This is a genomic window from Bacillus sp. VT 712, assembly GCF_001614195.1.
Lineage (GTDB): Bacteria > Bacillota > Bacilli > Bacillales > Bacillaceae_H > Priestia > Priestia flexa.
Genome location: NZ_LWBK01000035.1, coordinates 57,672 through 139,438, shown reverse-complemented (window position 1 = coordinate 139,438; position 81,767 = coordinate 57,672). Strand labels below are relative to the sequence as shown.

General features: G+C 38.1%; 79 protein-coding genes, 2 pseudogenes and 1 riboswitch (1 of these 82 only partly in view). Of the genes and pseudogenes, 20 read left to right on the top strand and 61 right to left on the bottom strand.

The window, feature by feature from the left end; all coding sequences use genetic code 11:
- From A2U94_RS15840 to A2U94_RS15830, 3 genes are all read right to left on the bottom strand, one after another.
- The coding region (locus A2U94_RS15840; protein ID WP_231882771.1) for a glycoside hydrolase family 16 protein at positions 1 to 441 on the bottom strand (441 nt) is incomplete at its 3' end.
- Between the two features lie 345 nt (positions 442 to 786).
- Positions 787 to 1,989, bottom strand: coding sequence for a LytA/YqiH family protein (locus tag A2U94_RS15835; protein WP_025908682.1), 1,203 nt, complete (start codon positions 1,987 to 1,989; stop codon positions 787 to 789).
- Between the two features lie 268 nt (positions 1,990 to 2,257).
- A complete protein-coding gene (locus A2U94_RS15830) occupies positions 2,258 to 3,172 on the bottom strand; it encodes a LysR family transcriptional regulator (RefSeq protein WP_025908681.1) in 915 nt (304 codons plus the stop codon).
- A 257-nt stretch (positions 3,173 to 3,429) separates the two neighbouring features.
- On the opposite strand from A2U94_RS15830, the gene A2U94_RS15825 reads away from it, so the two are divergent.
- Positions 3,430 to 4,791 carry an MFS transporter gene (locus tag A2U94_RS15825; protein ID WP_025908680.1) on the top strand — a complete coding sequence of 454 codons (1,362 nt, stop codon included), beginning with the start codon at positions 3,430 to 3,432 and terminating at the stop codon, positions 4,789 to 4,791.
- A gap of 166 nt (positions 4,792 to 4,957) precedes the next feature.
- On the opposite strand, the gene A2U94_RS15820 is transcribed toward A2U94_RS15825, so the two are convergent.
- From A2U94_RS15820 to A2U94_RS15770, 12 genes and pseudogenes are all read right to left on the bottom strand, one after another.
- Positions 4,958 to 6,199 (bottom strand): MFS transporter, encoded by a 1,242-nt coding sequence (locus tag A2U94_RS15820; RefSeq protein ID WP_025908679.1) that lies wholly within the window; start codon positions 6,197 to 6,199, stop codon positions 4,958 to 4,960.
- 752 nt (positions 6,200 to 6,951) lie between these two features.
- The gene (locus tag A2U94_RS15815; RefSeq protein WP_025908678.1) at positions 6,952 to 8,271 is read right to left on the bottom strand and encodes a hemolysin family protein; all 1,320 of its coding nucleotides are present in this window, start codon (positions 8,269 to 8,271) and stop codon (positions 6,952 to 6,954) included.
- 171 nt (positions 8,272 to 8,442) lie between these two features.
- Entirely contained in the window at positions 8,443 to 8,979 is a 537-nt protein-coding gene (locus A2U94_RS15810; protein ID WP_327078495.1) for a WGR domain-containing protein, read from the bottom strand.
- A 129-nt stretch (positions 8,980 to 9,108) separates the two neighbouring features.
- The gene (locus tag A2U94_RS15805) at positions 9,109 to 9,426 is read right to left on the bottom strand and encodes a YolD-like family protein (protein ID WP_025908676.1); all 318 of its coding nucleotides are present in this window, start codon (positions 9,424 to 9,426) and stop codon (positions 9,109 to 9,111) included.
- A 179-nt stretch (positions 9,427 to 9,605) separates the two neighbouring features.
- Complete coding sequence (locus tag A2U94_RS15800) at positions 9,606 to 10,172, bottom strand: DUF4256 domain-containing protein (RefSeq protein WP_025908675.1); 567 nt, start codon at positions 10,170 to 10,172, stop codon at positions 9,606 to 9,608.
- 233 nt (positions 10,173 to 10,405) lie between these two features.
- A pseudogene (locus A2U94_RS15795) lies at positions 10,406 to 10,855 on the bottom strand (MFS transporter); the annotation flags it as partial.
- A gap of 164 nt (positions 10,856 to 11,019) precedes the next feature.
- Positions 11,020 to 12,414 (bottom strand): 23S rRNA (uracil(1939)-C(5))-methyltransferase RlmD, encoded by a 1,395-nt coding sequence (rlmD, locus tag A2U94_RS15790; protein WP_025908673.1) that lies wholly within the window; start codon positions 12,412 to 12,414, stop codon positions 11,020 to 11,022.
- Between the two features lie 144 nt (positions 12,415 to 12,558).
- Positions 12,559 to 13,386: a delta-lactam-biosynthetic de-N-acetylase gene (gene pdaA, locus A2U94_RS15785; RefSeq protein WP_025908672.1), complete on the bottom strand. Its 828-nt coding sequence runs from the start codon at positions 13,384 to 13,386 to the stop codon at positions 12,559 to 12,561.
- A 78-nt stretch (positions 13,387 to 13,464) separates the two neighbouring features.
- Positions 13,465 to 15,006 carry a fumarate hydratase gene (locus tag A2U94_RS15780; RefSeq protein WP_025908671.1) on the bottom strand — a complete coding sequence of 514 codons (1,542 nt, stop codon included), beginning with the start codon at positions 15,004 to 15,006 and terminating at the stop codon, positions 13,465 to 13,467.
- A gap of 139 nt (positions 15,007 to 15,145) precedes the next feature.
- Entirely contained in the window at positions 15,146 to 15,295 is a 150-nt protein-coding gene (locus A2U94_RS20795) for a DinB family protein (protein WP_197473409.1), read from the bottom strand.
- 20 nt (positions 15,296 to 15,315) lie between these two features.
- On the bottom strand, positions 15,316 to 15,933 hold the full coding sequence (locus A2U94_RS15775) for an NUDIX hydrolase (RefSeq protein ID WP_025908670.1): 618 nt from the start codon (positions 15,931 to 15,933) through the stop codon (positions 15,316 to 15,318).
- Positions 15,934 to 16,035: 102 nt separating this feature from the next.
- Positions 16,036 to 16,227 carry an SE1561 family protein gene (locus A2U94_RS15770; protein ID WP_025908669.1) on the bottom strand — a complete coding sequence of 64 codons (192 nt, stop codon included), beginning with the start codon at positions 16,225 to 16,227 and terminating at the stop codon, positions 16,036 to 16,038.
- 182 nt (positions 16,228 to 16,409) lie between these two features.
- Here A2U94_RS15770 and yfkAB point away from each other — a divergent pair, with 182 nt between their 5' ends.
- Positions 16,410 to 17,528 (top strand): radical SAM/CxCxxxxC motif protein YfkAB, encoded by a 1,119-nt coding sequence (gene yfkAB, locus A2U94_RS15765; protein ID WP_025908668.1) that lies wholly within the window; start codon positions 16,410 to 16,412, stop codon positions 17,526 to 17,528.
- A gap of 39 nt (positions 17,529 to 17,567) precedes the next feature.
- On the opposite strand, the gene A2U94_RS15760 is transcribed toward yfkAB, so the two are convergent.
- Positions 17,568 to 18,380 (bottom strand): YfkD famly protein, encoded by an 813-nt coding sequence (locus tag A2U94_RS15760; RefSeq protein ID WP_025908667.1) that lies wholly within the window; start codon positions 18,378 to 18,380, stop codon positions 17,568 to 17,570.
- A gap of 130 nt (positions 18,381 to 18,510) precedes the next feature.
- Positions 18,511 to 19,563 carry a calcium/proton exchanger gene (gene cax / locus A2U94_RS15755; RefSeq protein WP_025908666.1) on the bottom strand — a complete coding sequence of 351 codons (1,053 nt, stop codon included), beginning with the start codon at positions 19,561 to 19,563 and terminating at the stop codon, positions 18,511 to 18,513.
- Positions 19,564 to 19,745: 182 nt separating this feature from the next.
- Between cax and A2U94_RS15750 the strand changes: the two genes are divergently transcribed.
- A complete protein-coding gene (locus A2U94_RS15750) occupies positions 19,746 to 20,177 on the top strand; it encodes a pyridoxamine 5'-phosphate oxidase family protein (protein WP_374699995.1) in 432 nt (143 codons plus the stop codon).
- 208 nt (positions 20,178 to 20,385) lie between these two features.
- The gene (amyS, locus tag A2U94_RS15745) at positions 20,386 to 21,936 is read left to right on the top strand and encodes an alpha-amylase (RefSeq protein WP_035320278.1); all 1,551 of its coding nucleotides are present in this window, start codon (positions 20,386 to 20,388) and stop codon (positions 21,934 to 21,936) included.
- A gap of 174 nt (positions 21,937 to 22,110) precedes the next feature.
- Here amyS and A2U94_RS15740 read toward each other — a convergent pair whose 3' ends face one another.
- The 6 genes and pseudogenes from A2U94_RS15740 to A2U94_RS15720 all read right to left on the bottom strand — a co-directional run bounded on the left by A2U94_RS15740 (position 22,111) and on the right by A2U94_RS15720 (position 27,171).
- Positions 22,111 to 22,452, bottom strand: a complete 342-nt coding sequence (locus A2U94_RS15740; RefSeq protein ID WP_160169868.1) for a DUF3969 family protein — start codon at positions 22,450 to 22,452, stop codon at positions 22,111 to 22,113.
- 257 nt (positions 22,453 to 22,709) lie between these two features.
- Positions 22,710 to 22,835 (bottom strand): annotated as a pseudogene (locus A2U94_RS20790) (IS6 family transposase); the annotation flags it as partial.
- A gap of 416 nt (positions 22,836 to 23,251) precedes the next feature.
- The gene (locus tag A2U94_RS15735; protein WP_062954718.1) at positions 23,252 to 24,376 is read right to left on the bottom strand and encodes an IS4 family transposase; all 1,125 of its coding nucleotides are present in this window, start codon (positions 24,374 to 24,376) and stop codon (positions 23,252 to 23,254) included.
- 252 nt (positions 24,377 to 24,628) lie between these two features.
- The gene (locus tag A2U94_RS15730) at positions 24,629 to 25,093 is read right to left on the bottom strand and encodes a DUF6773 family protein (protein ID WP_025907488.1); all 465 of its coding nucleotides are present in this window, start codon (positions 25,091 to 25,093) and stop codon (positions 24,629 to 24,631) included.
- Between the two features lies 1 nt (position 25,094).
- On the bottom strand, positions 25,095 to 25,292 hold the full coding sequence (locus A2U94_RS15725) for a helix-turn-helix transcriptional regulator (RefSeq protein WP_025907489.1): 198 nt from the start codon (positions 25,290 to 25,292) through the stop codon (positions 25,095 to 25,097).
- A gap of 163 nt (positions 25,293 to 25,455) precedes the next feature.
- A complete protein-coding gene (locus A2U94_RS15720) occupies positions 25,456 to 27,171 on the bottom strand; it encodes an ABC transporter ATP-binding protein (protein WP_025907490.1) in 1,716 nt (571 codons plus the stop codon).
- 212 nt (positions 27,172 to 27,383) lie between these two features.
- On the opposite strand from A2U94_RS15720, the gene A2U94_RS22250 reads away from it, so the two are divergent.
- The 4 genes from A2U94_RS22250 to A2U94_RS15715 all read left to right on the top strand — a co-directional run bounded on the left by A2U94_RS22250 (position 27,384) and on the right by A2U94_RS15715 (position 28,277).
- Positions 27,384 to 27,467 (top strand): GatA family leaderless bacteriocin, encoded by an 84-nt coding sequence (locus A2U94_RS22250; protein WP_197473410.1) that lies wholly within the window; start codon positions 27,384 to 27,386, stop codon positions 27,465 to 27,467.
- Between the two features lie 39 nt (positions 27,468 to 27,506).
- Entirely contained in the window at positions 27,507 to 27,596 is a 90-nt protein-coding gene (locus A2U94_RS21610; protein WP_197473408.1) for a leaderless bacteriocin, read from the top strand.
- Between the two features lie 37 nt (positions 27,597 to 27,633).
- Complete coding sequence (locus A2U94_RS21605) at positions 27,634 to 27,729, top strand: GatB family leaderless bacteriocin (protein WP_197473407.1); 96 nt, start codon at positions 27,634 to 27,636, stop codon at positions 27,727 to 27,729.
- 353 nt (positions 27,730 to 28,082) lie between these two features.
- Positions 28,083 to 28,277, top strand: a complete 195-nt coding sequence (locus tag A2U94_RS15715; RefSeq protein WP_025907491.1) for a hypothetical protein — start codon at positions 28,083 to 28,085, stop codon at positions 28,275 to 28,277.
- Positions 28,278 to 28,542: 265 nt separating this feature from the next.
- Here A2U94_RS15715 and A2U94_RS15710 read toward each other — a convergent pair whose 3' ends face one another.
- On the bottom strand, positions 28,543 to 29,595 hold the full coding sequence (locus A2U94_RS15710; RefSeq protein WP_025907493.1) for an aldose epimerase family protein: 1,053 nt from the start codon (positions 29,593 to 29,595) through the stop codon (positions 28,543 to 28,545).
- Between the two features lie 191 nt (positions 29,596 to 29,786).
- Positions 29,787 to 30,104, bottom strand: a complete 318-nt coding sequence (locus A2U94_RS15705) for a hypothetical protein (RefSeq protein ID WP_025907495.1) — start codon at positions 30,102 to 30,104, stop codon at positions 29,787 to 29,789.
- 88 nt (positions 30,105 to 30,192) lie between these two features.
- Between A2U94_RS15705 and A2U94_RS15700 the strand changes: the two genes are divergently transcribed.
- The gene (locus A2U94_RS15700; RefSeq protein ID WP_138117435.1) at positions 30,193 to 30,771 is read left to right on the top strand and encodes a hypothetical protein; all 579 of its coding nucleotides are present in this window, start codon (positions 30,193 to 30,195) and stop codon (positions 30,769 to 30,771) included.
- Positions 30,772 to 30,869: 98 nt separating this feature from the next.
- On the opposite strand, the gene A2U94_RS15695 is transcribed toward A2U94_RS15700, so the two are convergent.
- The 4 genes from A2U94_RS15695 to A2U94_RS15680 form a co-directional block, all read right to left on the bottom strand.
- On the bottom strand, positions 30,870 to 31,352 hold the full coding sequence (locus tag A2U94_RS15695) for a hypothetical protein (RefSeq protein ID WP_025907498.1): 483 nt from the start codon (positions 31,350 to 31,352) through the stop codon (positions 30,870 to 30,872).
- Positions 31,352 to 31,729 (bottom strand): hypothetical protein, encoded by a 378-nt coding sequence (locus A2U94_RS15690; RefSeq protein ID WP_025907500.1) that lies wholly within the window; start codon positions 31,727 to 31,729, stop codon positions 31,352 to 31,354. Before A2U94_RS15690 ends, A2U94_RS15695 begins: the two co-directional genes overlap by 1 nt.
- Positions 31,730 to 31,945: 216 nt before the next feature.
- Positions 31,946 to 32,458 (bottom strand): hypothetical protein, encoded by a 513-nt coding sequence (locus A2U94_RS15685; protein WP_025907501.1) that lies wholly within the window; start codon positions 32,456 to 32,458, stop codon positions 31,946 to 31,948.
- Between the two features lie 206 nt (positions 32,459 to 32,664).
- Complete coding sequence (locus A2U94_RS15680; RefSeq protein WP_025907503.1) at positions 32,665 to 33,048, bottom strand: OsmC family protein; 384 nt, start codon at positions 33,046 to 33,048, stop codon at positions 32,665 to 32,667.
- Positions 33,049 to 33,191: 143 nt separating this feature from the next.
- Between A2U94_RS15680 and A2U94_RS15675 the strand changes: the two genes are divergently transcribed.
- The gene (locus A2U94_RS15675; protein ID WP_025907504.1) at positions 33,192 to 34,382 is read left to right on the top strand and encodes an MFS transporter; all 1,191 of its coding nucleotides are present in this window, start codon (positions 33,192 to 33,194) and stop codon (positions 34,380 to 34,382) included.
- A 46-nt stretch (positions 34,383 to 34,428) separates the two neighbouring features.
- Here A2U94_RS15675 and A2U94_RS15670 read toward each other — a convergent pair whose 3' ends face one another.
- Complete coding sequence (locus A2U94_RS15670) at positions 34,429 to 35,364, bottom strand: cation diffusion facilitator family transporter (RefSeq protein WP_025907505.1); 936 nt, start codon at positions 35,362 to 35,364, stop codon at positions 34,429 to 34,431.
- A gap of 12 nt (positions 35,365 to 35,376) precedes the next feature.
- Complete coding sequence (locus tag A2U94_RS15665; RefSeq protein WP_025907506.1) at positions 35,377 to 35,694, bottom strand: ArsR/SmtB family transcription factor; 318 nt, start codon at positions 35,692 to 35,694, stop codon at positions 35,377 to 35,379.
- A gap of 326 nt (positions 35,695 to 36,020) precedes the next feature.
- On the opposite strand from A2U94_RS15665, the gene A2U94_RS15660 reads away from it, so the two are divergent.
- Both A2U94_RS15660 and A2U94_RS15655 read left to right on the top strand, forming a co-directional pair.
- Positions 36,021 to 36,170: a BH0509 family protein gene (locus tag A2U94_RS15660; RefSeq protein ID WP_035319822.1), complete on the top strand. Its 150-nt coding sequence runs from the start codon at positions 36,021 to 36,023 to the stop codon at positions 36,168 to 36,170.
- 208 nt (positions 36,171 to 36,378) lie between these two features.
- Positions 36,379 to 38,295: a heavy metal translocating P-type ATPase gene (locus A2U94_RS15655; RefSeq protein WP_025907508.1), complete on the top strand. Its 1,917-nt coding sequence runs from the start codon at positions 36,379 to 36,381 to the stop codon at positions 38,293 to 38,295.
- A gap of 243 nt (positions 38,296 to 38,538) precedes the next feature.
- Here A2U94_RS15655 and A2U94_RS15645 read toward each other — a convergent pair whose 3' ends face one another.
- From A2U94_RS15645 to A2U94_RS15635, 3 genes are read right to left on the bottom strand one after another with little or no spacing between them, the layout of a single operon-like run.
- Positions 38,539 to 39,375 (bottom strand): YihY/virulence factor BrkB family protein, encoded by an 837-nt coding sequence (locus tag A2U94_RS15645; protein ID WP_025907509.1) that lies wholly within the window; start codon positions 39,373 to 39,375, stop codon positions 38,539 to 38,541.
- Between the two features lie 15 nt (positions 39,376 to 39,390).
- Positions 39,391 to 39,735 carry a hypothetical protein gene (locus tag A2U94_RS15640; protein WP_025907511.1) on the bottom strand — a complete coding sequence of 115 codons (345 nt, stop codon included), beginning with the start codon at positions 39,733 to 39,735 and terminating at the stop codon, positions 39,391 to 39,393.
- 23 nt (positions 39,736 to 39,758) lie between these two features.
- Positions 39,759 to 40,232 (bottom strand): low molecular weight protein-tyrosine-phosphatase, encoded by a 474-nt coding sequence (locus tag A2U94_RS15635; protein ID WP_025907513.1) that lies wholly within the window; start codon positions 40,230 to 40,232, stop codon positions 39,759 to 39,761.
- 148 nt (positions 40,233 to 40,380) lie between these two features.
- Here A2U94_RS15635 and A2U94_RS15630 point away from each other — a divergent pair, with 148 nt between their 5' ends.
- Both A2U94_RS15630 and ade read left to right on the top strand, forming a co-directional pair.
- Complete coding sequence (locus tag A2U94_RS15630; protein ID WP_025907514.1) at positions 40,381 to 40,602, top strand: DUF1128 domain-containing protein; 222 nt, start codon at positions 40,381 to 40,383, stop codon at positions 40,600 to 40,602.
- Between the two features lie 190 nt (positions 40,603 to 40,792).
- A riboswitch (purine riboswitch) is annotated at positions 40,793 to 40,894 on the top strand.
- Positions 40,895 to 40,971: 77 nt separating this feature from the next.
- The gene (gene ade, locus A2U94_RS15625; protein WP_025907516.1) at positions 40,972 to 42,705 is read left to right on the top strand and encodes an adenine deaminase; all 1,734 of its coding nucleotides are present in this window, start codon (positions 40,972 to 40,974) and stop codon (positions 42,703 to 42,705) included.
- 269 nt (positions 42,706 to 42,974) lie between these two features.
- On the opposite strand, the gene A2U94_RS15620 is transcribed toward ade, so the two are convergent.
- The gene (locus A2U94_RS15620) at positions 42,975 to 43,664 is read right to left on the bottom strand and encodes a CAP domain-containing protein (protein ID WP_025907518.1); all 690 of its coding nucleotides are present in this window, start codon (positions 43,662 to 43,664) and stop codon (positions 42,975 to 42,977) included.
- Positions 43,665 to 44,082: 418 nt separating this feature from the next.
- On the opposite strand from A2U94_RS15620, the gene A2U94_RS15615 reads away from it, so the two are divergent.
- Entirely contained in the window at positions 44,083 to 45,294 is a 1,212-nt protein-coding gene (locus A2U94_RS15615) for an MFS transporter (RefSeq protein ID WP_025907520.1), read from the top strand.
- 13 nt (positions 45,295 to 45,307) lie between these two features.
- On the opposite strand, the gene A2U94_RS15610 is transcribed toward A2U94_RS15615, so the two are convergent.
- The 4 genes from A2U94_RS15610 to hmpA form a co-directional block, all read right to left on the bottom strand.
- On the bottom strand, positions 45,308 to 45,823 hold the full coding sequence (locus tag A2U94_RS15610; RefSeq protein WP_025907522.1) for a type 1 glutamine amidotransferase domain-containing protein: 516 nt from the start codon (positions 45,821 to 45,823) through the stop codon (positions 45,308 to 45,310).
- 129 nt (positions 45,824 to 45,952) lie between these two features.
- The gene (locus A2U94_RS15605; RefSeq protein ID WP_025907523.1) at positions 45,953 to 47,284 is read right to left on the bottom strand and encodes an alanine/glycine:cation symporter family protein; all 1,332 of its coding nucleotides are present in this window, start codon (positions 47,282 to 47,284) and stop codon (positions 45,953 to 45,955) included.
- Between the two features lie 561 nt (positions 47,285 to 47,845).
- Complete coding sequence (locus A2U94_RS15600; protein ID WP_025907525.1) at positions 47,846 to 49,135, bottom strand: lysine N(6)-hydroxylase/L-ornithine N(5)-oxygenase family protein; 1,290 nt, start codon at positions 49,133 to 49,135, stop codon at positions 47,846 to 47,848.
- Positions 49,136 to 49,208: 73 nt separating this feature from the next.
- The gene (hmpA, locus tag A2U94_RS15595) at positions 49,209 to 50,411 is read right to left on the bottom strand and encodes an NO-inducible flavohemoprotein (RefSeq protein WP_025907527.1); all 1,203 of its coding nucleotides are present in this window, start codon (positions 50,409 to 50,411) and stop codon (positions 49,209 to 49,211) included.
- Between the two features lie 233 nt (positions 50,412 to 50,644).
- Between hmpA and A2U94_RS15590 the strand changes: the two genes are divergently transcribed.
- Positions 50,645 to 51,094: an RrF2 family transcriptional regulator gene (locus A2U94_RS15590; protein WP_025907529.1), complete on the top strand. Its 450-nt coding sequence runs from the start codon at positions 50,645 to 50,647 to the stop codon at positions 51,092 to 51,094.
- 72 nt (positions 51,095 to 51,166) lie between these two features.
- Here A2U94_RS15590 and A2U94_RS15585 read toward each other — a convergent pair whose 3' ends face one another.
- Together A2U94_RS15585 and A2U94_RS15580 are read right to left on the bottom strand one after the other, a co-directional pair.
- Positions 51,167 to 52,231: a nitric oxide synthase oxygenase gene (locus tag A2U94_RS15585; protein WP_035319827.1), complete on the bottom strand. Its 1,065-nt coding sequence runs from the start codon at positions 52,229 to 52,231 to the stop codon at positions 51,167 to 51,169.
- A gap of 122 nt (positions 52,232 to 52,353) precedes the next feature.
- Entirely contained in the window at positions 52,354 to 53,289 is a 936-nt protein-coding gene (locus A2U94_RS15580) for a D-2-hydroxyacid dehydrogenase (RefSeq protein ID WP_025907533.1), read from the bottom strand.
- A gap of 241 nt (positions 53,290 to 53,530) precedes the next feature.
- Here A2U94_RS15580 and A2U94_RS15575 point away from each other — a divergent pair, with 241 nt between their 5' ends.
- A complete protein-coding gene (locus tag A2U94_RS15575; protein WP_025907535.1) occupies positions 53,531 to 55,087 on the top strand; it encodes an ABC-F family ATP-binding cassette domain-containing protein in 1,557 nt (518 codons plus the stop codon).
- A gap of 206 nt (positions 55,088 to 55,293) precedes the next feature.
- Here A2U94_RS15575 and A2U94_RS15570 read toward each other — a convergent pair whose 3' ends face one another.
- On the bottom strand, positions 55,294 to 56,124 hold the full coding sequence (locus tag A2U94_RS15570) for a hypothetical protein (protein ID WP_051567044.1): 831 nt from the start codon (positions 56,122 to 56,124) through the stop codon (positions 55,294 to 55,296).
- A gap of 47 nt (positions 56,125 to 56,171) precedes the next feature.
- The gene (locus tag A2U94_RS15565; RefSeq protein ID WP_025907537.1) at positions 56,172 to 57,479 is read right to left on the bottom strand and encodes a DUF8451 domain-containing protein; all 1,308 of its coding nucleotides are present in this window, start codon (positions 57,477 to 57,479) and stop codon (positions 56,172 to 56,174) included.
- 349 nt (positions 57,480 to 57,828) lie between these two features.
- Here A2U94_RS15565 and msrA point away from each other — a divergent pair, with 349 nt between their 5' ends.
- Positions 57,829 to 58,344, top strand: coding sequence for a peptide-methionine (S)-S-oxide reductase MsrA (gene msrA, locus A2U94_RS15560; protein ID WP_025907539.1), 516 nt, complete (start codon positions 57,829 to 57,831; stop codon positions 58,342 to 58,344).
- Between the two features lie 35 nt (positions 58,345 to 58,379).
- On the opposite strand, the gene A2U94_RS15555 is transcribed toward msrA, so the two are convergent.
- Entirely contained in the window at positions 58,380 to 60,017 is a 1,638-nt protein-coding gene (locus A2U94_RS15555; RefSeq protein ID WP_025907541.1) for a family 14 glycosylhydrolase, read from the bottom strand.
- 319 nt (positions 60,018 to 60,336) lie between these two features.
- Complete coding sequence (locus A2U94_RS15550) at positions 60,337 to 61,506, bottom strand: endonuclease (RefSeq protein ID WP_025907545.1); 1,170 nt, start codon at positions 61,504 to 61,506, stop codon at positions 60,337 to 60,339.
- A 222-nt stretch (positions 61,507 to 61,728) separates the two neighbouring features.
- Between A2U94_RS15550 and A2U94_RS15545 the strand changes: the two genes are divergently transcribed.
- Complete coding sequence (locus tag A2U94_RS15545; RefSeq protein ID WP_025907547.1) at positions 61,729 to 62,214, top strand: hypothetical protein; 486 nt, start codon at positions 61,729 to 61,731, stop codon at positions 62,212 to 62,214.
- A gap of 49 nt (positions 62,215 to 62,263) precedes the next feature.
- Here A2U94_RS15545 and essA read toward each other — a convergent pair whose 3' ends face one another.
- The 11 genes from essA to A2U94_RS15490 all read right to left on the bottom strand — a co-directional run bounded on the left by essA (position 62,264) and on the right by A2U94_RS15490 (position 75,975).
- Positions 62,264 to 62,761, bottom strand: coding sequence for a type VII secretion protein EssA (essA, locus tag A2U94_RS15540; protein ID WP_025907549.1), 498 nt, complete (start codon positions 62,759 to 62,761; stop codon positions 62,264 to 62,266).
- Complete coding sequence (gene esaA / locus A2U94_RS15535; protein ID WP_025907551.1) at positions 62,742 to 65,654, bottom strand: type VII secretion protein EsaA; 2,913 nt, start codon at positions 65,652 to 65,654, stop codon at positions 62,742 to 62,744. The genes essA and esaA overlap by 20 nt, the downstream gene beginning before the upstream one ends.
- A complete protein-coding gene (essC, locus tag A2U94_RS15530; RefSeq protein WP_025907554.1) occupies positions 65,651 to 70,135 on the bottom strand; it encodes a type VII secretion protein EssC in 4,485 nt (1,494 codons plus the stop codon). Before essC ends, esaA begins: the two co-directional genes overlap by 4 nt.
- Positions 70,136 to 70,146: 11 nt before the next feature.
- Positions 70,147 to 71,493 (bottom strand): type VII secretion protein EssB, encoded by a 1,347-nt coding sequence (gene essB, locus A2U94_RS15525; protein WP_025907556.1) that lies wholly within the window; start codon positions 71,491 to 71,493, stop codon positions 70,147 to 70,149.
- A gap of 14 nt (positions 71,494 to 71,507) precedes the next feature.
- Positions 71,508 to 71,747 carry an ESX secretion system protein YukD gene (yukD, locus tag A2U94_RS15520; protein ID WP_025907558.1) on the bottom strand — a complete coding sequence of 80 codons (240 nt, stop codon included), beginning with the start codon at positions 71,745 to 71,747 and terminating at the stop codon, positions 71,508 to 71,510.
- An 87-nt stretch (positions 71,748 to 71,834) separates the two neighbouring features.
- A complete protein-coding gene (locus tag A2U94_RS15515) occupies positions 71,835 to 72,128 on the bottom strand; it encodes a WXG100 family type VII secretion target (RefSeq protein WP_025907560.1) in 294 nt (97 codons plus the stop codon).
- Positions 72,129 to 72,395: 267 nt separating this feature from the next.
- Positions 72,396 to 72,791 carry an SseB family protein gene (locus A2U94_RS15510; RefSeq protein WP_025907562.1) on the bottom strand — a complete coding sequence of 132 codons (396 nt, stop codon included), beginning with the start codon at positions 72,789 to 72,791 and terminating at the stop codon, positions 72,396 to 72,398.
- Positions 72,792 to 73,028: 237 nt separating this feature from the next.
- Entirely contained in the window at positions 73,029 to 73,628 is a 600-nt protein-coding gene (locus tag A2U94_RS15505) for a hypothetical protein (protein WP_025907564.1), read from the bottom strand.
- A 53-nt stretch (positions 73,629 to 73,681) separates the two neighbouring features.
- Positions 73,682 to 74,005, bottom strand: a complete 324-nt coding sequence (locus A2U94_RS15500) for a WXG100 family type VII secretion target (protein ID WP_225002181.1) — start codon at positions 74,003 to 74,005, stop codon at positions 73,682 to 73,684.
- 229 nt (positions 74,006 to 74,234) lie between these two features.
- A complete protein-coding gene (locus tag A2U94_RS15495) occupies positions 74,235 to 75,446 on the bottom strand; it encodes a DEAD/DEAH box helicase (protein ID WP_025907568.1) in 1,212 nt (403 codons plus the stop codon).
- A 181-nt stretch (positions 75,447 to 75,627) separates the two neighbouring features.
- Positions 75,628 to 75,975 carry a sensor histidine kinase gene (locus tag A2U94_RS15490; protein ID WP_062954716.1) on the bottom strand — a complete coding sequence of 116 codons (348 nt, stop codon included), beginning with the start codon at positions 75,973 to 75,975 and terminating at the stop codon, positions 75,628 to 75,630.
- On the opposite strand from A2U94_RS15490, the gene A2U94_RS20785 reads away from it, so the two are divergent.
- Positions 75,907 to 76,227 (top strand): DUF418 domain-containing protein, encoded by a 321-nt coding sequence (locus tag A2U94_RS20785; protein ID WP_025907572.1) that lies wholly within the window; start codon positions 75,907 to 75,909, stop codon positions 76,225 to 76,227. The genes A2U94_RS15490 and A2U94_RS20785 overlap by 69 nt on opposite strands.
- Positions 76,228 to 76,282: 55 nt before the next feature.
- Here the strand turns inward: A2U94_RS20785 and A2U94_RS15480 are convergent, their stop codons facing one another.
- The 5 genes from A2U94_RS15480 to A2U94_RS15460 all read right to left on the bottom strand — a co-directional run.
- A complete protein-coding gene (locus tag A2U94_RS15480; RefSeq protein ID WP_025907574.1) occupies positions 76,283 to 77,578 on the bottom strand; it encodes an ATP-binding protein in 1,296 nt (431 codons plus the stop codon).
- A 175-nt stretch (positions 77,579 to 77,753) separates the two neighbouring features.
- The gene (locus tag A2U94_RS15475) at positions 77,754 to 78,464 is read right to left on the bottom strand and encodes a sensor histidine kinase (protein ID WP_051567045.1); all 711 of its coding nucleotides are present in this window, start codon (positions 78,462 to 78,464) and stop codon (positions 77,754 to 77,756) included.
- A gap of 149 nt (positions 78,465 to 78,613) precedes the next feature.
- Entirely contained in the window at positions 78,614 to 79,582 is a 969-nt protein-coding gene (corA, locus tag A2U94_RS15470) for a magnesium/cobalt transporter CorA (RefSeq protein WP_025907577.1), read from the bottom strand.
- Between the two features lie 448 nt (positions 79,583 to 80,030).
- On the bottom strand, positions 80,031 to 81,191 hold the full coding sequence (locus tag A2U94_RS15465) for a M20 family metallopeptidase (protein WP_025907578.1): 1,161 nt from the start codon (positions 81,189 to 81,191) through the stop codon (positions 80,031 to 80,033).
- A 103-nt stretch (positions 81,192 to 81,294) separates the two neighbouring features.
- A protein-coding gene (locus tag A2U94_RS15460) for an alanine/glycine:cation symporter family protein (protein ID WP_025907580.1) crosses the window boundary here: on the bottom strand, positions 81,295 to 81,767 show its 3' portion. It continues 982 nt past the right edge of the window; 473 of the gene's 1,455 nt are visible here — the last part of the coding sequence; its start codon lies off the right edge, out of view; its stop codon occupies positions 81,295 to 81,297.

The window sequence follows — 81,767 nt, the reverse complement described above, 5'->3', positions numbered from 1 at the left end:
CCAATAGCCTTTACCTGTTGGGGCGCTAGCACGGATTTCAAACTTCCCGTATTTCTTGCTGAACAACCCTTTCGTCTTTACACGAGCAGATGTGTAGTCAAAGCCTTGGTAGCTTTCTTTATGAGCTTGAATGACAAGATTACCACCTTCTTCTCGAACATTTTTTGAACGATTGGTGTAATACTGGAGCTCATTGTTCCCCCACCCAGGTATGCCCACAGAAGCACCGTTTGTTAAATCAAACGTCCATTTCGTAGGATCAATCTTTCCATCGTCAAACTCGTCTCCCCACACTTGAGTCCACATTGGCTTATTTTTTTCTTTTTGCCCTTTAGCTTGTTCTTCCTCTTCGGCATGACCAACCGGGGTAAACAAATAACTAATTAACGCTGCTGATAATATGGAGCCGAAAACCTTTCGTTTTAAAGAAGGACTTTCCATTTATGATTTCCTCTCTTCTATTAAAATATAGTAATCGCTTACATTTTAATTAACATTTCTATTACCTATAAAGTTCTACGTATGTGGTCCCTACTCTCTGGTTAATCTTAGTGATTGAGATAAAATAAGCTTTATATTTTTCTAAAAATTCAAATAAAAAATGGGAATTTAATATAAGTAGTTTGAGAGGATAAAAATGTGGTTCATTTAGATAGATGTAATCTTGCCTTCTATTTTCGTGTGATAGTTAGCTACCACACGAAAATAGAATTAACCGTAAAGAATATATGATCTATTACTATAGGCAAATGCTAACGCATTCTTCTAGTTATACAAATAGACATTTTACAATGGACTGATGCTTTCAATCATTGTTCCTTGCGAGGTTTTTACTCCTGTCAGTAACACTTTTGTACCAGGAGCAAATTTCTCTTTATGATGTGCCAAATAGTCTGATAGCTTGAACGTTGTTGGCTGATTGTTTACGTAAACTTGAACCGTATTCCAATTCACCATTTCAAAATAATCAGCTTCAATAGATACTGTTTGATCGCCCGTATCAGGACTTACAACTTCTACAATATCACGAATTTGATTTTGTCCATTTGGACTTGCTACATAACGAACAACCAGTGCTGTTCCTGCTTCATACTGGCGAATCTCGTTTTGTAAATCGATGTCGCTTTTAACATGAAACGCTTTTATCTGTCCTTGAACGTCAAGTTCAATACAATGAGCATCGACTAAACCAGTTACAACTCCAAGAACTTCTAAAATTTGCTCCTGCCTTACGTTATTTTCAACAGGTATTGACGAATTACTTTGTTCTTGCTGCACAGGCGCCACTTTTTCTTCTTGTAAGGATTCTTGCTCTTCCTGAATTGGAGCACTTTGATCCTCTTCTAAAGCTTCTTCTTCTTTAGACTCCACTTTTTGAACAGGTGCTGGCTCTTTCTCTACTTGTAAAGCGGCTTCCTCTTGAATTGGTGGCTCTTCAACTGGCACTATACTCTCTTCAAATTCTGTTTGTAGCTCTTCTGTTGGTAACTCTTGTATGGGTGTTTGTACGTTCATTTCTTCTTCTACGGGCGAAGGTACAGGCTCTTGTTCCTGATAGCTTAACGGTACTGGTACTACTTTTACTGCAGGCTCCACTGGATCTTGCTTAATTGTGACTTCTTTCACTGTATCTTGTTCTTTTGCACTAGACGCGGCAGTGATTTCTTGTGCTAGCACCTGCTCGTCCGGCTTAGGAGAATGGACTACCCTTTGCTCTAGTGGTTGGTTTGCTTGATTATAAGAAAATGGTATCTCCTTTTCTGGCAGGTTTACTACCTTTTTAGGGTTCATGCTAGGCTTCTGATCTTGAGCACTTTTTTGTACTTGTGCGACTGTTGCCTCTGTCTGTTCGCTGTTTAACGCGTTTGAGACGCTGCATCCAGTAATTGTTGTTACAATGGCTAACCCTGTTCCACCAATTTTGATAAGCTTCTTTCTCTCTTTTGCTTTTTCCTTAGAAAATTTTTCAACTCTTGTAATTCTATCCATTTAATTACAACCTTTCATTAATTTTCTGCTTTTTTAATTTATATTAGATTGAGAATTATGAATAGAGCGAAAGAGAAATACAGTTCTAAGGATTTAATGTTTTTCTAAAGATTAGTTATTAATCCCCAAAAACCGACAAAGTTCTACAAGTATCATTGAACTATAAAAAGGGAATTTATGAGAAACTAAGAACAAACGCGGTTACCCTAGCTGAACTTTCCTCTTACAAGAAAACAAACAAAAAAACTAGAAGCCAATCGCTTCTAGTTCATTTTTGATGATACTTTTCAATTACTTTATGAAGCTCTTCTAAATAAATTCGAGCCATGCGACTAAGCTGAGTTTTATTGTGAACGACCCATCCCACTCTAATAAACTCACCTTCATCAAGCGGCACCGATACAATATTTGAGCCGTTTAAGTCTTCACTTAAAATACCCGTTGAAATGGTGTAGCCGTTTAAGCCAATAAGCAAATTAAATAACGTTGCTCGATCACTGACTTGAATGCTTTGTTTACTTGGAATCGTGCTGAAAATTTCTTCAGCATAATAAAACGAGTTAAATTCTCCTTGTTCAAAGCTCAACCGTGGGTATTTTTCTAAATCTTTAAGCGTAACGGATTTCTTTTTAGCAAGCTGATTTTGGGCACTCACAAAGATATGAGGGGTAGCTTGAAACAGTTCATGAAACTCCAATCCTTGTTCTTTCAAAAGCTGCAGCATCACTTTTTCATTAAACGAGCTAACGTATAAAATACCGATTTCGCTTTTTAAACTCTTTACATCTTCAATAATTTCATAGGTTCTCGTTTCTCTCATCGTAAACTGGTATTTTTCTTGCCCGTACTTTTTAATCATATCCACAAACGCATTGACGGCGAACGCATAGTGCTGAGTAGAAATTGAAAGTAGCTGTGGAGAAGGCGCTGCATTTAAATACCGGTGTTCTAACAGCTCTGCTTGTTCAACAACCTGCCTTGCATACCCGAGAAACTCGGCTCCGTCTGAGGAAAGCGCAATACCTGTTGAAGTACGGGTGAAAATCGTAATTCCAATTTCTTTCTCTAACTCTTTCACTGCTTTTGACAAGCTTGGCTGTGAGATGTAAAGCCTGCGCGCTGCTTCATTAATTGATCCACATCTCACAACCTCAATCACGTATTTTAGCTGCTGTAATTTCATAATTAAATAAATGGGACCCCTTTTGATTCGAAATTTTCTGTACAATATTCGTTTGTATTTTAACTTCAAATGGTTAAAAGTTCAAATCATTGTTCGTTTTTTATTTGTTATATCTTTTAGCTATACCAATTAATGCATTTTATCAGTTACACTATACCTCTTTAGTCATGGTAGGATACATACAATAAAACAAATTGTTGGGCTTTCTAAGGATGTTTAGAAGTAACTTAAAATACAAGAATTTCAGGAGGAATCTCATGCGCGTTGTTCAAACTTCTCAGGTCATTGCTGAAAGTACGTTTAATAAGTTTCATTTGCTCGTGTTTCTATGGTGTTTTTATGCCATTGCGTTTGACGGTTTTGATATTGCACTTTATGGAATAGGTTTACCGCTTATGATGGAGGATTACGGACTAAGCGTCGTGGAAGCAGGAGCAATCGGCAGCTATACGCTTGTTGGTATGATGCTCGGCTCTTTCTTACTCGGTTCTCTTGCAGACGTAATTGGTCGAAAAAAAATTCTAGCGATTTGCATGGCTATATTCAGCATTTTTTCTCTTTTAGCAGGTCTTGCACCAAACCCGCTTACCTTTACCATTATGAGGTTTATCGCAGCGCTAGGAATGGGCGGACTAATGCCCGCTGTCATTGCAGTGATGACCGAATACTCTCCTAAGAAAAATCGCGCTCTCACCGTTGCTACGATGTACTGCGGCTACTCAATTGGAGCAATACTAGCTTCTCTTATAGGGATGTATTTAATGGAAAACTTAGGTTGGCGTTTTTTATATTGGCTAGGAGTTATTCCACTGCTCACCTTGCCTTTATTTTTAAAACAGTTTCCAGAGTCGCTATCGTTTCACATTCTGCGAAACCAAGGTGACAAGATTGCGGATATTCTTAATAAAGTTAATCCGAAAGGAAATTACCAAGCAACCGATGATTTTGAATACGAGATCGTGAAGGAGAAAGCAAAAGGGGTTCCTGTTAAAAAGTTGTTTTCTGACAAGCGAGGTATTAGCACAGTATCCTTTTGGCTTATTGTCTCTAGCTGCCTCCTTATGATTTACGGTTTAAACACATGGCTACCTAAAATTATGCAAGGTGCCGGTTATGGTATTACGTCAAGCCTGTCCTTTAGTCTTGTTTTAGGAGTAGGCCAAATCGGAGGCTCTTTATTAGGCGGATATTTCGTTGATCGCATCGGTCATCGAAAAGTTCTTTTATACATGTTTTTACTAGGTTCACTTTGTTTTATCTCGCTAAGCGTCACAACTCATCAGCTTTTATTATACGTTTTAATTGCGATTAGCGGTGCGTGCACAGCTGGAACTCAAAACTTAGTAAACCCTTATGTTTCAGGGTTCTACCCACCAGAAATTCGCACCACTGGATTAAGTGTAACAGTAGGGATCGGTCGAGTAGGTTCTATTTTGGCTCCTGTGATTATTGGTTTCTTATTAACAACCAACTTAGCTCCTCAGCAAGCATTCATGGCTTTTGCTGTTCCTAGTATCATCGGTTGTATCGCTCTTTTATTTGTTCAAGAGCGCCATGGACATACAGAAGAAAGAACAACAGCACCCGTGCATTTTAAAGCATCAAAGATTTCAAGCTAAATAGCGTATAGTAAGAAGCGAAGGAAAAGCGCGAAGGTTAAGGCTAACGGTACGTCTATTGGAGTGACAGTAGAGATGGTTCCTTATCTTAAACCGATAAAATAAGAAAAAACGAGATCACGTAAAATGATCTCGTTTTTTCTATTTATCTTGTACCTTATCATTATTAAACATTCAGCGTATTTTTTTCAGATTCAATTAATACTTTATTTTGCCCTAAGAAAATTGCGAGAATGACAATAAAAATCCCTGTGCCAATCAAGAGCCATTCCACACTAATCCAGTCTGCGAGAGGTCCAAAAACCAACATTCCCAGCGGCATCATAGACGTAGAAATCATGCCCATCACCCCGAATACGCGTCCTAAATACTCTTCTTCTACCTTTTCCTGCAATAATACGGTAGCTGGCGTATTAAAGATAGGCATAGCCACCCCGAATAGCCCCATAAACCCTAAATACAGCCAAAAAATAGGAACCAAACCAAGAGCTAACGTACAAACACCCATAATTACGCTAGCTAATCCTAACGTTTTAATCCGGTTTTGAAAGCCTCCCCAAGCTGCAATGACTCCTCCACCTATCATCATTCCAACTGAAAATGCAATTTCAATTGCCGTCAATCGCCACACGTCATCGCCAAAGCTTCGCGTCACTTGAAGCGGGGTTAAAAATGCAGCTGGCGCCATTAGTACAAAGAAAACGGCAAAGAATAAGAAAAATTGCTTTAAGAAAGCATGATTATTCACGTAGCGAATTCCTTGTTTAAAATCACTGAAATAGCTTACTTCCTGTTTCCCCATAGCTTTTTTATGCACAGAAACTTTCACGAAGGTAAGCAGTGTCACAATGGCAAGTGCTGCTGTAACGACGTCAATGAAAAAAATAATCTCAAGCGACACTGTAGCAAGTAAAGCAGCGCTAACCATCGGCGATATAAACATAATGATTGCCTGGATACTTCCGTTTGCTCCGTTTACTTTTGTCAGCTTATCTTTTGGCACAATTTGTGGCAAGATGGCCCCAACAGCAGGTGTTTGAATCCCTGCTCCAAACGCACGGACTGCTGCCATCACAAAAAGAAGCCAAATGCTATCAAATCCCATTAAAAAGAGAATTGCTAGAACAAGCGTTGCAGTGGCAATTAATCCATCCGCGAGCATAATAAGGACTTTTCGATTGTAGCGATCCGCCCAAACTCCAGCAACGGGCGATAAAATAAAGGTCGGAATAAATCCACAGATAATGTACAACGTCATCATGAAGCCCGATTGCGTGGTTAACGTAATGTGCCACATGATAGCGTATTGCACGAGGGACGATCCAAACAATGAAATCGTTTGGCTACTGAGAAAAAGAATAATATTCTTTAACCAGTTCTCTTGTAAATGACTTTCTGCACTATTCATATTTAACAGCTCATTTCTATTCAATTTTTATCTCATTTACCTACTAATTCCGTCCATGCACTCCTATTTTGAGACAACAAAAAAGAGAGGAATATTCTCCTCTCTTCTTAAAATAACCGTAAAATATAGGGTTTTCTTAAAAATAGACAGACCAATTCCGTTGCTCTGAGCGCAGGCAGAGCTTCCAAGTATTCAATTAGCGAATGAACATTGGTAAACGTAATCTCATTGATGCTGTCAACAGAAAAACCCCCATTTCTTATTAGATACTATTATCATAGCAAAAAGGCCCTTTTGATACAATTATCTTTTTGCTTGGAATTAACAACTCTCTTCTCCCGCCATTAAAAATTAGTATGCACTAAGTGAGCATTTCATTCATTAAAAAGAGCAAACGATTACAGTTTAAACTTCTACCGACTAAACAAGAAGGATTGCTTCTAAAAGACGAACACTAGCTGTTCCCATCTCTTTGATTTGTCTCAACAAGTTCGTTCCATTGCGCTACGGTCACTCGCTTTCCGCGGGGAGGAACCTGAGCTTCCTCGCTGCGCTGCGGGATCTCCGTTTTCCCTCTTTTTCCCGCAGGAGTCGAGTGTCCTACGCTCCATTCCACCCTGTTTCCAACATTGTTTTCACAATCAACAAAAAACCTGAACGATTAAAAGTTATGAACTCTCAATCATTCAGGTATAGTAAGGACTGAACTACTTATGTCTCAGTCTCTTTTCATACTATTTTATATACCATTGCTACATTTCGCCTAATGAACTTTCTTCAACTCTTGAAACCATCACCTTGTCTACACGAAACTGATCCATATCAACCACTTCCAATAACAAATCCCCTACGCGAACTTCATCTTTTACTTTAGGAATTTCTCCCTTTTGGCTGGTGATAAAACCACCAAGGGTATGAAAATTTTTATTGCTCGTTAGGTTTTCGACGCCTTCAAGGTCGAAATACCTCACAAATGTGTCGATTGGAATCAGCCCGTCTGCAAGCCAAGAATTTTCGTTACGCTGGACAATTTGAAGCTCTGTTTCGTGCTCTTCTGGCATCTCACCAATAATATGTTCAAATACATCGTGAAGAGTAACTAATCCTTCCACCCCTCCATATTCATCGATTACAATCGCTTCGTGGTGTGCAGATTTCTTCAACATCTCCATCGCTTGAAAAGCTTTCATTGATTCAGGAAGAATGATTGTTTGACGTATACATTCTGTCAAGTCAAAATGTTCATCAGATACTAGCTTTGCAAACATGTCTTTCGCATGAACAATTCCTTTAAAATTATCAAGCGTTCCCTCTCCTACAGGAAACCTAGAATATGAATTTTCTTTCATTATCTTGATGTTTTCCTCTAATGGATCTTCTAAATCAAGCCATACGAGCTGAGGGCGTGGTGTTAAAATATCGCCTAATCGCTTATCTCCTAAGTAAAAGATTTGTTCCACAAGATCTTGTTCAATGGATTCAACAACTCCGCTATATACGCCTTGTTCAATCAGCTGAGTAATCTCTTCTTCCGTTACATCTGGCTCATCATTTGGCTTTACTCTCAGCACTTTTAATACAAACTCTGTTGATTTACTTAAGATAAAGATAAGAGGTTTACCAATTTTTGAGAAGTAATACATTGGCTTTGCCACAATCGATGCCGTTTTTTCTGGATTGTTTAATCCAATTCGCTTTGGGACCAGTTCCCCAATAATTAACGACAAGTATGTAGATAGACCTACCACAATGATAAAGCTTAACTGATAGCTAAACGCAGACAAAGCATCAATTTGGTCTACATAGCCTGATAGTTGCCGGGCAATTGTGGCTCCTCCAAATGCCCCTGTTATTACACCAATTAACGTAATTCCAATTTGAATGGTTGATAACAGCTGGTTTGGATCCTCAGCAAGCTTTAATGCATATGCAGCTCTGCGGTCACCTTGTTCTTTTAATTTTTCAAGTCGATTCTTTTTAGACGTTACAATTGCAATTTCGGTCATCGCAAAGAGTCCGTTTGCAACAATAAGGATTAAAACAATAACGATTGAAACCCAAATACTATTCAAGAGTTTTTCACCGACCTTTAATGTAATAATATACAGTTAACTTACCCGCTTGAACAATAAGTAATACCATTACGTTTATTTGTTATGGTATAGTCAGAAGAGTAACCACTACTCTTCTTCTCACTTTATTTATGTAAAGAGTAACAAAATGCCTTTTTATCAATAACGGTGTTAAATTAATTCAAACTCTTCTCCTTCTGGATAAAGCGCCACGTATTCATCGCTGTCATCATCTAAATAGGCAATCTTTGCGCCTTCAAGTAAGTTGTTCTTTTCAAGATCTTCGATAATAGTTTGAGTGGCTTTCTCGGGGTCAATCACATAGTTTACAATATTCGCTGTGCCACTTCCAATGTCTCCACCATCGCAGAAGCCATTACCTGTCCACCCTAAGCATTCATTCATTAAATCCTCAACGTGATGTCTCTTATCAAGTACTTCTTCCATTTCCCCATCTTCATAGCTATACTGTACAACCAGCTCGATAAGCTCATCTTCATCTATGTAATCATAGCCTTCATCAACTTTTGCTTCTGCGAGAGCTTCCATTAACTTTTCTGCATTGTGAAGTCGCGATAGTTTCTTTTCTTGAGTCTCGCCTGCATCTCCAACTCGTCCATAGTGAATCAATAACGTTTTCTCATCTTCCCAGACTTCCCAATAAAGGAGCTCACCGTTTACTTCTTTCAGCATTTTGATCACACTCATTACCCCCTATGACTTTTGTTAAGTAAATTATACTATGTATTTCGAAAATTTTTTTACTATTTTTTCTGATTACAAACTAAAATAGTCACTGTTACTTTACAAAATATGAGGTTGTTAAGTGACCGTGCTTCACACAAACCGTACATCAATCAGCTCACTTAATTTCATTTTACGTTTGGCTCCTAATGCATCGTCAATAAAAACAAAAAGGGCCCTCAATGAATCGACAAACTGAATGAATCCTGTTTCCGTTATATAATGACCTTGCTTGTAGTATGTAAGATAAACTTTTCGATTTGCATGTAATGCTTCAATTAAAGTAAAGTTCATGTGCTCTATTTGATCTTCGGCTAAAACTGGCTGTGAAACTTCCAATTGTTTATTAATTATGTTTTGTATACCTATATATTGCTCTGGCATTGTTGCAAATGGTCGCCATTTTTTCATTTCCTTTTTGTGCTTTCTTGACTAAATTATTAATTCGAATTCACCCTTTCGTTTCTCTGTATACTTATTAGACAGAGAAACATCGATTTTGGCTTACTTTTTTAAAATAAAAGAAAAAACGATAAAAAACCCTACATTCTCTATGTGTTTCAAAGAATGTAGGGTTAAATAAATATTGTTTAAACCTTTAATAGACCTCGAAAGCCCCTGGCAGAATAGTAAGAATCCGCTCCGTTATGGTAGACAAAGACTGTGTCATAGCGACGATCACAAAAGATAGCTCCACCACGCTTTCTAATAGGGTCTGGTGTTTGTACCCAACTCGATGTTTTATTATCAAAGCTTCCAAACTCCTGTAGATATCGATATTGTTCTTCCGTTAAAAGGTCAATTCCCATATCCGTAGCCATATCAATAGCCGTATTTTCAGGCTTGTGCTTCTTTCTTGATTCCAGCGCTTCACGATCGTAACAAACGCTTCGACGTCCTTTTGGACTTTCTACTGCGCAATCATAGAACGTGTATACATCCGTTTCTGTATCATAATCAATCACATCTGGCTCGCCGCCAGTTCGCTCCATTTCATGAAGGGACCAGAGCTTTTCAGGATTTGTTTTGAGCTTTGCTTCTACTTTGCTCCATTCAAGCTCTGGATGACGATTTATATTTTTTTCAAAACGTTCTCTCAATACTGTAATAATTTCTTCACTCTGTTCAGGTGACAACTGCTTTTCGTTATTTGTCATATTAAAGCCTCCTTGGCAACTCTCGAAATAGCTTCATAAAAAAATAAAGGTAAAGACGAACATATTTATTATACTAGCTTATTTTTCTAACCAGTAAGAAGGTTTCCTTCCCAAATATTATTTTTTCACAAATGCATTTACTGTTTACTTCTTCTCTGCCACACTACAACTGGAATCAATAACAACGAAAGCATCCCCCCAACTAGTGATAACGTGGGAAAGCTTGAACCTGCTACAATCACTCCTGATAAAGCTCCACCTGCAGCTCCTAACATGAACGGACCTGTAAGAGATGGAAACCCGATTGACTGGGCAAATTCTCCCGTCACCCCTACTAAGTTAGGACCCGCTACGGCACCGAATGTCGTAAACACCATTGTCGTACTAATCGCTGTGGCTCGCTGCTTGCTGTTGGCTAAGTCTGTGCCCGCATAGCGAGCCTGCAGATTTGTAGCTGTGCCTGCTCCGTATATTAGCAACGAAGCAAATAACAGTACAATACTGTTTAGAATAGCTGCCAATATGACCCCAACTGCACCGATACCACCAAAGAGAAAGCCAGTTGATAGACCAATACGCCGTCCATATCGTTGTGAAAGTCTGCCCACTAGCAGCGCTGCTCCGGCTGATCCAAAAGTTAATAACGCAGAAGGAACTCCTGCATAAGCTTCTGTTCCCAGCAGATATAAATCTCAAATCACTTTAGCTAGGCGACGTATAGATGCATTTGAAATTTCTGTATTCCTTATTGCAAGAGAACTAATGGAACTTGATGAGGAAAGTTAAAGAGACAAAAAAACCCAAAAATCGCACATAACCACGCGAGGTTTGGGTCTTTAGTACATTCTTATTTATGCATACTTTTCAACTTCAATGTCGTCACAGACTCAACGTGAGCCGTATGAGGGAACATATCGACTGGCTGTACGTTTTTTACTTTGTAGTACTTTGAAAGAATTTGGACGTCTTTTGCAAGAGTCGATGGGTTACAAGATACGTACACAACTTTCTTCGGCTTCACTTGTAAAATTGCTTTTAAAAGCTTTTCGTCACAGCCCGTACGCGGTGGATCCACAACAATAACATCCGGCTTCCAGCCTTCACTTACCCATTTTGGTAACCATTGTTCAGCTGGCCCTGTTACATATGTTGCATTTTCAAAGCCGTGATCTTTCGCATTTTTACGCGCATCCACAATTGATTCTTCAATGGTATCCATTCCGCGGATTTCTTTGGCGTCATCCGCTAGCCATAAACCAATCGTTCCAACACCACAGTAAGCATCAACGATTTTTTCTTCTCCTGTTAGCGCCGCTGCTTTTTTCACTTCGTCATAAAGCTTAACGGTTTGCTGAGGATTTAATTGGAAGAAAGCGCGAGCTGATAGTTCAAATGAGATATCTCCTAGCGTTTCTTGAATGACTGGCTTGCCTGCTAGCGTAAACGTTTCATCACCAAAGATTAGCGATGTTTTTTGACCGTTTACGTTTTGAACAACAGATTTCACTTCCGGTAGACAACGTTTGATTTCCTCTAGTAGTAAGTCTTTACGCGGAATATCTTTTTGTGCCGTAATTAAAACAAGCTGCACTTCACCTGTTTCAAATCCAACGCGCGTCACAATTGTACGAACAACCCCACCACGCTTTTTCTCGTCGTACACAGGAATTTTTAAATCTTGTAAAATACGCTTCATTTCTTTTGTCACGTGATTTGTCGCGCGATGTTGAATCGGACAGTTTTCAATGTCAATTAAGCGGTGTGAATTGATTCCATATAGGCCGGCAATGACTTTTTGCTTGTCCATTCCAACCTGAAACTGTGACTTGTTTCGGTAACGCCACGGATCTTCCATACCAATTGTTGATTTGATTTTTGACTCAACGTTTTTCAATGAGCTATGACGTTCAAAGGCTTGTGAGACAATGTCACGCTTTGAATCAAGCTGGCCTTCATACGACAAGTGCTGAAGCTGGCAGCCTCCACACTGCTCATAGATGGGACAGGGCGGGTTAACGCGCTGTGGTGATTTTTTACGAATACGCTTAATACGACCTTCCGCAAAGTTACGCTGTACGTTCGTTGCTTCAACAACTACTTCTTCATCTGGCAACGCACCAGAAACAAAGACAACTTGGCGTTTGAAGTACCCTACTCCTTCACCGTTAATACCAAGACGCTTAATAGTAAGCGGAAAGGTTTGTCCTTTTTGAACCTTCATTTCTTGTTTAGGTTTATTCATTCTAACAACTCCGATTATAGTTTCTGTTTCTATTTATGCACGGTTTTACCTTTTCATAAAACCGATGATGTTTTTCTTAAAAAAGAACCAAGGCATATTATAACACTTTCACGACAAAAAAACCGACAAGGATTCTTGTCGATTTTAAGGAGTTCGTTGCTCTGTCATATCGGTAGGCTTTTTTTTCTCAATTGGGGCTACTTTTTCACGCTCAAATACGAGGTCATCAATGCTTTTGAACGTATATCCTTCTTTTTGAAGATCACGAATTGCTTTATCAAGCGCTTCGGCGTTATCTTTTGAAACAGTATGAAGAAGTAAAATCGCACCGGGGTGGATTTGAGCCATAATGTTGTCATAGGAATAACGCCAGCCTTTTTGTGCATCCGTCATCCAATCCACAAATGCCAGTGACCAAAAAACGTTAATATAGCCTTCCTCTTTTGATAAAGCCAGCGTTCGTTCACTAAAGACGCCGCGGGGTGAGCGAATGTATTGCATATCATCTCGTCCGGTAATATCTTTGTATTTATCTTCTACTTTTTGTAACTCTTCTTTAAAACGCTTATCGTTTACTTGAGTTAAGTCCGGGTGGTGCCAAGAGTGATTTCCAACAATATGACCTTCTCGTACCATTCGTTTAATCAGCTTTGGTTGGTCTTTTAGATAATGCCCTGTCACAAAGAACGTTGCCGGTACTTTACGCTTTTTCAACACGTCAAGAACGTCTGCCGTGTAGCCATTTTCATAGCCATTGTCAAACGTAAGATAAATTTCTTTTTTCTTCGTATCGCCAAGGTAAAAAGCTTCATATTTCTTTAAAAGCTTTTCATGGGAAGCTCCTGCATCAGCCGGCTTGTGGTTTTTACTTTTTTGAAATCCCCAGCTAATCGGTTTATTTGAATAGGTTTGTGCTGAGACTGGGATCGTTACGCCTACTAAAACAACGAGGAAAAGGATGAATCTACGCATAACGTGCTCCTTTCCAAAGGTCAGTTTATGCTTAGTATCCATCCTTTTCGTTTACGTATGCTCACTACTTTTTACCAGTTATTTAAAAACAGGCTCTTTAAATTGCTCAAGTTTTTCAAGCGATGATTTATCAACATCGGCATGTAAGCTATTGCCGTGAGAATCCATCGTTACAACTGCTGTGAATCCTTCAACTTTTAAATGCCACATTGCTTCTGGAATACCAAACTGCATTAAATCCACGCCTTCAACGCTCTTAATGCAATCTGCGTAGTACTGCGCTGCGCCGCCGATTGCGTTTAAATATACGCCTCCGTGCTCTTGTAGAGCCGCTAGGGTTTTTGGTCCCATTCCACCTTTACCGATGACAGCACGAATACCAAATTTCTTCATAATATCACCTTGGTAAGGCTCTTCACGAATACTTGTGGTTGGACCTGCCGCTGCTACCTTCCAGTTGCCCCCATCGTCTTTTAACATAACTGGACCACAGTGGTAAATGATTTGGCCGTCTAAGTCAACTGGCGCATCGTTCGTTGTTAAGTGTTTGTGGATTGCGTCACGGCCCGTATACATCATGCCGTTAATCGTTACCACATCACCTACTTTTAACTCACGAATTTGCTCTTCTGTAATTGGTGCTTGCAGAACAACTTCGCGCGTTTTATTCGCTACTTTATCTTCTGCTTGCTCCGCTTGTTCAGAGAAGTCAATTTCTTCACCTTCTTGGTATAGCCATTCTGTTACGTCACCTGTCGTTGCATTAATCTTAATGCCAAGACGACGGTATGCCCAACAGTTGTACGCAACCGATACGAAGAAGCTTGCTGGGATACGGTTAATAACGCCAACTTTACAGCCAAGAAGCGTTGTTTCACCGCCAAATCCCATTGTACCAATGCCAAGCTTATTGGCATTTTCCATCACATACTCCTCAAGCTCTTTTAGCTGCTCGTTTGAGTTTTCATCGTCTAAGCTTCTGAAAAGCTGCTCTTTTGCTAGCTCATAGCCTGTTGTACGGTCGCCACCGATTCCCACTCCGATGACGCCGGCGCTACAGCCTTGGCCTTGCGCCTGATACACAGAATGCATCACGCATTTACGAATGCCGTCTAAATCACGACCCGCACGGCCCAGTCCTTCAAGCTCACATGGTAAACTGTACTGAATGTTTTTGTTCTCACAGCCGCCGCCTTTTAAAATGAGACGCGCGTCAATATAATCATTTTCCCACTGTTCAAACTTAATAACCGGCGTTCCTGCACCTAGGTTATCACCGCTGTTCGCTCCTGTTAACGAGTCAACGGAGTTTGGACGAAGCTTTCCATCTTTTGTTGCTTCTTCAATTGCCCAATAAATCGCTTTTTTGATTTCAATTTGGTTCACACCAACTGGAGTTTTAATTTTAAATGTCGGCATCCCCGTATCCTGACAGATTGGTGAGATGTTTTCATCCGCCATTTTAATGTTGTTTGTGATTGTTGCAAGTGACATCGCTGCACGCGTGCCCGCATTTTCTTTTGCTTTTGCCGCTGCAATAGCACGTCGCACATCCTTCGGTAGTTTCGTGGATGTTTCAACAATTAGATCGTACATACTCTTTTTTAAAGCTTCAATCATTGTAGATCTCCTCCCGTGTCCCCTAAATAAATGTAAGCGTTTTTTATTTTCAGAAGAGCCGGCCGTTTCCGTTCTTCATTTCACTTTTATTATACTCTCTTGTCTTATAATCTGAAAGGTTTTCCTTGGGATTAGCTGGCTACCAGTTCTTCTGTTTTCTTAGCGTTGTAATGTGTGCAATATGATGATTTCCGTGCCATGCATAGGTTCTAATTACTTCTGCAATGGTCATTGTACCGTTATCAGGATGTTGAATCGTTAATACTCCAATTGGATATTGGTTAAACATACGTTTCTCCCCCCTGACCATTAATCAAAATATGTAGGTACATTCGCTTCTTTAACACAGTCAAACATCTGCTTAATTTGGCTTTCTGTATTACGTTCTACGGATAATGGGGGTAGCTCGTCCTCAGCAAAAAAGCCAACATCACTCGTTTCCATTCCTGACTCGCCACTTCCCCCAGTAATTTCACATTGAATAAATAGCTTATAAACGTGATAAGGTGACGGTGGATGAGGATGACATTTTTTATCTAAAACAGCAAGTAACTTGATGGGCTGAACGTTATATCCTGCTTCTTCTCTCACTTCTTTTACAGCCACTTCTTTAGCCGTTAGACCAATATCAGCCCAGCCGCCAGGAAGTGCCCAGTGGCCATCTAGCTTCTCTTTTACCATAAGAATCTTATTGCCTTTAAAAATGACCGCTCGTACATCCACTTTGGGCGTGGCGTACCCCGTTTCATTCGCAAATAATTCTTTTACTACTTTCTGAGGTGTCCCCGTTTGTTTAGCCATCATTTCTATACTGAGATCTCGAATCATTTCAAAACGCTCAATATCGTACATGTCTTTTGAATAAGTTAATCCTGCCTGTGCAATCGCTTGAAGCTCTTTTGCCCAGTCTAACCACTTTATTTCCATGATTCATCCCTCCCACTTTTTAGCATATCGAATTGATAACGAAACATAAAGATTTTCAATCCATAAAAAAAACGAAAGGACTCTTTAGCCCTTTCGCTTATCTTATTTATTATCGTCGCTCTTTTTAAACTGCTCACACTTTAATTCAAGGTCATCAATCATTGTGATTAACCGATCGATATCTTCAAGCTCCGTTGTTTCAGGTTCAATTGAGTCAAGCACCTGCATAAACATATTTAAACGTTCTTTTAGATAGCGAACTTGTGATTCTGAATCATGTACTGCATTTCCCATCCTTGTCTACACCTTCTCATGATAAATTTAAATGCGCTTTTCTACTTTAATAAAAGAAATAATTTCTTTTATCGTAACGAATGCTTTTGCATTTGACAACTAAAAGCATTGGATTTCATAATAGTCACTAGTGTCCTTTTTAAGCTAGGTAACACGTTGAATGAAAAAAAGGAGTTTTTGTGATGACCACTTTACAAAAGATCACGCCGTCTTATGACCCGTGGGAAGCTTATTTAGATATAAAAGATTACGGAAAACCAACCTTAACAAACGTTGAGTTCACAACAACAACGCTGTGTAACATGCGCTGTGAGCACTGTGCGGTTGGCTACACGCTTCAGCCAAAAGACCCGAATGCTTTACCTCTTGATTTGATTTTAAAACGCTTGGATGAAGTACCAACTCTTCGCGCTCTAAGTATCACAGGCGGCGAACCGATGATGTCTTTGAAATCTGTCAAAAACTACGTAGTGCCTCTTTTAAAGTATGCGCATGAACGCGGCATTCGTACACAGATTAATTCAAATTTAACGCTTGATTTAGCGCGCTATGAGCTTATTATTCCATACCTTGATGTTTTACATATCTCACACAACTGGGGAACAATGGATGACTTTGTTGAAGCAGGGTTTGCTATGATGGACCGAAAACCAACATACGAGCAGCGCGCTAAATATTTTGATCGCATGATTGAAAATAGTCGTGCGCTGGTAAAGGCTGGCGTAACGGTATCAGCTGAAACAATGCTCAACAAACGTACGCTTCCTCATATGGAAAAGATCCATCGTCAAATCGTTGATGAAATGCTTTGTCAGCGTCACGAAGTGCATCCAATGTACCCAAGCGACTTCGCAAGCGCGCTTGAAACACTGTCATTACAAGACATGCGCAACGCCATTCATCACCTGCTTGATATCCGTGATGAAAACGTTTGGATGCTTTTTGGTACGCTGCCGTTCTATGCGTGTAACGATAACGAAGAAGATCAAGCGTTGTTAAAGCGTTTATACAGCAGCAAAAACGTAACGGTTCGCAACGATCCAGACGGCCGTTCTCGCTTAAACGTGAACATTTTTGATGGCGATATTATCGTTACGGACTTTGGCGATACGCCTCCGCTTGGCAACATTCAAGATACAAAGCTGCAGGATGCGTTTGACACATGGCAGCAGTCATCGATTTCAAAAGAACTTAGCTGTCACTGCTCAGCTGTTTCCTGTCTTGGACCAAACATTCTGGTGAAAAACAGCTACTATAAAGACACGGACTTTTCAACACGCAAAGCGTTGATTATGAAGTAAGAAAAACCTCTCCAATAAGCTGGAGAGGTTTTCTTTTGATTAACGTGGCTGGTCGTATGAACCAAAGCTTAAGGATACGTAATCTTGGACTGGAATCCACGCACCAATACCTTGTGACGTTACGTTTTTTACAACAATCATGCGCTTGCTGCCTTTCATGGTCAAATAGACTTCACCATACGTTACTTTTCCTTTTTCATGAACGGCTGGTGTATATGCGTAGAGGTATCCAACCTTTTTGGGTGCGATATTATATACTTGATCTTTTTTCGTACCTGCACCGATAATCGTTTGGAATGATAACGTTAGATTTGTTTTCTTTGAAGCTGTTAAAAGCATCATTTGCTTTACGTGGTCCGCTTCGTTAATACGAGACGTTAAGCCACCTTTTACAATGCTTTGGGATTCTTGGTTATAGTGCATTTGCTGCTGGGACTTCCCTGAACGATTATCATAATGATTTGTGTTTACCTTTTGATACTGCCAGTTCACGCTTGTTGCTTCGGATTCATAGTTAAGCGGCCATTGACCGAGATAAATCGTTGCTCGAAAACCAATTGCCCAAGGTGTCTTTGAAATGGATGTTTCATTTAAAATACGAATTAAGTCCGGATTTTGAATTGGCACATTGGACGTTTCAAGCAATTCTTGAGACAGTTCACTTGGCTGTAAATAAGGCGTATCTTGACTCGTATTTGGATTTGTATTCTCCTTTGCAATATGAAGCGTAGAACTAGGAATTTGCACAGTTGTGCTTGGCGTTTTCGTCTCCTTGTTTTTCGCTTCTGTTGTATGCAAACCTGAAAATGACAAGAAAATAGCGAACGTTACGATAGTTAATTGACGTAGCATATAAGAGCTCCTTTCAACCTCATAAATAGATGTATGCATAGTTTTTTCAAAGGAATAGCTCTTTATCCTGTTTTAGCCAAAGGGAATTATAACCAAAAAAAGCCGAACACTCCTCCAGCTCGACTTTTTCTTAGATTAAATAAAACCCAATTCCCATAATGATGTATGCACCTAATAAAACGGCACCTTCAAACCAGTTTGTATCTCCGTCATTTGAGATGGCCACAGTGACAAAGACTGCTGTTACCATGGCAATAAGCTCTGGCCACGTAAAGACAAGTGGCATTTGCTCCTCAAAAAGCAAAGAGATTAACACCAATACAGGGGCTACAAACATAGCTACCTGAAGCGTAGAGCCAATCGCAATCTCAACGGCCACACCCATCTTATTTTTCACAGCCATAATAATTGCAGATGCGTGCTCGGCTGCGTTTCCAACGATGGCCACGATAATAACCCCGATAAACAGCTCACTCCAGCCGAAGCGAAGCGCAACCGTTTCAATTGTATGTACTAAGCTCTCTGCCACGTAAGCAACAGCGACGGTCGCAAGCAGCAGGACAAGGATTGCTCTACCTTTTGACCATTCTGGCTCTTCGTGTTCTTCCGTTTGCTCGCTTTTATGCTGATATACACCGCGGTGCGTTACTAGTTTAAATAATAGTGCGGCTAAGTAAAGAAGAATTAACGTGATTGATACGCCAACGCTTAGTACCATCGTCTTTTGATTATTCATTCCTTGAGAGAATACTTCTGGAATAACAAAAGCTACAATCACTGCAAAAATTAACAATCCAGAGTTATGACGCGCATCGTATACGTTAAATTCCTGACGCTTAAACTTTAATCCTCCAATAAAGAAAGATAAGCCCCCAACAAGAAGCAGATTTCCCAAAACAGAACCCGTTAATGAAGCTAATACAACGCCGATCAATCCAGCTTTTAATGCGAAAATAGAAATGATAAGTTCAACGGCATTACCAAACGTTGCGTTTAACAATCCTCCGATTCGCGGTCCTGCGACCACAGCCAGACTTTCCGTAGCGCGCCCCATATATGCTGCCAAAGCTATAATGGTCAAGCAAAACACTGCAAACATGAGAACCTGCGACCAGTGCAGAAGATTACCAATCACCGATAGCGGAACACCAATGAGCACCATTATAAAAAACACTCGATTCATTCATATGCACCTACTTCTCTAAGTTAAATCCATTCACTCTACAAGCTTCGTCTTTCTAACGCTTGTTTATTCATTATCACTGTTACCTCTTTATTTTTTAAAGTTAAACTTTTTTGTGAACAAAATAAATTCTTCTTTAAGAAAATGTTTAAAAAAAGGCCAAACTAGCAAAAGTAAGAAAGATGAAGAAAGGAATTGAGCATATGTCAGATGTAAAACAAAAAGTACTATCTATTTTAGATAACTATAAGGTTGGCACGCTTGCCACAATCCAAAATAACAAACCCTATTCTCGCTTTATGATGTTTTCTCACGACGACCTTGTACTTTACACAGCAACAAACAAAAACACGCACAAGGTTGACGACATTCAATCTAATCCATACGTTCATATTCTCCTCGGCTATGACGGCCAAGGCTGGAATGATCCGTATGTTGAAATCGAAGCAAAAGCTCTAATTGAAGACAACAAAGAACTAAAAGAAACGTTTTGGAACGACCATTTAAAAGAATGGATTAACAGCCCAGACGACCCAAACTACGTGCTCCTTCAGCTAACACCTGAAAATATTCGCTACTTCGAAAAAGCAGGTAGCGAACCTGAAGAGTTATAATCCTTTAAAAAGCTCAAACAAGAAATTTCTTGTTTGAGCTTTTTTATGCTTTTAGCTTTATATAGTCAATAAAGCTGATGAATTTTTATTTTTTTAAAAAACTAGATAACTTTCTTTCTTTTTTTTTGAAAAAAAGAAGGATTTTTTGTTGTTCATCTCTAAACCCTCTTTTGGTAACGTTTACAAAAAAAGTGAAGGGGATGGAAATGTGAGAACAAAAAGTTCAAGAACATGGTTTAGTTTACTTCTTGCTTTATTGATTTTTGTGCCAACGGTTGCACCGAATCATAAAGCGGAAGCAGCAGCGCAAAACGGAACGATGATGCAATACTTTGAATGGTACGTGCCCAATGATGGCCAACACTGGAACCGATTGCGCAATGATGCGGCATACTTAAAAAGCATAGGTGTTTCGGCTGTTTGGACACCTCCTGCTTATAAAGGTACAAGCCAAAATGATGTTGGATATGGCGCTTATGATCTCTATGATTTAGGGGAATTCAATCAAAAAGGAACGATTCGAACAAAGTACGGAACAAAAGCAGAATTAAAATCAGCGGTTAGTACTCTCAAATCAAACGGCATTCAAGTATATGGAGATGTCGTTATGAATCATAAAGGTGGCGCTGACTATACTGAAAACGTAACAGCAGTTGAAGTAAACCCTTCTAACCGAAATCAAGAAACTTCAGATGAATATACCATCCAAGCGTGGACTGGCTTTAACTTTCCAGGTCGCGGGACTACGCACAGTCCATTTAAATGGCAGTGGTATCATTTTGATGGAACGGACTGGGATCAATCACGAAACGCCAGCCGCATTTTTAAATTCCGTGGAACAGGAAAAGCGTGGGACTGGGAAGTATCAAGTGAAAACGGCAACTATGATTATTTAATGTATGCTGACCTTGATTTTGATCACCCCGATGTTGGGAACGAAATGAAGAACTGGGGCGTATGGTACGCAAACGAAGTCGGCTTAGACGGCTTTCGCTTAGACGCAGTGAAACATATTAAGCATTCCTACTTAGGGGATTGGGTCAACCATGTTCGTACGAAAACCGGAAAAGAAATGTTTACAGTGGCAGAGTACTGGCAAAACGATGTGAATGCCATTAATAACTACCTAGCAAAGGTAAACTATAACCATTCTGTCTTTGATGCACCTCTTCACTACAATTTCCATTATGCTTCTCAGTCTGGTGGAAATTACGATATGAGAAATTTATTAAACGGAACGGTTGTTGCTGCACACCCAACAAAGGCCGTAACGTTAGTTGAAAATCACGATTCACAGCCAGGTCAGTCCCTAGAATCCGTTGTACAGCCTTGGTTTAAACCGCTAGCCTATGCGTTTATCCTAACAAGAGCAGAAGGTTACCCAAGCATATTTTACGGTGACATGTACGGTACAAAAGGAAACAGTTCATATGAGATCCCAGCTTTAAAAACAAAGATAGAGCCTCTATTAAAAGCTCGTAAAGATTACGCATACGGTACGCAGCACAATTATATGGACCACTGGGACGTAATTGGCTGGACGCGAGAAGGAGACAGCACAAAAGAAAAATCTGGTCTTGCAACGCTTGTTACAGATGGAGCTGGCGGATCAAAATGGATGTATGTTGGAAAACAAAACGCTGGTGAGGTTTGGTACGACATTACAGGTAATCGAACAGATAAGATTACGATTAATACAGATGGATGGGGGAATTTCCAAGTAAACGGTGGATCCGTATCTGTTTACGTTCAGCAATAAAAACAACAAAAATAAGCTCTGCGGTGAAGCATTATCCCGCAGAGCTTTTTAATAGTTAACTTATCGTTGAAAGAAGCTCAAAATTAACTTCTAATTAATTTTAAAATTGACTACTTATTAAAAAGGAGCTCTTAAAACGCCTGTATAAACGTTTAAGAACTCACTAGTATTAATTTAATATTTTCTTATTACTTTATCTTGCAATTTATATTCTTTTCTCTTTTTTAATAAATTGATACTTTTTTCTTTTATTTCTATTAAACTTTCAGATAATTTCTCAGGTATCAAACTTTCTACATCCTCTAATTCCGTTCCCAGGTGTATAACTTCTAATAATTCTTTCAAAACTCCCATAGAATCTACTAATGTCATTACGTAAGGACTAAATAAAAATTTTTCAGCTTCTTCTATTGTTATAAAATTTCCGTCTAGCCCTTCAATTAAACCTATAACATTTAAAAGTAATATTTTTTCTAACTCTTCTTTACTTGTAGCATTCAAAGATAATTGATTCATATTCTTATTTAACACTCCAACCACTTTTGACTTTAACATCATATACTAAACCTGATTTACTTTGGAAGTAATGAATGGAAATCTTCTTACCATCTTTATCATATCCGTCCTTATAAACCTTTTTCCATGTTCCAGCTTCAATTTGTCTTAATTCCTCCAATAAGGATTTATTATTATCTGTTACATTCTTAGTGGTTCTGGTGCAAATACTGAAGAAAGATATAAAGAGGTGAAAATCTCCCTAGTAGAATCTAGTCTTAAGTAGCAATTCCAAATAGTTCATGGATGAACTCCACTTGATTTTGGGCAGACTTGTCTCGTGAAATAAGTTGCCCTTTTTTTATCATATGCATCGCTTCTATTCCACAAATAATAGATGTAGCTGGACGTTGGATTTTCATCAACGACAATTCACACTTTTCATTACGGTGAGTGTATTTTCATGAACCAAAATGCTTCAATTTTTCTATCAAGTAGTATAAAATAACTATTTTCTATTAGTAAATGAATAGCATTACGTTACTTATCATATAGCCTTGTTTTTGTGCTGTTATATGTTGCAGCAGTACTAGTGTGCGCTCTATTGCTAACTAATTTTAAAAAAGGAACTTCCAATAACGAACTATAGTTAGTCAAGCAAGAATATAATCCATATCACTAACGTCGCATAAATATTGACTGAATTTTCCGTTTTATTATTTTTCCGTTTGAGAAGAAAAATGAAGACACGTGAACAGAGGTAGTAATCATCCATTTTTTACTATAACCTTTGGCGAGGGCGACAGAGACGGTTAAACCTTTACGGGACAGCTCTTCCTGCTATTTTTCGAATCCAAATGTGTGCGGATTTCCACGGTGCTGCTTTTAACAACCGACTAATTTGTAAGTACGTCCGTGAACTGTTTGTACCCAACTGAGCCAGTACGTTTAAACAGTAGACAATCATCGCGATGTACACTTGATTATGGACAGCTTGTTCGCTTTGTCCGTAGAACTTTTTGATGTTCAAGTGTTGTTTCATCCACTTGAAAAACAGCTCGATTGCCCAGTGTGATTTGTACAGTTCAGCGAGTTCATCCGCATTTAAGTCGAAACGATTCGTGATGAGGTGCAGCTCATTCCCTTTTGAATCCATCACTTTCAGTAGTCGAAACTCATTACCAGCCCGACTTTGTGCTGTGCCCAAAGAAATCATTTCATCTGATAAAACAGTTGAATTTTTTGGAAGGTGAAATTTCTCGATTTGATGTGTAACGGCGTTTTTTCGTAAGCGTGAGACAAAGAAATACCCGTCGTCTGTCATACGGTCAAATTGCTTGTAATCCAAGTAACCACGGTCAAAAACATACATGCACTCTTTGTCGTCAACAAGTACTTCTAGCTGACCTCGATCATGTTCAATCGCATTCGTTAACACCGCTTTATCCGGGTATGAACAGCCCTTTTCTAAGTAAACAAGACGTAAATGGAGCTTAATGCCTGATTTTGTTTTGCGGAATTCAGCCCATTTATGATTGTTCAGGTTCAATGGTAACGTACTTGAGTCGATGATTTTCAGTGGTGTTGTCATTTTCCGTCGCTTTTCAAAATGCGTTTTCTTATGAATTTGCGCGACTAAATCTAGAAACACCTGCTGGAACACCTCTGTCGGCACTTGATTTAGCCGGCGTCCCAGTTGCGAAAAGCTAATTGATTCTAGTTCGGTTGCTTTTTGTAGGTCATCCGAGAATAACGTATCACTAACCGCACGTAGACTTTCGGTTTCGTTGAGTTGTGCGAATACGAGTAATTTCAAGAATGAAGCAATGTACAGCTTCTTTGTATAGTAATTTAATTGATAGGCTTCCACAAGTTCCTCTAGTTTTGTGGAGGAAATCGGTGAAAGCCATTGTTCAAATGATGTTTTTCGTGTAAACTTATCCATGTGTATGTCCTTTATTTTGGATTTGGATGGTTTACTACCACCCAACCATTATAAAGGATTTTTTTGTGCATGAATAATATTGCAGAAAATTCAGATTTATAAAGGGCTTTGAATTATTTTAATGCGACGCTAGTGAATCCATATACTATTAAAATTTATGTTGTGTTTTATTCAACCAAAAAAACTCGATTTCTTTAATATAGAATTCTAAAGAAATCGAGTTTAATATTTTTAAATATTAAACAAAAATGATTAAGTATTTTTTTGAAAAGCTTTACTAATGATTATACTTAAACCATACATAATTGCAGCCAGCACAATAAATACCAGTATACTTAAAGTCCAATCATATACACCCGAAGGAATTAAAGATGTATCCTGGACAACCTTTTTCCATAATACATAGAAGAAAAAAGTCACTAAGAAAGAATATTCTTCAATATTATTTTTTCTTTTTTCTTCTTTTTCTAACAAATGATCTTTAGTAATCTTCATAAAAGATTGACGTATAAAAACATAAATAATGTATGTAACAACAAGAATCAGACTCAATACCCATTCGGACAAAGGACGGTCCATAAAAATTCCTCTAACAACTAAATCAATAAATGCTAACAAAGCTATTAAAATGCCTGCTTCAGAATACGATTTCTGTTCCAATACCTTTATTCTTTCATCATCGTATTCAGCAATGCTAAATAATTTCCTTAAGCTCATTTTACATTTCCTCCCAAAATAGTTCATCTAATGTTTTATCCAAATTCCTAGCTAAATCTAAACATAACTTTAAAGATGGATTATATTTTCCAGCTTCAATTAGACCGATTGTTTGCCTTGTAACATTAACTTTATCGGCAAGGTCTTTTTGAGTTAGATTTTTTTCCATTCTAGCTAATTTAATTCTATTTAAAGACATAAAAATATCCTCCATGTTAGTAACATATAAATTACTTATGTAATTTATATGTTACAACAAGATGAGGATTTTTTCAACATTTTTTCTTTAAATTGTAAAAAAAACAAACGTTTACCATTATAAATAGCAAGAATTACTTTTTTCATTTCAATCACCTCTTTGTCTAAGATGCAGTAGATTGTTTATATACAAGGCTTTGGTATAAATCATTATCACACACTAGTTCTTGATGAGTACCAATTCCAGATATATTTCCATCATTAATAACAATAATTTGATTAGCATTTTTAACAGTAGAAATACGATGAGCAATAACGATAGTAGTACGATTATACATTAATTTTTCAATTGCTCTAGTAATTACACTTTCAGATTGTGAATCAAGGTTTGCAGTTGCCTCATCTAATAACAAGAATGGTGTATTCCTTAAAAACGCTCTAGCTATAGCTATTCTTTGTCTTTGTCCCCCAGAAAGATTAACTCCTCGTTCACCTAACTTCGTATCATAACCTTCAGGAAGTTCTTTAATAAAAGAATGGCAATTTGCTAAAATGCAGGCTTTAGTAATTTCATCTTGGGATATATCACCAATTGTCCCATATAAAATATTTTCTTTTATTGTACCCGCCATCAAAGGAGAATCTTGAGATACATAACTAAACATTTTTCTCCATTTATCTATATTAATATCCATATGAGATTTTCCATTTAAATAAATTTCGCCTTCATGTGGGTGATAAAAACGTTCTAATAAGAAAAATAAAGTTGATTTACCGGATCCACTGGAACCGACTATTGCAGTTAAAGTATTAGGTTTAATAGTAAAAGATATATTCTTTAGAATTGGTTTATTATCATATTTAAAACTAACATTATGTAAAGTTAAATCACCAAATGATGGTTCGCTATTACTTTGTAAATCTCGTTCTTCCTTTTCTTTTAAAATATCAAATATTCGTTTTGTTGCACCTGTAGCTGACTTTAGATTTGTAATAAATCTACCAATAGTGGTAACTGGAGCAACTATTTGAAAAAGATAAAGGATAAATGCCAATAATTCTCCAGAAGAAATATAACCTGACTGAACTCTGTAAGCACCATATACAGTAACTAACAGAATTGTCGAAGTAATAACAATACTTAATAATGGTATTAAAATCGCCTCTATTTTAGTAGCACGAACTCCATTCTTATAAAGAGATAACATATATTCCTCACCAGATTTATATTCCAAACCTTCAGCGCTATATGATTTAACTAATCTGATTTCACTAAGTATCTTAGATAAGTAACCTGTGAATTTTGACATATATTCTTGTCTTTCATAAGATACTCTTTCTATTACTGCACTAATTGGAAGAATAACCAGAAGTACTACTGGTATAACTGATAATAAAACCAAAGTCATAGGTACATCTAAAAAGAACAAGATAATTACAGCACCTACGATAGATAACATTCCAGAAAACAAATCAGCCATTTCAGTAGATAATAAATTCATCGTAACAGTTGTATCATTAGTTACCCTACTTACAACTTCTCCCGATTGATTTTTATTGTAAAAATCAACCTCTAATTTTAATAACTTATCCCATATTCTCTTTCTAATATTCAAAACTACACGTTGTCCAACAATTCCAAGAAAATATATTGATAATGACATAGACAACAATTCTAGAATAAATAGTATGATCATTTTTAACAACAGTTCGTAAGAAAAACCATTAACTATAGCATCTAACTGTGATTTTAGTACCAAAGGTATTATTAAAGATGTTGCGGTATTAACTACACTTAAAAATACACCTAAATAAAGCATGAACTTAGGTGGATTAGTTTCTTTCCAAAGATCTCTTAAAGTTCCATTCTTCAAATCCATACGTTTTCAACCTCTATTTTTATTTTCGGATAATTTAAACTTTTTGTTAATCTTTAAATTAAAATTAAATTATTGACTTAATTCAAAAAATATATTAATCTTCTAAACAAGGTCAATATTACCATATAGATACATTTTTTCCAAGTTAAAAACAAAAAATGTTATTTATATGATTACAAAGACCCTATTATATTGAAAGGGAGGTATATAATATGTGGAAAGCTATTGGTAAAGCAGCTTTAAGAGGTACAGCTGGTCTTCTAGGTTGGGAAGCAGGAGAAAGAATTTTCAGATAATAAAAAAATAATTGTTACATAATAATAAGAAAGGTGGAAATGTCAATGCTTAAAATGGTTGGAAAAGCGTTTCTTGGTGGAGCAGCTGGTGGCGCTACATACGGTGCATTAAAAAAGATTTTTGGTTAATGAGTTAAATATATATAGAAAAATAGAGGTGATATAAATGGGAGCGCTTTTAAAAGCTGGTTTAAAGGTAATTGGTGGCGGTGCAGCTACTGGAGCTGGAGCATATGGAATCGGAAGACTTTTTGGAAAATAATTACCAAAGGAAATAATGCAACTTATTCCCTTTGATCAAGTGGACATATATAATTTACATAAGAAATATATATATGTCATTTTAATCTAAAATCCGTAAAATGTAAAGTAATATTAAAAAAGAAACTTTTACATATTTATTTAGGTGGTGCAAATGCATGTGGCGCGTAGCTAAATCAATCGCATGGTGGATTCTTCCTTTAGAAAGAGGATAAATCACGATTAATTTTTAATTATAGAAAGAAGCATGGACAATTGTCCATGCTTCTTTCTATAATTAAAAATGAGTTACAAAGTTAATATTTAACTATATGTTATGGTGATAAATATTTATTTTAAAAAAGGAGATTAAACATGAACCAATCGACAAGTTATAAGAAATTTAGTATTTATTTCAATATTATTATTATTTTATTTTCATTAGGTCTTGTTACTTCAACTTTAATTAATTATAAAGAGCTAGATAGAGGATTGCTTTATATAATACTTGGTATAATAATTGGTACAAGCAGCATTATAAAGATCTATAAAGAATTTAAACAAAGATAACATATATAAACTTTGCTTACATAATCATGCTCTCCTCAACTCATCTAAAAAACCCTTGTGTATCAAGGGTTTTTTTACTTTATCGCTTGCCCAGTTTCTTATAAACCTTTAATTTATCAACATTTTCAGTAGATTGGTATTCTTTCTTTTTAATATTCCTCATGATATTTATGTCTGCTTGATGATAAAAACACCTCTCCTTCATATAACATTATTTCTTTTAAGAAAAAACTCCCACTAAAAATTCCGCAGAGCTTTTTAATAGTTAACTCTCAACCGTCGCAAATCGATACATCGTATTTGCAGAGTAAACTTTGTTTTTTTCTAATACAATAGACGGAAATTCTGCATGATGAATAGCATTTGGTAAATTCTGCGTCTCTAAGCATAAACCGAGGTATTCATGACTTTTCACATCGCGAATCATGCCTGTATTTTCAAGCATATTCGCCGTATATAACACGACGCACGGCTGGTCTGTTTCTACAATAAGCTTGCGCCCGCTATCATAATCAACCACCGTTATTTCTTCGTTTTGATTCTCGCTCAGTAAAAACGGATGATCGTAGCCATTGCCAACCTTCACATTTTGAGGATGCTGAGATTCTACGCCTGCTCGAACCTTCTTCCCTTTTCTAAGATCAAACGCAGTATCCGTTACGTTTACTTTTTCACCCGTAGGAAGCATGATATCGTTAAGCTCTAAAAAAGCATCACTCTTCATTGTTAATTCATGCTCTAAAACGTCTCTTTTGACGTTTCCACTTAAGTTAAAGTACGTATGGTTCGTCATATTCAGCAGCGTATCTTGATCTGAAATCCCCTGATATGATAATTTGAGCTCATTCTCGTTCGTAAGCGTATACATTACACTGACTTTTAAATTACCTGGATACCCATTTTCACCGTCTGGGCTATCATATGTAAACGTAACGCTTACCTCATCCTGATTTTCTTTCACTTCAGCATTCCAAATGACGTGGCTAAACGCTTTGTCTCCACCATGAAGATGCTTCTCCCTTTCATTTTTTGAAAGCTCATACGTCTTATTCGCAATTTCCACTTTAGCTGGATGGATTCTTCCTGCTACCCGTCCGACAACTGCCCCAAAGTAAGCCGTGTTATGAAGGTAGCCTTCTACTGAATCATAGCCTAGTACCACGTTTTCAACCTTTCCAGCTTGATCTGGCACCTGAATTTTAGTAATGATGCCTCCCAAGCTAATACACGTTACGGACATATTGTTATCGTTAGTCATCGTGTATGCCATCACTTCTTGACCGTGTAGTTCTCCAAACAAGCATTGTGTAATGTTCATCTGCTTCCCCTCTGTTTCATTAGTATATGTAATGCGTAAGTATAATTGAAAGTATATCATTACTAGATAATTTATTGCTAAAAGTAGTCTTTAGCAAACATAAAAAAGAGCAGAAAAACATGTATTCTTCCACTCTTTTCTCTATTGCTAATAGTAGTTAATGGATTAATCAACTAAATGCGTAAATCAATCTACTCCTCTTTTAGCGTAAAAATTGTTAAAAGAGCTAAAAGAATTGTAGTAATAATGATTAGATTGAGAACAAGAACAGACAGATACTCATCGCGAATAATTAAAGCTACAATTGATATAGTTACCATTGCTCTTGTGGTATTAATATAATGATTTTTTTTACTACTGACTGCTAATTTTAAATGTATAACTAACTGTAAAAGAATAATAAAAAACAAAATAACAAGTTGTGCTAAGCTGATTCTCTCATAAAAATTATTAATCCATAATATTACTAAAGGGGGAATTAAATAAAAAATCTTATAAAATATGTTCATTTCTACCAAAAACCTCCTAATTTATGTTGAGGTATATTTTGGGTTATTATCTACAACATTATATTCTCATAAAATAGAAGGAAGTAAAATGGAAAAGTCTAAAAAACTATTTTTAATTACTATTTCACTAGTTTTCCTATTTTCTTTTTTAGGACCTTCGTTTTCCTATGCAGAAAATCAGGAAGAGATTAGTCCAGAACAGTTAGAGAGCCTCACATCTATAGATGGAACTATACTAGACTTGATTGATAGATTACCTGAATCAGTATCAGATCGGGGTATTGAAGCTTCAGCTAACTGGTTAAATAAAAATAAAGGTAAGGAACTATCCAATATCAAATTTTCTTCTGATTCAGAAAATATGTATATAACACAAACCGACAGTCCACAAGATAACACCTCTAATAATGTAGTTAAAGCTGCGGGGTGGGCTGAACTTTTAAAGTTAAAAAAAGCTGCAAAAGTGGCTGGGGGCTTAGAAAAGCTTTTTACGAAACTTATTAATTCTTACAAACATCAGCTCAACTTAGGCTACTCAAAAACAAATGCTGCGAAAAGAGCTGTAAACATTGTAGCAAATAACTTTCCAAAAGATTTAAAAGATGCTTTGTTAGAAGTACTGGGAATAGGCGGCGCTATAACAGCTTGTGGGGTGTTATTAAAGTAAGTATAGTATAGTAGAGTTAGTTATGTATTATTATTTCAGATACGAGAAAAGGTGATTTACCAATTGGTAATCACCTTTTCTCGTATCTATTATAATTTTCACCCTTTAAAAATCACAGCAATCATTTCATCTTCCGTCATGCTGCTATCAACTTCAAACGTGCCTGGACGAAGTTTGTTTTCCACACCTTGACCTTCTACCTTTTTGTAGAACTCAAAGCCGCTTTTTACGATTTTAGCTTTTTCAAGAATCTCACCAACATCAACTGCCGTCATACCAGATGACACGTTGATAATTGTGCGATAAACCGGCTCTTCTTCTTTTGGTTGCTCTTCTTTTTCTTCTTTCGGTTCTTTTTGAGCTTCCTGTGCTGCTTCTGCTTTCGCATCAGCTAACTGCTTGTCCAGTTCGTCTTGGGTTTGAACTATAAAACCTTTGTCTTCTAACTGCGTTTGCATCTCTTCTTGTGATAGCTCTTTAGAAGTTGAGGTTGAAGATGGCTCAAGCAAGTACACAATGCCCGTTGCGGTTGCTGCAACGAGTAAACCCATAGCAAAGCTGCGTAGCGTATTCGGTGTCATTATGCCATCATGCTCCCTTCATCTTTCTTCTTCGTGTAAGGAGCCAGCATTTGTTCCACTTCTTGTTGCGTATAGCCTTTCATTCGTCCTGCAATGCTTTCAAATGAATAGCCGCGCTTATGCATATCAATCATGTTGCGAAGGTCTTTGCGTTCAGGTGATTCTAGACCTAATACGCCTGATTTTTCTGCTGTAATCGCCGCATCGATTTCAAGAGTGCGGATGCGATCATTCAATTCATTCATTTCTTGTCCAATTGTTAACGTCAGCTGTTCTAACTGCTGGTCTGTATGAGTTTGTGATTGTTTTGTCTTTCTGAAAGATAAAATAAGCAATAAAATAGCTATGCCTAATAAAATAATTATAAGTAATCCCATGGTAAATCCTCCCTTATCTATACATCGATTATCTCATTCATACTGAATTATACATTGATAAAGTTGGTATTTCGAATCAAAGCCCTAAAACCAACCGATAGTCCTATCAGTATCTCAAGAAACCTTTAGCAATCAAATCTATCTTACTTGTCTTTTCCTTTTCTTTCAATCTTTTATTAGTTCTATATACCTATTATATATAAGTTGGTGCGTATCTTATTGATGTTCATGATACGTATCATACAAGCCTTTATAGTCATCTTTTAACTTAGCGACGTTAGTAGTATCATTGGAAATAACATCAATAACATCGGTACTTACATATAACAAATAGTCATTCGAATAAAATGAGATATACGCTGGTCTTCTTCCTTTTCTGATACTTAAACAATAATTATAAACATCGATAGAACTTAGTTTTTTGATAGAAGCATAGACAACTGCATTATTTTCATCTTCCGCTACTACGTGTTCTTGCCAATTATTCAGCTGCAGAATTCGACCAACTTTGGACTTAGCTGATTGGCGCTTTCCATTGAAAATATATTGCGAAATAAAAATAGCATTGATGTCTTTTCTCTCCTGAAAGACTTCGTTAATGATGCTTTTAAAATCAGCCAGCGATATTTCATAAAGATCAAACCGAATTCTATTGTTCTGATGAACTTGGAAAAAAGGTATCCCTTTCGTACAGTCAAAATCAATCGTAAAATCTTTTAATTTAACCAAATGATATCAAACTCCTCTTCTTTTTAGGTCCCAGTCCTAGGTTTCCAAACGTGTTACCTCACAATATATAGAAATATATTCCAAACATCTTTTTTATTATAGATGGATTTTAGTCAAAATTGAACCTTTATTTTACATGAAACAGCACAAGAATAATTACGGAAACAAAAAAAACCCCTCTCAAATTCAATCTGAGAGGGGCAAGCTTATGCGACTAATTCAAATGATTCCGTTACCTCAATGCTGTTAATAACAGATTGAAGCATTGAGCAATTCTTTCTAGCAAGCTCAATTGACTTTTCGATTTTATCGTGCGGAAGGTTTTCCCCGCTAATTTTGTAGTGTAAATGGATGCTTTCAATGCGATTTGCTTCTTTTTCGTTGCGCGTCACGTCTGCTGAAATGTGAATATCTTTAACCGCAATGCGCTTCTTTTCTAATATTTTGCGAAGAACGCCACCGCTACAAACCGCAATGGATGAAACCATTAATTGAAAAGGACGAAAGCCGTATTCATCATCTCCTGCCACCTGCAAATTTCCAAACGGTAAATCTGTTGAGAAACCAACTTCCTGCATTTTAAATTCCATTTTAAAATACCTCCTAGGGTTTTACTTCGTTATATCACGAAATGGAATAACACTCAAATAATTAAGTTCGCTTATTGTCATTTTCAGATAGGTTCTATAGGATTATACGTGGAGAAAAAACATCTTAAAACGAGGTCACTTATATGAACAAAACGTTGCGAACACGATTTTGGATTTTGGTTAGTCTAGTAGCAATTTCTGGCTTTAGTCAAGGTATGCTTCTACCCCTCATTGCCATTATCTTTGAAAAAGATGGGGTATCATCGACTTTAAACGGATTAAACGCTGCTGGACTGTACATTGGTATTTTATTAGCCTCTCCATTTATGGAGCCACTCTTACGAAAGCATGGCTACAAACCTATCATTATGTGGGGAGGAGCTTTAGTCATTTTATCCCTCTTTTTGTTTCCGCTTTGGAAATCCGTTACGTTTTGGTTCTTGCTTCGTCTCGCGATTGGAATTGGGGATCACGCTCTTCACTTTGCAACGCAAACGTGGATTACAGCCTTTTCACCTGTAGATAAGCGCGGACGCAACATCTCACTGTACGGCCTTTCTTTTGGTATTGGCTTTGCAGTCGGTCCTTTAATGGCCAATTTAGTTAACGTGAGTGAAACGTTACCATTTATTTTTTCAGCTTTCATTTGCTTAGTCACATGGGTATTTTTATTTTTATTAAAAAATGAGATTCCAACGGGTGACGAAGAAGTAAGCACAATGTCTTTTACTGCAACAATGAAGCGCTTTTCCAAAGCCATCAAATACGGCTGGATTGCTTTTTTACCACCACTCGGCTATGGGTTTCTAGAGTCTTCGCTAAATGGTATCTTTCCTATTTATGGATTACGAATTGGCTTAAACGTAGAATTTATTTCACTCCTGCTGACTTCTTTTGCAGTCGGTGGCATTATATTTCAGCTTCCCCTTGGTATGCTGAGTGATAAACATGGACGAAAGTTTGTTCTTCACTGGGTTTTGTTTTTAGGCTCTGGAGCGTTTTTACTGGCAACGCTACTAGAAGCAACAACGATTCCACTGTTAGCTTGTTTGTTTATCGGAGGTATGCTTCTTGGCTCTACGTTTAGCTTAGGAATTAGCTATATGACGGATCTCATGCCAAGCTCGCTGCTACCAACAGGTAACTTGCTATGTGGAATTGCCTTTAGCGTTGGAAGCTTAGCGGGACCGTACCTAGGTGGAACCTTTATCGGATTGTTTGAAGGATTAAGCTTTTTTGTCATTATTAGTTCTGTATTGTTTTTAATTTTCCTATGTATCTTTTTATTTAGTACATCGGTGCAGACGTATAAAGAGACTACTTTGTCAAAGTGAATAGAAAAGGAGGCTGCTTTATTACAGCCTCCTTTTCTATTCTCCTCTATACCTTCAGCTCACCATGCTCCAGTCCCGACTTCTCAACTTGAATCGTCGAATGCTCAATGCCACACTGCTCGTTCACTAAGTTCAGCGCTTTTTGTAAAATAGCCTGGCAGTCCTGGTCGTCACTTACTTGTAAATGACAGCTAAAAGAATGAAGTCCCGATGTAATCGTCCATACATGAATATCGTGAACACCTTTTACGCCATCAATTTCTTTAAGTAGTTCCTTGATTTTATTTATATCTACGTGTGCAGGAGAACCTTCCATTAGGATATGAAAGCTATGAGTTAATACTCCCCACGCACTTTTTAGAATTAGGAGTGCAACCACAACGGAAATAATAGGATCGGCAATATACCAATTAAACAAAAGCATGAGCAGCCCGGCAACCAAAGCGCCAACAGAGCCTAAAGCATCCCCTAACACGTGTAGGTATGCACTTCGCAAATTAACGTTATCCTTTACGTCCCCTTGTCGTAGCAGCGACCACGCACTAAGCAGGTTAGCACCTAAACCAATGGCTGCAATAATCATCATTGTACCACTCGCAACCGTTTGTGGATTTAATACTCGTTCATATGCTTCATAAATAATAAAACCTGCGATAACAAAGAGAGTTACTCCGTTAAACAAGGCAGCTAATACTTCGAAGCGATAATACCCGTACGTTTTTTCAGATGAAGCTGCACGGTTTGCAAACCAAATGGCTACAAGACTCAGTGCTAATGAACTTGTATCCGAAAGCATATGACCACTGTCTGATAGAAGAGCCAAGCTATTTGTGACAAGTCCTCCAATGAATTCTAAAATCATGATACCCGCTGTAATACATAAAGCAATAAGCAACCCTTTTTGGTTGCCTTCACGCTGCATATCAAAGTGTTGATGACCATGGTGATCATGGCCGTGATGGTGATGATGGTGGTGACTCATTCAATCTCCTCCCTATTCTTCATGCACGCATTCAATATGCTGAATCACTTGATTTAAAATACCTACAACATGTTCGTCTGCATATGTGTAAAAGTATGTATTTCCTTCTCTTCTGTATTTCACTAATCGTAAATTTCGCAAATAGCTTAGCTGGTGGGATACAGCAGATTGTGAAATATTTAATACTTCTGTCATATGGCCAACGGAACATTCTTCTTGAAATAGTAAATATAAAATTTTCATTCGTGTCGGATCAGAAATAGCTTTTAGCATGCGAGATGCTTCGTCGACTGTTCTGTCTGATAAAAAGTGATGGTCTTCTCTCTTCATTAAAGATTCCCCTTCCACAACATATGACATTATATGAGCATATGCTCATATACATGATTGTAAATTCAATAAAAATATTTGTCAACTGTTACTATTTCCAGAAATACTGTTTTCATTACTAAGGAGTCGCACGCTCCTTCGCTTCATTATTTTTGTATTTAATCGTTTAAAACTAGATACAGCGTCTGCAATTTCTAGGCTAAATCAACAATTTTAAAAAAATAAGCCTAATTTCAAAAAAAAGCTACACAAAATTCAGAAAACTGTTATATAATACAATTAATAATAATAATCTGTATTAAAACAGACTGAGAGGAGAAATAACAATGAGCAGACAAGAGCGCAAGAATATGATTATGTTTATTGAAACAATTAAGGGGTTTGATCGTGAGACGTTAATGTACATGACGGATGCTGATATTGAGCATGTTTATTCATCCGCATACCGACTATATGAAGAACACTTAGACATGTGAGCGCATATACTCTTTTTAGGTTATAAGCGCCATTTTCACTATTCCTTCTGTAGCTATTCCATGTTATACTTTTATTACTAATATATTCAAAAAAACTTTATAACAATTGTAAGACGTGCTGCTATCGCTGAGATGGCAGCTTTTGTGCTTTTTTAGGGGTAATGATTGTGATTATTCTTCTCAACTACTACATTATAGGAGGCTTTTTATGGAACAAACATTAGCAAAAAAACAAGAGAACCAATCGACTTCTTCATTTCTTGCTGGCATGCAGACACACGGTGAATTGATTGCTGCTCTTGCAAGCGGCGTGCTTATTTTAGTTGCTTGGCTTTTATCAAAACAAGATGCTTCGACCTTATCTATTACGTTATTCATTCTGGCTTATGTTATTGGAGGATTTGCCAAAGCTAAAGAAGGTATTGAGGAAACGATTGAAAATAAAGAACTAAACGTGGAAATGCTGATGATTATTGCAGCCATTGGTGCAGCTGTGATTGGCTACTGGACAGAAGGTGCCATGCTTATCTTTATCTTTGCACTAAGCGGAGCGCTTGAAACATACACCATGAATAAAAGTAGCCGTGAAATTAGTGCTTTAATGGATTTACAGCCTCAAGAAGCAACGCGCTTAAACGGAGATCATGAAGAAGTCGTAGCCATCTCTGAACTACAAGTGAACGATACGTTGCTCGTGAAGCCTGGTGAACGTGTACCGGTAGATGGCATTGTCTTATCAGGTGAAACAACGATTGATCAAGCAGCCATCACGGGTGAATCCGTTCCTGTTTTAAAAGCGGCTGATGAAGAAGTGTTTGCTGGTACAGTAAATTTAAAAGGGGCTATCGTCATTAAAATGACAAAGCCAAGTACGGAAACACTGTTTCAAAAGATTATTCAGCTTGTACAAAGTGCTCAAAGCGAAAAATCACCTTCTCAGCTATTCATTGAACGTTTTGAAGGAACCTATGTAAAAGTGGTTCTCTCTGTTGTTGCCATCATGCTGTTTCTTCCTCACTATGTTCTTGGGTGGAGCTGGACTGAAACGTTTTACAGAGCAATGATTTTACTTGTTGTTGCCTCTCCTTGCGCACTTGTAGCGTCCATTACGCCAGCTTCGCTTTCAGCTATTTCGAACGGAGCTCGTAAAGGAATCCTATTTAAAGGAGGCGTCCATTTAGAGCGATTAAACCATTTAAACGCAGTGGCGTTTGATAAAACGGGGACGCTTACGAAAGGAAAGCCTGAGGTAACAGATGTACTCGTTCGTGACGGCGTTTCTGAAGATGAGTTTTTAATTAAAATTGCTTCCATTGAGCGTCAGTCAAACCATCCGCTTGCTCAGTCAATTGTGCAGTTCGCAAAAGACAAAAGGAATCTTCAGCTACTTCAACCTGAATCTCTTGAAGATGTTCCAGGCTTTGGTGTTATTGGAACGGTCCAAGGTAAACAATGGAAGATTGGAAAAGCAGATTTCATTGGCAAAGATGATGCCACTTCGTTTAAAAACGGAGCTGCGGTAAATCTTGCTTCTGAGGGGAAAACCGTTGTTTATGCAAGAGATGAACACGGCGTTATTGGAATCTTAGCATTAAAAGACGTTGTACGAACAGAAGCAGTAGAAGCCATTAAAGTACTGAAATCACTTGGCATTCACACCGTCATGATTACAGGAGATAGTAAAAAAACAGCGGAAGCAATCGCAAAAGAATGCATGGTAGATGAATATATTTCCGAATGCTTGCCTGAAGCAAAAGTTGACAAAGTAAAAGAATTAAAAGAGAGATATTCGACTGTAGCGATGGTTGGAGACGGAATTAACGACGCACCAGCTCTTGCTACTTCTAATGTTGGAATTGCGATGGGAGAAGGGACAGACGTCGCGTTAGAAACAGCTGACGTTGTACTGATGAAAAACAATTTATCAAGAATTGCCGATGCTGTTAAATTATCTAAGAGAATGAACAGCATTGTTAAGCAAAACGTCATCTTCTCAATCAGCGTTATTTTCTTATTAATTTCGTCAAACTTCCTTCAAGTTCTTGATATGCCTTTTGGCGTTATTGGGCATGAAGGAAGCACAATTCTTGTTATCCTAAACGGACTGCGCTTATTAAAGTCTTAACACAAAAAGAGGCCCTTCACCAGGCCTCTTTTTTTATAAAAGCATATTCCTTAATGGTAGCCGTTTTGCCCATTTTGGCTATTACTTGTCTTATGCTTTGGATGGCTTTTTTTGTTTTGTTTCGTGTTGCTTCCGTCTTTTTTCGTATGTTTTGTCATGGTAAATCCCCCTTTCATTTCACCATTAGTATGCCCGCTTCCTACTCTTCGTTTCATACCAATATATGCAAATAGGGTGGTCGCCTTATGCTTTGATTGCTTTTTTTCGCTCATAAAAAATGGCGTTAATTTCTCCACCAATGACAATAATCATTCCTGACAAATACAGCCAGATCAACAATACAATAATGCCGCCTAAGCTCCCGTACGTTGCCGTATAGTTTCCAAAATTATTAACGTAATATGAGAAAATAAACGACACAACCGTCCAACCAATTGTTGCAAAAGCAGCTCCTTGTACAACATTTTTTAAAGTCAAGCGCTTGTTAGGAGCAAAATAGTATAAACCCATAAAGACAATAAACAGGATAATACCGCTAATAATCCACCTAGAAGCAGCCCATAATGATAAAAAGGTTTCAGATAATCCGAAGGTTGAGAACAGATAAAAGCCGACCATATGACCAAACACAGGTAATAACAGCGCCACAATAATCACGAAAATCATCGCAAACGTTAGTAATACAGCCATACCTCTTGCCACTAGAAAAGGACGATTCTCTTGCACATGGTAAGCACGGTTAAATGCTCGCACAATGGCATTAATTCCGTTAGATGCTGACCACATTGTCGCGATGATCCCAAACGATAACAACTTTCCGTTATGAGAGCCAATAATATTATCTAGATTATTTTCAATCATACTCATTGCTTGATCTGGCGCAAAGCTTTCAACAAGCTCCAATAAATCAGGTGCTTGAACGGGCAAAAAACCAATGAGCGTAATGAGAAAGATTAGAAACGGAAAAAGCGACAAAAGCAAATAGTATGCTAGCTCCGCTGACAGGCTTGGCAGTTCATCGTTATGAATGCGAGCTGCTAATTCTTTTATAAAAGCTACAATCTTTGTTGTGTCGGCCATATGCTCACCTCTCAATTATTTCTGTTCATCTTGGCCATACTTATGTGAGAAAGTCTCCTTTGTTGTTTTTACTACGTCTAATACCTGGGGAGTTGTTTTCTTAAGCTGTTCCACCTGTGTCGTTAAAAACGAAACATCATCGGATACTTGTTCAATTGTTTCACGCACAGCAGCATATTTTTCTTGAAGATTTTGCTTTACCTCATCTGGATGTTTAATCATATGTACCGTCTTATTTTTAACAGCCTTACTGTTTTCAATAACCGTTCTACGCGTATTTTTATCAAGCATTGAAATTGCAGCACCAGCTATTGCTCCAATAATAATCCCTTCAAGAAGTTTACTTTTTCCTTGACTCATATTCCCACTCTCCTCTTGTTTAGTTAGCTTAATTTGTGCTCTTTTATGATTTCTTCTACTAACTGCTTACATCCTGCTGTAACCAGGCCGTATACCTCATCAAAATCCCCCGTATAATAAGGGTCAGGAACATTTTCAACGGACAAATGTGGAACATAATCTAACAGACGCTCAATGCGTACATCACGATGATGTCCAGCCATACGTCTTAAGTTCCCCACGTTTTCAGCGTCCATGCCAATAATATAATCAAATTGATTAAGATCTTCTTCAATAACTTGGCGCGCTGTTAAACCTGTAACGTCAATTTGATTGTCCGTTAAAATACGAAGCGTTCCTTCATGAGGTGGCTTGCCCTCATGCCAGTTTCCTGTTCCGGCTGAATCAACCTCAATTTGCTGTTCGAGCCCTTTGTCTTTTACGAACTTTCGAAAGATTGCTTCTGCCATTGGAGAGCGACAGATGTTGCCAAGACATACAAATAGTACTTTAACCATAGTTTCGACTCCTTTCTCTTATTACAAACATTATATACAAGCCTTTTCATTTAAGAAAACCCTGTTTTTGGTCAAAGAGTTTGACAACACAGTGTTCTTCTTATCAAAACATGTTACAATGAGAAAAAAGCTCGGAAGGATGAACATAGTGGATTTATCAGTAAAGTCTCCAGAAAACATTACGTTTATGATTGATCAAATTAGCGAAAAGCTTCGCATGTTAAACATCGGTGCAATTAAAGGCGATGCTTTTGATGAAGAAATGTACGAGGATTTAAAATATTTATATGAAATGGTTATGCGTAAAGACTCATTCAGTCCAAGTGAAATGCAAGCAATTGCAGAAGAATTAGGGGCGTTACGCAAGTAAGCTTAAGCTTCACAAACGCCGTCAATGCCTGCTCTGTACATTGGCGGCTTTTTCTTACCCACATCACTTCTTCCAACTTCACGACATTCGTTTATTTTTCTTTAAAACATTATACGAGTAGAATATTCGCAAAAGTCTTTCTTTTCCAATAGTAATTGACGACTTCTCAAAATACAGATACAATGTATCGCAATACCTATAAGCATACACTCGTATAATCTTGGAAATAGGGTCCAAGAGTTTCTACCAAACTACCGTAAATAGTTGGACTACGAGAGTTGAACATTTTTATACCTCTATATTACTTCCGAGCGGTGTTCTACTCTTTTTAGTCCTTCATTGTTTCACAATGAGAGGAGATAAACCATTATGTCAAACCATTCACTTAAAAAGCAAATTGCTGTTGCAAATAAACAAATTCCAGCTGACTTAGTCATAAAAAACGGACGTATTATCGATGTGTTTACATTAAGCGTTCTTGAAGCAGACATTGCCATCGCGGACGGAATGATTGTTGGCCTTGGTGAATATGAAGGCAAACAAACAATCGATGCGACTGGCAAATATGTCTCACCTACTTTCATTGATGGCCATGTTCATATTGAGTCATCAATGGTCACACCGAAAGAGTTTGCAAAGCTTCTCGTACCGAGAGGCGTTACCACTGTCGTAACTGACCCTCATGAAATTGCCAACGTTTCAGGCGAAAAAGGCATTGAATTTATGCTCCAAAACTCTGAAAACCTTCCGCTTGAAGTACTTATTAACTTGCCATCAAGCATTCCAGCTACTCCGTTTGAAAGCTCTGGAGCTGTCTTAAAAGCAGAGGACTTACGACCTTTTTTCAATCATGAACGCGTGATTGGTTTAGCGGAAGTTATGGACTTTCCTGCTGTCCGTGATGCGAACGATGATATGCTTGCTAAACTTCAGGCAGCCAAAGATCATCAAGGCGTAATCGATGGCCATGGAGCCGGATTGGATGCAACAGGGATTAATATTTATCGAACAGCTCACATTTCAACGGATCACGAATGCGTAACAGCTGATGAAGCACTCGAGCGCGTTCAGCGTGGCATGCACGTCCTTATCCGTGAAGGCTCTGTTGCCAAAGATTTGAAGCAGTTGCTGCCGGCTGTTAATGAGCGCAACGTTCGACGATTCTTATTCTGTACAGACGATAAGCATCTAGATGATTTGCTAGCCGAAGGATCTGTTGACCACAACGTTCGCCTTGCAGTGAACGAAGGTTTGGACCCACTTATGGCAATCCAAATGGCATCATTAAACGCAGCTGAGTGCTACGGTTTAGCGCAACAAGGTGCTGTTGCTCCTGGATACAAAGCAAACATCATGCTATTTGATGAACTAGAAAATATTTATGCGTCAACGGTTATTACAAATGGAGAAGTAGTGGCCAAAAGCGGCCAGCTTGTCGTTGAACCGGCTAATGAAACAAACGAGCCTAAAGACTTGATGCACTCGGTAAATTTGAAATCTATTTCCATTGAACAGCTGCAAATTAACATGAAGAACAATAAAGCAAATATTATTGAAATCATTCCAAACCAGCTTATTACCAACCACGTAGTGGAAGAAGTAGTAGTTGAAAACGGAACGTTCACGATTGATACAGAGAGAGATCATTTAAAATTAGTCGTGGCCGAGCGCCACCACCAAACGGGCAATATCGGCCTTGGGATTGTCAAAGGGTTTCAATTAAAAGACGGAGCCATCGCAACAACGATTGCTCACGACTCTCACAATGTTGTAGCTGTTGGTACAAATGACCGGGATTTATTGATGACCATTAAAGAAATGGAAAAAACCCAAGGTGGAATTGTACTCGTAAAGGATGAACAAGTGCTTGCTTCTCTTCCACTTTCAATTGGAGGCCTCATGTCTCCTCTACCTTACGAACAAGTAAACAAAGAGCTTCACGTTCTACATGAAGCATTAAAAGGATTAGATATTAGCGATGCCTTCAATCCATTGCTTACTTTATCTTTTTTAAGCTTACCCGTTATCCCATGCTTAAAATTAACGGATAAAGGACTTTTTGACTTTATGAGCTTTAAACATATTGATATAGAAGCGAATTAATTCACAAAAAAGCTCACTCTCGTAATGAGAGTGAGTTTTTTATTTATACGTACGCGTAGACGTTGTTGAACGATTCTTTCGGTTTTTATAGTACTGGTAGCCTTCTTTCATTAAAATAGGGAATACAGCTACTATGATTTTTTTTAAAATTCTTCTCATGCGCATCGCACCCTTTCCTTGTCTTATGACATTAATTTACCCGACTTTCTTTAATAAAAAACATAAAAAAGCAAGCAGATTTTCTTCTGCTTGCTTTCTTGTGTCATGAATTATTTTGAAATAAACATTTGTGTCCAGTAAGTTGAATCTCCTTCAACAAAGCCTACACCGATGTGAGTGAAATCAGGGTTCATGATGTTTTTACGGTGGCCATCACTGTTCATCCAGCCTTCCATTACTTCTTCAGGTGTTTTTTGACCTTTTGCAATGTTTTCACCTGCAGATGAATATTCAATGCCAAATTGCTTCATCATATCAAATGGTGAACCGTACGTTGGTGAAGTGTGGTCAAAGTAACCTTTATCCATCATGTCTTTTGATTTTTCACGAGCTACGTCACTTAGTTCTGTGTCAAGCTCAAGTGGTTTTAAACCTTCTTTCGCTCGCTCTTCGTTTACTAATGTAACTACTTGTTGTTCAAACTCGCTTACGTTTTTTGCTTCAGCTTTTGAATCTTTAGATTCTGCTGGTTTTGCTTCAGCTTGCTGAGCTGGCTGTGCTGCTTCAGCTTTTGGCTGTGCTTCTTTCTTAGCTGGTGCTGCCGCCTCAGCTTTTTGTGGTTGAGCATTGTATTTCTTTACTAACTCATCGACATTTATATTTTGTGCTGCTTGAGCATCTTTAATAGTAATTTGCTTTGGTGTGTTGCAGTCAGGTGCAGCTGCGTTAGCTTGTCCTGCTGTTAATAAGCCGATTGAAACGGCACCTGCGATTGTAGCAATACGGAACTTCTTATTCATGTTGTAAATTCCTCCTTGAAAGATATCTGTATTTGTAGACAGCTACGCTACAGAATGAATCTGCTAATCTCGCGTTGCATATTCATTGTTACATGGATTCATAGATTCAATCAACCGCTTTTCCGTTACCAAAATTAACTAGAGTTTTTTGTAATTTTTTTTAATATATCGCTAGCCCTTGGTATTCCTCACTTTTCCCCTCTCTTTTTCCATTCTATTAAAATCGCTAGTAATATAACTGTAAATATAGCGTTACAAACGTTACAAGAAAAGAATGAGAATAATAGGAATGAGACCATTTTATATCCTTTTTTACCATTCAAGAAGATGTTTTGTGATATGATTCAGTGTGTAGATTCATTTAGAAACACGAAGTACTTTGTCGACATACTTACTAAAATGATCGGGGAACGATATTATGTGGAAAAATCGCAATGTATGGATTTTGCTGTTGGGTGAGCTAATCGCTGGATTAGGTCTATGGATGGGGATTATCGGCAATCTAGAGTTTATGCAGGCTAAAATCCCTTCTGATTTTATGAAATCAATTATCTTAGCCATTGGAATTGTCATTGGGGTTGCCCTCGGTCCTCTTGCTGGAAAGCTTACTGACCAATTACATAAAAAGAAAGTAATGCTAGCAGCCGGATTGCTTCGAACAATCAGCGTCTTATTTATGCTGCTTGCATTAGCAACTGATTCAATTGGCTGGATGATTGTTTTCCTTATTTTAATTCAAATTTCTGCTGCATTCTATTTTCCTGCTCTGCAGGCTACCCTTCCCCTTGTTGTAGATGAAAAAGAATTACTTCAGCTAAACGGCGTATACATGAATGTTTCTACGCTGTCTAGAATTTTAGGTACAGCATTGGGCGGTGCTCTTTTAATGATCATGCCTTTACATACGCTTTACCTCTTTTCATTCGCTGCTTATCTCGCTTTATTTTTATTAACGATGCTATTAAAAGTTGACGATGACAGCGTGTCGAAGGTTGGGGAACATGTAAAAGAAAAGCGGGATTTTAGCACGTTATTCCCAATGATTAAGCAGGAGCCTATTGTTTCAATTACGCTTATCATGCTGTTGATTCCTTTATTATTTATTGGTGGCTTTAACTTAATTGTCATTAACATTAGTGAGCTTCAAGACAGCGCAGCTATTAAAGGCTGGATCTATACAGCTGAAGGAATTGCATTTATGCTCGGTGCGTTTACTGTTAAACAACTCACGAAATATATAAGCCAAGTTCAAATCTTATTTGTTTTTTCATTATTTGTAGGGGTTTCACAACTCATGCTCTACATGGCTACAAATTCTCTTATTACTATCATCGCATTCACAATTTTCGGCTTTGCTATCGGCTGCTTTTTCCCTGTTGCAGCAACGATTTTTCAAACAACCGTACCAAAAGACTTTCACGGTCGCTTCTTTTCGTTCCGTAATATGCTTGAACGTATCGTCTTTCAAGTTGTGCTTCTAACAACGGGCTTCTTGCTAGATAGCATTGGTTTTCAATTAATGACGGTTGCTTTTGGAATGGTCTCTGTTGGTCTTACCACCCTCTTTTACATTTGGTATCGCCAAACTCGTCAACGAGTCACTTTAAACAAGAAAAAAGCGCTCAGCTGAGCGCTTTTTATTCTTATGATAATACATTTACTGATTCACGAATGAATGCAGGTAAATCATCAGGTGTACGGCTTGTAACTAGTTGGTTTTGGCACACAACAACTTCTTTATCATGGAAGTTTGCGCCTGCGTTTTTCAAGTCAACCGCAATTGACTTATAGCCTGTAATATCGCGACCTTTTAACGTATCTGCATTAATTAAAAGCTGCGGGCCGTGACAGATGGCCATAACCGGCTTTTTCTCATCCATAAATGCTTTTGTAAATGCAACGACATCATCGTTAGCGCGCAGAATGTCAGGTGAAAAACCTCCTGGTAAGAATAAAGCATCAAACTCTTCTGGCTTTACCTCTTTAATACCTTTATCAATGCTGATCGTTGTTTCTCCTTGCTTACCTTTTACTGTTTTGCCGCCTTCAACGTCAATCGTTGTTAGCTCATGACCTGCTTCTTTCAATGCTTTGGCAGGGTCTGTATATTCCACATCTTCAAATAAATCTGTTACTAATACTGCGATTTTTTTACTCATCTCAACAAGCAACTCCTTTATTTCTGTGTAATAGCTTTTGTTCTATAAATAATGTACCCTTGTCTTTTCACCTTAAACATGGAATTTACAAATGATATGTACAAAAAAAGCTTTGCTGACCGCAAAGCTTTACCATTTTGTCTTATATTCTTTATAAATTTTGACTACAACAGGGCTCAAAATAAAGAGCGCGATTACGTTTGGCAGAACCATTAATGCATTGAATGTATCGGCTAAGTCCCATACAAGCGTAACGTTTAAAGTAGATCCTAACACAATAAAAAGTAGTACAAGCGCACGGTAAACGCTGATTCCTTTTTTTCCAAACAGATAATTGATATTGTTTTCTCCAAAATAGTACCATCCTAAAATGGTTGTGAAAGCAAAGAAGAATAAACAAATTGCAATAAACGGGTGGCCAAACTCGCCGAGACCCCTTGTAAAACTTTCTTGAGTTAACTGGATACCATTTAAGCCCGTTTCATAGGATTTCGTCATGATAATGACGAGCGCTGTTAGGGTACAAATAATGACGGTGTCAATTACAACCGCTATGATAGCAACTAATCCCTGCTGAGCAGGATGTTTTACGTTTGCCGCAGCGTGAGCATGAGGCGTTGAGCCCATTCCTGCTTCGTTGGAAAATAACCCACGTGAAACCCCATAACGAATAGCTTCTTTAATTGTTGCGCCGATAACTCCACCAGTGGCAGCAGCTGGATTAAACGCTGATTCTACGATTAATATAAACGCATCCACGATTCCAGAGAAATTTGCGAATACGATAACTAAGCTTCCTCCAATATAGAAAAGTGCCATAAACGGTACAACAAATTCAGCAATTTTTGCGATTCGCTGAATTCCGCCAAAGATAATAAAGCCAATTAATACCGCAACAATAATTCCTACTGCAACGCGTGGAATATTGAACGTATCAAAGGATGCTGCGATGGAGTTTGACTGCACCATATTTCCGATAAACCCAAGTGCGATAATAATGGACACGGCAAAAAAGCCCGCTAACCATTTGCTCCCTACTCCTTTTCGGATATAATAAGCAGGTCCTCCAACAATCTGGCCATCTTTCTCTTCTTTATATTTCTGCGCAAGAACTGCCTCTGCAAAAATCGTGGCCATGCCGAAAAACGAGCTAACCCACATCCAAAAAATAGCCCCAGGTCCTCCCAAAGCAATAGCTGTTGCAACACCCGCTAGATTTCCTGTCCCAACCTGAGCAGCAACTGATGTTGCCAACGCTTGAAAGGGAGAAATTCCATCTTTATTGTCAGGGTTCTTTTTAAACATTCCGCCAAAAGTTTGAACAAATGCTTGTTTGAGCATTGTTACTTGGATAAAGCCTAAGCGAAATGTATAAAGGATACCAATTCCCAATAAAAATGTAATCATAAACGGCCCCCATAAAAAACCATTTATGCTATTTATAAATTCTGATATGTTCACTTTTTCTACTCACCTCAAATACTATAATGGTTAAATCAACATGTATGTTTTATCCACACTTCTACCTTCTACTTTGACATAACAAAATAAGAGGTAGAAGTATCGATGCGATAGACACCGAACCATATCCTTTGACAATACTGAGACAAAACTCCTGATTTATTGAACACAATTATGTCATTATACCGAAAAAAAATAAAAAGACAAAGTAAGTTTTTAACTGTAAACACTTACATTTCTCATAAAAATGAGGATGGTACATAAGTATTTCATTCAATGATATATCCGAACTATTGAGAGTTATCTCTTTTTTATACTTCAGTTGTTTGTTGACTTGGAAAACAAGTTTAAAAAAAGAGTGGAATAGAGCGTAGGACACGCGACTCCTGCGGGAACTGGAGGAAAAACTGAGATCGCTCAGCGAAGCGAGGAGGATCAGGTTCCTCCCCGCCGAAAGCGAGTGTCTGTAGTGCAATGGAACGAACGCTTTCTGACAACTTAATTCGTTTAGAACAGTCACGATTCTTCTTTGAGAAGGAATCATGTAGTTATGTCACACCCTCATTCAGGTAAATCAAATTGTTGAAAGGTCGTGTTAAAGGAAACAGGATAAATTTCTTTACCCGCAATTGTATTAACGATACATTGATTTCGTTGAACAGATAGCCCTAAGTTTGTTGCGCTTGAACCATGGGAATGCTCAATATTTGTTAGCGTAAACATGTAATGGTCACGAGGGGTTTTGAACTGCAAGCGATAGTCTTTCATTACTTTAAAACGCTTATCATCTTCCCATTCAATTTCATTGTGAAATTTACCCATCCATTTTGGCAAGTGTGGTTTATAACCCGTTGCGAGAACCACTCGATCAGTTTCGTAAGCGAATTCTTTATTTGTTTGCTTTTGACGGCAGTGTAAGTGATAGCCACCTTCATTTGTTATTCCTTCTACTTCGATTGAAGCTCGAATCGTAACCGGAACCTCACCTTGAATCGAGCGATGATACATTAAATCATAAATATGCTGAAGAGTGGAAGCTTCAATCCCATTTCGTAAAGGATTTAAATCTTCTAACGCTTGGATTCGTTCTTTAAAAGGAAGATCATGAAAATGCTGAACATAATCTGGTGAGAATAGCTCTTGAGCAAGCTTTGACTGATCTAACTGCTGAAAGTTTGAAGAGCGAGTAAACCAACTCAGATGATAGCCATATGTAGGCTGATTTTTTAAAAGGTCATAAAAAATCTCTGCCGCGCTTTGACCAGAACCAACTACGGTAATATGATGTCCTTGTTGTAAATGCTCTTTGTGCTGTAAATATGAACTGCTATGTACGACATCATTTCCCAGGGAATGTTTTAGACCTTTTGGTACGAATGGAACTGCACCTGTTCCGAGCACCACATGCTTCGCATAAAATAGCTCCTCTTTATTGCTCTTCGTCTGCTTCACAGTTACTTCATATCCATATTCATGATTCTTTACATCCACAACTTCATGTTGAAAATGGCACGATTTAAGCTGGGCTTCTACCCATTTGGCATATTCGTTATACTCCTGCCTTGGAATATCGAATCGATTAAAATAAAAAAATGGATACATGCGCTTTTGCTTATGGATATAGTTTAAAAATGTATAGGGACTAGTCGGATCAGCAAACGTAACTAAGTCTGCTAAAAATGGTACTTGCAAGTCTGTTCCGTCAATTAACATACCGGGATGCCACTCAAATTTCTCTTCTTTATCAAAGAACACCGCACTTATTTCTTCAACAGGCTCAATTAAAGCAGCAAGTCCTAAATTAAATGGGCCAATACCGATTCCAATCACATCATATACTTGTTCGTTCATTAAAAAACTCCCTTTCATCAAAAAAAGCTAACAGTTTATAGTCCTGTTAGCTTTTTACCCGTTCTACGCAAATTTATTCAGTTACCGCTACGCTCATTTTAGGGGTAAAAGCCTCAAAATGAATACTTTCGCTTTTCACTCCTATTGCCTTTAAGCTTTTAATCATTTCTTCCATAAATAATGGTGAACCACAAATATAAAAAGAAGCTTCTGTGTTTTTACACCACTTCTGTAAGTCGTCGCGAATAATACGTCCAGCTTTTTGGTCATACGTTCTGTCGGCATCTACATCTCCGTCACTATATGCTACGTGGTAGCTAAACGGATACTTAGCGAAAAGCTCCTGTAGCTCATCTTTAAAAATATGCTGTTCTTTCGTTCTCACTGCATGAATAAACGTAATATCTCGATGCTCTTCAATGGATTTTTTCAACATTGGCATTGTTGGCGTTATGCCAACTCCTCCGCTAATCAAGACCACTGGATGCTCTTCGCTCTGCTCTAAAACAAAGTCACCAGCAGGCGCGCTCATTTCAATTTCATTTCCTACTTCTACATGATCATGTAAATAAGCTGATACTTCCCCTTCTGCTACATTCACTTCTCGTTTTACCGTAATGCGATAGTATGACTGGTCCCCAAAATCAGATAAGCTATATTGACGAATAGACATAAATTCCTCTGAAGGTACCTGAACACGCACACTTACATACTGCCCTGGTAAAAAAGTAGGTAATGGATTTTGATCGACCGGTTTTAAATAGAAAGAGTACACATCACTCGACTCTTTAACTTTCTTAGCCACCACAAACGGTTTATAATCACTCCATCCACCTTTAGCACCTTCCGCTTGCTCATACATTTCTTTTTCGACAGAAATAAAAATGTCAGCAATGTCTCCGTATGCTTTCTTCCATGCTGCTAAAATATCATCGGTTGCGCTATCTCCAAGGACCTCTTTAATAGCCCCAAGTAAAAATTCACCTACAATCGGATAATGCTCAGCTTTCACACCAATGCTTCGGTGTTTATGAGCAATTTGTTTCACAACAGGAACCAATACATGGAGCTGATCGATATGCTGTGCGGCTGCATATACCGTGTTAGCAAGAGCGGTTTGTTGGCGCCCTGTTCGTTGATTTGTACGATTAAATACGTTTAATAACTCCGGATGAGCTTCAAATAAATTTCGATAAAAACAGGTCGTAATTTGTTCACCATACTGTGCTAAAACAGGAGCCGTGCTTTTTACAATATCAATTTCATGCTGATTCATTTTGTTGTCCTCCTAAAAAGATATATTTAATATATATGTTTTAAAACAAAAAAGATATATCAAAAATACATCTTTATAATACCCTAAACTTCTTGAAAAAAATAGCTACTTCTGAAAACCGCAATAAATAATTCACAAATTAGCAATGTGCGAAACAAAGAGCAACTTGCTATTCCTGTCGGAAACAGTCATGATATGATTAATAAAGTTAGTACAGAAAGAAGCGTGAAACTATGAGGCTAACACAGTATACGGATTATTCCTTACGTGTGCTGCTTTACTTAGCTGTTCGAGATCGTCAAAGCTTAAGCAATATTAAAGAAATTGCGGACGCTTATCAAATATCAAAGAATCACTTGATGAAGGTAACCCATGAACTAGGAAAGCTTGGATTAATAGAGACGATCCGCGGGCGTAAAGGCGGCATTCGATTAGCAAAAAACCCTAAAGAAATTAATATTGGTGCTGTCGTGCGCCAAACAGAAGAAGATTTTCATATTGTTGAATGTTTTAACAGCGAGCTTAATAAATGTACAATTTCTCCTTCATGCAAGCTCAAGCATGTGCTCTACGAAGCCATGCAAGCTTTTATCAAAGTACTTGATGGTTATACGCTTCAAGACTTAGTTATGAACAAAGATGAGCTAAATTTCTTATTGTTATCCGGTCAACAAAAAACCTGAACGATTAAAAGTTATGAACTCTCAATCGTTCAGGTATAGTAGAGGCTGAATTACTTATGTCTCAGTCTCTTTTTAATATGGTTTCTTCTGATAAAAATAATTCGGTGACAGCACCTTGTTTTTATAAGGCTTGTGAAAAATATGCGTCGTCGCTGGTGAAACTGGTGGGGTGAGCCACGTCCAGTTCCCCGTTACTTCTCGTCCATTTTTCTCTTCACGCTCTTCAAATAAGCGAAACTGCTGGGCAGCTGTATGATGATCAACGATACTGACACCTTGCTCTTTAAAAGAAGACAGGACGGCCACATTTAGTTCAACAAGCGCTTTATCCTTCCATAGCGTTGCGTTATAGCGAGTATCTAACCCCATAATAGAGGCAACTTTAGGAAGCATATTATAACGATCTGTATCCGCTAAATTACGCGCGCCAATTTCTGTGCCCATATACCAGCCGTTAAACGGTGCAGCTATATATTCAATCCCACCAATTTCCAGATTCATATCAGAAATCATCGGCACTCCATACCATTTAAGCTGTAGATCAGCAAATCCTGCTATCTCTGGGTGAGTAATAGTGACTTCCTTGACAAGTTTCTTAGGAATCGAGAACCACTGCGGCTTCTCCCCATTCACTTGAATAACTAAAGGAAGCAAATCAAAGTGCGTACCGGCTCCTTCCCAACCTAACTCTTGGCACACTTTCGTAAATTCATTGGATGCGGCATCACCAAGCTGTCCATATTCCATTTCATAGCCTGCGTACCTCAGCAGCTGATGATTCCAGATTCGTACCGGCTCTTTCTCACCTGCTTTTGGTTTAAAAACCGTAATCGTTGAGCGAATTTTCCCATCGTTAGTCGCATACTCAATATGCTTATAAAGAGCATCGCGTACTTCTTCAACAGTTGATGCTTCACGCTCATCAAACACGTGAAGAGACTGCCAAAATAAGCGACCGATACATTTGTTGCTGTTTCTCCAAGCCATTCGAGCACCATGTTCAAGCTCATCAAACGTGTGAGTGTACGTTCCTGTTTCTTCAATTTCTTTTTGAACCTGCACTAAACGCTCAGCAGTTTCTTCGGCTCTATCAAGCTCTATATAACAAAGGTGAATAAATTCACTCGCTTTTATCATCAAGTCTTGTTTGTTCAATTTTGTTCACTCCTAGAAGAACAACTTCTTGCTTTTAACCGCAAGCATTCTTCAGTATACCATTACCTTGAATCAAAAGCTTTTTACAATGTTTATTTTATACGTCAGTATCCTCGATTAAGATCTACTTTATTTTCTAACGGTTTGTCCGCTTCAATTCGATCTAGCGTATCAAAAAAACAAGCAACCGCTTCTTCAGGCGTCGTAACAGCCGAAATATGAGGTGTAATTACGATGTTCTCATGCTCCCATAGCATATCAGATTGAGGTAGCGGTTCCACTTCAAACACATCTAAAAATGCCTTTTTAATTCTTCTCGTATTGATAGCTTCTATAAGTGATACCGTATCAACCGTTGCGCCTCTTCCTACATTAATAAAGTATGCACCTTGTAAAATATTCATCCACTCCGCATTAAACATACGATTCGTTTCAGGCGTTAGCGGCAGTGTATTAATGATCCAATCTGCTTGTTTTACATGCGATGCTTCATCACCTGTTGCTACAACCTGATGAAAATGTTGGTTGCTTTTGCCACTTCGAGAAACTCCTATTACTTGGACACCAAACCTTTTTAACATTTCTGCAATAGACTGTCCAATTTCACCAGTTCCATAAATAACAACTTTTTGACTTGATAACAAAACAGGTTCCAATGGCTCCCATTTCTTTTCACGCTGTGCTTTTTGAAAAGCAACATGGTACTGAAGCTCACTCAGCATATAGCTTAAACAATACTCGCTCATTCTCGCTCCAAATGAGCAAACGGTTCTTGTCAAAATAACATCGTCTTTCCAACTATCTAATTTGACGTAGCGATCTACACCTGCTCCTAAAGAATGAACCCACTTCATTTGATGAAAGGCAAAGTTTTCAACAGGATAAAAGCTCATATAAGCATCTGCCCACTTCAAGTCCTCATCGTTTATATTTTTTTCATCAACGTAGCGAAAAGTCTTGCCTCGCTTATCTTCTCTTTCAATGATACCCTCTAATTCTTTATACATGCGGCTTGTGACCAAAATGTTTTGAATCTCCACTATCTGCTCCCCCTTGCTTCAACCTATATCCTTGTTTCTTATTATGAAGCATGAAATAGAAACAATCGAGTCTGAAACATTTATTCATTCTTTTTTTCTGAAACAACCGCCTAAACATCACCTGTTACGGAATGACATAATATTAGCATGGATTTATCTCTCTAATTTCGCTATAATCGGGGGTGGATTACTGATAGATAAACAATCATCGATTGATTTTAAATAGAAAAGGTGTGTAAACATGAGCGTACTAACGGTTAAAAATTTAAGTCATGGCTTTGGTGATCGCGCAATTTTTAATGATGTTTCATTTCGCCTGTTAAAAGGTGAACACGTAGGTTTAATCGGAGCAAACGGAGAAGGTAAATCAACGTTTATGAACATTATTACAGGAAAGCTCGAGCCGGATGCCGGAAAAGTTGAGTGGTCTAGAAAGGTTCGTGTCGGTTACCTTGACCAGCACACTTCTCTTGAAAAGGGATTAACAATCCGCGACGTTTTAAAAGGTGCGTTTCAATACTTATTTGACTTAGAAGCGCAGATGAACGGACTATATGAAAAAATGGCTGACGTCTCTCCTGAAGAACTAGAAAAGCTTCTGGAAGAAGTGGGTACAATCCAGGATTTATTAACGAATAATGATTTCTATGTCATTGATGCTAAGGTTGAAGAAATCGCTAGAGGGCTAGGGCTAGAAGATATCGGATTAGAGCGTGATGTGCAAGACTTAAGCGGTGGGCAGCGTACAAAAGTCCTTCTTGCGAAACTCTTGTTAGAAAAACCAGAGATTCTTTTACTTGATGAGCCCACTAACTATTTAGATGAGCAGCATATTGAATGGTTGAAACGTTACCTACAGGAATACGAAAATGCATTTATTTTAATCTCGCATGATATTCCATTTTTAAATAGCGTTATTAACCTTATTTATCATATGGAAAATCAAGAGTTGAATCGCTATGTAGGCGACTACGATGATTTTATGAAAATCTATGAAATGAAAAAACAGCAGCTAGAAGCAGCTTATAAAAAGCAACAGCAAGAAATGGCTGATTTAAAGGATTTTGTGGCTCGAAACAAAGCTCGTGTGTCGACACGAAACATGGCAATGTCTCGACAAAAGAAGCTTGATAAAATGGAGGTTATTGAGCTTGCTCAAGAGCGTCCGAAACCAGAATTCAACTTCAAACCTGCACGTACATCCAGCAAGCTGATTTTCGAAACAACAGATTTAGTCATTGGGTATGACGAGCCGTTATCAAAACCACTGAATCTCCGCATGGAGCGTGGTCAGAAAATCGCATTATCCGGTGCGAACGGAATTGGTAAAACAACGCTATTAAAAAGTATTTTAGGTGAAATCAAACCGCTATCTGGTTCTGTTGAAAAAGGAGACTATCAGCACATCGGCTACTTTGAACAAGAAATCAAAAAAACCAATTATAACACATGTATTGAAGAAGTCTGGAATGAATTCCCTCACTTTACGCAGTACGAAATTCGCGCTGCGCTTGCGAAATGCGGTTTAACAACGAAGCATATTGAAAGTAAAGTTGAAGTATTAAGCGGTGGAGAAAAAGCAAAGGTTCGCCTATGTAAGCTCATTAACAATGAAACCAACATTCTTGTTCTCGATGAGCCTACCAACCACTTAGACGTAGATGCCAAGGAAGAATTAAAGCGTGCTTTAAAAGAATACAAAGGAAGCATTTTGCTTATTTGTCACGAACCTGAGTTTTATGAAGACGTTGTAACGGACGTATGGAACTGCGAAACGTGGACAACAAAATTATTTTAATTTTTTCATCACTATGTGCATATAAAGGAAAAAAGCGGGAATGCTATTAGTAAGTTCCCCCCCCTTTGTATTGAGTAACCATTTTCGGATGGTTGCTTTTTTTATTTTTATAAATAAGCCGTGTATAAATTTGTTTACGCCCGACCATACTAGAATCATATTCTCCCCTAATTGGACAAGCCGGTTAGCTTTAACAGCTAGCCGGCTTATTTTTTCATGTTCACCCAACTATCAAAATGATGAATGCTGAAACGGGTGGATTTATCATCTACTATAAGAATCATTTCTTGAATTTCTTGCACCATAGCTGCCTCACCTTTAGAAGCAAACGAAATAAACTTCCCTTCCGTTGAAGGCACGGTTTCCAATCCAATTTCAATAGGAGTCGAAAACACCGATCCCCACCTACGTTCATTCTTTGTAAGCTCAATAAATCCATTTTCCCCCTTCGCTTTATTGCGATAAGCCATTATTGTTACTTCATCAACCATCTTAATGACGGAGTAAGCAAGGCTATCTGATTCAGTGGTTGAATCTATTTCATCAAACCAAAATGGAATGTCAGCTCCTACTGGCACCTGAAGCGCTTTAGCCCGATTAGCAGCGTCTCGTATCATTTCTTCATACGCACTAACGATTTGCAGCTGATTCTTTTCCCAATTCGGCAATAAATACGGCTCAACATCTAGATGAACGCCTTTAAAGCGCTCATCAACTGCTACTTCTTCTTGGTAGTATCCAATCCAGTCCCAAAAGGCTGCATAATCTGATTGACCTGACGTTGCCCATGTACGACTGCCATCTAAAGCATAGACAGTTATTCCGATACTATTTGCAGATTTTATAAAACGTTGATATGCCAAGATAGGTACCTCATGGTTAATTTGCAAATATACACGGTTTACCTTCTTTTTTTGAATATCTTTTACCAACTGGGCTGGATTCTGTTCAATACGAGTCGTATCCCACAACCATGTTGAAAAAAACGTATCATCTACTTCTTCACCACTACTAGCAGCACAACTCGTTGAACCCAATAAAGCGAGCATCCCTACAAATAAACCAACAACTTTTCACTTCACACTTATTCCTCCCTTCTATAACCTTCGATTAAGTAAGCTTGCTTTGGATGGTTAGGCTGTTCAGGATATTTAAGCTGAAGCTTACCTTTGCGCAACATTTTAGATAAGTAATTGTTTCTTACTCCATCAGGCGTACGATCTAGTAAATGAGCTAAATCTTTTAGCCTAAGAGGCTGCTGTGCGCATAGCGAAACAATAACTTCTTCCATTTTTGCTGGACTTAATCGCTTTTTGCGCCTTGCTATTTCAGCTAGATTCCATAGAACGCTATTTTCATCTTCTAAATCTGAAATTAAAACATCTTTTTTATTATAGGAGTAATTATTTTTATTATAGGACCACTCTTCTTTATTATAGGGGTTATCTCCTATACCAACAGGACTAACTCCTATATTTTTACCCTTTAACTCCTCTATTAAATGCGAATCATCTTTATTAAAGGAGTTTTCAATTTTATTATAGGAGCTACTTTTTTCAACAAATTCTTCGGTCGATTCGACATCTCCTGTTTTATTTCCCGTATTGTTATTAAACGATAAAGCCGAAGTCGTTTGATTTTCAGACTCTTTCTGTCCTTCTAGAAAAGACATAGGTAGACTGAGAGTTGTCCTCTTTAGATAGACATCTTGATCAATAGTTGGAAGCTCGTAGCCGTATGATTTCCATTTATCGTGGAGAGCGGTTAAGCCGCTTCCAGAACGTTCACATAAATTTAGTAGTCGAAATAGCTTAAATAAATGTGGATTTCTTAAATTACTCATCTTTGTTATGAACACCTTATCCACAGGAATTCGAAATAATCCTGGATTAGAAAATACGCAGCTCTGCTGATTGTATTCGAATGTTAATCCACCTTCTCCATTATAGTCTGCATGTAGCAACATGTTCGTAACTACCTCAACTAATGAGGAAGCGATCTCACCATTTGGCTGATGTTTATAGACTTGCTCTGTAACATAAAAGTAAAAGTCATATAAATTTCCAGACCATGTACCGTCCTGGGATGTGAATCGTTCATTCCATCCACCTTGTGCATCGCTTTCTCGATACTCTAAAAAGTATTGTGGTAAAATTTCTGTAATCATTCTCTCTTCACTAAACATAAGCAAGCCCGCAAGCGTTACACCTTCTTTATGAGTGTCTCTCGCTTTTCCCCATGCTCCTATCTTATAAAGAAACTCTTTGGTTTCAAGGACGTTCCAAGGATGATCTGGCTTTACTGCAGCAAACTTATCTCGATAACTTTTAATTGTTTCAAAGTTCAGCTCATTTAATCCATAATGCTCTAGGATGAGGTTATCTTGTATCATTTTTTACTCTCCTATTGTATATTTATTCGTACTTATCCATCTTTTCTGTGGATAACTAGTAAATTTCTCAGTTTATTCTTCTTATATGACTTGCAAAAACGTATTCAATACGCTTTTGAGCATACATAACTAACTACTCGTGGCTATATGTAAGCTAGACATATATCCTTTTTATTTTATCACTTTTTTCTTCTTTCCTCTTCTGCATTCTCAACTATTCATAGCTAGCTTTGTTTTGCTACATAATTCCTTCTTCTCAACCAATCTACTAGGTAAATCAATTATTCGCTCTATCCGCTCTGTTTTGTTATAATACAGAACATAATTATAAAGAGAATGAGGGATTTATATGGAAAAAGCAACGTTTGCAGGTGGATGCTTTTGGTGTATGGTTACACCCTTCGATGAACTAGAAGGCATTCATGGTATTGTATCAGGATACACAGGTGGTACCGTAGAAAACCCAACTTATGAGCAGGTAAAATCAGGTACTTCAGGTCATTATGAGGCTGTACAAATCACGTTTGACCCGGAAGTATTCCCTTACAAGCGCTTATTAGACCTTTATTGGCCACAAATCGATCCAACTGATCCAGACGGTCAGTTCCAAGATCGTGGCCCTCAATACAGAACAGCAATTTTTTACCATAATGAACAACAGCGTACGGAAGCAGAGGAATCAAAACAAGCCGTTGCCGATAGCGGCCGCTTTAAAAATCCTATCGTAACAGCGGTTCTTCCTGCCTCTGAATTCTATGCAGCGGAAGATTATCATCAGGATTTTCATAAGAAAAACCCTAAGCACTACAAAGAAGATCGTGCTAAATCTGGCCGCGATGAGTTTATTGAGGAGAACTGGAAATAAAAATAAGCACCCATGCTGGCATGGGTGCTTTCTTCTTACCAATTATTCGTATACGTTGTAGGCGTTCCTGGAACATTCCAATACTGCTGGGTTGGTTGCCATGATTTTAATGAGCCATCCGAGCGCTTGATAATCGCTTTGAACTGAACGCTTCGATCGGCTGGGAAATTAACGGTTCCTCTCCAATCTCCGTGCGTTGAGTTGTAAGAGAGTTTAATTGGATAAGCGATTGTGTCCCACTGTCCAAGTTCAGGACGATCTCCGACGATGTAAACACTCTCTCCAGACGATGTAGGTGCATTTTTAACAACCATTGTCTGTGCAACCGGTTTTATATTTAAGTGCTGATTAAACTGGCTCATACGCGTTGAGTTATTAATAACATCATAGAATCTTAAAAGCGTAAAGCCCGCAAAGTTATAGTTAAATGTCATTTCAGCTGCGCGTTTATACTGCTCTTCACTTCCGATACTTAAAGCATTTTCACCATTTAATACAATCCCTTTTGCGTTTGCTAGGCTTGCAACTTCTTTTACTAACGTTTTTGGCATTGAATACTCAGGATATGTCCCGCTATCAACCATTTCTAAGCACGTAAACGTCAAATCTAGCTTGGCTGTTTTAAATGAGTCTAATAACGTACTGTAGTTATTATAACCCGCTGGCTTTTCAGCAGCATGAGGCATTGTTGGATTATTATATTGCCAGTGTATCCCTGCTATTTTAGCTCCTACAGGCACATTAAACACCGGATCAAAGGCTTGATGAGCTAATGCTCCAATACGCTTTGCATGGTCTTGCAGAACTCCTTGATACCATTCTAGAAAGTCTTTTCCATAGTTTGTGTTATATCCATCCTTTAAAAACTGATTCCCATCTGAAGGTGGTAAAATTTGTGATGTTGATGTTAAACTTAGTCCCCATGCTTGGTTTACACCCGCTAACGAGCCATACTTGTTAACGGCCCACATTTGGAATTTAGATTTTGCAAAGTCTGTGTATGCTTGAAATTTCCCTCTAGAAGGGTAGCCTGTCCCATCAGCAGCTGTATATGAAGGATAGCGAAGCTCCCCAGCTGGTCCCCCTGATAAATAAACCTTTGGAATAACGTCTTTATACGGTGCTAACGCTTGCGCAAATGCTGTGTATAGCTCCCCGTACTGTTTTGTGATTACGTCTGTCGCTAATGGGTTTACTGTTTCTTTGTTTACTGTACCTGTTTCTGATTTAAAATATAGGCTATCATCTGTTTTAGTATTCCAAATCCATGAAGGAAGAGGCGTGTTACAGTCATCTCCTACATTTCCACCACATTGATGCGTCGAGATAATCGGCACCATTTTTATTCCCGCATTTCGAGCTGCCTGTGCGAATCGCTGTGCATAAGAAAAGTCGAACTGCTGGTCACCGTTTTTCTCCATATCTCCCCACCAAAAATCTACTGTCACAGCGTAAAACCCATTTTGCTTTGCCTTCCGAAGGTCATTTTCAAAAGCTTCCCACGTAGTAAACTCCGTTACTTTCTTTAGTGGTGCCATTAAATAGGTCTTGTAATTCGAGTTAAACGACTGTCCATTTACCGCTGCTTGGCTATTGGTTGGCCCTAATATGAAAGCGGTAACAAAACTTAACAAAACAATAAGTGATGCAAACTTTTTAATTGGGTTGTACATATAATTCCCCCTATTTTTTAAAATCCAATAGGTTATATTCGGCTTCTTTCTTCAAAATCCTGTTGCGAAAAAAATAAAAGAGTTTGGGACATAACAAAATGATTGCTTCTAAAAGACGAACACTAGCTGTTCCCATCTCTTTGATTTGTCTCAACACGTTCGTTCCATTGCGCTACGGTCACTCGCTCCATTCCACCCTGTTTCCAACATTGTTTTCACAATCAACCAAAAAACCTGAACGATTAAAAGTTATGAACTCTCAGTCGTTCAGGTATAGTAAGGACTGAACTACTTATGTCTCAGTCTCTTTCTTATCTTATTAATTCCAAATAGCGCTTACCCATTCAGGGTGGTCAATAAATGGATTTCGGTTATGCTGATAATCTGAGTAAATAATCTCATTACGACGTCGCTCAGAAGCGTCTACAGGGTCCTGTTGATGCCACTGTAACAACACTGACAGCTTACCATGGTACGGAGCACTTCCGTTGTTTACCACATTATTCAACTCTAAATCCGGCTCATCGCTTACATCACCTTCATAACGAACAGCCATATAAAATAGCATACGGGCCACGTCACCTTTTACCTCATCGCGAGGCTCCCAAGAGTCACTATCATAGTAGTTGCCAAGCGCTTCATTATGCTCTTTGCCACCGTTATCAAAATCTAAATTATTACGCGTACTGTTAACTGACATATCCGTTGGACGTAAATGGTGAATATCAGTTCCTGCTCCCATTGATGTTCCAAAATCTCCATGCGACTTTGCCCAAACGTGTTCTCGGTTCCAATCATTTGAACCTGATCCGTTTGTAAACTTCCCTTGAGAACGCCCTGTATAAAGTAAGATAATATTATTAGAATTAGTAGGATCTTCATCTGTTTTACGAAGTGCATCCCATACTGCTGAGTATGAAATTTCTGTATGATCATCAATGATGTTATGTAATGCTGATTTTAATTCAGTCCCCGTTTTTCCTTCAGCAGGTGAATAATACTCTTCAACAGATGAAGCGGGTGGATTTGTTGGTTCAGTTGGATCCGGCGTGCCGCTTGTTTCCTTTGACATCATCGTTACATTTTTTAAGCCTGGGTGTGAAAAATAAGCTGTTAAGTTTCCAGTCGCTGCAATTTGTTTTCCTTTTAGCGTTGGATTTGTTTGTAGTCCAAATCCTGAACGAAACGTAGACGAGATTTGAACATAAAGCATTTTAGATGGATTAGTTTCAGTTGGCGTATCCGCAATTGCTAGTGCATAGTCATTTGGATAATTACTCGTTACAACTGTAGTGGTGCCAGTTGGTTGCCCCACAACGTATCCTTCTACCGTTTGAATGGAATTATTTTGCGACGAAATGGCTTGTGAGACGCTGATTGCAGTTGCAGCTTTCGGGTGCTGCAGTGGCAAGCCGCTAATAACTAGCGCTACTAATAAAGTAACTAGAAACAACACCTTGTACAAAGGAGCAGAACTTTTCTTCAACATCATTTCCCCCTATGGAATTATTATTTGACTCTTTTTATTATAGTTTTCAAACGTTAAAATTTTTGTAGGAATTTGTTAAATTTTCTAGGGAAAAGGAATCAATCTTCTTTACAAGTCTTTCTTCTCATAGAAAAGGTCTGCTTCTTCCAAATGAAGTGTGATATAATCAACCGAATATAGAAATCATAGACTAGACAGTCTAATTTGAAATGAGGTTACTGAATGCTTACTTTTGACGAAAAACTATCCGTTATTACGTCTTTCTCTGAACTAGAGCGTAAAGACGTTTCGCTTGGACGCGTAAATTTTCAATACAATGAAAGTGTTTATGATAAAAAGAATGTGGTGTATCACTTGCACCCAAATGGAAACGGATTTGTATACGCTGGTCACCTTTCTGGCTATGACACAAATGATAAAGGCCTTGTGAATATCCGTGAGTTTTCACAGGAAGAGCTGCGTACAATTATCGAGCAGTCAATCAATAGTCTTTCTCACCGCCCTGAGCACGAAATGATTGAAGAAGCTGTAATCGGAGACGGCCGCGAGCAGCGCTGGCACGGTCCCGAAGGAGCTACGTTATTACTGGTACATGAAGATTCACTATGGAACATTTATGCTGGATTGAATTTAGAAGCTGCGTTTGAATCATATGAAGAAGCAGAAGACTATCTAATGGATGAAGGATTTAGCCGCTTGCGAGATTAATTTATAAATGAAAAGACGCCGCGTTCTTAATAAAAGAACGCGGCGTCTTTTATTCATTCTGCCCATTTATCTGAGCTGGTTTTAGCTTTGGAATAAGCACCGTAAATAATAAAACTAATCCAATTCCAATCAACAATATATACACCCACTGTAGTTTTAATCCTGTTTCCTCCGGTACATCTTGTACTGAGGAAGACTGAACAGGTGACTCAGTTGAAGTGAACAAACCATATTTATTAACTTGAGATTGAATGGAGTGGTTTGTTGTTGAATCATTTAAAAATAAAGAGCTTTTTAACGAAGGCTTTTTCTCTTCATCAGTAAATGGGATTCCTCTTATTTCCTCAGGAATGTTTTCTACTTCTCTTTTCGTTTGACCAAGAGAATCGGGATTGAGCTTTATTTGCTCATCTTGAAAAATATTGGGTGCTAGATCTTGCACCTGTGTTTGCGTGTCATTCGCTGCGTATACGTTTGAAGTAGATAGAAAGAGAAGAACCGCTAAAAGTGCGATTCTTCCTATCATATTATGCTTCATACGTTTCATCACTCTCTGCTTGTTTATCCTTAGATGTCAGCATACGAATGATAAACGGAATAACCGTTAACACAGCAGTTAGTCCAAGCAGAATAGTAGTCGCTTCTGCAAATAGAGAAGTCGTTTCGTACTGAATTGACATATATACTTTTGAAACCGGATCTTCGTAATTGAAGTTTGGCATTGCTAGATTTAATAGCGGCGTGATAAAGAATAAAATCATCAGCACTGTTGCAATCCAACCTACGAAATTACCGATTAAGAAGGCTCCTCTTACAAGAGTTGAAGCTAATAGTAATAGTACAATCGTGAAGATAGACCATTCCATTGCTCTTTCTCCTGACAGTGAGTAAATATTTAAGCTGAATGTACTAATCATTAAACCAACAATCATCACCAGTAGTCCGAATAGTGATCCTCTTACAAGAAGAGGCGCGTTTTTGTAGTAGTGACTAAAGTATCCTATTAATAAACTGCTGATAAGGATAATAACAAGAAGTACAACAGGTGGAACAGTCTTTGTCTTTTCTGCTGGTACCTCACCGCTTACCTGTAGCGGATTTGCAAGGTAGTCATAGACATAATCGTTGTTTTGGCCATCTACTAACGTGTTGTTTAATAGACGATATACTTGGCCACGCACAAGCTTCGTTGAATCTACGTTTTGTGACCATTTGTTATTAAGCGTATCCGCTTGATCCTGTACTTCGTTAACTTTCTCCTGCAGTTCACCCGTATACTCTACAACGCTTGATTGACGTTCACCAAGAGTTGAAATCAAATCATTCATTCCTTTTAGCTCTTGACCCATACTCTTTTGAAGAGTAATAAGACTTGAAACGTCTGCATTCTCTTGTGTTGGAGCTTCAACTGCACTTTCAGAAGCTACGTTTTGAAGCGTTTCATTCATTGATCCTGCCTTTTCTTGAAGAGCTGATAAGCTTTCAACAATAGATGCTTGCTCCCCTTCAATTAGCTGGCCATAAGAATCAGTAAACTGTTGAATAGATGAAGAGAATGAATCTATTCCTTCTGCTGTTGATAATAAGTTATTTTGCAGCTGCTTGCGAATAACACTTGGCTGCTCATCTCCGTAAAGAATTGCTTGAATGCGCTGACGCGTGCCTTCATTTCGCAGCACAACGTCTTGAAGATCTTCGTTACTTCCTCGACTTAAGGCTAACTCATACTGTGAAAGATCTCCATAATATTGGAGAAGCTTTGACATATTCTCTGTTTGAATACCTGGAGCAAATAGTTCAGCCAACTTTTGTTTTCTGCTTTCAGATAGCTGACTTGAGGATAAAATTTTATCTTCTTTATCAGTAATCATGCTAACAACGGTTTGCACGTCACCATTAGGCTGATTATTGATTTCTTCTAACTGCGCTACGCGTTCTCTTAGCGCTTCGTTGACAGCTAACAGCTCTTGAATTTGCTTTTGAAGTTCTTCTTTTCCGTCATTGTCATTGTTGTTTGATGAGGGAACTTCAACCGTTACGTTTTCCAACTGGTCACTTACACCTTGTAAGCGTGTAGAAAAGTCTGCAATCTTTTGTTGCGTATCGGCCACACCTTCATTTTGCTCTTCTTCTGGTAAAGCAGCAAGATTCTCACTCCACGCTTGAAGGTCGTTCTTCATCCCTTGAAGCTGTTGACGTTGACTCTCTAAGTCAACAGGGACTGTTGTAGGAGACTCTTCGCCAGTTTCTGACGGCGTCTCACCCTCTTCTTCTTCTGGAATTACCGGATTATCTTCTATTGGTGGTAAGGTCTCACCCTCTTCTTCTTTTGAAGGTGCTATCTCTAGCTCTTTTCGAAGCGTGGACAGCTTGCTTTGTACTTCGTTTAGCGTTGTTTGCTCAGTTACTTGGCTGTACTGGCTGAGTAAATCCTGATTTAAACGATTGAGTTCGTCCTGCTGTCCAGACGTTTTATCTTCTGTCGCTTCCTGCAGATTATCAGCAATTTGCTTGTTTTCATCGATTTGCTGCTGAACGTTTGAAAGCTTCCCAAACACTTTCCCTGCTTCACTTTCAAACTGCTCGCGATCGCCGTTTTGTCCTTCAGAAATCATCGCGATTCCTTCTTGAATATCGCCCACACTTTCCGTTTGAGCTTTTAACAGCATTTCTTTTTGCTTTTCTTGGTACATTTTGTATTCTTCAACGTATTTAATAAAATTTGTCAGGTTTTCTTCAACCTGCTGCACATCATTTTTACGTTCACTTGAGCCTTCTTCCGCACTTTTTACATTTGTTTGAATTTGCTCAAGAATTTTCTTTTGGTCATCAATTTCACCAGCTAGATTTTTAGAATTAGGTTTATAGAAAGCTACCATTGTGTTTTGGAAAGCAATCTCTTTTTCTAAAATTTTATCAAACTGACCTCTAACCTTTTCAACTTCTTGCGATACATAGCTCCAATAAAGAGAAGACATATCATTGTTTACTTTGGCCGTCGCATCCTCTAGCTCACGAACGACTTTTTCTTTGTTAACTGCATTCAATTGATTTTGAACTTTATATTGGAAAGTGGCTTTCTGAGGTTTCTCTTGGTCATACGTCAAAATATTCTCTGAGAAGTTCGATGGAATATAAATTACCGCATCGTATTTACCACTTTGTAATCCATTTGTAGCTGCGCTTCGACTTAGGACCGTCCAATCGTAATCTGAATCCTTATCTAATATGGCTGCCACTCGTTGTCCAAAACGAATAGGCTCTTCACCTTTTTCTTCCTCCACACCAATATCTTCATTTACAACAGCGATGGTTCTTGTTGCATTTTCAGTTACTTTCAGTGGGTTATCGCCAATATATTGAAAGAAAAGGGAAGGAAACCCTAAGATGAAAATGACAGCTACGATTACTTTAAGCGTATATTTTCGCTGTTCCGTCATATTAGAACCTTCCTTTCACTCATACATAAGGGAATTTGAATACGCGTCGCTTTATTGTCTTTTACGTAATATCCAAACCCTGGGTTTACATCTGCTTCTTTGCGATCATAGTTTAGGTTAATCAGGTTTTGCTCTGATTTTTTCATTAATAAAACGGCTTGGCGTATTTGCTTCATTTCAGTGGTTAACACATCAAAGCCTTTAGAGAAGTCATTTTGACTTCCTGATGCAACAATATTAAAGCCAACATGACTATAGTTTTTAATAAGCTTTGTAATGCGATCTTGCATCAAGGTATCAATGGTTTGCTGAAATCGTCCAAACCCATCAATCATAAGAAGTATTGGTGTAAATGTTAAGTCACCAACGGTTCCATCATGAATGGCTTCTAAATAGCGCTCTTCTCGTTTTTGCAGCTTTGCTTCCGCTCCTTCTATCCACTGCATAATTTGCTCTTTCGTCTCAATGTATACAATTTCATCTTCCGTGGCATAAGATGAAAGGCCACGATCGATTGCATCAAATAAACCAATTTGACGAATCCCCTGCGCAAGAGATGTTTGTAGCATCACTTTAAGGACGTTTGTTTTTCCTTTTTGTGTCGGCCCCAGCACGAGACAATGTTTGTTCTTCATTAAGTTTAAGTGCACTGGACGAACAAACTCTTCATCTAATCCGAGCGGAATAACACCACTTTCTCGTACGATACGGTGATCCGTCATAAACTCATGCAGTACAAGTTTAGGTTGTAACATTGGCACTTGTTCTGGTAATTCAATACCTGCATATTTCTCTTTCAGAACCTGAACTTGATTTTTGATGTTATCAAGAATCGCGAAGTCATCCTCACCTTCAGCGGGCAGGAACATCTGTGAAAAATAAGACGTATCCGTTTTAATAACCGCACGACCAGGTATTGCTTCTAGAGCATAAGGAATGCGTCCTAAGATTGTGTATGATTCTGAGCTATCCATTAAATAGTGAACAACCTTGGTTTTTAAGTTATTCATAAGCGACTGGCGCACAGAGTTAATTCGCGTTGCCGTAAAAATCATATATACGCCAAGCGACTGGCCGTCACGGACAAGCTGCGTAAATTGCATCTCTAAATCTTGCATTTCTTCTTTTACAAGATCAAAATTATCAATCGTGATAAAGATAAGCGGAAGCTTCTCTTGAGCAATTCGGTTATACATCTTTAGGTTGCTAACCTCTGTGTCTTGGAATAGCTGCTTGCGCTCGGATAGCTCGTGCTTAATAATCTTCATGAACTTTTCAATCTTACGTCCTTCATCCATTAAGAAATAATCAGCAGTGTGCGGAAGCTGGCGTAATGGAAGCAGCGTACCATTTCCAAAATCAAAGATATAGTAGTGTAGCTCATCTGGCTGATAGCGCTCAGCGAAGCTAAGCATAAGCGTCATCGCAGTGAATGATTTTCCATAGCCCGATGAACCAAATACGCCGATATTGCCATCTTCCATCATTTCGTATGCATATGGCGTTTGGCTTTGTTTTTCAGGCTCATCTACAAGGCCAATATAGAATTTCTCCCTCTCTCCTGTTTGGAAAGCAGAGCGATATAAACGATTTTCTAGCGGAGGGAGCCATGGGCTTCTTAATCGATTAATTCCTAAATTATGTTGAACTTCTTCAATTCTTTCTACAATCACGGCGATTTCCGGCTGAGCACTTTTCCTTTTCGTTTGCTGTGATGATACGTCAGAGAGTGGAATTAGCCCTAAGTCTGTTACGATGGCCACTTCATCTTCCGTTCCATACACATCATCTTGTTGATATGGTGCTCCGCTCCAAGCAGATTGGAACAGTTCGTATACTTCGTTATTACCAACTTGTAAATAACCTCGACCTGTCACCGTAATCGAAGCCGCATCAGCATTTTTTAGAATCTCTTTACTATCTGTTGCGTCTTGTACTTTTAGAGCTACTTTAAACCTTGCGTTACTCCAAATTTGCTCATCGATAACTCCACCTGGCTTTTGTGTGGCCAAGATCAAGTGAACGCCTAAGCTACGTCCAATACGAGCGGCGCTGACAAGCTCTCGAATAAATTCTGGCTCTTCACTTTTTAATTCAGCAAACTCGTCTGATATTAAGAATAAGTGTGGCAGCGGCTCTTCAGCAGCTCTCTGCTTATACAAGTCTGTATAGTCATTTATGTGATTAACTTCGTACTGATCAAATAAGCGCTGGCGTCTTTTCAACTCACTTTTAATGGAGGCCAAGGCACGCGTACTGAAATTTTTACTACCTTCTATATTCGTGATGGTTCCAAGCAAATGTGGCATATTCTTAAACGGCTGTGCCATTCCTCCACCCTTGTAGTCAATCAATAAAAATGCGACTTCATGAGGATGGAAATTGACAGCTAACGATAGGATATACGTTTGTAAAAATTCACTTTTACCTGAACCTGTTGTTCCAGCTAGTAACCCGTGTGGACCGTGCGCTTTTTCATGTAGATTCAGCTCAACCAGATCCTCTTTTCCTTTTAAACCGATTGGTACAGCCAATGACTTGGCCGACTCATTCGTATGCCAGTTTCTCTCAATTGGCAGATCAGCCACTTCCTTTGCTTGGAATAACTCCAGAAAGGACACGCTGTCTGGAATAGAGTTAGTCATTCCCATTTGATGATCTAGCGTTCGCAGCATGCGAGCGAACGCTTCATTATCCTCATTACGGTGTTCATCAAGCTGAAATGAAATATTAACTGCCTTTTTCTTTTGAATTAAAATGTCTCCCTCTTGTTCATTAATATAACGAATAAGAGTGTGAACATTATCCGATAAACTTTCCTTTGTTTCAGCTCCAAAGATTGTAGAGAAGCCAAGATACGGATGCTCCCCTTCTAGATATTCTAAGATTACGTGATCTGTAATAAGCTGTTGGTTCGTAACAATGAATACCAAGTGAGGTAAAAACACACCGTTGCCTTTCTCTTCATCCAAGTCTCTTTCGCGCAACAGTTCATAAATAGAGGATAAAAGCTGGTCTCTTGTTTTTTCATTATAAATAAAGCCTTTGGCGAACGAATGAGGCAGTTGAAAATGCGGAAGCCACTTCATCCATTCCCAATCCTTATATTCGTTTTCATCAAAGATAAAGATAAAGCGAACATCATGATAGCTATGAGCAAAAGCAAGCTGACCAATTAACTGATGAAGCTCACGCTTAACTGTTTTCGATTTACCAATTAAACCAATGGCTCCGTTTTCTAACTTCGCAGTGATTGGCGCCTGAGAAACTTCACGATATACCTTTTCTATGTGCTGGGACTGTTCAAGCAGATCGTCAATTTCTCTATTAGCCATATCTCCTGTATTTAAGGAAATTTCATAGCTAGAGGGTACTGTCCCGGTACCAAGACGTATTTGAAGAAAATCGCTACTATCTAGCGTTCGTTCCCAAATACGGTCAGAGATATGATTGGTTAAATACTTCATTCGCTCAAACGTTGGAAAATGGTAATGAAGCACTTTTCCTTGCGATTCAGCTAGTTCCTGAAGCTCCGTTCGCTTATTTTCTAAATACTGCGTGTAAATACGGCGACGACGTTCTTGGCGTTTTTTACGCTGCTTTTTATCTCGGAAATATTGCACTGTTGAGACAACAAGCGTCGTCGTAAACATCATCACAGAAATAATAATAAAGATTCCACGCGGTTGAATAAGTGCTACGGTCCCCATAACAAGAAGCATAACAAGCGGTGGCAAGATTGTTAGCCACAAGCTTCGGTTGTTATCATCGCCATCCTGAGCTGGGAACGATAAATGCACTTTTTCATCGGGCAGCTCATAAATCATCCGCGGCGTACGGCGATAAACAGGATATTTTTTTTTCATTTCAGAAATAGGCTGTTTCGACTTAGGAAGCTTCGTAAAAAACTCATCAAAACGATGAACCTTTAATAAATCATGTTCAAGTAATTCAATTGTAACCGCACCCCAGGTAATCACATCGCCAAGCTTCAGCTTGGTCACACTTGAAATACGCTGGCCGTTTACAAATACGGCACCATCTTTTGGAAGGATTCGCCATGTTGCTTTAACTTTCAGCAAAGAAAATTCCTTGCTATTATGTACAACTAGCTTCTTGTTGGGCTGATATACATCTGCTGTCTCGTCAACAGTTGAGAAGTTAACCTCATGATAATAATCTATATAGTACGTATCTTCCTGCAGCTTTGCAGGACTCAGCACAAATCGAAGTTCTTGATTACTTTCTTGTAGGGTGATAGAGTCGTAATAACTCAGTTGACTCAGTTCGTTATCACCTTGAGAAATAACTACTCTTTGATCTTCTGTTGTCGATATAGTAACGACTCCTTTTTCAAATGGATAGGAAGAAAAAGTCACCGTCTCTTTCGAACTATTACCTACAGTTGCTTGGCGAAAGTTATCAAAGTTAATCGGCAGTTGCTGATAAGTCGTTCCGCTAAAAACCCATAAAATGCTCATCTGTCCACCTCCTAGGATGCTGGTTTATCCGACGAATCTGAGTTAGGAGCAGGCTTTTCATCTACTTTGTCATCTTTATTTTGCTCAACTTCTTTTTCAGACTGCTTATTATCTTCTTCCTGCTTATTATCTGCAGGCTCAGACTGCTTTTGGTTCTCCTGCTGCTCATTTTCAGCTGACTCTTCAGTTTGCTTTTCCTCTTCTTCAATCTGTGATTCAAGCTCTTCAATTTCACTTTGAACTGGATCTAATTTCTCTTTTCTTTCATCGCTTGCAAGACTTTCATCTGCTTTTAACTGATTTTCATATTTATAAAGACCGTATAAAATCAAGCTTCGATCTTCTAATAAGCGTGCTTCTTCTAAAGCCTGCTCATTTTCACCTCGACCGATATGAATCCAATAGCTTAAATATTTATCGTCTGATTGAAGCGTAACCGTATTTTGAATGACTTCTTTTTGTTCTTCACTTAATGACTCATTCGTTAAATAAGCTAGAGCTAGCTCATACTGAACAACTTTGGGCATTTCTTTTACTTTATAATCTTCCAGCTGCTCAATAACCCCACTATACTCTTGCTGTAAAAAAGCTTCATTACTACTCACGAATGCCTCTTGCTTTGGCTGTAAGAAAAACGTGGAATAAAACGTATAAATTAAAGCAGGAACTAAGAGCACCGTTACGCCAATTGATGCAAAGCGAAAGATGGTCCACTTTTTCTTCGGGACGGTTACAACTGTTTTTCGCACTTCTTCTACTGTCGTTAGCTGTTGTCTAATAATAGTTAAAAGCTCATTTAAGTCGGCAGCATTTATTAATTTAGAAGCAACCTCTGATAGCTGAATCGTTTCATGCAATTTTAAATACTGAATAAAGCTATATTTGGAATCAACAAGTGCAGCAATTGTCGCTTTTACTTCCACTAGCTCACGAGCCGGATCATATTCATATGGTGGAATGCTTTCTTTAATTCCATAGTGTAAGAAAGCAGGTGTTAAACTTGCGTCAAACATTAAGTTTTCTGGACAAACCACAAGATGAAACCTTGTAAAACTATGATTTTGTATAGATTTTACAAGTTGATAAGCAAACTGCCACTTTTGTTCTTCCGTCTTTTTCTTAAAAAAAGAAAATGGAACAAACGCTTCTGATGGCTGAATTTTCACGTGAAGCTCGTCTTCACTTACGATGATTTCACGAGTGAAGTCCGAGTGCATCTCTTTTAACATATCAACTTCTATGCCATCATTTAGCTTTATCTTTTCTTTTTGGAAGATAAATGTATAGCCTTCTTCTTTGTCACGAATAATAGACGCTTCCAATAAGCTTTCTAAGTAAGTTGGTTTCTTTTCTGCCATTTTAGTAAGCTCCTTCAAAGAATTTCAATGCAATCACCGCTCGAAATGCCACATTCATTTAGTTTTTGATGGCCTGCAAATACTAGGTTTTTATTTGGAACGCGAACCCAATATCCTTCTTTTGGTGTGCTTGAAATTTTTTTAGCTTGCCATGCAATTTCAATCACTTTTTTTACAGAATGATAGTCTGATAGTCTTAAATCAAACCGCTCACCCGTATAGTGTTTTAGATCGATGGTCACTTCAATATACATATGATCTCACCTCAAAACATAGAAAAAGCGCCGTCATCTAAAAAAATGGGGCGCTCTTTTTATCTTATCACTCTCTATATGAGCAAGTTAACCGCGAATTTGGCTAGCGATTTGGTTGTCTGTATCTTCAAGAACGTTTGCAGAATCATCAAGCTGTTTAGCAATTTTGTTTAACAGATTCGACATTTCTACGAAAGATGGCTTTAGCTCTTCATATTGAGCGATAAATGCTTGGCTAGAAGAACCTTCCCACATATCTTGTAACTGATTTCTCATCATATCAAGGCGACCAACTAGGTCTTGAACTTGCCCACTTTCATTATTATAGCGAGCAGCCATTTCACGAAGTTCTGCTGGAGTAACACGAATGATTCCTGACATCGATTTCTCTCCTTATGTATCGTTATAGATTTACTTTAATTGTAAGAAAAAATAGGGTTGAAGGTCAAAGAGAACTTGTAAAAACTAGAAAAAATAAGAATATATATCTATGAACACCCCTAAAAAATGACAATAAACCTCATAAAACAATGAATTTTATCACAGTAAATATGGCATAAACAGAGACAATTATACCTATATATTGGAAATATATTCATTTATCATACAGAAAAAGCTAACAATTAATATGAAATTTGTTAGCTTCTACTACGATGAAAAATAGTTAAAAAGATTCTTATTTTCTTTTAGCATTTTTAACTCTTCTGGAATAAGTAGTTTCGAAAGTGGAGTATCTGGATTTAGTAAAATCGCCGTATTATCGTTTATCTCTTGCAATAAATCAGAAAATTTAATGACCGCAGCCTTCTCTTTTGATAGCATCTTTTGGAATGGATAATAAGATGAAAAGGCAGGTAAATATAGTTTTTGATTTTTTTCCATTACTCGGACACGCTTGTAAAAATCAACAGACTGTTCATTTCCTGATACTTCGATACATAACAGTTCACTTTTCATTAGCTCTTCATAAAAATGGCCAATTTCTCGATTATCTTTCATTGCTTCAATTAAAGCTTTTTCTAAGGTATTAAAAGAACTACCCATATTTTTCAGTTCCATGCTGTATATTTTCTAAGTCGTTAAATGGTTTTATCCGAGAAGCCTGTTGACTAGTTAACTGCCTTTCGTACAAACCGTATGTTCCTCGTTTATTCATTTGACCTTATCACACCTCAAGCTGTACAAATTTTTCATAAATTAAATCGCATGTTTCTCTATTTGTAACACCGTAGCGATCAGTCTACGTTAAGGTTTTTCATAAAGAGCGCAATATTTATCACTTCATTCATTCCCTGCAAAATCGCTATGCTGAGCTACGTTTTTTCCTTCTTCTGTTTTTTGAATGCCTTTACCACCTAATATGCTTAAACCCATTTGAATAACACCGTATGTAAAAAACTCTGTACGGGTATGCAAATCACCGTGCGCTACTTTTTCTTCCCATGAATTTGAAAGGGATGACCACATCATGTCGAGCGTCTCTAAAGGGTGAGTAATTTCAGCTCGCATTGTTTCAAAGGTTTCCCACTCTGAAATAGACTTAACGCCTTCCCATGTATCCTTAACCCCTGTTGTAGCCCCATCCCACACGTTGCTCCAAAATTCTGTCCATCCGCCAGATAGCTCATCTGCTTCTTTTAGTTTTTCAGCTGTTTCGCTAACGAGCGTATACGCACTTTCAGTTAATGATTCAATTTTCCCAATAATCTGCTGGATTTCCTCTTGCAAATTTAGAATAGACTCAACGTTAGCTACCGATAAAAAGTGCAGATTCGTAGATTCCCAACTTAAACGCTGCAAAGCATCATCCGCTTCTCCTCTCGAGTGCTTAATGCGCTCTGAAAATCGCTCCAAGTCTTCGAAGTTCACTTTAATTTCCATTTGTACACCCTCTTTCCCATGGATATTTTCCATTTTCCTATATTAAAAGTTTACTAAATAGCCTCTGCTTCTTCTCTTAGTCTTGACATTTCGTGATGCAATGAACGATATAACTCATCTCGAACGTCATATAAACGATAAGCTGCCTGTAGGATTTCATTATTAACATTCTCGTAAGAATCTTTCGAACGGCCAGACCATTCAGAAGTATACTGTTGATGAGCACTCTGAAGGGCATATAGCGTTTCTTCAAATTGATTAATAATTTGTTGTACCGTCTCCAAATACAGCTCAAGCTTTTCAACATCTCGATTATATTCCATTCGCTTCCTATTACGATCCATATCGCCAAAGAAGTCATCCATTGCATCAATCAAAATATCCCACGTCCTTATTCCTTTATTATTAGAAGTCTCTTAAAGTAATGTTAAAATAAGGTTATCCAAAACGAAATGCATCATTTAAACTATTTTCAATAATAGGATAATGTATCTATATGATTTTTTACCCAAAATAAAACAACGCCCGTTAGCTTGTAGGCGTTGCTTTTTAAACTCTTATTACTTTATCACAACAAAAATTCTTTTCAAGAAGGAAATAAAAGGATTACTTCTTTTTAGTCTGTTTATGCTGATATGTTTTTTTGTTTGTCTTCTTTCTTGGTTTGTAGCTCTCTCGTTTCTCTTGCTTCGTTCCTTCGGCTACAATTTCACCCATATATAGTTCTTTCTTTACCAGCTTAATCTTTAGCTCACGGGCAATTTGTTTTAGTTCTCTCTCTTCACGCTCCGTTACAAGTGAAATGACCGTTCCTTCAGCTCCTGATCTTCCTGTACGCCCTGATCTGTGTACATATTGTTCAACACTTTGAGGAATATCCACATGAATAACATGTGAAAGCTCTTTAATATCAAGACCACGTGCAGCTACGTCCGTTGCTAATAAGATTGGAAACTCACCTTTACGAAATGACGTTAACACCTTTGAGCGATCAAGCTTTCGCGTTTCACTATGAAGCGATCCTACGTTCAGCTTTTTAAATTTTAGCTTTTCTTCAAAAATAGATAACGTTTCAATCCCTTTGAAAAAAGCTAGAGCTTTCATTGGTCCCTGATGCGCAAGCTTACGAAGTACTTCTACTTTATCTCGACCTTCACTTACGATATACATATGCTCAACTTTTGGAGCAGGAAGTTCATCTCGGGTTACTTGAACGAAAAGAGGATCATTCATTAATTCCTGAGCTAATGTTTGCGTATGCTGTGATAGCGTTGCTGAAAACACGAGAAGCTGACGATCACTTGGGGCCATTTTAACAATACCTTGTACTGTTTGAATATGTTCAGGTACAAACAGCTGGTCAGCTTCATCAATGACAATCGTTTTTACTTCGTGCATCTTCACTTTTTTCATTTTAATCAGCTCTTGAATGCGCCCAGGCGTTCCAACAATTAGGTTAGGACGTTTTTTCAACTTTTCAACTTGACGCTTAATGTTTGCTCCACCGATAAGCGCTGCGCTAGAAATTCCGCTTCCCTGGCCCCATGTTTGAATCTCACCATGAATCTGCATAACAAGTTCATGGGAAGAAGCTAAGATAACCGCTTGAATATGAGAAGGTCCTGGCTTAAGGTCATGTAAAATTGGAAGTAAATAAGCAAGAGTCTTCCCAGTACCTGTTGGCGACTCACCCATTACATCTCTTTTATTTAAAATTTCTGGTATAGCTTTTGTTTGAATAGCCATTGCTTGTTCAAAGCCTGCCTTCTTCCACGCTTCTTGCAAGAACGGCTGTAGCTGTTCGATAAATTGACTCATATCTTTTCTCCTTTGTCGTTCATCTATTATAAATGCCTAAAGCATCCGTTTCATCTTCAATAGAAGTCCCACCTATGATACACTATTGATTCGTTGAAATACAATGCTTCACGTGAGTATTCATAAGAAAAGCATTGAAAATGCGTCAAAACAACGCATTTTCAATGCTCTTTTCTTGGAACTATCTTAAGATTGGAAGCTTCATTGTAATGGCGGTCCCTACACCAGGGGCGGACCTTACAACAATATGGCCACCATGGAGCTCACAAATCGCTTTGGCAATGTTCATTCCAAGACCTGACCCTTCTTTTTTTTCACTTGTATTCGTTCCTCGGTAATAGCGCTCAAAAAGATTTTCTAGTACGGATTCATCCATACCTACTCCATCATCCTTCACTTCTATAGAAATAAATTCTGTTTCTACAGAAATCGATAGCTTAATAGTTATGTGAGGTGGGTTATGCTTGATTCCATTAAAAATGATATTATCAAGCATTCTCTCAAACCAACGCTTATCTACTGGTTCCAAACGGTTATCTGCACCACTATTTTTTATGGATATGGCCTAGGACAATTCGGAACATTTGGCATGATTAAAGGTATTGCACTATGTACGACAATCTATTTCATTCAGCTCGTTTCCAGCTTGCTTTATTTACGTAAGTTTAAAGTCGGTCCTGTAGAACAGCTGCTTCGTATGTGGACGAATTTATCATGGAGTGGCAAAGCAAAAATGAAGAAGAAAACATTCATAGATGATAGTAAACAGTCTGTGATTTAATCGATTAACTAATGAAAAAGAACCCTCCTTCATAAAGGCGGGTTCCTTACATGTTCTACTCACTAGCTAAAGGCATTGACACCGTTACCAATGTTCCTTTTCCCTTTTCACTTTCAAACTCAATCTGACCTTGATGACGCTCGATAATCTTAAAACAAACGGCTAGTCCCAATCCTGTACCTGCTTCTTTTGTTGAATAAAAAGGTGTGCCAACTTGTTCAATTCTCTCTTCACTCATGCCAATTCCCGTATCCCGAAACTGAATAACGGCACTACCTTCTTCTTCAGCTAACGTTACAATAATCTCACCTTGATTAATTATTGCCTCGATACTATTTTTAATAATATTAATGAATACCTGCTTCAACTGATTAGGATCTGACATAACGTACAGGTCCCGCTTTGAATCATAATGAGCAACGAGAGAAATATTATTGAAATTTGCTTGCGCTTCCATTAAGATTAACACTTGCTTCAATACTTCATTTAAGTTAGTTACTTCAAAAGCTACATGCTGTTTTTTACCTAAAATCAGCATTTCACTAGAAATTAAATTAATTCGGTCAATTTCAGCCAGCATGATGTCTAAGTAACGATCCTCCACTTGCTTTGTGGCCTGCATCACTTGTACAAATCCCTTTAATGAAGTCAGTGGATTTCTTACCTCATGGGCAACGGCAGCTGCTAGCTGGCCAATTACAGACATTTTCTCAGAAGCAATCATAAGCTCTTCATCTCGACGATAGTTCGTAATATCTCTAGCAATCATAAATACGCCGACTACTTGGCCGTTGACGATAATTGGTAATAATGAGCTTCTTAATAGTCGAACTTGACCTTGTTGGTTCACAATCTTTAATTCATATTTAGCGCTTTTGCCTTTTAAAACATTACGAAAATGTTCATGACAAAGGCTTTGATCATCATCAGCGATTAATTCTGAGGTCTTCATTCCTTTTAGCTGTAATCTTGAATAACCCGTTATTTTTTCACCTTCAGGGTTAGTAGAGAGAACTTGACCTTCTTTACTAATCTCAAATACTGCATCCGGGTTATGCTGAAATAACGATTGATAATGTTCATGGCTAGTTAGAAGTTCATAATCCTTTTTTGATAATTCATCCTGTGATTGAAGCAAATAATATGCACGACGATAGACTAACCCGTATAGAATAATACCTGTCGCCAACATGAAGAACCAGCCTTTATACTGTTGAAAAAAGATATATAATTCAAACTTATCTTGAGCAAGAATACGAGATAACTTATCAGAAATAAGAATCCATACGGCTCCCGTTATAATGTACATCACTGCAATTTTCAGTGCTGCTTTACGAGCATCTTTTATCAATGTTTATCCACCTATTATTTTTATAGTTTATGATATCAGGGTAAAAAAGTAATTTATCTTCAATTAAATCCACTTCTTTACCCTTTATGTTAAACGTTTGCAACTAAAAAAACACCTGTTTTTTTATAAAAATATACTCGCAAAGTGAAAATGTCAGGCAGCGGCTCGTTGACTCCTATGATAGGTAATTACTTAATACATGCTTTTGCTTCTCATTATAAATGTACGCATAAACAGGGCGACCAATCGTTCCATACGTCATTCGTTCTCCAAGAATACCTTTTCGCACTGACTGTAACATCATGCTTCTTTCTTCAAGAATTTTGGCAATGTTTGATGGCTCTAAACCAAATAACGTTCGCTTAATGTAGGTTGCCAATAGGACAGCACCGATAATCCCAACTAATAATCCGAAAAGAGACCCAATTAAAATGCGTCGATGACCTTCCTGAACAGCTTGCTCGACCTGAACCAGTGAAATCCCTACAGCTACCGCACCAATTTGTTCATTACGCTCATTATAAACAGGTACAAATGCTCTTAGTGATTCATCTAACGTCCCTTTTGCAACCGACGTATACCGTTCACCTTTTAGGACTCTTCTTTCATCCCCACCTTCAAAGTGTTTTCCAATTTTAGCTTCGTTGGGATGAGATTGACGAATTCCGTCCATGTTCATGACCACAATAAATAATACACCTAGCTCTTTTTGAATGGAATTAGTATATGCTTGAATATCTTCTGAATTTTCTTCTGCTAAGCCTCTTCTTACCTCACTGGAGTTTGCGACAATTTTAGCCACATCTGTTGCTTTCTCAGCTTTTTGATTACGAACATTTTCCTCAGTTGAGTTACTGACTAATAAATCGGTTAATAATAATGACATTAAAACAACGATACATACAAGTAAAATGATGACTGATCACAGCGTCATTCTTAGCCCTTTGACCATTCGCATCAATCCTTTCTCTTTTTATAGTACACCAAAAAAGCCTTATCCACATGTGGATAAGACTTTTGCCATCAAATTGATATTTATAACTTAGGACCTTTTCGATATTTAAACCATCCCATTTTGTAAAAAGCAAAAACCATAACGCCTACAAGTCCAATCATAATCCCGAGTACAATAAAGTAATTATATTTACCAGCTAGCTCTGGCATATAGGAGAAATTCATTCCATATAAACCTGCGATAAATGTAAGAGGAAGGAAGATAGCTGACATCAGCGTCAGTGTAAACATAATGGAATTCATTCTGTCCGAGTTAATCGACATAAAGCTTTCTCGAATATCATTTGATAAATCTCGACTAGCATTCATGATTTCGATCATATTTAACAGGTGATCATAGATATCATTAAAATAACGCACCTGTTCCTTTTCTTTTAATGCATTTGTGGACATAATACGGTAAATTAAATCACGCATTGGATTTAAAATTCTACGCATTCGCGATAAATCGCTTCGAATATCATATAGATTTCTCATTAGTTCATCCATTGTTTCATTTTTTGCATTGTCTTCAATATCATCAATTTGATCTTCTAATTGGTAAAGTGTTGGAAAGTATTCATCAACTGTATGATCAAGCAGCTCATAAATAATTTCCCACGGATCATTCTCTACGATGTTTGGGTCTTTCTCGACAAGATTTGCCACTCTAGCTACGCTTTTTAACTTATCGACATGATACGTAACAACAAAGTTATCTCCAATAAACGCCGACACTTCTAAGTTTTCTAACTCTTCTTTATGCAGCGCATAATATACTAAAAAATAGTGTTCATCATAAATTTCGAATTTCGCCCTTTGACCTTGGGTTAAACAATCCTCGACGGCAAGTGGATGAAAATCAAATTTCTCTTCAAGGGCTTTCTGCTCTTGTTCTGTTGGGTTATAAAAGTCAATCCAGTACCAATCAATTGACGGATGAGCCTGTAGCTCGTCAATTGTTAAGTTGGTCAAAAGCTCTTCTTTTGTTTTTGCTAAAATTTTAATCATACGAAAACCTCTATTAGTTCTTTGTGAACATTACTGTCTTTTATCTTCAATACTGATATTACCCTGTTTTTATTGCATTCAAACATGCTAACACCTTCCAGATACTGAAATCAAAAAAGAGTTTGGGACATAACAAAATGATTGCTTCTAAGAGACGAACAATAGCTGTTCCAATCTTTTTGGTTTGTCTGAACACGTTCGTTCCATTGCGCTACGGCCACTCGCTTTCCGCGGGGAGGAACCTGAGCTTCCTCGCTGCGCTGCGGGATCTCAGTTTTCCCTCTCTTTCCCGCAGGAGTCGAGTGTCCTACGCTCCATTCCACCCTGTTTCCAACATTGTTTTCATAATCAACCAAAAAACCTGAACGATTAAAAGTGAGAAACTCTCAATCGTTCAGTTTTATCATTGGCTGAATTACTTATGTCCCAGCCTCTTTATTACATGACATCATTTAGAGAATTCATCTTTTACTTTTTGCAAGAGCTCTTCTTTTGTTAGCAAATCATATCCTGTTAATGCCATTGTCTTTGCCCCAAGAATAAGCGCTTCTTGTCCCTGTGGACTGAGAGCCGCTTCTCTAAATTCATGCGTATGACAGACAAAATACTCGTTACATATTTTAATATATGGATGAATTGATGGCACCACTTGGCTAACATTTCCCATATCTAATGAACCGTGATCACCTTGGTCCTCAAAAATTTCTTCAGCTGGCACGCCTAGCAGCTGTAGATTTTGTGTATAAGCTGTTGATAAAACTTCATTTGTCACCATATCATCATATGAAAATTCATAGTTTGAAATTTCAAGTCGTGCTCCTGTGGATAAAGCTGCACCTTGTGCACAAGCTTTTACTTGCTCTGTTACCGCATTAACATACTTTCGGTTAGATGCTCGCACATAGAACTGCGCTGTCGCATAGTCAGGTACAATATTAGCAGCTTTGCCTCCTTCAGGGATAACACCATGGATTCTGACATCTGGTTTCACATGTTGACGAAGAGCATTGATCCCGTTAAATGTTTGAATAACTGCATCTAACGCATTAATTCCTTCATGAGGTGCTGCTGCTGCGTGTGCTGATTTCCCAAAAAATTCGAATTGAATAGCGTCCATCGCCAGTGATCTACCACTTTTTTGGTGGCAATAATATGGATGAACCATCATGGCTGCGTCTAGATGGTTAAAAACACCCGCTTCTGCCATCGTTACTTTACCACCCGTTGTTTCTTCTGCAGGCGTCCCGTATACGTATACTTTACCGCCTGTCTCACTCAAAACTTTGCTCAATCCAATCGCTGCTGCAATGGCCATTGTGCCAATTAAGTTATGGCCACAAGCATGCCCTAGCCCCGGTAGCGCATCGTACTCTGCCATAAAGCCAATCGAAGGACCTGGCTTATGACTATCATACACAGCCGTAAAAGCAGTAGCTAAATTACACGTCCCTATTTCCACCTCAAAATTATGCTTAGCTAACTCATTTGTAAGCGCTGTACAAGCTTTTACTTCTTCATGGCCAAGCTCTGGGTTGTTTCCAATATATTGACTAATATCATAAAACGTTTGCTGCAGCTCATCGATGGTTGAAATAATTGTTTCTTTCATAACGTATTCCTCTTTCCTTTAGCTTCATTAATACACACTATTATACATGTCATTCTAATGAAAAAAGCTCACTTTTTCAAAGATTGAAAAAGTGAGCTTGAAATTATGAAACTTGATTTTCATCTTTTTTATATTCTGTTTCCCAGTAGTCTGCGTTTTTAATACCTAGCTTCACTGGATCAAATACCGGATCTAACCCTTGCTTTTTCTGAGCTTCATAGTCTTTTAACGCCACAAGCGCTGGTTTTGCCAAAATCAAAATAGCTATTAAGTTCAGCCATACCATGATTCCTAGACCTGCGTCGCCAAGAGCCCAAGCAATATCGGCTGTTTTAACTGCTCCGTAGAATGTTGCACCTAACAACACAAGCTTTAATACAAACATAGCCCACTTACCGTTTTTGCCTCTTGTTAAATATGCAATGTTTGTTTCAGCGATATAGTAATACGCCATAATCGTTGTAAATGCGAAGAAGAAGAGCGCAATCGCTACAAACCCAGCTCCAAATCCAGGAATAAAGGAATCAATTGCTGCCTGCGTATATCCAGGACCTGCTTCTACACCTTCTAAATTTG

What these genes read in the sequence shown, in the direction of transcription:
- A2U94_RS15835 (WP_025908682.1), bottom strand. Translation starts at nt 1,989, where the DNA reads ATGGATAGAATTACAAGAGTTGAAAAATTTTCTAAGGAAAAAGCAAAA.
- A2U94_RS15830 (WP_025908681.1), bottom strand. Translation starts at nt 3,172, where the DNA reads ATGAAATTACAGCAGCTAAAATACGTGATTGAGGTTGTGAGATGTGGA.
- A2U94_RS15825 (WP_025908680.1), top strand. Translation starts at nt 3,430, where the DNA reads ATGCGCGTTGTTCAAACTTCTCAGGTCATTGCTGAAAGTACGTTTAAT.
- A2U94_RS15820 (WP_025908679.1), bottom strand. Translation starts at nt 6,199, where the DNA reads ATGAATAGTGCAGAAAGTCATTTACAAGAGAACTGGTTAAAGAATATT.
- A2U94_RS15810 (WP_327078495.1), bottom strand. Translation starts at nt 8,979, where the DNA reads ATGAGTGTGATCAAAATGCTGAAAGAAGTAAACGGTGAGCTCCTTTAT.
- A2U94_RS15805 (WP_025908676.1), bottom strand. Translation starts at nt 9,426, where the DNA reads ATGAAAAAATGGCGACCATTTGCAACAATGCCAGAGCAATATATAGGT.
- A2U94_RS15800 (WP_025908675.1), bottom strand. Translation starts at nt 10,172, where the DNA reads ATGACAAATAACGAAAAGCAGTTGTCACCTGAACAGAGTGAAGAAATT.
- rlmD (WP_025908673.1), bottom strand. Translation starts at nt 12,414, where the DNA reads ATGAATAAACCTAAACAAGAAATGAAGGTTCAAAAAGGACAAACCTTT.
- pdaA (WP_025908672.1), bottom strand. Translation starts at nt 13,386, where the DNA reads ATGCGTAGATTCATCCTTTTCCTCGTTGTTTTAGTAGGCGTAACGATC.
- A2U94_RS15780 (WP_025908671.1), bottom strand. Translation starts at nt 15,006, where the DNA reads ATGATTGAAGCTTTAAAAAAGAGTATGTACGATCTAATTGTTGAAACA.
- A2U94_RS20795 (WP_197473409.1), bottom strand. Translation starts at nt 15,295, where the DNA reads ATGTTTAACCAATATCCAATTGGAGTATTAACGATTCAACATCCTGAT.
- A2U94_RS15775 (WP_025908670.1), bottom strand. Translation starts at nt 15,933, where the DNA reads ATGGAAATAAAGTGGTTAGACTGGGCAAAAGAGCTTCAAGCGATTGCA.
- A2U94_RS15770 (WP_025908669.1), bottom strand. Translation starts at nt 16,227, where the DNA reads ATGGGAAATGCAGTACATGATTCAGAATCACAAGTTCGCTATCTAAAA.
- yfkAB (WP_025908668.1), top strand. Translation starts at nt 16,410, where the DNA reads ATGACCACTTTACAAAAGATCACGCCGTCTTATGACCCGTGGGAAGCT.
- A2U94_RS15760 (WP_025908667.1), bottom strand. Translation starts at nt 18,380, where the DNA reads ATGCTACGTCAATTAACTATCGTAACGTTCGCTATTTTCTTGTCATTT.
- cax (WP_025908666.1), bottom strand. Translation starts at nt 19,563, where the DNA reads ATGAATCGAGTGTTTTTTATAATGGTGCTCATTGGTGTTCCGCTATCG.
- A2U94_RS15750 (WP_374699995.1), top strand. Translation starts at nt 19,746, where the DNA reads ATGAAGAAAGGAATTGAGCATATGTCAGATGTAAAACAAAAAGTACTA.
- A2U94_RS15740 (WP_160169868.1), bottom strand. Translation starts at nt 22,452, where the DNA reads ATGAATCAATTATCTTTGAATGCTACAAGTAAAGAAGAGTTAGAAAAA.
- A2U94_RS15735 (WP_062954718.1), bottom strand. Translation starts at nt 24,376, where the DNA reads ATGGATAAGTTTACACGAAAAACATCATTTGAACAATGGCTTTCACCG.
- A2U94_RS15730 (WP_025907488.1), bottom strand. Translation starts at nt 25,093, where the DNA reads ATGAGCTTAAGGAAATTATTTAGCATTGCTGAATACGATGATGAAAGA.
- A2U94_RS15725 (WP_025907489.1), bottom strand. Translation starts at nt 25,292, where the DNA reads ATGTCTTTAAATAGAATTAAATTAGCTAGAATGGAAAAAAATCTAACT.
- A2U94_RS15720 (WP_025907490.1), bottom strand. Translation starts at nt 27,171, where the DNA reads ATGGATTTGAAGAATGGAACTTTAAGAGATCTTTGGAAAGAAACTAAT.
- A2U94_RS22250 (WP_197473410.1), top strand. Translation starts at nt 27,384, where the DNA reads ATGTGGAAAGCTATTGGTAAAGCAGCTTTAAGAGGTACAGCTGGTCTT.
- A2U94_RS21610 (WP_197473408.1), top strand. Translation starts at nt 27,507, where the DNA reads ATGTCAATGCTTAAAATGGTTGGAAAAGCGTTTCTTGGTGGAGCAGCT.
- A2U94_RS21605 (WP_197473407.1), top strand. Translation starts at nt 27,634, where the DNA reads ATGGGAGCGCTTTTAAAAGCTGGTTTAAAGGTAATTGGTGGCGGTGCA.
- A2U94_RS15715 (WP_025907491.1), top strand. Translation starts at nt 28,083, where the DNA reads ATGAACCAATCGACAAGTTATAAGAAATTTAGTATTTATTTCAATATT.
- A2U94_RS15710 (WP_025907493.1), bottom strand. Translation starts at nt 29,595, where the DNA reads ATGAACATTACACAATGCTTGTTTGGAGAACTACACGGTCAAGAAGTG.
- A2U94_RS15705 (WP_025907495.1), bottom strand. Translation starts at nt 30,104, where the DNA reads ATGAACATATTTTATAAGATTTTTTATTTAATTCCCCCTTTAGTAATA.
- A2U94_RS15700 (WP_138117435.1), top strand. Translation starts at nt 30,193, where the DNA reads ATGGAAAAGTCTAAAAAACTATTTTTAATTACTATTTCACTAGTTTTC.
- A2U94_RS15695 (WP_025907498.1), bottom strand. Translation starts at nt 31,352, where the DNA reads ATGACACCGAATACGCTACGCAGCTTTGCTATGGGTTTACTCGTTGCA.
- A2U94_RS15690 (WP_025907500.1), bottom strand. Translation starts at nt 31,729, where the DNA reads ATGGGATTACTTATAATTATTTTATTAGGCATAGCTATTTTATTGCTT.
- A2U94_RS15680 (WP_025907503.1), bottom strand. Translation starts at nt 33,048, where the DNA reads ATGGAATTTAAAATGCAGGAAGTTGGTTTCTCAACAGATTTACCGTTT.
- A2U94_RS15675 (WP_025907504.1), top strand. Translation starts at nt 33,192, where the DNA reads ATGAACAAAACGTTGCGAACACGATTTTGGATTTTGGTTAGTCTAGTA.
- A2U94_RS15670 (WP_025907505.1), bottom strand. Translation starts at nt 35,364, where the DNA reads ATGAGTCACCACCATCATCACCATCACGGCCATGATCACCATGGTCAT.
- A2U94_RS15665 (WP_025907506.1), bottom strand. Translation starts at nt 35,694, where the DNA reads ATGAAGAGAGAAGACCATCACTTTTTATCAGACAGAACAGTCGACGAA.
- A2U94_RS15660 (WP_035319822.1), top strand. Translation starts at nt 36,021, where the DNA reads ATGAGCAGACAAGAGCGCAAGAATATGATTATGTTTATTGAAACAATT.
- A2U94_RS15655 (WP_025907508.1), top strand. Translation starts at nt 36,379, where the DNA reads ATGGAACAAACATTAGCAAAAAAACAAGAGAACCAATCGACTTCTTCA.
- A2U94_RS15645 (WP_025907509.1), bottom strand. Translation starts at nt 39,375, where the DNA reads ATGGCCGACACAACAAAGATTGTAGCTTTTATAAAAGAATTAGCAGCT.
- A2U94_RS15640 (WP_025907511.1), bottom strand. Translation starts at nt 39,735, where the DNA reads ATGAGTCAAGGAAAAAGTAAACTTCTTGAAGGGATTATTATTGGAGCA.
- A2U94_RS15635 (WP_025907513.1), bottom strand. Translation starts at nt 40,232, where the DNA reads ATGGTTAAAGTACTATTTGTATGTCTTGGCAACATCTGTCGCTCTCCA.
- ade (WP_025907516.1), top strand. Translation starts at nt 40,972, where the DNA reads ATGTCAAACCATTCACTTAAAAAGCAAATTGCTGTTGCAAATAAACAA.
- A2U94_RS15620 (WP_025907518.1), bottom strand. Translation starts at nt 43,664, where the DNA reads ATGAATAAGAAGTTCCGTATTGCTACAATCGCAGGTGCCGTTTCAATC.
- A2U94_RS15615 (WP_025907520.1), top strand. Translation starts at nt 44,083, where the DNA reads ATGTGGAAAAATCGCAATGTATGGATTTTGCTGTTGGGTGAGCTAATC.
- A2U94_RS15610 (WP_025907522.1), bottom strand. Translation starts at nt 45,823, where the DNA reads ATGAGTAAAAAAATCGCAGTATTAGTAACAGATTTATTTGAAGATGTG.
- A2U94_RS15600 (WP_025907525.1), bottom strand. Translation starts at nt 49,135, where the DNA reads ATGAACGAACAAGTATATGATGTGATTGGAATCGGTATTGGCCCATTT.
- hmpA (WP_025907527.1), bottom strand. Translation starts at nt 50,411, where the DNA reads ATGAATCAGCATGAAATTGATATTGTAAAAAGCACGGCTCCTGTTTTA.
- A2U94_RS15590 (WP_025907529.1), top strand. Translation starts at nt 50,645, where the DNA reads ATGAGGCTAACACAGTATACGGATTATTCCTTACGTGTGCTGCTTTAC.
- A2U94_RS15585 (WP_035319827.1), bottom strand. Translation starts at nt 52,231, where the DNA reads ATGATAAAAGCGAGTGAATTTATTCACCTTTGTTATATAGAGCTTGAT.
- A2U94_RS15575 (WP_025907535.1), top strand. Translation starts at nt 53,531, where the DNA reads ATGAGCGTACTAACGGTTAAAAATTTAAGTCATGGCTTTGGTGATCGC.
- A2U94_RS15565 (WP_025907537.1), bottom strand. Translation starts at nt 57,479, where the DNA reads ATGATACAAGATAACCTCATCCTAGAGCATTATGGATTAAATGAGCTG.
- msrA (WP_025907539.1), top strand. Translation starts at nt 57,829, where the DNA reads ATGGAAAAAGCAACGTTTGCAGGTGGATGCTTTTGGTGTATGGTTACA.
- A2U94_RS15555 (WP_025907541.1), bottom strand. Translation starts at nt 60,017, where the DNA reads ATGTACAACCCAATTAAAAAGTTTGCATCACTTATTGTTTTGTTAAGT.
- A2U94_RS15550 (WP_025907545.1), bottom strand. Translation starts at nt 61,506, where the DNA reads ATGTTGAAGAAAAGTTCTGCTCCTTTGTACAAGGTGTTGTTTCTAGTT.
- A2U94_RS15545 (WP_025907547.1), top strand. Translation starts at nt 61,729, where the DNA reads ATGCTTACTTTTGACGAAAAACTATCCGTTATTACGTCTTTCTCTGAA.
- essA (WP_025907549.1), bottom strand. Translation starts at nt 62,761, where the DNA reads ATGAAACGTATGAAGCATAATATGATAGGAAGAATCGCACTTTTAGCG.
- esaA (WP_025907551.1), bottom strand. Translation starts at nt 65,654, where the DNA reads ATGACGGAACAGCGAAAATATACGCTTAAAGTAATCGTAGCTGTCATT.
- essC (WP_025907554.1), bottom strand. Translation starts at nt 70,135, where the DNA reads ATGAGCATTTTATGGGTTTTTAGCGGAACGACTTATCAGCAACTGCCG.
- essB (WP_025907556.1), bottom strand. Translation starts at nt 71,493, where the DNA reads ATGGCAGAAAAGAAACCAACTTACTTAGAAAGCTTATTGGAAGCGTCT.
- yukD (WP_025907558.1), bottom strand. Translation starts at nt 71,747, where the DNA reads ATGTATATTGAAGTGACCATCGATCTAAAACACTATACGGGTGAGCGG.
- A2U94_RS15515 (WP_025907560.1), bottom strand. Translation starts at nt 72,128, where the DNA reads ATGTCAGGAATCATTCGTGTTACTCCAGCAGAACTTCGTGAAATGGCT.
- A2U94_RS15510 (WP_025907562.1), bottom strand. Translation starts at nt 72,791, where the DNA reads ATGGGTAGTTCTTTTAATACCTTAGAAAAAGCTTTAATTGAAGCAATG.
- A2U94_RS15505 (WP_025907564.1), bottom strand. Translation starts at nt 73,628, where the DNA reads ATGGAAATTAAAGTGAACTTCGAAGACTTGGAGCGATTTTCAGAGCGC.
- A2U94_RS15495 (WP_025907568.1), bottom strand. Translation starts at nt 75,446, where the DNA reads ATGAGTCAATTTATCGAACAGCTACAGCCGTTCTTGCAAGAAGCGTGG.
- A2U94_RS20785 (WP_025907572.1), top strand. Translation starts at nt 75,907, where the DNA reads ATGCTTGATTCCATTAAAAATGATATTATCAAGCATTCTCTCAAACCA.
- A2U94_RS15475 (WP_051567045.1), bottom strand. Translation starts at nt 78,464, where the DNA reads ATGTCATTATTATTAACCGATTTATTAGTCAGTAACTCAACTGAGGAA.
- corA (WP_025907577.1), bottom strand. Translation starts at nt 79,582, where the DNA reads ATGATTAAAATTTTAGCAAAAACAAAAGAAGAGCTTTTGACCAACTTA.
- A2U94_RS15465 (WP_025907578.1), bottom strand. Translation starts at nt 81,191, where the DNA reads ATGAAAGAAACAATTATTTCAACCATCGATGAGCTGCAGCAAACGTTT.